The following is a 112,047-nucleotide window of genomic DNA, read 5'->3' as shown; positions in this document are numbered from 1 at the left end:
CTGCAGGAGAATGATGCCGTCACCGCCGTCAACGGGCATCCGGTCGCGACGCTTGAGGAATTCACCGCACAGCTCAAGCTCACGAAGCCGGGCGACGTGGTGGCCCTCGATTACAAGCGCAAGAATGCCCCCAGTGGCACGGTGAAGGTCACGCTCGGCAAGAACGGGGACCGCGATTACGGATTCCTGGGGGTCGGAGTGGTGCAGGCGCCGTGGGCGCCGTTCACCATTGACTTCAATCTGGCGAACATCGGCGGGCCGTCGGCCGGACTGATGTTCAGCCTCGCGGTGATCGACAAGCTGACCCCCGATGAGCTCGACGGTGGAAAGTTCGTCGCCGGAACGGGAACCATCGACGCCGAGGGCAAGGTGGGACCCATCGGCGGGATCACGCACAAGATGCTGGCCGCCAAAGACGCTGGAGCGACGGTGTTCTTAGTACCCGCGGGCAACTGCGCCGAAGCGAAGGCAGACGGCGGGCAGGGGCTGACTCTGGTCAAGGTCGGCACCCTGACAGAAGCGGTTGACGGACTCAACGCCCTCAACCACGGTGGTCAACCGCCCAGCTGTTGACGCTGGTCTGCGGCTACAGTGGGGTGAATCCAGCCGCTGAGCGGTGCTGATCACTCGACGAGGAGCGTAGCGACGTGGGAATGCGGCCAAATGGGGCTCTGCCACGATTGACCCGACGGAGCCGGCGCCTGGTCGCCGTGGCGTTGGTGATCGTGGTGCTGTTGTTGATCGGGCCGCGCCTGGTCGACACCTACATCAACTGGCTGTGGTTCGGTGAACTCGGTTTCCGTGATGTGTTCACCACCGTGCTGCTGACCCGTCTCGCGTTGTTCCTGATCGTTGGAACCCTGGTCGGTGTCGTGGTTTTCGCGGGCATCGGGCTGGCGTATCGGGCACGGCCGGTGTTTGTGCCCGCCAAGGGGCCGGGTGACGCGCTGGCGCAGTACCGCGCACTGATCCTGTCGCGGGTGCGACTCTTTGTCTTCGGCGTACCCGTGCTCATCGGAGTGCTGGTAGGCGTTGTCGCCCAAAGCTATTGGATGCCCGTGCAGCTGTTCCTGGAGGGCGGGGAATTCGGGATCAAGGATCCGCAGTTCGGGCTGGATCTCGGTTTCTTTGCCTTCGACCTGCCGTTCTACCGATTCGTGTTGACGTACCTCTTCATCGCGGTCTTCGTTGCTTTGTTCGTCAACGCCCTGGTGCACTACATCTTTGGCGGTATCCGACTCTCCGGGCGCGCTGGCGCGCTGTCGCGTCCGGCCCGTCTCCAGCTGGTGACGCTCGTCGGAATCCTGGTGCTGCTCAAGGTGGCCGCGTATTGGCTCGATCGTTACGAGCTGCTATCGCATACGCGGGCGGGTAAGCCGTTCACCGGTGCCGGGTATACCGATATCAACGCGGTGCTGCCGGCCAAGCTCATCCTGCTGGCCATCGCGGTGATCTGCGCGGTCGCGGTGTTCTCGGCGTTGGTGTTGAAGGATCTGCGGATTCCCGCGATCGGCCTGGCGCTGTTGCTGCTCTCTTCGTTGGTGGTCGGCGCCGGGTGGCCGTTGATCGTCGAGCAGTTCAGCGTCAAACCCAATGCCGCGCAGAAGGAAAGCGAGTACATCTCGCGCAGCATCAAGGCGACCCGCGACGCCTACGGTCTGACCCCGGACGTGGTGTCCTATCGGGATTACAGTGGCACGGCATCGGCGCCCACCGGCAGTGAACAGCTGGCCAAACAGGTTGCCGCCGATCGGTCGACGATGGCCAACATCCGGGTGCTCGACCCGAATATCATCAGCCCGGCTTTCACCCAGATCCAACAGGGCAAGAACTTCTACGGTTTCCCAGAGGCGCTGTCGATCGACCGGTACCGGGGGAAGAGCGGCGAGCTGCGTGACTATGTGGTCGCGGCACGTGAGCTAGATCCGGCGAAACTTCGTGATAACCAGCGGGACTGGATCAACCGACACACCGTGTACACCCACGGCAACGGGTTCATCGCGGCTCCGGCCAACACCGTCCGGGGGGTGGCCGACAAGCCGGATGAGAATGGTGGTTATCCGGAGTTCCTGGTCAACGCCGTCGACGACAACGGCAAGATTCAGTCCGATGGCCCGGCGCAGCTGGATCAGCCGCGCATCTACTACGGCCCGATCGTGGCCAGCGGTACCGACGACTACGCGATCGTCGGGAAGAGCGGCAATGACCGTGAGTACGACTATGAGAACAATGCCGGGACCAAGAACAGCACGTACTCCGGTACGGGTGGGGTGCCCGTGGGCGATGCGCTGGCGCGCACGGTGTTCGGTCTGAAATATGCCGAGCGAAACTTCCTGTTCTCCAATGTGATCGCCGACAACAGCAAGATTCTGTTCAACCGTGACCCGAACCGCCGCGTGGAAGCGGTGGCGCCGTGGCTGACGGTGGACAGCGGCACGTACCCGGCCGTCGTCAACAAGCGCATGGTGTGGGTCGTTGACGGTTACACGACATTGGACAACTACCCGTACTCCCAGGAGATGTCGTTGTCGGAGGCCACCTTTGACAGCCAGGTGGGCAAGACCGGGGGAGCGCTGCCCAATCGGCAGGTGTCCTATATCCGGAACTCGGTCAAGGCCACGGTGGATGCCTACGACGGCACGGTGACCCTGTACCAGCAGGACGAGAAGGACCCCGTGCTCAAGGCATGGATGAAGATTTTCCCGGGAACGGTTAAGCCCAAGGCAGATATCTCGCCGGATCTCGCGCGGCACCTGCGGTACCCCGAGGATCTGTTCAAGGTTCAGCGTGCCCTGCTGACCAAGTACCACGTGAGTGATCCGGTGACCTTCTTCAACACCAGCGACTTCTGGCAGGTTCCGGATGACCCGAATGCCCCGACCGGTTCGCAGCCGCCGTATTACATTGTCGCGAAAAACATTGCGGAGAACGATAATTCGGCATCGTTCCAGTTGACGAGCGCGCTTAATCGCTTCCAGCGTGACTTCCTGGCCGCCTATGTCAGTGCCAGCTCCGATCCCGAGACCTACGGCAAGATCACTGTTCTCACGGTCCCGGGAACGGTCCAGGGCCCGAAGCTGGTGAACAATGCGATCACCACCGACAACCTGGTGTCCTCGCATGTCGGCATCATCAAGAACCAGAACATCCTCAAATGGGGCAACCTGCTGACGTTGCCGGTGGCCAATGGCGGGCTGCTGTTCGTTGAGCCGCTCTATGCCTCGCCCAGCCAGGGTGATCAGTCCTCGTATCCGCGGTTGATCCGTGTGGGCATGTACTACAACGGCAAGGTCGGTTACGCGACGACGGTGCGGGATGCGCTCGACATGGTGTTCGGGCCGGGCGCTGGTGCGACGGCGACCGCCCCGGCGGTTGAGCCGGGCAGTGTCATCGCACCGCCGCCGGGCGGCCAGAACCCACCGGTGACGCCCACGCAGGGCGCCCAGGTGCCGCCACTGCCTGTGGCATCGTCCGAGCTGTCCTCTGCGAAGGCCACCGCGCTGCAGGAGGTCCAGCGGGCAATTGTCGAGGCGAAGGAGGCCCAGAAGAGTGGGGACTTCGCACGGTACGGGCAGGCGCTGAAGAGTCTTGACGATGCAATGGCGAAGTTCACACAGGCCAAGTAGGACGGGCTGGTCTCTGCCACTGCGTGAAAGCGCAAGTGGCAGGGACAAAGCCGCTATTGGTGCCGAGAACATGCAGGCCAGGCAAGCGATTTGGTGACAGCGCACGCGCCCGGTAACCTTGTGTTCACCACCGCGGGGTGGAGCAGCTCGGTAGCTCGCTGGGCTCATAACCCAGAGGTCGCAGGTTCAAATCCTGTCCCCGCTACTAGGTAAGACGGCCCCCGGAGTCTGACTCCGGGGGCCGTTTTCATTTCCCGAGCAGGGGTTGACGGGCCCGCCCGCGGGGCATGGAATGACAGGTATGCAGAAGCGCTCGATCGAGGCATTGATACGTCAGCTCTTCGAGCGCACTCGCGAGGGTCACAACGCCGCGGACACCGTCGTCGGTGGCCATGAACGAGTCCTGCGCCAAACGGTGATCGTATTGCGGCAGGGTTCCAAGCTCGGCGAACACGAGAACCCGGGTGAGGCGACCATCTACGTCATCCAGGGTTCGGTTCGCTTGGTGGTCGGCGACGAACATTGGGACGGTCGTGCCGGTGATCTGATAGAGATCCCCGATGCCCGGCACTCGCTGGAGGCCTTGGCTGATTCAGCGGTCTTGCTGACCGTCGCGAAGCACCGCTGAGCAGCGCGGCTAGCGTGCCAGGGTTATCCGTGGCAGGTAGCCGTTGAATCCTGGCCCGCGGTGGTGTCCTCGACCTTGACCTTGCCGTTGATGATCAGGCGGCACGTCACTGCGGCCCCGGCGGATTGGGCGCTGACGAAGTACGGCGGATCGGTGATGTCACTGGTGAAGGTCCAGGCCCAGGTGTGCTGAGTGCCATCGACGGGCTGTTCGCGCATATGCCCAAGGCTGTCTCTCCAGGTGATCGCGGATATCGGGCGATCTGAACTGATGACATAGAGGACGGTGTCCGGAGGCTGCGGAGTGATGGCGAGCGAAGCGCCGAATGCTGTCGCACCGACTGCAGTGGTGCAGGCGGTGATCAGAGTTGCTGCGAGTGCCACGGGTCAGCCCTGCCCATCCTTATCTTGTTGTGCTGAGGGCACAGTACGCCCGATCACGTTCACGCCGTGGCGATTTGACGATCTGAATTCGGGAGAGTCGATCCCCGTCGCGCGCGTCGATGTCTGCCGCGAGATGATGGACGCATGGGTCTCATCGCGCTGCCTACTGCCGTGCTCACCGATGCCGATATCGCCGATGCGCTGAGCCGCGCGGTACGGGTGATCAACCCGGTGCTCTCCGTGCTGGCGGAGTCCGATCCGTTCGGCTTCAAGGAACGCACTTACGAGCTGGGTGCGGGTGAAGGAGTCCTCGACAAGGCGTTGGATGCCCTTGCGTGCGCCCTGAACACGGCCACCACCCCGGGCACGCAAGCGTGGGAGAAGCTGGACACCCACGGGAAGGCGCACTGGTGGGTGCAGCGCGTCGGTGCGGTCAACACCGTATTCGTTGCTTTCCCAGGGATTTTCGGGGTGCTCGCGGCTCGGTTGCCGGTGCAGGATCTCCTGGGATTCTCGAACCAGGCCATCGTGCTGTGCGCCGTTGCCCGCGAGCTCGGAATCGACAACCACCAAGAGCAGGTTCGCCTGCTCGCAAAGGTGTTGTGCAATCGCACCCTCAGCGATGTGACGCTGGCCGGTGCCGACGATCAAGAGCCGGAAACACCGCGGAGTTGGTCGCCGTTCGCGCTGGCCCGCACCTTGTGGCACCTTGCCGGCATCCTGCGGGCGATCGGCGACGAGCTGGAGAAGCGGCCGCAGCCCAAGCCGATCTTCCGTTACCTCGGAATGCTGCCCGCGGTAGGCAGTATCGCCGGATACATCGGGGAGTACGGGGCGCTGCGGCGGGCTGCGAGCGCAGGCGAGCAGAGCATCGCCGCGCAATCACAAGCTGTGGATGCCTAGTCGCCGAGGTTTTCGTCCAGGTGCGCTCGGACGCTATCCCAGAGGTCGAGAACATCCACGCTGAGACGCTCCCATATTTGGATGATCACGGGATCGGCCGCGTCGATGAGACCCAGCAGTATGTGGCCGGTGCAGATCTCTTTGTGCCGTCGGCTCGTTGACGCCGTCGTCGCCAGCTCAAGTGTCCGTTGGGCCCCCGGTGTGAACGGGATCTTCTCCGTCGGTGGCTCCTGGCCCATCGGGACGACCTGTTGAACCACCCGTGCCCCATTCTCGGGCCGAACTCCGGCCGACGCGAGCGTCCGTGCACCGAGTCCGGCCCCTTCGCCGAGTAGACCCAGCAGGAGGTGTTCGGCACCGAGGTAGTTGTGCCGCCGTTCGCGCGCTTCTTCTTGCGCGATCATGATGACCTGCCGCGTGCCCTCGTTGAATAGATGGAACATGGCCCTCCCTATCTCTGGCTCAACGTACATCTTGCCGGAGTCGGGTTCTCCCGTGAGCTACTGTCACGACATGACCGCTCTGAAGGTGTTGGCTGGAACCGGTTTTGTGGCAGTCGGGCTGCTGACGGGGTGCTCGGGTGTCCTCAACCAGGGTGGCGACACAAAATGCAAGGACTTCATCTCCGCCGAGGAACAGAAGCAGAACGATGCGGTGAGCAAGATGCTCAAGGATCAACGTGGGCGTGACGCGTCGAACCTGGAGATCTCCGCGACGCGCACGTCGGTCACGATGTACTGCAAGACACTCGGGAACGACAGCAGCAAGATCCGCGAGGCTCCGCACATCTAGGGAGGGGCCAACTGGCGCGCTGCCTGGGGCAGGGGAGCGCCGTGGGTTCGTTTACCGAAAGCTCGCGCGGCCCTGCCGTGCGCCGCGTCGCCGGTGATTAGCCGGTTGCGGCGCCCCGTTCTCGTTGCCTGCAATGCGCTTCGAGCGGCACTCAGCTATCTGGTCACGTCAGTGATAAGAACCACAACAGTTATTGGGCAGTGATCCACGTCATCGGGTACGCTCGCGCGGTGCAGGACGGAAAACCGCAGGTAGGACGATGGATATGGTCGCTGATGTAATTAGTTGCGACAAGTTGCTCAGGCACCCGCGTGGGCTGGTGTGGGAGCTGATCAGCTCTCCCGACATGTACCCCATGTTCTTCACTGGGGTCGGTTCCTGCGAGACCTTGATCGAGAACACCGAGGCAGGGCCGGACCCCGAATACGTGGTGCTGTCCGCGAAGGCGAAGACCCGTGTTCGGCTAATCCTCAGCAATACCAAAGAGAGCCTCACGATTGAGGGTGTCGACAACGACGGGCTGATCTCCGTCCGCCTGTTCGAGGAACGATCCGCGCAGACCCGGGTCCGTATCACGGTGTTGCGGGCGGGTGCCGTTCTGCCTCCGGGTGTCAAGAAGCCGAGCGTCGCCGTCAACCAATGGTTGATGGGCGGACTGGACAGAATTGACGACTATCTGTCCGGCGCGCCTACATCCACAGTGTCGAGCATGGGTGATAACGGAAATCTTCAGGTCAGCATCGCCCGGCTGATGATCGGTGTGGGCGTGGTGCGCATCCCGCGCCCCGACCGCGGACTTCGCCAGCTGGGTTCACTGGCGCGGTGGGGATTCACCCTCCAGGGCGGATATGCGGCGGCCGCCGCGCGAGCCCCCAAGCAGCTCGCGATCGCAGACGACGCCGGGCAGCTGACATTCGAGCAACTTGACCGGCGCGCCGAGGGGTTGGCCACCGGTCTCATGCGCGACGGCATCAACGAGACATCCAAGATTGGCCTGCTGGCTCGCAACAACATTGCCATGGTCGAGTGCCTGATTGCCTTCGGGATGCTCGGTGTGGACGTGATGTTGCTCAACAACGCGCTGGCGGCAACTCAAATCCAGATTGCTGTGGCCCGTAACAACCTCACCAAAGTCTTCGTGGACGACGATCTCGACGAGCTCGTCAGATACGTGCCATGGGAGGTCGAGCTCATCAGCACCGGCCGACGCAGTGCCGTCAGTGGGCGCCGAGGGCTCGACGATTTCATGGTGACCGACAAGCCTGGGGTGTTGCCACCGACCCGTCCGGGCCATCAGGTGGTGCAGACCTCGGGTACCTCCGGGACGCCCAAGGGGGCGTTGCGGCCGACGCCGCGTGGGTTCGCCGTCATCGCGGCGATGCTTTCGCGGATGCCGATGAAGATGGACGAGACCATGCTCATCTCAGCGCCGATCTTTCACTCGTGGGGGCTGGGCTGTCTGCAGATCAGCACACCGCTGCGGGCAGCGGTCATTCTGCAGGAGAAGTTCGATCCGGAGGAGTGCTTGCGGGCCATCGCGACCCGCCGCGTGACGACGCTGATCGCGGTGCCAATCATGTTGCAGCGCATCGCCGATTTGCCCGCCAAGGTGCGGCAGAAGTACGACACGTCGAGCCTGCGTCTGGTCGCCTGCAGTGGCTCGCCCCTGAATGCCTCGCTGGTGCAACGGTTTACCGACGCGTTTGGTGACGTTCTGCACAACTTCTATGGATCCACCGAGGTGTCCTGGGCGACCATCGCCGACCCCGAAGACCTCAAAACCGCACCGACCACGGTGGGACGGCCACCGCTGGGCACCACCATCGCGATTCTCGACGCCGACCGGCGCCCGGTGCCGCGCGGTGTGACGGGCCGAATCTTCGTCGGCAATGAGATGTTGTTCGACGGGTATGTGGCTGATCCGTCACCGGCGTCGGTGAACGGTCTGCTGGACACCGGCGATCTGGGACATCTGGACGCCGATGGGCGCCTGTACATCGATGGCCGAGACGACGAGATGATCATCTCCGGTGGAGAGAATGTTTTCCCGCGACCGGTGGAGGACGCGTTGTCCTTCCTGCCTCAGGTTGCCGACGTGGCCGTAGTTGGGACCACCGACGACAGCTTCGGACAGCGACTGTCCGCGTTCGTCGTGCTGCACAAGGACGCCGGCCTGGACGGAGACATGGTGCGAGCCTTCATCAAGAATCGGCTCAGCAAGTTCCATGTGCCCCGCGATGTGTATTTCATGAAGACCTTGCCCCGGACATCGACCGGCAAGGTCATCAAACGGCTACTGCTCGCGGACTGCGAGCGCGACGGCATCAGGCCCGAATAGATCAGACTTGAGTAGCGGAGGCCGCCCATCCGCTCCAGCGGGTGATGTCGGTCAGCACCATCGGACCGGTTGGCGGTGTCTCGCGGTACTGCCGATACTTGTTGGCCAGCAAGGCAATCCACTTGGTGTCGGGTGTGTCGAGAATACGTGCGGCGCCATCGGCGCGGACCCACCACAAGGCTGCCCAGTCCTCGTCATAGTGGTCTGCCAGGAAGCTGACGGTCGGATTGGCGGAGATGTTGCGCACGCGCTGTAGATCGTTGCGCGACTTCGGTTTGTGATCAACCGCCCAGCAGATGACGTTATCAGCGACGACGAATGTCACCGGAACGAGATGCGGGACACCGGATTCGTCCACCGTCGCCAACCGAGCTATCGCCGCCGCCCGGAAGCGGTGGCGCGCATCGATGGGATCGAGACGCACGCCTAGCGAGCGCCTCCGTTGCAGATATTGGCCAGGACGTGGAAGTTGTTGCCGCCGTCGAATAACAGGCCGCTGACCGCGGAGCCACGGTCAACGATCTCGGGGGAGGAGCGCACCTCGGGGGTGGCGGCCAGCCAGGCGCCGGCGAGGTCGTAGGCACCGCTGAGACCGTCGGCGTACGCGGTGAGTTGTTCGCGTGCAGCGGGCTCGGTGATATCACCGAGGTTGGCCCGGACGCCGTCGTTGGCGCGTCCCCACATATCCCGGGCCTGACCGATGGCCTCGTACTGACGGTCCAGGCCGGAGTAGGCGGGATTGTCGGCGCGCAGGTACATCAGGGCCTCGGTGACGATCGGGCCGTTGTTGGCGGGGTCGTCGACGGCCTTCGACATGTGGTCGATTGCAGCGCAGGTCGACTCATCGGCGCTGGCAACCGGAACGCCGGCGCTGAACGACATGAGGGCACACGCGGTGACCGTCAGCAGACCAGATCGAACCCATGCCATGAAGTCCTCCAGAAGTTGAAGCAAAGCAATGTGTGCCTAGCAGACCAGCGCAGCCTATCCGAAGTGGACCATTCCAGATACCGGAGCGGTGGGTGACACTCAGCTAACATCGGCGATCATGACTCTGGTTGCGAAGGGGCTCGCGCGGACATTCAAGCGTCACGTTGCGGTGGCCGAGGCTGACATCACTCTCGCGCCTGGCCAAATTACCGGGCTGGTAGGCCCGAACGGTGCCGGAAAGACCACGTTATTGCTCATGCTGGCGGGTCTGCTGCTGCCCTCCGGTGGCACTATCCGAATGGACGGCGAGGCGGTGGACGCCGTGCGGCTCCGCGAACGGGTGGGGTGGATGCCGGATGTGTTCGGCACGTGGGAATCGTTGACCGCCGAGGAGATCTTGGTCGCGTTCGGGCGCCTCTACGGTCAGCGAGCGGCACAAGCGCGGCAACGTGCGGCAAGGCTGCTGGCCGGTGTGCACTTGACCGAGTTCGCCGATCGCCCCGCGCAGGAACTCTCGCGGGGGCAGAAGCAGCGGCTGGGCTTTGCGCGGGCCCTGGTGCACGAACCGCAGGTGCTGCTGCTCGATGAGCCCGCTTCGGGTATGGACCCAAGGTCCCGCTTCGAATTGCGTGATTCGCTTCGCGCTCTGGCGGATTCAGGGTGTGCCGTCCTGGTGTCCTCGCACATCCTCACCGAGTTGGCGGAAATGGTTGACCACGTGGTGATGATGAGTGCGGGCCGCACCGCGCCGCCACCGGCTGCGGTCACGACCACCTGGCGAATCCGCCTGCTGGGCCAGGCCGTTGGTGCGTCGACCTATCTGACCTTCGCCGACGATGATGAAGCGGCCCAGTACCTTGCACGCACAGTCGGTTCCGGGGCGCCGGTACTGGAGTTCGCCCGGGCGACGAACGCGCTGGAGGATTCCTACTTCGCATTGGAGGCGGACCGCACATGACGACATGGTGGCAGCCCGTCGGGACTATTGCCGGATTGGAACTGCGCCAGCGCATCCGGACCACTCGATGGCGGATGACTCTGGCGGTGGCCTTCCTGGCCATCTCGCTGCTGGTGTTCGGGTCCCGTTACGCCGCAACCGCTACTGGTGATGGTTCGGCTGATGGCTGGGCCCGGGATTTTTACGCGATGATTGGCGGATTCGTACTGCTGCTCGGGCTTGTGGTTGCACCCAGTATGACGGCGACGTCGATCAACGGCGATCGCAAGGATGCGACCTTGGCGGTGGTGCAGGCGACCCCGATTACGGCGGTGCAGCTGGCTCTCGGCAAGTTGCTCGGGGGCTGGGCCGCCTCGCTGGCCCTTCTCGTGGTGTCGGCGCCCTATCTGATCTGGGCGGCGTTGGTGGCACCCTATTCGATCGCTACTTCGCTGCTCGGGATCGTCGTGGCTGCGTTGTTGTTCCTGTGTTACTGCGGAATTGGGCTCGGGTTCTCGGCGCTGTCTGCGCGCCCGGTGAGCTCGGCCGTTCTCACCCAGCTGACAGTGTTCTTCATGATCCTTGGTCTGCCGGCGATCATGGGCTTGCTCACCCCGTTCGTGCGGGAGACAGTCGTTGTGCTTCGGCCGTTTTCGGAATACCACGGCGGGAAACGCGGTGCCTGCATGGAGGTGCAACGTGAGATCACCGTGACGCACATGGAGCGAACCTGGTGGCTGTTGGTGCCGAATCCGTTCGTGGTGACCGCCGATGTGGTCGCGCAGACCGACCCGGCCCTGACTGCCAGGCCGCAATGGCGTGGCGACGTTGTGCACTATGAGCAGGAGACGATATTGCTGTCACTGGGGCGTACGGTCTCCGAGCTGCGTTCGGGAACGGATGACGCGCAAGACATGCGGTGTGCTGATGACTCTCGTGATTGGTTGGAAGACCGCGAATATCAGAGCCGATTCGTCGGCCACACGTGGTACCTGGGCCTCGCGGTCAACATTCTGATCGGCGTATTGGGCGTGCTGGTCGCGATCCGTCGGTTGCGCGTGCCGGTCGAGACGCTGCCGCGCGGGGTCCGGATCGCCTGAGGCGCAAACCACAGCGGCCCCTCCGGGTGAGTCCCGGAAGGGCCGCAATGGATCTTGATTGACGCGTTACTTGAGCTCTGCGGAGCTCAGCCCCAGCAGGCGGCGGGCGACGACCAGTTGCTGGATCTGCTGGGTGCCCTCGAAGATGTCCAGGATCTTTGAGTCCCGGCCCCACTTCTCCAGCAGCGTGCGCTCGGAATAGCCGGTGGTTCCTGCCATTTCGACGGCCTTGAGGGTGATATCGCTGCCGACCCGGCCGGCCTTGGCCTTGGCCATCGACGCTTCCATCGAGTTGGGGATGTTGTTATCGGCCTGCCAGGCGCTGCGCAGGGTCAGCAGGTACGACGATTCCCAGTCGGCCTCCATCCGGATGAACTCGGCGGCGGCGGCGTGCTGGGCATGCGGCGGCCTGTCGTAGGAGATCTCGATACCGGCGTCCTCGAGGATCTTGCGCAGCTCCTCCAGCGAGGCCCGCGACACGCCCACGGCCATGGCGGCCACGATCGGGCGGGTGTTGTCGAAGGTGCTCATCACACCGCCGAAGCCCTTTTCGGTGTTGATCTCCGGATCGCTGAGGATGTAATCCTTGGGGATACGGCAGTTTTCGAACCGGATGACGGCGGTGTCGGAGGCCTTGATGCCGAGCTTCTCCTCGAGCCGTTCCACGGTCACACCCGGGTGCTCACGCGGTACCAGGAACGACTTGATGGCGGGGCGGCCCTTGGACTTGTCGAGCGTCGCCCACACCACGATGTGGGTGGCACGCGAACCGGCGGTGACGAAGATCTTCTCGCCGTTGATGACGTACTCGTCGCCGTCCAGCTTGGCGGTGGTGGTGACCGCGGCAGAGTCCGATCCGAACCCCGGCTCGGTGATGGCCATGGCGGCCCAGATCTTGCCGAACCGGTCACCGTCTTCCTTGCTGGTCACGCTGGATACAGCGGCGTTACCCAGGCCCTGGAAGGGGATCGAGAGCAGCAAGCCGCAGTCGCCCCAGCTCACCTCAAGGGCGTTGAGCAGCGCGGACATGTTGGAGCCGTTGACATTCTGCTTCTTGGTGTTCTCCTCGGCGCGGAAGGCGTCGGCGCCGGCGAACTCGAGTGTGCCTGCCGCGCTGACCCCCGCGAAGAGGGTCTCGAGGGTGTCGAGCTCGATGGGGTAGGTGTGCTCGGCCAGGTCGTACTTGCGTGAGATGGGCCTCATCAGCTCGGTGGCGCCCTGGCGCCCCTTCTCGGCGACTGCCTGCAACTTCTTGGGGAGTTCCAAATTGATTGCCATGAAAAGACTTTCGTGTAGTTGAGAAAGTAGAGGGGGACTAGGGCTTAGAGAATGACAACGCCTTCGGCGACGCCGACTGCGCGCAGGTTCCGGTACCAGCGCTCCACCGGGTGCTCCTTGGTGAAGCCGTGGCCGCCGAGCAGCTGTACACCGTCGAGGCCGATCTGCATGCCCTTGTCGGTGGCGAGTTTGCGGGCCAGCGCGGCCTCGCGGATGAAGGGCAGGCCCTGCTCCGCGCGGGAGGCGCCGCGCCAGGTGACCAGGCGCAGCCCGTCGAGCTCGATGGCGATGTTGGCGCACATGAAGGCGACGGCCTGGCGGCGGGCGATGGGCTCGCCGAACGCCTCGCGTTGCTTGACGTAGGGGATCACGTAGTCGAGCACGGCTTGGCCGGTACCGACCGCGAGGGAGGCCCAGCCGAGGCGTGCCAGGGCGACGGCCTCGGAGTAGTCGGACTCGTCGGCGCCGTCCTCGCCCAGGATGTTGGCGGCCGGGACGGCGACATTGTTGAGGTTCAGGCGTCCCAGGGCTGCCCCGCGGATACCCATGCTCGAGTCTTCCTCGATGGTGATGCCCTCAGCGCCGGACTCGACGATGAACAGCGTCGGGCGGCCGTTGTGGTTGGCGGCCACGATGAACAGCTCGGCCTGGGCCGCAGCGGGCACCAGGGACTTCACGCCGTTGAGGCGGAAGCCGCTGGGGGTGCGGGTGGCCGTGGTCTTGAGGCTGAACGGGTCGAACAGCGCCTGCGGCTCGGCGATGACCACCGAGGCCTGCGGGACGTTCTCGCCCGCGAACTCCTTGAGGTAGGTGGCCTGCTGATTGGCGCTGCCCCAGTTGGTCAGCGCGGAGGCGACACCGGACGGCGCCAGGATCGGCAGCGCCAGGCCCATGTCGCCGTACGAAAGCGCCTCGGCCACGAGGGCGTTGGTGACGGTGGAGCGCTGTGAGGCGATCCCGTCGAAGTCCTCGGGGATATTGATCGCGGTGACGCCCAGTTCGGCGACCTTGGTCAGCAGATCAGCCGGGTAGGTCTTGGTCTTGTCGGATTCGTAGGCGGCCGGACGGATGACCTCTACGGCGAACTCCATCACGGTGTCCGAGATCATCTTCTGCTCGTCCTCGGGTTTGAGGTCGAAGAAGTCGGCGTTCGCCTTGTCGAGACGCTTCGGTCCGCCCTTGCTGCCGTTGATCTTCTTGAAGGTGCGGTTGGCGATACCGAGTGTGGTGAAGATGCCCTTGGTGCTCTCGAACAGACCCTTGTTGAAAGCGCTGCGAAGGTTGTATTTGTCCAGCAGCTCCGATCCCGCGATCGGGGTCAGCACAGCGATGAGGATGTCGATCGCGCCACGCTTGTGCTTCTGCAGGCCGACGCCGGTCTCGTACTTCGCCGGGTTCTTAGCCTTGGCGGTCTTCTTGTCGCGACTCGGGGTCAGCGTGTTGGTCATGTCACCAGCCGTTTCTGGGGTCAATAAAAGGTGTGCGGGGAGATTGATCGGAACCTTACTCCGAAGTAAGAAACCGTATCTTACTAAGCGGTAAGATCCGCACAAAACGAGGTGCACGTCACACCGGGTTTCTGGTGTGAGGAGGCGGAGTTACGAGAGCGCGCTCAGTACCTCGTCGTGCAGCAACCCGTTGGTGGCCACCGCGCTGCCGCCATGTGGCCCGGCCTCACCTGCCAGATTCGTGAATCGCCCACCGGCCTCGCGGACCAGGATGTCCAGCGGGGCCAGGTCCCACAGCGAGACCTCGGGTTCGGCGGCGATGTCGACCGCCCCCTCGGCCACCAGGCAGTACGAGAAGAAGTCTCCGAGCCCACGGACGCGCCACACCTCGTCGGTCAGGTCGAGGAATCGGTCACGCGTGCCTCGGTCGGCCCAGCCCGACAGGCTGGAGAACGACAGGCTTGCGGACGCCAACTGGTCCACCTTGGAGACGTAAATCTGTCGGGGTTCTGCTGCGCCGACACGTGAAAATGCGCCCAGATCCTCCGCCGCCCACCAGCGCCGCGAGAGTGCTGGCGCGCTGATCACGCCGACGACGGGTACGCCGTCGACAAGCAATGCGATGAGCGTGGCCCAGATGGGGACGCCGCGCGCGAAGTTCTTGGTGCCGTCGATGGGGTCGATCACCCAGCTTCGGCCCAGTCGGCCGTGTCCTTCGAAGTCCCCGCCGTACTCCTCACCGAGCACCGAGTCCTCCGGGCGTGATCGGTGCAGCAGCGAGCGCAGGACGGTTTCCACCGAGGTGTCCGCATCGGTCACCGGCGTCAGGTCGGGTTTCGTGTCCACCCGAAGATCGAGCGCGCCGAACCGGGACGTGGTGATTTCATCGGCGGCATCAGCCAATTCGAGTGCCAGCCGACGATCTTCGCGCAAGGACACGGTGGGCGTCATGCCTGCAGTCCTACCATGGCAGTGTGTGGGAATTTTTGGCACTACTGCTGATCGGCGGCTCGCTCGCTCTCGTCATCATGCAGGTGCGACGCGGCAGGCAGGCTCAGCCAGGTATGAACGCGGTGGAAGGAACCCTGTTGGTGACCGGGGTCAGTCCCCGCCCCGAGGGAGTGATCGGCGGGCAGCTGGTCACAATCAGCGGCGCGCTCAACGGTCCAACGGTCGCCGAGTACATCACCTACCGGCAGATCGTGCGCGATGTCAGCGACTGGCCACGCATCGGTGATCTGATTCCCGTGTTGTACTCGCCGAAGAATCCCGAGCGCTGGGATGTGCTGCTGGCTCCATCACCTGGCCCTGCGCCGCAGCAGTATCCAAGCGGGGCGCCGTCGATCGAAAACATCGATCCGGTGCCGCCGCCACCCCCGCCCGCAACACCGCCGCCACCGGGACCCGTTGACGATTCGTCGTCATCGGAGGATCCGGCGAAGAAGCACGAACCGCCTCCGCGGTATTACGAACCGCCGCCGCTGTAACAAGGCGGCCCGAACCATGTATGCAACGCGTCGTTGAGCCCGTTGGCCGTGCCGTCGCCGACCCAGGCGACGTGCCCGTCCGGTCGGATCAGCACCGCCTCGGGAGCCTTGACGACACCTATGACCGGAAGCTCCCATGGGCCAACGTATTCGGCGTCAATGGCGTCGACCCGATGTGACCATCCTGAGGTGCCAGTGATGGGTGCGCCCAGGTTGAGAAGCGCACCGCGCGCATCGTGCAGCAGTGTGAACACGCGCACGATGCCATCGCTGGTCAGCACATCGAGATCCGGCATGCGCCGTCCAAGGAGGGGATGTCCGGGGCCCATGTCGTAGTGGATGTCCAGGCCACTCATCATCGCCGTGATGTGGCGTCGTGGCGTGTCGAAGGTGAACAGCTCAGTGATGATGTCGCGCAGCGCGTCAACCCGCTTGCCGGAGCGGCTGAGTGCGGTTTGTGCCATGGTGTTGTGGAGCACCCGAGCCGCGACAGGGTGCCGTTCTGTGTGATAGGTGTCCAACAAGCTTTGGGGCGACGTCTCATTGACGACCTGGGCTAGCTTCCAACCGAGATTGACTGCGTCCTGGACGCCGGTGTTGAGGCCCTGCCCGCCGATGGGGAAGTGCACATGGGCTGCGTCACCGGCAAGGAGCACCCGTCCCTTGCGGTATGTCGCAGCCTGCCGGGTCACATCGGTGAATCGGGAAATCCATGTGGGACTGTGTATTCCGTAGTCAGTGCCGCGAGCGGCGACTAGCGCCTCGCTGAGGTCGCGGAGGGTTGGCTCACCTGTTCGGCCGAGCTGCGGCTCGGTTACCAAGACTCGAACGGGACCTCCCTCTTCGAATTTGAAGAAGGAATGCAGGGCGCCCTCGCGGTGGATACCCCACTCCGGTTCCTCGATTACCTCGACATCTGCGACCAGGCAGCTGGTCGATGGATCCCAACCTGGGAATTCGATGCCGGTGATCTTGCGGACCAGGCTGCGTCCACCGTCGCAGCCAACCAGATACTGCGCGCCCAGCGTCGAGCCATCGGAGAGTTCGATATCGACGGCGTCGTCGGATGGATTGAACCCGGTGACCGCACGCCCTCGATAGATCGGCACCCCATGCTCGCCGACCCATTCGGAGAGGGTGCGCTCGATGCGGTATTGCAGCAGCGCCAATCCGAATGTGTGTCTGGTCGGCAGGCCGGTCATATCCAGAAGGAGCGCGGAAAAATGCGCGACGGGTGCGGTAAATCCTTGGGGTAGAAACCGGTCAACGATCCCGCGTTGGTCCAGCACTTCGAGGGTGCGTGACGTCATGCCGCCCGCGCGCGACCCGTCCAGGTCGTGGGTCGCGCGCCGCTCGACAATGGCCACGTCTACACCCGCCAACGCCAGCTCGCCCGCCAGCATCAGTCCTGTCGGCCCGGCGCCAGCGATTACCACCGCGTGTTCAGTCATAGGGGCGAAGGTACCCGAAAAATAAGGAAAATAAGAGAATTCTAAGGGGATGTTAAGGATCGGTGATCGAGGCCAAGGGTCCGACGCCCACGTCGGAGCTGCCGCCTTCCAGGTATGCGCGGCGTAGCAGGGTGTCCCATTCCAGCCGTCGGTCGTAATCGTGAATCAGCTCGAATGTCTGCTCGCAGCCGGCGGGCATGACCTGTGACACCACGATGTGGACGGTCACGGATGAGCCGCCTGCGCGAAGACCAGCATCACGGCTCTCCGTGTCGTCCGGTCGCGGCCAGCAGCTCGGGCACCGTCTCAAGCTTCACTCGGGGGCGCCCCTGTGGTTCACCGGTGGCGCGCTCGCGTGAATCGATGGTCAGCCAATCGGATTGAGACACGATGTGTGGCTCGTGACCCAATAGCCATTCCTCGAGTGCGGCGGCATCGGGTGCGGCACCCAGTTCGGCGGTCACCAGCTCGGCGAGCAGGGTGTCGACCGTCCCCTGCGAGTCGCTCTTGTTGGTTCCGATGACGCCGACAGGGCCTCGCTTGATCCAGCCGACCACATATTCGTTGTCGCGGTCCTCAATGCGTCCCGCACTGTTGAGAATGACCCCGCGCCGCGAGTCGAAGGGCAACCCGGGCACCGCTACCCCGCGATATCCGATGGCGCGCACCACCAGGTGGGTAGACAGGGTTACGCGCTCACCAGTGTCACGGGCGACGATGTATCCGTCCTCCTCGACTAACTCATTGCGGCCCAACGTGATTGATTCCACCTCGCCGTCGCCGTGTAGCTCGATGGGGGAGGTTCGGAACTGGAACACCACGCGGCGATTGCCCTCGGTGTGCGGCCGCTCGGAGTATTTGCGCAAGGTCTCGATGTTGGTGCGGGTGGGCTTGGGTGCGGCCGCAAGCTGTTCGTCGCTGATGCCGGTTAGGTCATCGGGGTCCACGATCACGTCGACACCGGGCAGCTCGCCCATTTCGCGCAGTTCCAGCGGTGTGAAGGTGGCCTGCAGGGGACCGCGCCTTCCGATGATCACCACCTCGCGGATCGCATTGTGGTCCAAAGAATCCAGCGCGCGATCGGCGATATCTGTGGTGTGCAGCGACTCCGGGTCCATGCCCAGGATGCGTGCCACGTCGAGTGCCACGTTGCCGTTGCCCACCACGATGGCGCGCTCTCCCGAGAGGTCCACCGTCACGTCCTGATGCGTGGGATTGGCGTTGTACCAGCCCACCACGTCGACGGCAGCCACACAGCCGGGTAGGTGGTCGCCCGGGATGCCCAGTGGCTTATCTGACTGGGCTCCCACCGCGTAGATCACCGCGTCATAGCGAGACGCCAACTCTTCTGCGGTGATCTGGACTCCGACTTCGATGTTGCCGAAGAACCGGAAACGCGGGTGCGTCGCCGTTTTCTCGAACACCGCGCTGACCGATTTGATCTTCGGGTGATCGGGCGCAACGCCCGACCTCACTAAACCCCAAGGGGTGGGCAGCATCTCGAGCATGTCGACATGCACGTCGAAATCGGAGTGTTTGAGCAGCGATCCGGCGGCGAAGAACCCGGAGGGTCCGGCACCGACGATGGCGACGTGAACGGCGCGCACCCTCGTACGTCCTTATCTGCCCGCCAAGGCAGCAGCTGTCGTCGGCTATGGGCTGGCCGACAGGGGGCTGGCCGCGGTCCTGTGCGGACGGGTTACCCCACCGATGCTAGCGACGGTTCCGAGGGTGCGTCGGTAGACGTGCGGACTAGGCCCGCATTTCGTAAGTACCGGACAGTGCCTCGACCCGATTCCAAATCTCATCGAAGCGTTCGGAATTGAATACCGGTTCTGAAATAACGTCCTTGGCCCACTGCCGTTGTGAGGCGGTGGCCTCACGCTTGCCGAGCAGGTCGACCGCATACTGCGAGAAGTCCCGGTTGAGGATCTCAAAGATCTGATCGAGGAGCGCGGCGTCGGTGCCGCGCAGTTTGGCCTGCTCCAGAATCAGCCCGCCGTATACGACGAGCGTGAACAGCTCGCCGATGGAGAGCTGCAGGTCCAGGCCGGCGCTCTTGATGGCGTCCTTCTCGGCGGCCACCAGGCTGGCCAATGCCTCGGCCCGCTCGGTGAAGGCCGCGACGTTGGGGATGCCGGCGTTCTCAGTGAAGGCCTTGCGCCAATCGTGGAATTGAACCCTGCCCAGGCCAGCTGCCGCGCCCTGGTTGAACAGGAACTCGTCATCGGCGGCCTGCAGTTGTACCCCGGGGATCGGCAGATCCTGGGAGTGGTGCAGGTAGGCGGGCATGAACTTGAGGATCAGCGCGAGGTTGACGGCCACCGTGCCCTCCAGCTTGGGCAAGCCGGTGACGTCGATCCGGGCGGCTGCGGTGTAGCTGCTGTTCTCGAAACCCTTCGCTGACACGACGTCCGACAGCAGCGCCAGCACCTTCTCGGCCTCGGTGGTGGCCTTCATCTTGGTTACCGGGTTGAACAGCAGGTAGCGCCGGTCCTCCGCGTTGGCGGTGCGGAAGTAGTCCACTGCCCGCTCGCTGAACAGCTTCATTCCCAGCAGCCGGGCGTAGGCGTCGACGAACTCACGGCGCACATGGTCGAACTTGGTGACGGGGTTGCCGTACAGGATCCTGTTGTGGGCGTGGGTGATTGATTCGTAGAAGGCGTGGGTGGACAGGCCGATCCCGCCGAAGCACAGGTTGAACTTGCCGATGTTGACGGTATTGAGCGCCGCGCTGAAGGCGTCGGCACCGACGTGCAGGATGTCGTCCTCGCTCACCGGGTACTCGTTCAGTTCGAACTCGGCGACGTACATCTGGGACGGCACCACGTTCTTGACCACCCGGTAGTTGGGGTGCTCGCTGTCGGCGAGGAAGAACACATATTGGTCCAGCCCGTCGCGGCCCTCGACGCGGCCGAAGACCGAGACGATGCGGGCGCAGTTGCCGTTGCCGATGTAGTACTTGCTGCCGGATGCCTTGTATCCGCCACCCTCGACCGGGGTGAGTACCAGGTCGGTGGAGTAGATGTCGGCGCCGTGGGCCTGCTCGGACAGACCGAAGGCAGCGACGGCACCGCCGTCGAGTAGGTCGGCGGCGCGCTTGCGCGGGTCGGGGTTGGCGCTCTGCCACACCGGACCGAGTCCGAGCACGGTCACCTGCCACGGGTACCAGTAGTTGAGGCCGTAGAAGCCGAGGATCTCCGAGAGCTTGGCCACGCGGGAGGTATCCCAGCGCTTATCGGCGTTCCCGGCGCCGTCGGCGGCGGGGGTCAGGAAAGTCGCGAACAGCTTCTCGCGTGCCGCGAAGTCCAGAAAGTCCTGGTAGAAGACCTTGTCTACGTAGTCCTGGAGGAGCCGGGTCTTCCCGCGCTCCTCGAACCAATCGACGGTCGCCTTGAGGAGACGACGGGTTTCGCCGTCGAATTCGGCGAACTCGTCCTGGGTCGGGTGCAGCAGTTCGGTCTGGGGGGCGGTTTTCGTATCCTGACTCACGGTCAGGAACTTACCAGTGCGTCAGTTTGGTTGGGGAGACCCCGACGAGACTGCGGTGCGATCGAGGTTCCGGCTCAGATCGCGCTCTGAATACAGGCTCGATGGGGGAAGGCGTCAGTTGACTCGACGTGCTGAGTGGATGTCCGTCTGGTCGACTTCGTGACGACAATGGCGGTGTCGTCGCCGTCCGAGCCGGGCCAATGCCATCAGTGCGAGATCGTCGGCATCCATCGCGGGCCGATGCGGTACATAATCGTCGAACAGGACAGCCTCTACGTCTTGCCGGCGCAGGTCATCCTGGATGCCCGACGTGAACGTCGAATCGGCGTTGCGTGGCTGGGTGTGGTGGAAAATTCCTTGTGTTGCCAGTGATCTCACCATGATGACGCCGCCCTCGCCGCGGTCGGCGATTCTCTGCCCAAACCGGTGGGTGAGATAGAGCGTGCGCATTCGGTTCAAGTCGGATTCGCCGAAGCGGCCACCGGCGGCATCCTCGTCGGTGACGCATACCAGTAGACCCACGTCGATATCGTCGGTGGCCACGGCGAGCTCGCCGGTGAAGACGTCGGGAGAGGTGGTTCGGACACTCACGCCGGCAGTCATGGTCAGCGTGTACGCATCGGCTCTCCCTCCGTGTGCCGCAAGGACGATGTTGATGCCGTTTGCGGCGATATGGCGTGCGAATGCGGCCGCGGTTTCGGTCTCTCCAGCGGCGATGACGGCCCACGGGCCATACTCTGATTTTGGTAGAGCGGCTAGCTGTTGCCCGAAGGAGTACATGTGGAGCGGGTCCCCCAGGTAGCTAGGCGGCTAAATATTGCATTTCTTCGTCAAATTCGATATATCAAATACCAACGAATATTAGCAGCGCGATGACCCGATTGGGGTGCGAATGACGAAGCCTGCACCCGCCGTTGTGCGTGCCACCGAAATCCTCGACTACCTGGCAGGTCGACCCACGCAGCCGCTGTCGATGACCGAGATCGCTGAGGCCGTCGGCGTCAACCCCGCATCCACGCTCGCGATACTTCAGGCGCTCACGGAGGGCGGGTACATAGTCCGCCACCCCCGCCACAAGACGTATTCCATCGGTCCCTCCATGCTGATCACCGGTCACGCGGCACGGGTGCGCTTTGAGATCGCCGACGTGGTGGATGCGGAGGTGAAGCAACTCGCCACGCAGTTCGGTACGGCGTGTACGGCGTCGATGATTGCCGGAGAGGACGTCGCGGTGATCGCATCGCACGGTCGATCGCCCGCCGGTGCCAGTTACCAGGTAGGGCAACGTATTCGGCTCGCCGCGCCTGCCGGTCTGGTGTTTATGGCCTGGGCGCCGGAGGACGCGGTGCGTCGATGGCTGCTGCGTGCGACTCAGGTGATCACCGACGAGCTGTGGGCCGGGATGCAAGCCATGTTGGCCGGCATTCGCCGGCAAGGCTATTTCGCGTCTGTGCAAAGCGATCGCGTTGACAAGTTCTACCTGCAATACGGCGCGGCTGCCCGCCACGGCTCTGTCGGCGAGAGGCTCGACACCATCCAATCGATGCTCGCGGCCTTGCTGGCGCGAATGGGCGAGCCGATCGATTTCAGCGAGCCACGACGGATCGGGTTTCTCGGCGCGCCCGTCTTCGGCGGCGACGGGGAGGTGGCGGTAATGCTCAGCGTGTTGGGAACCCCCGACCGCCTCACCGAAGCCGAGGTCGCGGACGCGGGCAATCGGCTGAGATTCAGCGCCGACCACATCACCTCGATCACCCACGGCAGGCAGGGTGTCGGCACGTAAACATCGGGTTGGAGTGGGCGGCACGATCTGCCCGGTAGCCTGAACTGTTGTGGATCTGGACTGCCAAGCCGATATCGCTGACCTCGACACGACTCTCACCACGGTGGAGCGTGTTCTCGACGTCGACGGCCTGCGAAGCCGGATCAAGACGCTCGAGGAAAACGCCGCCGACCCCAACCTGTGGGACGACCAGGCTCACGCTCAACAGGTGACGAGCCAGCTCTCGCATGCGCAGGGCGAGCTGCGGCGGGTCGAGGCGTTACGGCAGCGCCTCGATGATCTGCCGGTGCTGTACGAGCTTGCCGAAGAAGGTGATGACGCCTCGGTGGCTGCCGAGGCTGATGTCGATCGTGCCAAGCTGCGCGAGGATATCGAGGCAATGGAGGTCCGGACGCTGTTGTCCGGCGAGTACGACGAGCGCGAGGCCGTGGTCACCATCCGATCCGGCGCCGGCGGCGTGGACGCCGCGGACTGGGCCGAAATGCTCATGCGCATGTACATCCGTTGGGCCGAGGCGCACAAATATCCGATCGAGGTGTTCGACACCTCCTACGCCGAAGAGGCGGGTATCAAGAGCGCCACCTTCGCCGTGCATGCACCCTTCGCCTACGGGACGTTGTCGGTGGAGCAGGGCACGCACCGGTTGGTGCGGATCAGCCCGTTCGATAACCAGAGTCGGCGGCAGACCTCGTTCGCCGATGTCGAGGTGCTCCCGGTGGTGGAGACGACCGATCACATCGACATTCCCGAAGGCGATCTGCGTGTTGACGTTTATCGATCGAGCGGACCGGGCGGGCAGTCGGTGAACACCACCGACTCGGCGGTGCGGCTCACGCATATCCCGACGGGCATTGTCGTCACCTGTCAGAACGAGAAGTCGCAGCTGCAGAACAAGGTCGCGGCGATGCGCGTGCTGCAGGCCAGGCTGCTGGAACGTAAGCGCCATGAGGAGCGTGCCGAAATGGATGCGCTCAAGGGCGACGGTGGTAGCTCGTGGGGTACCCAGATGCGCTCGTACGTGCTGCAGCCCTATCAGATGGTGAAGGACCTCCGTACCGAGCACGAGGTGGGCAACCCCGCGGCGGTGCTCGACGGGGACATCGACGGATTCCTCGAGGCCGGGATCCGCTGGCGCAATCGGCGAGATGACTAGCGCCGCTGAGTTCAGTGCGGCGAGTCTTCGCCTAGCAGAGCGCTGGAACACCTTGTGGTCCAGCCAGGTTGGACGCTGGCTGCTCGACAACGGTTTGCGGATCGTCATTGCCGTGCTTGGTGCGGTCATTCTGATCCGCTTCATCAACTGGGGTGCCCAAAAGCTCACCCGTCGGCTGGACCGCTCGTTCACCCAAAGCGACGCCTTGGTCCGTTCGGAAGCCAGCAAGCACCGGCAGGCGCTCGCTTCGGTGGTCTCCTGGTTTGTCGTGGTGCTTGTCGTCGTCATCACCACCGTGCACGTCGTTGGGGTCCTGGGGATCTCGATAGGCGGGCTGGCGGGTCCGGCCGCGGTGTTGGGCGGTGCGCTCGGTTTCGGCGCGCAGCGTGTCGTTCAGGACCTGTTGAGCGGGTTTTTTCTCATCACCGAAAAGCAGTACGGCTTCGGTGATCTTGTGGAGCTGTATGTGCAGGGGCAGACCACCGAGTCCCGAGGGACCGTCGAGGAGGTCACCCTGCGGGTTACCAAGTTGAGGTCGACCGAGGGCGAGGTGATCACCATCCCCAACGGGTTGATCGTCAAGGCGGTCAACCTCTCCAAGGATTGGGCACGCGCGGTCGTCGACATCCCGGTGCCGACGAGCGTCGACCTGGCCCGGGTCAACGATGTGTTGTACGACGTCTGCCAGCAGGCGCTCGTAGACCGCGATCTCTCGCAGCTGCTGCTCGATGCCCCGTCACTCATGGGTGTGGAGAGCATCGAGGTGGACCGGGTCAACGTGCGCATGGTGGCGCGGTCGCTGCCCGGTAAGCAGTTCGAAGTGGGACGGCGGTTACGCGCCAAGGTGATTGCGGCCCTGGCTAAGGCAGGTGTCGCGTTGGTGGGGGACAGCCGCCCGGTGGTGCGCACGATGTCGTCGTCGAGCTCCGGTGAGCTGAAACGTGATGCCAAGCGCGACGACGGTCGCGACGAAGGTGTCGACACCAAGCCGCAGCCGGTCGTGAAGCGGAGTGATCTCGAATGAGTGAACCCGGCGAGGGCGCGCTGATGGAAAGGATTCTGTCCCGCGCCAAGAAATTCCGCGACAAGATTCGGATCAGGACGTCCACGGCCGTGCTGATCGTCTCTCTCATCGGGGCGACCTGGCTCTACGACGTCACCCGGCCGGAACCGTCGCCGCCACAGCCGCCCCCCGGATATACGTGGGTGCCGAAGCCCAGCGTCACCACTCCCGCACCGCGGCCCGTGCCGTCCACCACGTGGCGTCCGACGACCACCACTGCGCCCACCACGACGACGACGGAGCCGACCAACACGATCGTCACGACGTTCCCGACGTTGACGCCCAGCGGAATGCCGCCGACACCCCCGACGACGACGGCACCTCAGCCGCCGGGTCTGTTACCGCCCTGGCTGGTCCCGCCGCAGCTTCCGCCGCTGCCGGGCGTGCCTCCTCCGCAGCCTTCCTCTCCCGCTCCATAGTGCGGCGTCAGGGTCATCACGGCTTTCCCGGCTAGACTGGCGTGCCGTGATCAGCCTCGAAAAGGTAACCAAGCTCTACAAATCGTCGGCTCGGCCCGCATTGGACAATGTGAGCCTCGAGATCGACAAGGGTGAGTTTGTGTTCCTCATCGGACCCTCCGGGTCGGGCAAGTCGACTTTCATGCGGCTGCTGCTGGGTGAGGAGCTGCCCAGCAAGGGTGAGATCCAGGTCTCCAAGTTCCACGTCAACAAGCTGCGCGGTCGGGAGATCCCGCATCTGCGGCAGAGCATCGGCTGCGTTTTCCAGGACTTCCGGCTGCTGCAGCAGAAGACGGTTTACGAGAACGTGGCCTTCGCGCTTGAGGTGATCGGCAAGCAGACCGACATCATCAACCGGATCGTGCCCGAGGTGCTGGAGATGGTGAACCTGACCGGTAAGGCCAGCCGGCTGCCCTCGGAGCTGTCCGGCGGTGAGCAGCAGCGCGTCGGTATCGCGCGGGCCTTCGTGAACCGTCCGCTGGTGCTGTTGGCCGACGAGCCGACCGGAAACCTGGACCCCGAGACCAGTGAGGACATCATGGCGCTGCTGGAGCGGATCAACCGCACCGGCACCACCGTGTTGATGGCGACACACGACCATCACATCGTCGACTCGATGCGTCAGCGTGTGATCGAGTTGGAACTGGGCAAGCTGATCCGCGACGAGCAGCGCGGTGTCTACGGAGTGGATCGATAAATGCGTTTTGGATTCCTGTTCAACGAGGTCCTCACCGGCCTGCGTCGCAATGTGACGATGACGGTGGCGATGATCATCACTACCGCTATCGCGATCGGGTTGTTCGGCGGTGGTCTGCTGGTGATATCGCTGGCCAAAAACTCGAAAGCCATCTACCTGGACCGGGTGGAAACGCAGATCTTCCTCACCGAGGATCTGTCGGCGGGCGATACCAGCTGCAGTAGCGATATCTGTAAGGGCCTGCGCGACGAGATCGAGAAGCGTTCCGACGTGAAGTCGGTGCGTTTCGTGAATCGTGACGACGCGTACGCCGATGCGGAGAAGCGGCTGCCACAGTTCAAAGACCTGATGAAGGATGTGAGCAAGGACGCGTTCCCTGCCTCGTTCATCGTCAAGCTCAAGGAGCCGGAGAAGCATGCCGATTTCGACGAGGCATTCGTCGGTACGCCCGGTGTCAAGAGCGTGCTCAACCAGAAGGATCTCATCGACCGGTTGTTCGCGGTTCTGAACAGCCTGCGGGATGCGGCGTTCATGATCGCGCTGATTCAGGCCGTGGGCGCGGTGTTGTTGATTGCCAACATGGTTCAGGTCGCCGCATACACGCGGCGCACCGAGGTGGGCATCATGCGTTTGGTGGGTGCCACCCGTTGGTACACACAGTTGCCGTTCCTGTTAGAAGCGGTCATCGCTGCGCTTACCGGCGTGGCACTGGCGGTGATCGGTCTGATCGTGGCGCGGGTGACCATTCTGAATGGCGCTCTGCAACAGTTCATTCAGGCCAACCTGATCGCGCCGATCACCTATGGCGACGTCTTCCTCGCGGCCATCCAGATGGCGGCGCTGGGCATCCTGTTGGCCGGAGTGACCGCCTATGCGACGCTCCGTTTGTACGTACGACGATGAGTAAGAAACCGACCGACGGGCGCCAGATCATCGCGTCCAATCGCAAGGCGCGGCACAATTACTCGATTCTCGATGTGTACGAGGCGGGCGTCCAGCTGGTCGGCACCGAGGTCAAGACCCTGCGCGAGGGCAAGGCGTCGCTGGCGGATGCGTTCGCCACCATCGACGACGGCGAGGTGTGGCTGCGTGCGTTGCATATCCCGCAGTATGTGCAGGGCACCTGGACCAACCATGCGCCGCTGCGGAACCGGAAGCTGTTGCTGCACAGAGCACAGATCGATCAACTTCTGGACAAGATCCGCGATGGCAACCTGACGCTGGTGCCGCTGTCGCTGTACTTCCTGAACGGCAAGGTCAAGGTCGAGCTGGCGTTGGCGCGGGGTAAGCAGGCACACGACAAGCGTCAGGACATGGCCAAGCGGGACGCCTCTCGTGAGATCACCCGTGAACTGGGCCGGCGCGCCAAAGGCATGTGACCCGGCGGATTACGTGGCCACCGGTTGCGGCATCTGTTGCCTGCGTTGCCGTTCGACGGTGATCAGGTAGAAGGCCCAGGCGAACGCGAAGCTTGTAAAGAGGCTGGAGACGAAGTAAAGCCATGGGCGTCGGATGCCACGGCGGTACCCGTCGATGATGGTCATGAGGGGCAGCAGTATCACGTTGCCGATGGTGTAGTCCTGGCTGGCCGAGCCCGCCGCCGGGTTGACGAACATCAGCTTGATGTAGTCGATCCACCCCGTCACGGGGTTGGACACGTGGTATTCGGTGACGTATCGGATGTTGAAGTACCAACCCAGCGCGATGGATGCGATACCGACGATGTAGTAGCCGACCTCGAGTAGCGATAACGCGGGACCCGTTGCAGGCCGGGCGAATATCGTCCGGTTCGAGGAGACGATGAGCGCGATGACGGCGATTCCCAGGATTGCGTGGACGATCAGCGAGATCATTTTCGGAGCCTCGCAGCGAGTGGCAGTTTTGTCAATAGTGACATAACTTGCCTTCGGCCGTCCTTGGGGTACCTTTCGGGAATGGTGAGGCCTGCCCAGACCGTGCGCAGCGAGCGGACCCGCGCCGCGCTGCGGCAGGCGGCAATGGTGCGTTTTCTCGGCCAGGGGGTTGAGGAGACGTCGGTCGAGCAGATAGCGGCAGACGCGGGTGTCTCGCTGCGTACCTTCTACCGCCACTTCGAGTCCAAGCATGATCTGCTTTTTCTGGATTACGACCTCGGCTTGGAGTGGTTCCGCAGCGCCCTGGATGCGCGATCGCCGGGTGAGCCGGTCATCGAATCGGTGGAGTCTGCGATCTTCGGTGCCCCCTATGACGTCGACGCGGTGGTCAAGATCGCGACGCTGCGTAACCAGGAACTCGACCGAGCGCGCATCGTGCGGCATATTCGTCAGGTGGAGGCCGAATTCGCCGAGGTAATCGAGGGGCATCTCGTTCGCGATCACGGCGTCGCCGCCAATCCCGATGTGCGCCTGCAAAATACCGTGACGGCGCGGTGTATCGCGGCGGCGGTCTTCGGCGCCATGGACGCGTGGATGCTTGGGGAGGATCGCTCGCCTGAGGAGCTTGCGCGTTTGAGTCACACCGCGCTGGATTTCCTGAAGGCGGGAATCGGCGATATGTCCTGAAACCAAGTTTTGTCACTATTGACAAAACTTGACGGGCCGTGTCAACGTGGGGTGATGGCGGACTTCGAGGCGATCGTGATCGGTGCGGGGCACAACGGACTCACCGCCGCGGCGAAACTTCAGCAGTCGGGACTGCGCACGGTATGCCTTGACGCCAAGTTGTATGCCGGTGGCATGGCCTCGACGGTGGAGCTGTTCGACGGGTACCGATTCGAGATCGCCGGATCAGTCCAATTTCCGACATCGGCTGTCCTCAGTCATGACCTAGGGCTTGACACCTTGCCGGCCGTCGACCTCGATGTTGTTTCCGTAGCGCTCAGGGGGATCGGTGACGAGCCGCTCATCTACTACAGCGATCCGATGAAGCTGTTGACTCATCTCAACGAGGTTCACGGTGCCGAGGCGGTTAACGGCATGGCGGGCATCATGGCATGGAGCCAGGCGCCCACGAGGGCGCTGGGTCGATTCGAGGTGGGGCAGTTGCCCAAGACATTTGACGAGATGTATGCCTGCGCGACAAACGAATTCGAGCGTTCGAGCATCAACGAGATGCTCTTCGGATCGGTGACCGATGTGTTGGATCGGTACTTCCCGGACAAGGAGAAGCACGGTGTGCTGCGCGGGATGTTGGCATTCCTGGCGCTCAATATGACCTACCGCGGACCGGATACCCCGGGTAGCGCAGCCGCGCTGGCCTTCGGGCTGGCGATGCCGGACTCGAACGCCTTGCAGATGAAGAAGCTCCGTGGCGGTATTGGTGCGTTGACATCTCATCTACATGACCGTTTCGCCGCTCATGGTGGTGAGGTGCGCCTGCGCAGCAAGGTGACCGAAATCCTCACTGCTGACGGCCGAGTGACCGGGGTGAGCTTGGAAGACGGATCGACAATCACTGCACCGGTGGTTGTTTCGTGTGTGGCGCCCGATCTCACCGTCGTGGAGATGTTGGAGCCCTCGGCGGTGCCCGCGGATCTGCGCGACCGGTTCGCGCGCGTCGACCATCGTGGCAGCTATCTGCAAATGCACTTCGCTCTTGATGCGCTGCCGGAGTTCGTTGCGCCATACGAGAACCTCAACGATCCGGAGATGCAGTCGACGGTTGGCATCTACAGCACACCCGAAGAGTTGCAGACCCAGTGGGAAGACTGCCGCCGGGGGATTGTGCCCGCCGATCCCGCCGTGGTGTTCCAGATCCCGTCGTTGCATGACCTAGAGCTGGCGCCCGACGGTAAGCACGCGGCCTCTGCGTTTGCGTTGTGGTTCCCTGTCGAAACGGAACACTCCCGATACGGGGAGATGAAGACGGAGATGGGGCAGCGGGTGATCGACAAGATTTCCCGACTGGCTCCTAATTTCAAGGACATCATGCTGCGGCACACCACCTTCACGCCGCGGCATATGGGCACCATGTTCGGGGCGCCGGGCGGCGACTATTGCTTCGGGCTGGTTCATGCGGACCAAATCGGCCCCAACAGGCCGGGGCCGCGCGGATACCGTGACCATCCTTTGCCTGTCGACGGCTTGTATCTCGGGAGTGCAGGATGCCATGGAGGACCGGCGATTTCCTTCATCCCCGGATATAACGCCGCCCTGCAGGTACTCGCGGACGCCGGTTAGAAGGCTCGGCTGCCCGTCGGCGACAGCACGAATCCGTGCGGACCGTCGCCCGTGAAGTTATTGGGCAGGATGCAGATCGTCTCGCGTTGATCGCTCACACCACACGTGATCATCTTGTCGGTGGTCTTGAGGCCGTAGGTGATCTTCTGGCCGGGGGTCAGCGGGCGATAGGCGCTGGGGTCGACGGGCGCGGGGCCGGCCGGTGACGCATCGGGCCGCGCGACAATCTCCTGCTGGCCGAGGTCGGGCATGTGGGTCAGGCTCGCGGCCGGGGTATTGAGCGACACCGCGGCGATGTTCTCGTCGCCTGCGACACCGGGGAGCTTGCCCCAGCACGTGCCGTCGAGGCCGGTGGCCCGGGAGTTCGAGGTGATGCGGCACCGCAGGCCGTCCGGGGTGAGGAACTGCACGCCCGAGGTGGCGTACGCAGAGTAGGTCTCGAATGCGGTGGCCTCGACCGGCGCGTAGCCGTCAAGGTTGGGCACCGCCGGGTCCGCGGACGCCTGACCGGCGAAGACGGTTGCGGCGGCGGTGACGATGGCACAGATGGGGGGCAGCATTCGCATGGTGTTACTCCCGAAGTTCGGTGATCCCGAGCACGCTACCGTGGCGCGGGCCGGTAATTAGGTGGCTTCGTGGACATGCGGCGGTAGGATGGAGTGTCCCACCGAAGTTCGGAGGGAATGCGAGGGGCTGAAGGGTTTCGACTTCGCGCATCGAATTAAGGGAAGCGTGCCGGTGCAGGCAAGAGACCACCGTAAGCGTCATTGCAACCAATTAAGCGCCGACTCAAATCAGCGCGACTACGCACTCGCTGCCTAAGCGATTGCGTGTCTGTCAGACCGGGAGCTCCCGCGGCCCGGACCCTGGCATCAGCTAGCGGGATCAACCGGTGGTTTCGGCCGCGGAGACCACCGGGACACTTAACAGCGGCTGGGATCGTCATCTCAGCTTGTTCGTGGGACTGAGAGATCCGAGTAGAGACAAAACGAACTGCGCACGGAGAAGCCTTAAGGACAGGCCGGAGGACCCGGGTTCAATTCCCGGCAGCTCCACGTTTTACCAGGGAAAATGCCCTGACCTGAAGATTCCAGGTCAGGGCATTTTTTGTGTCGAGAAAGATTCGAGGTGGCTTAACGTGCAGCACGGCGTCTGTTCACCCCGAGTGCAGCCGCCACCGCGAGAGCGATCACGAGTAACGCAGACGACGCCGTCACCACCTCGGTGGACCGTGATGTCCCCAGGCCCATGATCCACACGCCGAATGCGGTGGCGGCGTACAGCACCGACAGATTCCAGGCCAGCGCCACAGCGGTGAACCCGGGGGAGGAGCCGACGATGAGTGTCTGCTGGTTGGTGTCGAAGGCCCCTGCGGCGAAGAACCAGACTGGTATCAGCACCAGGCTGATCCAGAGGGTGTGGCTGGTGAAGACGGCGGCGATCGTGATGGCCGCCACGACAAGCCACACCGGGAGCACCAGATACTCGCTGCCGCCACGTGCACGGACCCGGTCGAGGATGCGCCCGCCGACGAGCGATCCGACGAACATGCCGGCGCCGCTCAGCGCGCCGATGTAACCCAGCTGCGCCAGGTCGAGGTGGTATCGGGCGGCCAGCACCGCGGAAAGATACGTGTAGGCACCAAGATTCGCCGCGTGGAACCCGAAGGTGATCAGCAGCGTCCATGGCACCGGGCCGGGCCGCCAAACCCGGAACAGGTGTCCTAGCTGGCTGCCGGAAGGTGCGGGGGACTCATCGCGCCGATGTGCGTGGCGCAGCGCGCGCCAGAGCACCGGAGCGACGGCAGCCGCCACGATAGCCATCACGCCAAATGACCATCGCCACCCGAACTGGCTGGCGATCAGTGCACCCAGAGGCACACCGCATACCTGGCCCACGGCAAAGCTGCCCATCCCTGCCCCGATTGCGGTGCTACGGAAGGTATCTGGTGCTGTCTCGGCGATCCATGACCAGATCGCGGGGCCCGCCAGAGATACCCCGAGACCAGCGACGACCCGGGAGGCCAGGAGTATCCCGAAACTGGGTGTGAAGGCGGCGACGAGATTTCCGGCAGTGAAAACCAAGGCTCCCGCGACGATCAACGTGCGCGCACCCAGTACCGGATAAGCCAGGCCCTGGAACGGCCCGGCAATGGCCTGAATCGCGACGTAAGCGGTGACCAGCGCGGCGGCGGTGCTGGTGGTGACGCCGTATTGGTTCCCCAACGTGGGCAACAACGGGGCCACCAGATACATCTCGGCGCCGAACACGAAGAGCAGTGCGTAGAGCAGGCCATACCGGTGGGTGAGTTCGGCGGCCACCGAACGTCGGCCCGCCACAGGGGCATCCAGGCTCACAGTGCCAGCACCGGGTCGTAGCGGCGCAGCCAGTCGTCGAAGTTCAGGGCGATCTCCGCCTCGACGTTGCTGATCAGAACTCCTGGCGCCGAGACGGGCTCGAGCGCCACCCGCAGGGCCTCGGGGCTGAAGAGCTCGTGCAGTCGGCTGGCCGGGTCGGCCAGGCGCTCACCGAGCTGGCGTGCCACCTCCGTGGAGTAAGAGGGGTCCGGTACCGAGGGATACGGCGACTTGCGTCGCTGCGCCACGGCACGAGGTATCACGTCGCTGGTGGCGCCTCTCAGCACGCTCTTCTCGCGCCCATCGGCGGTTCGCAGGGACCAGGACAGCGGCGCCACGTATTCCACGAGGCGGTGATCGCAGAAGGGCACGCGCACCTCCAGCCCCGCCGCCATACTCAGCCGGTCCTTACGGTCGAGCAGTGTCGGGAGGAACCGGCTCAAGCCCAGGTAGGTCAGGGTCCGCATCCGTTCCTCCTCCGGCGAGGCCCCGACGGGAGCCAGCTCACCGACTGCGGTGCGGTACTGGTCGTGCACATAGTCATCGAGCCCGAGTTTCGCACGCAGCTCCGGCCGGAACAGCTCGGCTATCCGGCGATGAAGCCGCCCATGTGCGGGGCTGTCCGACATCCACGGGAAGGTATCGGCCTGTACGGCATCTTGGCGGTGGAACCACAGGTATCCGCCGAATACTTCGTCGGCCGACTCGCCGGACAGCGCAACGGTCGAGTGCTCCTTGATGGTGCTGCACAGCATGTACAGGCTCATGTCGAGATCCCCGATACCGAACGGTAAGTCGCGGGATTTGACGCATTCACTGCGGACTTCCGGGTCCGCGAGACCGGCGCCGTCGAGGACGATGCTGCTGTGTTCCGAGCCGATGAACTCGGCGGCATCGAGCGCAAATTCGGAATCGGCGTTGGGGGTGACCTCGGATCGATTGAACGGGGCCGAGAAATCGATCGAGAAGGACCGGACCCGTGTCCCGTCCAGCTGCGCGTTGGCCAGGGCGGTGATGGCGGTTGAGTCGAGCCCGCCGGACAGCAATGTGCACAGCGGCACGTCGGCGACGAGCTGGCGCCGGACGGTGTCGTCGAGGATCTCGCGCACTGCCGAAGCGGCCTCTGCCAGGTCTCCGGTGCGGGGCGGTATGGCCAGCACCTCCTCGATTGTCCAATAGCGTTGACGTACGAGGCCATTGGTGGAGAAGGTCACGATCTCGCCGGGTAGCACCTCCCCGATATCCGCATAGGGGCTGCGCCCCGGTACCTTGAGCAGCGGCAGCATGAGCTGGACGATGCCTTCCTCATCGACTTCGGGGCGCCGATTATCCCGCGCCAATATGGCTTTGGGTTCCGATCCAAAAGTCAGCGCGGAACCGAGCTGACGGAAGTAGAGCGGCTTGACGCCAAGCCGGTCGCGCACCAACGCCAAGGTGTGGGTGCTGGTGTCCCAGATCGCGAAGGCGTATATCCCGTTGAGCTTCTCGGCCGCTGCGGGTCCCCATTCGGCCCAAGCCCGCAGCACCACCTCGGTGTCACTGGCAGTGTGGAAGTCGTGGCCACGCCGCCGCAGCTCACTACGCAGCTCGCGGTAGTTGTACACCTCTCCGCTATAGGTGATCACCAGCCGGGGCTCGTCCTCGGTGGCGGGGGAGTAGACCATGGGCTGAGCACCGCCGGCGAGGTCGATGATGGCCAGTCGGCGGTGCCCGAGTCCCGCGATATCGGATCGCCAGGTACCCGCGCCGTCGGGCCCCCGTAGCGCCATGGTGTCCGTCATCCGTGTCAGCACCGCATCGGCGTCAGCCCCGAGCCCGTGATGATCGACCCATCCAGTGATCCCGCACATGTGTCGTTCCTTTCGTTGTTAGCCCGAATTCCGCCTTGCAGTGCCGTCGTTAACGGACGCGCACGCCGTAGTCGGTGAGCCAGGTATTGAGGTTGAGTAGGAAGCTCAATCCCGCGGTGGTGGTGGAGGCGGCGCGAGGGCTCGGCAGTGTCCCGTTCGTAGTGAGCCACGCCGTCGCCTTGTCGCGATCGATGATGTCGAAAACCCGGGCGTCTGGGGTTGCCAGCAGTTCGGCCACCCGACTCTGCACTGCAGCAAGGTAATTCGGGTCGGGATTAGGTGGGAATCCGCTTTTGCGGCGCTGCAGGACTTCCTGGGGAAGAAGGTCGGCCACCGCGCGGCGGAGCAGCCCCTTCTCCTGTCCGTCGACGGTTTTGATGTCCCACGGCACATTCCAGACGTACTCGATCAGCCGGTGGTCGCAGAACGGAACGCGGACTTCCAATCCGGTCGCCATGCTGATTCGGTCCTTACGGTCAAGTAAAGCGCCGATCCACCGGGTCAGTGCCAGATATGAGATCCGACGGGACACCGCGTCCTCGCCACTCTCGCCGTCCAGCCGGGGAGCGGCGGCCAGGGCTTCCTCGTAACGAGCCCGGGCATACCCGTTGGGGTCCACCGCATCTCTGACTTCCTCACGCAGCAGCACCGATGGGTTGGTCTTGCCTGCGAGCCAAGGGAATCCGTCGAAGCTGCGTGCCTGCGGTGAGGTGAAATACGGGTAGCCGCCGAAGATCTCGTCGGCAGACTCGCCGGAGAGAGCCACCGTGGAGAAATTCTTCACCTGGTCAAACAGGAGGTACAGCGAGACGTCCATTTCGCCCCACCCCGGCAGATCCCGAGCGTGTAGCACCTTGGCTTCGTGCGTGAGAACGTCGGTGGGCTCGACCAGGACCGTGGTGTGCTGCGTTCCGACATGTGCGCTTACTGCCGTGGCATAGGGCTGGTCCCGGGTGGGATGCCAGGTGGTGCTCTGGAACGACTGCGAAGATCCCGGGAAATCAACTGAGTAGCTTGCGATCTTGTCCTGCCCCTGGTCGCGGCGCAGATGCGCGGCGATCGCCGTAATGGCGCTCGAGTCGAGTCCACCCGAGAGCAGAGTGCCCACGGATACATCTGCGACCAGCTGGCGCTCCACGACATCGGTGAGTAGCTCGCGCACCTTCCGGGCCGAGGTATCGGCGTCGTCGTGATGTTCCACTGCGGTGAGGCTCCAGTACGCAGTGCTCCGCAGTCCTTGCCGGTCGAAGGTCACCACGTGCCCGGGCTGTACCTGGTTCAGCCCGCGGAATACGCCGTTGCCCGGTGTGGGAGCCGTGGCCACCACGAACAGCTCGGCGATCCCCGTGGTGTCGAGCTCGGCCGAGAACAGCGGATTCGCCAGTATTGCTTTGGGTTCCGACCCGAATAGCAGTCCGCCGTCGTAGTGGTGGTAGTACAGCGGTTTGATCCCGAGCCGATCACGCACCAGGACCAGCCGCTGTGCCCTGGCGTCCCACACCGCGAAGGCGAACATCCCGTTGAGGCGTTCGGCGACGGCGGGACCCCAGCGTTTGTAACCCTCCAACACCACCTCTGTGTCGGAGCGGGTACGGAACGTGTGCCCGGCCCGTCTCAGTTCGGCCCGCAGTTCTCGGAAGTTGTACACCTCACCGCTGTAGGTGATGACAACCTCCGACTCCTCGGGTCTCTGGGCATCGGCCATGGGCTGTGCGCCCCCGTCGATGTCGATGATCGCCAGCCGGCGATGACCCAGGAACGCATGAGCGCATGTCCACGTGCCGCCGGCGTCCGGCCCGCGTAGCCGCATGGTCTCCGTCATCGCCGTCGTCGTCGCGGATTCGAGACCGAGATCGCGCTGCCAGTCCACCCAGCCGGTAATGCCGCACATCGCGGCTCCTCTCGATAGTTCGGATCGTGTTGGGGCTCAGGGCTGTGGCGCGCCGGGAACTTCGGTCCCGGTCCGCAGGGTCCACCGGCAGCCGCGTGCCGGCTCGCTCGTCAGCTCGTAGGTGCTGGCATAGCCCTTGGCAGAGAAGTTCGCCGCGGTGGCCTTGGTGCAGTACTCGCAGGGGGAGGCCAGTGTGATCGGGACTCCGCGTGCGCGGGCCCGTTCCCGGTACTGCCATATCCCGCATCTCTTGACGGAGATCATTGCCGCCGAAACATTGGCGGTGACTTCGGTTTCGGAGTCGTAGTTCGCGAGCTGTCGGACGAAGCGGTCGGCCACCGATTGGGCGCAAGTGGAGTCAGTGGTGGTGGTCGCGTACACGTAGGCGTTAGAGCGGGCCCAATCTGCCATGCGCTCGTGCCCGAAATGTGCCACGAGGAAACGTTCCATCAGCGCCTGCGCCTGAAAAAATGCTTGCTGCCAATCAGATTCGCGTTCCCCGCTCGGGAGGTTCTCGAATATCCCGGCCTTGACCCGTATCCACTCGTCGACGAGTCCGGGTGCGTTCTCCTCGACGAAGAAGCGTGTCAGACCTGATTCGGCTTCGAAGAGCCGCTGTTGCCACAGCTTGGTGCGGTGTGAGGAGACCGAAACATCGGTGGCACTCGGTGTGCTCATGAGGCTGCACCTTCCGGGACGGTGAAGCGCCCATGCCGGATGCCGGCCTCCACCAAGGGAGGTTCGTCCTGGTGCGCAGTGGGCAGCGGACGCCCCAGCGCCTCAAGGATGGGCGTGAGTTCACGTACCAGGTGGGCGAATTGGCCGGGCAGCAGCGCCTGGTCCGCGTCGCACGACGCGGATGCCGGGTCGATGTGAACGTCCACGATGATCCCGTCGGCTCCGACGGCCGCTGCGGCCTTCGCCAGTGGCGCGACCAAATCGACACGGCCGGCCGCGTGGCTCGGGTCGACGATCACGGGCAGATGGCTGAGTTGCTTGACCACGGCCACCGCACTGACATCTAGAGTGAACCGCGTCGACGGCTCGAAAGTGCGAATACCTCGTTCGCACAGAATGACATTCGGGTTGCCGCCGTCCAGCAGGTATTCGGCGGCCAGCAGCCATTCTTCGATTGTGGCGGCCATCCCGCGTTTCAGCAGCACGGGCACACGTGTGCGCCCGAGAGCCTTGAGCAGTTCGAAGTTCTGCATGTTGCGTGCACCCACCTGTGCGATATCGGCACTGGCCGCGACCGCGTCCACATCGGCAGCATCGACGACTTCGGTGACCACCGGTAGGCCGGTTTGTGCGCGGGCGATCTCGAGGAGTCGCAGGCCCTCCCGCCCCAAGCCTTGGAAGCTGAACGGTGATGTTCTCGGCTTGTAGGCGCCGCCACGCAGGATGTTCGCTCCAGCTTGACGGACGGCCTCTGCGGTCCTGCCTACTTGTTGTCCGGACTCGACGGCGCACGGCCCCGCGGCGATAACGAAATTCCTTCCGCCTATCAGGATTTGGTCGGTGACGGGTACCACCGTGCCCTGTGGGCGGTACCGGCGATCGGTCCGGTGGAGTTTCCCGGGTGTGGAAATTACCCCAGTAACCCCGTCGAACGCCAGCAGGTCGTTTACGCGGTCGGGCTTCGGTGCGGGATGCAGCACGATATCTTCGGGCGCGCCGCCGCGCCATGGGTGGAACCCGGCATTGTGCAATGCATCGGCGATCCGCTGAGCTGATGCTTCGTCGGTGCCCTTCGCAAGCTCGACGATCATGGAGTGCCTTTCGTCTGGTCCCGGTGCTGACCCCGCGCAGTGGTGACGGAGGGCTCCAACGGGTTCTTGATGATGTCCCGCACTCGCTGAACGTGACGCGAATCCTGGTGTCGTCGAAGGAGGTTGATGCGATTTCGAGTGATGTCCCCGCGGTGCACGAATTCGTAGAGATCCTGGCGGGAACTGAAGCTATCGGCCGTCAAGTCCCACGCCAGCCGGAACAGCCGGGACTTGTCCTCCACCGGTAGGTTCTTGCCGCGCATGTAGCGATCGAGGAACGGCCGTAGTGGTGACGCGAGATCGGCTTCCGTGGGTTGCATGAGGATCCCCGCGGATCCGATCCGGCGGACGATCTCGGTGCATCGGGGCGCGATCTGCGCAGCCCAAACGGCTGCCGCCGGGGTTGCACCCGGCGCGAGCAACCCACCGTCGGTCGTGTGCGCGGTGGCCTCGCCCGCGTCGATGAAGTGGTCGAGAATCTCTACGTAGCTGGCTAGTTCGCCGAGGTCCTCTTGGATATTGCGAAACCCCTCTACACCAATCGATTCGGCGAGGACGATGCCGACCGATAACAATGACTGCAACCGCTCCCGATATCTGACTTGCCCAACGTATTGACTCCAGGCGTTGATGCGTCCGAGCCCCTCGCGGGCGAGTTGCCCGTCCCCCAACAGCAGTACACGTTCCCACGGCACGAACACGTCGTCGAAGAACAGCATCGAGTCCTGTTCGTCGAATCGCTTGCCGAACGGATGCGCATGCCCGAAATTGCTATGACCCAACGGTTCTCGGCTGAGAATCGTTAACCCCTCGGTGGCCACCGGAATTCCGAACCAGACGACGAACCGTTCGGCCCCTCTGTTGGCGAAGGAGGCCGACAGGTACACGAGGACCTCATGCGCGTAGGGAGCAAGCGTGGTGAGCTGCTTGGCTCCTCGCACGACGATCCCGTCCGAGTTCTCTGAGACCACGCGCAGGGCCAGATCCTCGTCGTCGAGCGGGGAGGCGCTGCGATCGATCTGTGGGTCACCCAGTGCATGCGCCAAGACCAGGTCGTTATCCGCCAGGTGCCGGTAGTAGTTCTCGGCATTGGCCTCGAACTCGGGCCTGTTCGTACCAAGCCGTTTCCGGAAGTCGTACAGACCCACGCCGATGGTCGACATGAACGCCGGCGACCTGCCGTGCAGACCCCAGGTCTCATGCATCCACACATCGGCGTTCCGGCGTTTGGCCCGCAGGTGTTCGATCGTGGTGGGCAGTTGATAGGCCGTCGCGATACGCCTGCCCCCGTCGTCCACCGTGAGCAGGTGGCTCAGTTCAGGGGAATGTTGCAGGTCGAAGAGGCGGCCCAACTCTCGCGCGGCCTCTGCGAACGCGGGGTGCTCGGCAACGTTCGCGATCCGCTCGCCGTTCAGCCACACCGTCCGCCCGTCGTTCAGTTCCTCCAGATAACGCGCAGATGTCTGTAGGCCTTGCGGCGCTGTTTCGGCGATTGGGCCGACCGGGTCTGCTTGGTGGCGGGTTGCTTCGATACTCGCTGTCATGGTGTCTCCTCAGGTTCGGCGCTCTGGTGCTGGTGTGCCCAACGTCCGGTAACGGCCGTCGTGGTACACGAGCGGATTTCCCTCACGTCTGCCGGTGGCGGTCACCTGTCCGATGACCATCGTGTGATCCCCGCCTTCGACGAGATCGTGTACGCGGCAGTCGAACCAGCTCAGACAGCCCGTGATGGCCGCTGCCCCCGAAGGCACCGGAGTGGTGGCGATGCCGAGCGCCTCGGTGCCGCGGGCCCCAGAACCGGGTTCGGAGAGGGCGATCGAGACGTGTGCTTGGCCGGCTTCCAGGACGCTCACCGTGAAGGTGTTCGCCACTGCGGCCGCATGGGCGATAGGCGACCGGCTACCGACCCACACCGAGACGAGCTGCGGCAGTACGGAAACAGTGGTGAATGACGACACTGTCTTGGCCAGTACCTTGCCGTCGTCGATCACCGAGATGACCGCGACACTGCTCGCGAGGCAACGTGCTGCCCGGCGGAACTCGTCTTCCTCGCCGAAGGGCACGTTGCCGCGGTCGGTACGCAGCAGAATCGGTGCGCTGGTGTGTGCCACGTTGATGAGCTTGCGCGGCAACGCCTACCGATTGCTTACCGCTGTCTAACGCCCATTTGATCAGGTGGATCGCAACGGTTCGCTCGTGTGCAGGTCATCCCTACTCTGGGCTCTAGAAATCACAACGCCATGGTTGGCCGAGACCTCGGCACGAACGAAGGACGGCACGCGGTGCGGGTGAGTGTAGCGGTGCTGGGGCCGTTAACCGTCACCGCGCACTACCCGGGTGGCCCGGTGACGGTACCGGTCACGGCCGCGAAGCACCGTTCGCTGCTGGCAGCGCTGGTGACGGGGACGGGCAGATCGGCTTCCTTCACGGCCATCGCCGAGCACCTCTGGGGTGATCATCCACCGCGGAATGCGCGCTCGGCCATCCACGTTCATGTGGCACGGCTGCGCCGTGTGCTGGATACACTGGCTCCCGGCGCGGGATTGGTCATCGTATCGACTACGCATGGGTACCGTCTCGACGTGGCCGAGGGCGATGTCGATCTCGGGCAGGTGAGGGAGCTGGTCGCTCGTGCGGATTCTGCACGTGCCCAATCCGATGTGCGCCAAGAGAACGAGCATTTGGCTGCGGCACTCGCTCTGTGGCGCGGCGTGCCCTTCCAGGATGTCGAATCCGATGCTATTGCCCGTGCTGAGGCGATCAGATATACCGACTACCGGACCGCATTGGTGGAGCGCGGGTTCGGAGTGGCGCTCGATCTGGGTGGGCATGCGGGCGTCATCGGTGAGTTGCGTGCGGAGCTACGTGCGCACCCCCTGCGCGAGCGTCTGGCCGAGCAGCTGATGCTGGCGTCGTACCGGTGCGGCAGGCAGGCCGAGGCACTTGAGGTGTACCAGGACCTTGTAGTGCGGCTTTCCGAGGACCTGGGTATCGACCCGGGTGAGCGGATCCAGCAGATGTTCGCACAGATCCTGGCCCAGGATCCCACCCTGGACCTGGTCGCGCTGCGAGATCATGAGGAATCGGCGACGGGGGGCACGGATGCCCATTGCACGCTGCCACGTTCTCGTACGCGGCTGTTCGGGCGTGATGACGAGCTCGCCGCTCTGGCGGCCTATCTCGCCGTAGATCGTCCCGATCTCACGGTGATCAGTGGCCCGCCGGGGAGTGGGAAGACCGCTTTGGCGGTATCTGCGGCTCTGGCCAGCAGAGAGAGATTTCCCGACGGTCAATGGTTCGTGCAGGCACACGACGGCGGGCCCGGCGGACTGGCGCGTGAACTACTCGTGCATGCAGGAGTTGGGGCCGACGGAGTTCCCGACGAGACCTCGGCGCGGTGCGCGCTGGTGCGGCGGATCCTGGCGCGCCGACGGGTAGTGCTCGTCGTCGACGAAGTGACCGCGATCTGCGAAGTGGCATCCCTGCTGCCCGGCACAGGAGACTCGGCGGTGATCCTCACGAGCAGGTCGGCGCTGCCGGAGCTGTCTGCGGGGCATGAAGTGAACCTGATCAGGTTGAGCGCGCTCACTCCAGAGGCCGCGAATCAGCTACTTGCTGAATCTCTTTCGGGTTTCGATAACATGGCGGGGGCGGGCGAACTGGATGAGATCGCCGAGTTGTGTGGTCATAACCCCGCCGTTTTGCATGCTGTCGCAGCGGGTATCAGGGGCCGCCCAGCCCGGCACCGTGCCGCGGCCGTCGCGGAGTTGCGTGACGGCCGTATCCCGGACGTCGGCGAGCTCGAGTTGGAGCGGCTCAGTGAAGCCGGTCGCGAGATCGTCTACGCAATGGGCCTGGTGGCCGGAGGTCATTTCGTACGCGAATCCGTTGCGGCCCTGACCGGATTCACAGCGGCCGAGACGGCGCGTTCGCTCGATGAACTTGCGCATTCCCACGTGATCACCGAGTTCGACGACGGCACGGTCGCGTTGCCGCGTGGACTGGCCACGCAATTGGCGACGCGTCCACTCGTTGCCGGATACGAGCACGCCCTTGACAGGCTCGCCGTTTGGTATCTCGAAGGGCCCGATTACCCCTCGCGGTCATTCACCCTGCGTCACCGGCTCACGATATTGGCATTGGTGCATCCGGAGTCGGGTCTGCCGGCCTGGCGACGCCTCGCGTTGTCCGCATTCGCACTCGGCAAGTTCGATATCGCGAGCCCAGACCCGGATGTGCATGCGGTCGCTGCGCACGGCGCATCGGCAGCGCGGGAGCTTGGTGACCACATCCAGTTCACCAGGTTCACCGATGTGACGCGCCGGCTCCGTGGTGGTGCCTCGACGGCCAGCCCGCTGTGGTGGCCGCAGCAGGATTCATCGGCTGCGCGCGTGGCGGCCGATCGCGAGGCGCTCGAGGGGCATTTGCAGCGTGCGCTGCACTTGGCCGAGGACGTGGAATGCTCGGATCGGATCGCGAATCTGTATGCCTACCAACCAGATAATCTGGCACGCATCGGACATGCACTTGTCGGGTTGAACCGGCTGGATGAGGCATCCGTCATCCACCATCGCGCCTTGCGGCTGGCCAAGGACAACCACAACCCCTACGCACTGGCGACTGCCCATCTCAACTTGTCGACGGTGCTGCTCCTGGAGGAGGAGTTCGCCACCTCTCGGCAGCACGCCACGACGGCGGTGGGGATGTTCCACGGACTCGATGAACCGGCGGGGGAGGCGCGGGCATCTGTTGCGTTGGGCGACGTTTTGCGCGCGACACGGCTGCTCGAGGAGTCCGAGGCGCAGCATAAGCACGCGTTGGACATCGCCGCGGAGCTGTCAGACGTGCGGATCGAGGTGGAAGCCATGATCGGGCTTGCGTTGACCTATCGCTACCTGAACGAACCGAAGCAGGCGCTGGCGCATGGTGCCGAGTCCACACAGCGTGCGGCGCAGGCCGGGTTGCGGGTGCTCGAGGGTCGCGCGCTGGGAGTACACGCGGTGAATCACCTGTTCGCCGGGAGTCCGCGGCGCTCACGCACGCTCATTCGCGCCGCGGTGGAGATACACGACGACACGGGCCATGAACTCGAAAGACAGTGTGCGCTTCGGTGGATGTCGATAGCCGAGTCTGGGGCGCATCGCGAGTAAGCGAGCGGTAAGCGATGCTGGCGACACTTGGCGCTGTGCAGGGTGCCCGGGACTACGCGTCGCCACCTCGCCGGCGCGGCCGGGCGAGCGCGGCGGTGACCGCTGCGCTGTCGGCAGTTGTGCTGGTCGCGTGCGCGCCTGTCGAGGACCGGATATCCGATGGCCCACCGCGATTCGGGGGCAATCTCAGGATCGGTATCGGTACGACAATCGACTGCTTCGATCCGCAGGTGAGCCCGTCGGACGAGACGCCCGCGATCATGCGCAATGTGTACGACTCGCTGGTTAAGGCCGAGCCCAACGGTTCGTTCACGCCATGGCTGGCGACTTCTTGGTCTGTTTCACCGGATGCGACGGCCTATACATTCCGCCTCCGGCCCGGTGTGACGTTCCACGACGGGACACCGTTCGATGCGCAGGCGGTCAAACAGAACTTCGACAGGATCGTCGCCCCGCGGACGGCGTCGCAGTACGCGCGCACGCTCATCGGCCCGTACCGCTTCACCGAAGTGGTGAGACCAGATGTGGCGGTGGTGCACCTCGCGGAGCCCTACAGCCCTTTCTTGCAGGCGGTGTCCACGCCCAACTTGGGTTTCCACTCGCCTGCATCGCTCGTGGGGCGGGACAATCTGTGTGCGGGTGGACCTCAACAGGTCGGTACGGGGCCGTTCATCTTCACGGCGAGGGCGACGGCGGAGGGCTTTCGCTTGGCGCGTAATCCCGCCTACGACTGGGCCCCGGAACGGGAGCGCCGTGGACCCGCCTACCTGGAATCAGTGGAGTACCGGGTACTGCCGGAGAGCTCGATCCGGTTGGGTTCGCTGGTGAGTGCGGACGTGGACGTCATCGATCAGGTCGCCACAACCGATATCGACACCCTGGAGACCATTCGCGGTGTGGCGGTGCACCGTGCTGAACCCACCGGAGTCCCGTACACCTACTTCTTCAACACCGCCCGCGCGCCGTTCAGCGACGTCCGTGCCCGCACCGCCGTTGAGCAATCCGTCGACTTGAATACCTTGACCCAGAGCATCTTCCAGGGAAAGTACCGACCGGTACAGACTCCTCTCAACGCCGCCACCGCACACGGCGGGAACCCGGGTCGTATGCGTTCTTACGATCCTGACGGTGCCGGGCGGATTCTCGACGAGCTGGGGTATAGCGGCCGTGACAGCCAGGGGTACCGCACCAAGAACGGTGAGCGGCTGAGTCTCTCGCTGATCTATGACCCCACCTATCAACGGCCCGAGCGGGTCATTTTCGATACCGGTGTGCAAGATGCGCTCCGGAAGGTGGGGGTGCAGCTGGTCCTGACGGCGGTCGGGAACGGCAGCTACATTCAGGTGCGCAATGCCGGTGAGTACGATCTTGTCGGATTCGGCTGGAGCGGTGGGGATCCCGACATTCTCCGTACTATCTACGGGTCCGGTCAGCAGTTCACGGACGGCGGCGCCAACGGTGCGCGGGTGCGCGATCCGGCGTTGGATTCTCTTCTGCGTGAAGGGCTGCGCACCTTGGACCCGGGTAGGCGTTCCGAGATCTACCGGCGTGCCCAGGAGAGGGTGAGCGAAGTGGTGTATGGCATGCCGGCCTATGCGGCACCCGTCATCACTGCATATCGCGAACGTATACGCGGACTGGGCTATTGGGCTGACAATGCACTGCCCGTTCTGCACGACGCGTGGACGCAGGTCAGATGAGGTCCTTACGTGGCGCGCCGACGTGGGCGCGGGAGATCTTCGGGCGGCTGCTGGGGATAGCCGTCGTCGTATGGGGAGCGGGAACCCTGTCGTTCGTGGCGTTACAGCTGATGCCGGGTGACACCGTCGACGCGCTGTTGGGGCCGAACGTCGGGGCCAGCCCGGAACTGCGGCAGGAGATCGTCGGCGCACTGCATCTGGATCGGCCGGTGGGGGAGCAGTATCTTTCGTTCCTCGGGCGGCTCGTCCGCGGTGACTTCGGGCAGAGTTACCGCCTGGGCCGCCCCGTCTCTGACATTCTGGCGGAAAGTGCCTGGCCTACAGTGCAATTGTCTGTCACCGCGATCGTGTTCACGGCGATCCTGGCACTAGCGCTTGCCGTGCCGTGGTCGCTGGGGGCGGGAAGGATTCGCGGTGTGATCGCACTGGCCGAGTTGATCGGGAGCTCGGTGCCCAGCTACTGGTTGGGAATCGTCGCGATTGGTGTATTCGCTTTCCGGCTGCGCTGGTTCCCCGCGGCGGGCAGCGGGACCGTTGATGCGGTGATTCTGCCGGCTGTCGCGTTGGCGCTGCCGATTGGTTGCGTGCTGGCCCGGGTACTTCAGGATTCCTTCGAACGTTCGGGTACCGCACCTTTCACGCTGACTGTGCGAGCACGCGGTGTCTCCCGTCTGGGTGTCACCGTCCGCCATCACCTTCGGCATGCGGCGACCTCGGTAGTGACCTTGGGAGGTTGGACGCTGGCCAGTTTCCTAGGCGGGGCCGTGATCATCGAAGTCGTCTTCGCCCGTTCGGGTTTCGGCCGCACTCTGGTGGACGCGGTTTCGGCCAGGGACATGCCGGTCGTTACGGCGATCACCGTCCTGTGCGCACTGCTGTTCGCGACGCTCAATTGGGCGATCGACCTGGTGAACCGCCGCATAGATCCAAGGCTCCGCTCATGACGACCAAGATATCGATCGTGGCCGGAACGCGGCTGCGCGCGGTGGCCAATCTGCCCCGTCTGCCCGTCCTGGTGGCGAGCCTAATCCTGCTGGTGGTTCTCCTCGCTGCGGTGTTCCCCGGGGTGTTCGCACCCGCGGATCCCAGCGCCACGGACTACACCATGGTCCTGCGGCCACCGGACCATGAGCATCCTTTCGGTACGGATCAGCTGGGGCGTGACGTGTACACCCGGGTGGTGCACGGGACGCGGGCCTCTATCGTGATCGGATTCGGCTCGACAGCGCTGGGGCTGGCCCTCGGTGCCGCAGCAGGTTTGATCGCCGCATTCGGCTGGCGTGGTGTGGATTTCACCGTGATGCGGGTTATCGACATAGGCCTGGCGTTTCCGTCGGTGTTGTTATCACTGCTCGTGCTGGTGGTCCTCGGCCCGGGTGCTCTGAATCTGCTCGTGGCGATCGGTGTCAGTTCGGTGCCCGGCTACGCGCGGTTGATTCGCGCGGAGGCGCAACGCGTTCGTGCCTCGAACTATGTGCGTAGCGCGATCGGTTTCGGAGTTCGCCCCGGGCGGATCCTGCGTACACACGTTCTCCCCAACGCCTTCGGCCCGGCGCTCGTGTTGGCCACGGTAAGTGCGGGGACGAACATCATCATCGCGTCTGGGCTCAGTTTCCTCGGTTTCGGCGCGGCAGCCCCCATGCCGGAGTGGGGCCAGATTCTTTCCGATGGCAGGGCCGTGCTGGCCGGGGCATGGTGGATGTCGCTCTTTCCCGGCCTGTCCATCACGCTGGTAGTTGTCGCGATAACGGTGCTCGGCCACGCCGCTGAACGGAAGAGCTCGGGGCGATGAGCCGCAGGCTATTGACCGTCGAAGGCCTCTCCGTGAGGTATCGGTCCGAGGTGGCGGTATCGGATGTCGACCTGGCGATCGATCAGCATGAGTGCGTAGCAGTCATAGGGGGTTCCGGCGGGGGGAAGAGCACCATCGCGAAAACTATCGCAGGGCTGCTGGATAGTGCGGCGAAGGTCGATGCCACACGGCTGGAGATCGACGGTATCGATGTGCGCGGGTTCACGGAACGGCAGTGGAATCGACTGAGGGGCCGAAAAGTGGGCCTGGTCCTGCAGGACGCGCTGGTTTCCCTGGATCCGTTGCGCACCATCGTGAGTGAGCTGACAGAGGCGATTGGCGTGAACCAGTCGATCTCGGCACCGCAACGCCGGGAGGAGGCCGTCGCTCTTTTGTCGCGGGTGGGCGCACCTCATCTGGCGGATCGGCTCGACTCCTACCCCCATCAGTTATCGGGAGGTGAGCGCCAACGTGTCCTCATCGCGTCGGCACTCGCCGCAGATCCATCACTGCTCGTGGTCGATGAGCCGGTCACCGCGTTGGATGCGGTGACGCGCGGGGGCATCCGGGACCTGTTGACGCAGCTGCGCGACGAAGGTTTGGGCATTCTGCTGGTCAGCCACGACTTGAGTTTCGTTTCGGGCATCGCGAACCGGATTCTGGTGCTCGACAGGGGTTTTCCTGTGGAAACAGGTACGTCCCGGGCCGTGCTGGGCACCCCACGACATGCCGTTACCAGAAGGCTGGTGGGCGCGGACGCATCCCGGCGCGGGCCTGCACAACCGGTTGCCCTTGGCCCCCCGCTCCTGCGCCTGCGGGATATCGGCAAGCAGTACGGAAACGGAGCCGGTGTGGATTCAGTCTCCGTGACAGTGCATTCCGGTGAGGCGGTCGGCCTGGTGGGTGAATCGGGATCGGGAAAATCGACGACCGCAACCCTGGCCTTGGGATTCGACGAGCCGGACCAGGGCACCGTGGAGGTGGGCGGGGAACCGTGGAGCGGGGTCGCCGAGCGTCGGCGGCGGCCGGTAAGGCACCGCATCCAGTTGGTCGACCAGGACACCACGGGAGCTTTCGACCCTAGGTACCGTGTGCGAAGTGTGCTGGCAGAGCCACTGCGCACCAGGGGAATTCGTCGCTCTGACGAACTGCGTGCCCGGGTTGCCTCGCTGCTCGAGGAGGTCGGATTGAGCCCCTCGCTCGCTGATCGGCGCGCACACACTCTCAGCGGCGGCCAGCGCCAACGTGTCGCCATCGCGCGTGCCTTGGCAATGGAGCCCGATGTACTGGTGTGCGACGAGGTGGTATCCGCACTCGATCCCGTGAGCCAGGCCGGGATTCTCGACGTGCTGGACGAGTTGCGCCGCCGTGGTGCGGGTCTGCTCTTCATCTCCCATGACGTGGAGGTGGTGCGGTCCCTCTGCTCGCGCGTCGCGGTGATGGCGGATGGCCGGATCGTGGAAGAGGGCCCTACCGAAACAGTCTGGAACGCTCCCGTTCACCAATACACCCGCCAACTGCTGGCTGCGGTGCGCGGCGATGGGACGGTCGACAACAAGGCAACGGAAGAGGAGATGTCGCTAGCATGAGTGAAATCATTGGTGGAGTCCTGTCTGCGCCCCCGCGGGGCGAGAATGAATTTGACAGGCGGACAGCGCATTTTCTCGCGGACCCACGTGCTCGCGAGATAGATCCCGAACACATCAGGCGGCAGGCCGGCTTTGACGAAGAGGATGGGTACGACAGGTCGCTCATTCACATCTACAGCTCGTGGGGCGATCCGTGGCTCATTGCTGCTCATGCAGCGACGGCCACGTCGCGCACTGGGCTCACGATCGCCCATCGCCCGGGAGTGGTTGCCCCCACCGTCGCGGCGCGCTCATTCGCGACTTTGGACAACCTCAGCGCAGGCCGCGCCGCCGTCCATATCGTCGTCGGTTCCAGTGACGTGGACGTCCGCCGCGATGGAGACTTCCTAAGCAAGGCAGAACGATACGACCGGGCGCGTGAGTACCTTGAGCTCTTCGTCAAGACACTGGCGGCACCGGAACCGTTCGACTACCAGGGCAGGTGGTACCAGGTCGAGGATGCGTGGTCCGGGTTTCGTCCCGTGCAGCGGCCTACCCCGCCGATTTCGATCGGCGGCTCCTCGCCGGAGGCGAAGATACTGGCCGCCCGATTTGGATATGCCTATGCGGGCACCTTTCCCTCGCTGGAAGCCGCGGGTGCCATCAAGTCCGAGGTTGACGGGCTAGCGGCCGAGCTTGGCCGCGAATTGAGTTACTGGAAACAGTTTTTCGTCGTCCTCGGCGACACAGACCACGAGGCTCACGATGCGGCCCGGGTATTCCGTTCGCGTGGGGCTGAGCTGCTCGTGCAGCGATCGGACGAGGTCCTGGGATCGTCCGCACAATTGGCACGCAACCGTGAACGCGATCTGCGCCATATCGCCGATACACGTGAAGCGGCGCTCCGGCATCTCGACGCCACCTTCAACGGTTTGGTCGTGGGTTCGGTGGAGACGGTTGCGGAGCAGATTGACGATTACCGCCGCGTCGGGATTGACATCGTCCAAGTGGTGGCATTGACCGAGACAGAGGAAGACCGCAAATTGCGATCGCGGCTGATCGCTGAACTGCGACGCTAATTTGCCTAATTACTTCTTAAGTCGGAGTGCGGCTCGATCGCGCCGCCTTCATTATTAATAGCTGTTGCCGAGATATGACATCTTTATGCCGCTATTCATGCTCTCTCCGTCATTGCCATATGTGTTGAGATGTCGCATATCAGATCTCATAGAAGTTAATTCTAACTATTAGCTGTTGCTATGTAGATGATCTTCTTTGAGTTTGTTTGATCGAGGAAGTAAATCCTCGGCGGGGATTAGGAGTTGAAAAGTCATGTTCTTGATTGGTCGAATTGGATCTCGCATTGTCCGGAGCGGAATGGTCATCGCGGCGGGCGTGGTACTCGGCGCGGCGGCACTATCGGTACCGGGTACCGCGCACGCAGCATTGGATGACGAGCTCACGTTGGTGGACGGCAAGGGCCGGACGCTGAGGATTCAGCAGTGGGACACGTTCCTCAACGGTGTGTTCCCGCTAGACCGCAACCGCTTGACGCGTGAGTGGTTCCATTCCGGCCGCGCGGCATACGAGGTGACGGGCGCGGGGGCCGATGCATTTGAGGGCACGCTGGAGCTCGGTTACCAGGTGGGCTACCCGTGGTCGCTGGGGGTGGGGCTGAATTTCAACTACACCACGCCGAATACCTCTGTCCTGTACGGCATTCCGAACGTCTTCGGTAGCGATCCGGAGTCCTCGTACATACAGACGACGAACCTGCTGCCCAGTGCGGGTATCAATGTTGACCTGGGCAACGGCCCCGGCATCCAGGAAGTCGCCACCTTCTCCGTTGCGATCTCGGGCCCCAAGGGTGCGGTTGCGGTGAGCAATGCGCATGGGACGGTGACCGGTGCGGCCGGTGGTGTGCTGCTGCGGCCTTACGCGCGGCTGATCAGTGCCGCCGGTGACAGCGTCACCACCTACGGCGAAACCTGGGACATGAAGTAGCTTGCCCTTTACTTCGCCGTGCGCTTGCACGGCACTGTGATGTAGGCGATCTGATGGTCGATGTCATGTGACCAGGTGACACCTCCGCGGGTGCCGACAACCGATCCGCTGTCCAAGGCGCAGTTGCCGATTCGCTCGTACTGAACTTTGTAACCCTGCGATTGGAGCTCGGCACCGAGTTCGCTGGGCGTTTGAGGCGATTTGGGGCCCGCGGCAGCGGGCGCGGCCCACAGCAACGCGAGCGAAGTACATGCGGCCGCCGACAGGCCGAAGGTAGAGAAGAAGCCCCCGAGATGCTCGGGGGGCTTCTTGGTTCAGGGGTTTCCTTGGCGCCCTCATACCCGTGGTTGGCGCTGGGCCAGGACGGGAAGCACGTGCTCGGCGAGTAGGGGCGCGAGATCTGCAGGGTATGGCTCTTCGAGTAACTGCCAGCGCAGCTCTACGATCTCGGCCGCAGGCTGACTGACCGGCACCGGCGGATGCTCGAATACCGTTGATTCAACGTCGAATCCGGGTTCGTTCGCGGCTTCGGCTCTAAAGACTCCGATTAGGCGCAGTGCGGTCGGCTCCAGATTTATCGAGAGCTCTTCACGGACTTCACGCACGGCGGTCTCTTCGGCGCTTTCGCCCATGTCGGGCTTCCCGCCGGGCAACATGAACCGTGTGCTGCCACGTTTCCGGACGGTCAGAACCGCTCCGCGGTCATCTCGCAGCACGACAGCGCTGACCTTAATCGTGGGTATGGCCTCGCTCGCGCGCACGCTGCCAGCATAGAAGCTGTATTCGATTCACAGTCTTGAGCCTTGGGAGCCTGGGACATGAAGTAGCTTGCCCTTTACTTCGCCGTGCGCTTGCACGCCACCGTGATGTAGGCGATCTGATGGTCGATGTCATGTGACCAGGTGACGCCTCCGCGGGTGCCGGCACCGTCACCCACACCGCCACCGGCCTTGGTTTGTGTGGTCGTATCTGCCCACACGGCCGGCCCTATCCGGGTGCCGACAACCGATCCGCTGTCCAAGGCGCAGTTGCCGATTCGCTCGTACTGAACCTTATAGCCCTGCGATTGGAGCTCGGCACCGAGTTCGCTGGGCGTTTGAGGCGATTTGGGGCCCGCGGCAGCGGGCGCGGCCCACAGCAACGCGAGCGAAGTACATGCGGCCGCCGACAGGCCGAAGGTAGATTTGGACATGCCACACCTTTCGTGGAGTGGTTCTGAAGGCGCTGGCGGCGGGAGGCTTTGGCGAGACGACCGCCGCCAGCGCTTATGTTTCACGTTCGGGACATACGGTTCACTAGCCGCAACGAGTGCTGAGCTCCATGCATTCCCCGATAGGAGACGACACGCTCACGTAGCCGTTCTCTGGCGTACGGACGTACTCCAAATACGGCTTGCTGCTTTCGAATCCGACGTTATCCGCAATGACGAGCGCGCCCGGCGCCAGCTTGTCCTCGAGAATCTTGAGGATCGGCAGGTCGAGATCGGGCCAGCCGTCCAGCAGAAGGAATTCGATCGGACCCTCAATCGTCTTCAGCGTCTCGCGGGCATCGCCCTCCAGGATGGTGATCAGGTCGGACACTCCGGCCTCGGCGAATGTCGCGCGCGAGGCGGCGATCTTCGCGGTGCTCATCTCGGTGGTGATGATGCGGCCAAAACCGTTGTCGCGAACGGCTGCGGCTGAATGCAGGGTGGAGATCCCGAACGACAACCCGTACTCCACGATCGTCTTCGGTTTGACGGCGCGGACCAGGCTGTAGAGGAGCCGACCGCCATCGGGGGCGACGGGAACGTAGGTGTTCTGGAACAGCTCGACGCGTTCCTCGACGGATTTCTTGTGGAAGGTGTCCCGGTCGACGGGCGGCGCGTCGTGCGAGGCGTTCTCGAAGAGTCGGTCGACGATCGCGGCGAATTCGGATTCATGGAGTGTTGTTGTCATGATATCTAGAATAGACGCAACGTCTCGTCTAGTCTAGGGTGGTGATTCGATGAACGTTGTGAACGAGACGGCGAAGCCCCGCGAGGCCGACGACGCGCGCCGTCATTTCGGAAACCGGCATGGCCGCAGTGACACCGCTCGCGAGGCCGTCATTCACGCTGCCGACGATCTACTGGTCGCCAAGGGCTATGCCGGGGTCACCATGGAAGGCATCGCCAAGGCGGCGGGTGTCGCCAAGCAGACCGTCTACCGATGGTGGGGTTCGAAGGCTGACGTGCTGATGGACGTCTTCCTCGAAGACGCTGCGCTCCAGCTCGACCCGCCCGATCTCGGCAGCCTTGAAGCCGATCTGCGGCACCACCTGGGTGTCACCGCGCTGTTCCTCATGGCCGATGATGCGGGTGCGGTGTTCCGGGCCCTCATTGGCCAGTCGCAGCATGACCCACAGCTTGCGGATGCTTTCCGGGCTCGTTATCTGCGTGAACAGCAGGCGCGGGACCAGATTCCGTTCGCCCGTGCGGTGGCGCGAGGAGAGCTGCCCGCCGACGTGGATATCGCTCGTCTAGCCGAACAGCTAGTGGCGCCGCTGTACTACCGCGTGATCGTGACGGGGGAGGCGGTGGGCGACGAGTTCCTCGACTGGCTCGTCGAAGATTTCTTGGCTCGCCGGAAATAATGTCAGTTGAGTTGACATTTAATCTGTCATGACCGAAACCGACTTTCACGCCAATGTGATCGACCAGATCCGCGATACCGGTGGCGCAGAAGGCTTCTTTGCTCAATTCGACATGCTCATCCTGCACACCGTGGGGGCCAAGTCCGGCGAGTCGAGGCAAAATCCCATGGCCTATCAACCGGGGGAGGACGGTGGCGAGTTCTACGTCTTCGCCTCCAACAACGGCGGCGACCACAGCTCTGGCTGGTACTACAACGCTCTCGCCCATCCCGGGAAGGTGTCGGTGGAGGCTGGCGGCAGCCACTACCCGGTGACCGTGCGCGATGTGGTGGGTGCGGAACGCGACCGGGTCTACGCCCGTCAGGCGGAGCGCTACGAGAACTTCGCCGAGTACGAGCGCAAGACCACCCGGGTTATCCCGATCCTGGGGCTTATCCGCGCGGATTAGCGGGTGGCCGTGATGGATTCACAAGTACCTCACAGCTAGGCGCGAGTGGGGACTCGCCGCGGAATCCGATGCGTGCTTGCCGGGTTTTGGACGAGTCGTCCAGAACAATGGTCAATTGTTATGGGCGAACTACAGTCTGGTCAGGCGCAGCGCTGGGTGCTGGAAAAGGGGCGTCTGGTCGTCGGTATCGCTGCGGCATTTGTCATGGCCATCACGGGCTTTGGCTGGGCCGGGTACAACACAACGGTGGGGCAGATCATCACGTCGCATGTGCTGCCCGGAGTGCTTACTCCCGTCGGCCAGGACCAGAACATCCTGCTGATGGGGCTGGACAGCCGGCTCGACCAAAACGGGAAGCCGCTGCCGCAGGAGATGTATGACGCGCTGCACGCCGGTGACGAGACGTCGGGCGGGTACAACGCGAATGTGTTGATTGTGGTGCATATCCCGGGCAACGACGGTCCCATCACTGCGGTGTCGATCCCGCGTGACGATTATGTGGACCTGGCGGGTTGCCCCGGGTCGGTATGCAAGGGCAAGGTGAAGCAGGCCTACGGATTTGCCTACCAGCAGGCGTTGGATGCGCAGGCGAACGGCAGCTCCGACGCGGCGGGCGCCAACGATCTGACCGCGCGTGAGCAGGCCGCCCGTGAGGCAGGGCGCAAGGCCCAGATCGATACGGTGCGCGACTTTTTGGGTGTGACGATCGACCACTTCGTGGAAGTGACCCTCGCCGCGTTCTTCCAGATCGCCAAGGCGGTGCAGCCTATTTCGGTGTGCCTGAACCACGATACGGTCGATGAGTTCTCCGGCGCCAACTTCCGCGAAGGCGTCCAGCAGATCGACGCATCCCAGGCGATGGCATTCGTCAGGCAACGGCGTGACGAAAACGACGGGTCGTTCACGGATATGGACCGCACCCGTCGTCAGCAGGCCTTCCTCGTGTCGTTGTTGACTGCGGTTCGCAAGGGCGGGGTGATGTCGAACCCCGCGGCGATACGCAACATTCTGAATGTTGCGCACGAGAACGTCGCGATCGACTCCGGGCTCAACATTGTCGACTTCGCCGCGCGTGCCTCGCAATTGACCAAACGACCGACGTCGTTCTATACGCTGCCCATTTCTGACTTCGGCCAGGATTCCAACGGCTCGGACGTCAACATCGTCGACCTCCCAACGATCCGGCGGATCGTCCACGACCGTTTCTCCGCCGGTATCGCCCCCGCCCCGCCCACTGTGGCTGCAGCGTCCCCGGCGGCTCCTCTTTCGGCTCCTGCGGTGCTCAATGTGGTCAACGCGACCGAGCGAGACGGGCTGGGTGCGGCACTCGAAGATGCCTTTACCGCCAGGGGATTCACGCGCGGTCGTGCGTCGACGGCAGAGGTCATGTCGACCGAGAGCTCGATTGTGTACGGCTCGGATGCCCAAGAGGGCGCGCAGGTGCTTGCCGATCAACTGCACCTGCCCATGACGGAATCCGGTGCGGTCGCACCTGGAACCGTTCAGTTGACCGTGGGATCGCAATTCCCTGTGGACGACTACATCGCACATCACAGCGCGGGTAAGAAGGGTGATTCGTCAGCGGATGCCGATTCCGCCGACGTCATGACCGCGGTTGCCGCGACGGGAACCGGTGTTCAGGCGCCCGTGCCCACCGACTTGAGCCAGATGGGTGCGGACGGCGTCGCCTGCGTCAAGTGAACTGATCAGCCGCCCGCGCGGAAGCAGACTCGCAATGCACGCACGTCCTCGGCAAGACCCCATAAACTGTGCTTATGCCTCTTCCTCCTGGCACCCCCGACATCGGTGTGCTGGACCTGTTGGTGTCCGTCTCCGAGACGGGCAGCCTTGGTGCGGCGGCACGGCAGCATGGCATTTCACAACCCGCTGCGAGCATGCGAATCCGAGCGCTGGAACGTCGCCTTCGGCTGGTACTGCTGGAGCGCGGCCCCACCGGGTCGCGGCTGACGGATGCTGGACTTGCGGTAGTCGGCCATGCCACTCCGGTCCTTGCGGCGGCCCGAGAATTCGTCACTGGTGTGGCTGCCCTGCATTCCGGCCAAGCGCCGCGTCTGGTCGTTGCCGCCTCGCGCACCATCGCCGATCATCGGATACCGCTGTGGCTCACGGCTCTTCGTTCGCGGCATGCGGATGTTGCGGTATCGCTCGAAGTCGGCAACACACAGCAGGTATGTGAGCTGGTGCGGGGTGGAAATGCGACCCTCGGATTCATCGAGGGGCCACATGCGCCCGCCGGTTTGGATGGGGAAGTGCTGGGCGCCGACGAGCTGGTCATTGTGGTGGGGCCGGCGCACACATGGGCTCGGCGACGCAAACCCGTGACGCTGCGCGAACTTGCGACAACTCCGTTGCTCATGCGAGAGCCCGGCTCCGGAACCCGCGACACCGTGTGGGAGGCGTTGAGCGAGGTGTGTCAGCCTGCGACCCCGGCAGCTGAGCTCGGCTCCGCTGCCGCGATCAAGGCCGCTGCGGCAACGGGATTGGCACCCGCGGTGATCAGCCGACTCATCGCGGCACCCGAGCTGTCGGCGGGAACTCTCCATGAAGTGACGCTTGCCGACGGCACAGTGTTCACCCGTCAATTCCGCGCGGTATGGAAACCGGGAGTCCCGCCGGCGGGACCGGCGCGGGCCTTGGTCGATCTCGCGGCGTCTGTCGATTAAGGCGATAGCGCCCGGAGATAACGACGGCGGAAAACCCGCTGCGCCAACAGGAGTACCGGGAACACCCGCCGCCAGAATCCGGACGGTGCGGGCTGGGTCAATGAGCGCAGCGTGAGAAACACAGTGCCCTCGATGTTCCTGTGCACGATAAATGCCTCTTCGCCCGACACCGGATGCCCGGGTAGCGTGCCGTACGCGAACCCGCATCGGTGGTCGGTATCGGCCACGGCCACGATGCGCACCGGCTCGCGAACGGCGAGCGGGCCCCATCCGAAGGTGATCTGGAACTCGGCGTCCTCACTCACGGCGGCCTCCGGGTCTACCCGGAAACCACTGCGCCGCTTGACTCCCCAGTTCAGCACCGCTTGTGAGGCCTCTTGCCACGCGGCCTCGCCGTGTCCGATGGTGACGGTCTGTTCGAATCGTCGGAGCGTGGGCGGCGTAGCGGACCACGTGCTCTCGCCCGGGCGCGTTGCATCCGCAGGCTCATACGTCAACGGTTCGCCACTCATCGCACCCGTCCCAGTCGTCGCGGCGTGAGGTCATCGAATGACACTGCCTCGCCGCAGTTCTCGCAGACCTGTTGGACATGTAAGGCCGAGCCGCACCGGTGCTCCCAGACGCTCGGTGGGGGCCCCTCCGTGGCGAATTTGTCACCCCACTCCATGAGAGCGAACAGTACCGGCCGGAGGGCGCGCCCGGATTCGGTGAGTAGGTATTCGTAGCGGGGAGGGTGCTGTTCGTATTGACGCTTCTCCAGCACGCCTGCGTCCACGAGCTTGCGCAGCCGCGTGGCCAGGATGTCGCGGCTGGCGCCGGTGTTGCGGACGATCTCGTCGAAGCGCCGATTGCCCAGCATCATCTCGCGCAGGGCCAGCAGGGTCCAGCGTTCCCCGATTACGTCGAGGGCATTGGCTATCGAACAATCTCTCATAGTCCTGAAACCCAACTTAGCACGGTATGCACCTGATCACAGTTAGTTGTGATTTCCAACTAACTGGGCGTATACCGGCAGAAGAGGACTTCAACGATGAATCCAGGAGGCAGACCCATGAGAGATGCAGTGATCGTCGACGCGGTGCGGACTCCCGTCGGTAAGGGAAAGCCGGGTGGGTCGCTGTCCGGAGTGCACCCGGTCGATCTGCACGCGCATGCCATCCGCGCACTCGTCGAGCGCACCGGGATCGACCCGGCATTCGTCGACGATGTCATCAGTGGCGCCGTCGGGCAGGTGGGGGAGCAGAGCTCGAACACCGCCCGGTGGGCGGCCCTGGCCGCGGGATTGCCCGAGACGGTTCCCGCGGTGACCGTGGACCGACAGTGCGGCAGCAGTCAGCAGGCCGTCCACTTCGCTGCACAGGGAGTTATCGCTGGGGCCTACGACGTGGTGATTGCCTCCGGCATCGAGTCGATGAGCCGGGTGCCGATGGGCAGTCAAAGCCTGGGCAAGGATTTCTTCGGCTCCGAGGTTGCCAAGCGATATCCGGAAGGGCTTGTCCCGCAGGGCATCAGTGCCGAGCTGATCGCCGCGAAATGGGAGCTGTCTCGTGAGCAGCTGGATGCCTTTGCGGCCGAGAGTCACCGTCGCGCGGCGCAGGCGTGGTCGGAGGGCAGATTCACGCGCGATGTGGTGTCGCTCAAGGTTCCCAATATCAACGGCGAGCTGGTCGAAGTGACCAGCGACGAATCCGTCAGGCCATCGACCACCGTCGAGGTCCTGGCCGGGCTCAAGCCCGCCTTCCATAACGAGTTATGGGAGCAGCGCTTCCCGCAGATCGACTGGAAGGTGACCGCGGGCAACTCCTCGCCGATCAACGACGGGGCCTCGGCGGTGCTCATCACCTCCAGCGAGACTGCAAAACGCCTTGGCCTCACGCCACGAGCCCGGGTGCATTCGGTCGCGGTAGTGGGCGACGATCCGCTGTACATGCTCACCGGAGTGATCCCTGCGACCGCGAAAGTCCTTGACCGCGCAGGCCTGTCACTGGCCGATATCGACGCCTTCGAGGTCAACGAGGCCTTCGCCTCGGTGGTACTGGCGTGGCAGGCGGAGACCGGCGCGGATCTGGCCAAGGTCAACATCAACGGCGGGGCCACTGCCATCGGGCATCCGCTCGGAGCCAGCGGTGGTCGGCTCATGACCACGCTGATTTCAGTGCTGGAGCAGACCGGCGGCCGCTACGGCTTGCAAACCATGTGTGAGGCAGGGGGTTTGGCCAACGCCACCATCATCGAACGGCTGTAGCGTTACGGCAACGTCGTGCGCATCAACATCACGTTGTACGCCGACCATAGGGACAGGTTGAAGTACAGTTCCTTGCCGGTCGTCCACGGATGCAGGTACGGCGCGTACGGGCCGCCCGGCATCTGCGCCTCGGTGACGAGGACCTGCGGTGGGCTCCAGGGGCCCTGTGGAGCAGGCGATGTCGAGAGCAAGACGTCGCCGGACTTATCCCCGTACATCACCAGGTACTTCTTGAGGTATGTGTTGTACTGCGCCGACATTTCGCCCACCGGGCCCGAGATGATGGGCGTCGCGGCATTGGGATCGCCGGGAACCCAAGAGCCCCTATCGGTGTTCCAGAACTCATGCTTGCCGGCATCGGGCAGGTTTGCGGGCAATGCGCGCGATACGAAGGCGGATCCGCTTCGGCCAGAAGGTGTTCCGAAGATGTAGATGAAGCCGTCGGTACCCTTCACGTAGGCCGCCTGCTGGAAGTTCTCATTTCCCGCCCTAAACGGGACCTGGCTGATGGCATCCGGGGACGAGGGACGAACGCTCTGCGGGAATGTCTTCCAGTTCTGTCCGTTGTCGTTGGACACCGCGGTGGCCGAGTAGTTGGTGGTCCACTCGCCGGCGCTGTCCCAGCTCTTGATGGACATGTAGTTCATGTACTGGGTGCGCCCAACGGAGACGGCGGCGGTCGGGATGATGCCGCGCTCCTGGGCCGCCCACTTGATGGGCGGAATGATCTGCTTGGAGTAGCCCGGGCGCGACTGCGGGGAACCCGAATACGGGTTCGAGGTCGATCCCTCCGCCACCGCGAGTCCGCGCGAGAGTGACTTGTCCTGGGTGCGCAGCAGAGTGTTGTACCGCCACTGCTGGCTCTTCATTCCGCAGTATCCGTATGTATCGCCGAAGGCCATCAGCACCTGATGGCTGGCTGAATCGCCGTTGTCCCACATGATTCCGAGGTCGGTTCCGGAGATGCTGAACTTCTGAAGCGTGTTGGCGCCGGTGTCTACGCCGGTGACCCAGCCGACGACGGAGGTTGAGGGGGAGACGGCGGCTTCGGCGGACGGGCCTACGGCGGGCGCCGGCGCTGCGGCCTGCTGATCTTGCAGGTTGTTCTGGGACGGGTTGCCCGGCTCGGGAGGATTGGGCAGGGCCGGCCGTGCCAGCTCTTGGGCCCACCCCGGCTTCTTCTTAGCGCTCTGCTGGGGCAGGACCTGCTTGAGGATGGCCAGCGGCAGCTTGCCCAGTTCGGGCAGGGGGGCCTTGTCGTTCGCGTTGACGGGCCGGCGCCCGATCGGGGGCGCCTGGCCGGGCATACCGTCATCGGGGACCGGAGTCGGCGGCTGGAGCCCTGCTGCGGGGCCTGTGCAGGGATCAGCAGAGGCCAAGGGCGCGACATCGATCGCAACGCTTGATCCGATAATGACCGAGGTCAGCAAGACCACGGAGATACGGCGACGCGGCGACATGTCGGACCTTCCCGGGGCAGGACGCCATATCGACGTCAGCAATAGACTTCCGTGACGATAGTGGCTGGTGAGGCCAATGTGGCTACTGGTGCATCGATAGGTATGTTCCCGTGACCGCGTCGAAACCGAGCAGTCTGGCGCCGGTGGATTTCTGGAGGCGGTGATCAGTTATCAGTCGCCGGTGGTGCCGCTGCTCACGAATTGCCTGGATTTCCTGTATGGGCACTGCCGTCGACCCCGTGGGCAGCTATCTTGGCTCCCATGGCTTCAGGGTCGAAGACGCCCACTGTCCGCGTGACCACTCCCAACGGAATCGTCGAAGGCTTCGTACGGGGCGGTGTGCGGCGTTTCCGGTCCATTCCCTATGCCCGCCCCCCGATCGGGCTACTGCGTCTGCGTGCACCTCAGCCGGCTTTGGCGTGGGACGGAGTGCGTGACTGCACCGAATTCGGCGCGGCGGCCCCGCAGCAGCGCCGTTACCGGGTGTTGGGGCCGGGACGCGTCCAGCGGGCCAGCGAGGATTGCCTCACGGTCAACGTCGTCACACCCGATCGGCCCTCCAACGAACCGTTGCCGGTCATGTTCTTCATCTATGGCGGTGGGTACCTGCTGGGCAGCTCGGCGACCCCGCTGTACGACGGTGGCTCCCTGGCTCGGCGTGGGTGCGTCTACGTATCGGTGAACTACCGCGTGGGTGCACTGGGTGCCATGGACCTGTCGTCTTTGTCGAACACCAGCCACCTCATTGAGGGCAACCTGTTTCTGCGTGATGTGGTGCTGGCGCTGCAGTGGGTACGCGACAACATCACGACATTCGGTGGCGACCCGGGCAATGTGACGATCTTCGGGGAAAGCGCCGGGGCGCACTGCGTTGAGACCCTGATGGCCACGCCCGCCGCCGGGGGCCTCTTCCACCGCGCCATCTGCCAGAGCACCGCCAGCGGTATGGCGGTGCCCGCTGAGTCGGCGGCTCTGTACGCGCAGAAGTTCGCACAAGTCCTTGGTGCCACACCGGAAACGGCCGCACAGACCGTGCTGCAGTCGACGCCCGCCGAGTTGGGCGCGGCGCTCAACGCGCTTATCGCCGACATCGTGGAGAACATGCCGGGCGGGTCATTTGCGATCGGCCCATGCATCGACGGCAACTACCTGCCCCACCACCCCATCGAGGCGATGGAACACGGTGAAGCGCATCGTGTTCCATTGATCGTCGGTCACAATGCCGACGAGGCCAAACTGTTCACGCGGGTCCTCAAGATGATGCCGCTGTCTGAAGCCGCGCTCGAGGGGATGCTGATGCGGGGTGGGGCCGCCCATCGTGATCGCATCGTGGCGGCTTATCCCGGGTTCCCCGCGCGTCACGCCCGGGTGAAGCTCGCCGGCGACATGAACTTTTCCACCGCGGCCTGGCAAATGGCCGAGGCGCACCATCGGTACGCGCCGGTGTACTTCTACCGCTACGACTATGCGCCCGGGGCGCTTCGAATGGCCGGTATGGGCGCCACACATGCCACAGAACTGCTCGCCGTGTTCGATAGTTACCGCGGCGCGATGGGCACCGTGATGGCGGGGGCGATTGGCCGTCGCGACGCCGTGCGGGTCAGCAACGATGTACAACGACGCTGGCTTGCGTTCGCGCGCAGTGGAATTCCGGGTGACAGCTGGCCCACCTATGAACCTCCGGATCGGGCCGTGATGGTGTTCGACCATGCCACTCGCGTGGAGCTAGACCCGGAGGCGACCCGACGAGCCGCATGGGACGGATTCAGTCTCACTCTCTGATCCGCCATTGTGGGCCAACCGGTTGGTTACCTAGGATGTGTCGATGGCAACGACGCCCCGCACGCCCGGGTCCTTTTTGAGACGCGCTATTCGTATCAATACCGCTAACGGCACGGTCGAAGGATTCACCCGGGGAGGCGTGCACCGCTTCCGTGGGATTCCCTACGCGGAACCGCCGGTGGGCCCGCTACGTCTGCGTGCGCCCCGCCCGGCTGCGCCGTGGACGGGGGTGCGCAAGTGCCGCACCTGGGGTGCCGCCTCCATCCAGCAGCATCGCTACGCCATCATCCTGCCCGGCAAGCCCCAAAAGCTCAGCGAGGACTGCCTGACCCTCAACGTGGTCGCCCCCGAGGGGCCGATCAGTGGGCCTCTTCCGGTCATGTTCTTTATCCATGGTGGCGGGTATTTTCTGGGCAGCTCGGCGACTCCGCTGTATGACGGGGCGAGCCTGGCGCGGCAGGGATGCGTGTACGTCTCGGTCAACTACCGCCTGGGCGGCCTTGGATGCGTGGACCTTTCGTCGTTGTCCGATGAGAAGCACACCATTGAGAGCAATCTGTACCTGCGCGATTTGGTGCTGGCGCTGCAATGGGTGCGCGACAACATCGGCGCCTTCGGCGGCGATCCCAACAACGTGACGATCTTCGGCGAGAGCGCCGGATCACACGCCGTGAACACGCTACTCGCCGTGCCGTCGGCCGCCGGGCTGTTCCACCGGGCGATCTGCCAGAGCACCGCCACCGGCCTGGTGGTCAGCGCCGAGGATGCAGCTGTCAATGCGCGCCAGTTCGCGAAGTACTTGGGCGCCGGCGATTCGAACGCGGCCGAAACCGTGCTGTCCGCGAAACCGCAGCAGCTGGTGAAGGCGTTGTTCCGGCTCATCGGATCGGCCAAACATGTACCGGGGCTGTCGTTGCGGATCGGGCCCAGCATCGACGGCGACGTGTTGCCGCTCGACCCCGTCGAAGCGATGGAACGCGGTGAGTCGCATCGTGTTCCGCTGATCATCGGGTACAACGCCGAAGAGGCGACCCTGTTCACCAAGATGCTCAAGATCCTGCCGATCACACCGGAGGCGTTGGAGCACTCCCTGTCCAAGGGCGGGCCCGAGTTCGTCCAGCGCATCGTCGCCGGTTACGACGGGTATCCGTCGGAGAAGGCGCTCCTGCAGCTGGCGGGAGATCTGGCGTTCGGTTCGGCGGCATGGCGTGTCGCGGAGGCGCACGGCCGGTACGCCCCGGCGTACTTCTACCGATACGACTACGCGACGAGGGCGCTGCGCCGCTACGGACTGGGCCCCACCCACGCCATCGAACTGCTTGCTGTGTTCGGCACCTACCGGACCGTGGCCGCACCGTTCCTGGCGGGACGTAGGGATCGGGCGGCCGCCCGCGCCGTCAGCGACGAGATGCAGAGGCGTTGGCTGTCATTCGCGCACAGCGGAACACCGGGGGATGGCTGGCCCATGTATACGGTGCCGGACCGACAGGTGTTGATCATCGACAGCCCCTCGCGATTGGAGAGCGATCCCGACGGGGATCGGCGCCCGTTGTGGCAGGACGTCGCCTCGATCGCATAGCCGACGGGCGACGGTACGTTGGGCTCATGATCATCGTGACGAGCAACGACATTCCCGGATACAAGATCGCCGCGGTCTTCGGCGAGGTCTTCGGCTTAACCGTGCGGTCGCGGCACATCGGCTCCAACCTTGCCGCCTCGTTCAAGTCCATCGCCGGTGGTGAGCTCAAGGGCATTACCCAGTTGCTGCACGAGAGCCGCCAGGAGGCACTGTCCCGGCTGGCGGCTGAGGCGGAGTCGCGTGGGGCCAATGCCGTGGTCGCGTTCCGTTTCGAGACCACCGAGTACGCCAACACGGGCGTTGAGGTGTGCGCGTACGGGACGGCCGTCGGTATTCAGCCCCTCCAATAGCGGCCATTCGGTAAGACACGGTTCACCTGATCCGGGCAGAATCAGGCGGGTGAGCAATGCGCGCGCCGGACAGCCGGCCCAGCCGGAAGACCTCATCGATATCGCCCACGTGGTGACCGCGTACTACGCGATCGAACCCGACCCGGGGCACGTCGCGCAACAGGTCGCGTTCGGGACCTCCGGGCACCGCGGGTCGAGCCTCGACGGCGCCTTCAACGAAGCGCATATCGTCGCCACCACCGCGGCGATCGTGGAATACCGCTCCTCGCAAGGCATCACCGGGCCGCTGTTCATCGGTCGTGACACCCATGCACTCTCCGAGCCGGCGTGGACCAGTGCGCTAGAGGTATTGGCCGCCAACGGCGTTGTGGTGGCTGTGGATTCACGGGACCGATACACGCCGACTCCGGCGGTGAGCCACGCCATCCTGCGGCACAATCGCGGCACGCCGACCGATCGAGCCGATGGGATCGTCGTCACCCCGTCGCATAACCCGCCCCGAGACGGCGGGTTCAAATACAACCCGCCGCACGGCGGCCCCGCCGATACCGACGCCACGGGTGTGATCGCCGCGCGCGCCAATGAGATTCTGCGTACCGGATGGCGTTCGGTGAAACGGGTCTCACTGGCACAGGCGCTGAAATCCGTGCAGCGGTATGACTTTCAGCAGACATATGTGGACGATCTGGTCAATGTGGTCGATCTCGACGTCATCAAGGACGCAGGAATCCGCATTGGCGCAGACCCGCTGGGCGGGGCCAGCGTCGACTACTGGGCCGCCATCGCAGACCGGTGGTCGCTGGATCTGACCGTGGTGAACCCGCTGGTGGACGCCACCTGGCGGTTCATGACTCTGGACCACGACGGCAAGATCCGGATGGACTGCTCCTCACCGGACGCGATGGCCTCGCTGGTGGCATCGCGGGACAAGTACCAGATCGCCACGGGGAACGACGCCGACTCCGATCGGCACGGCATCGTGACCCCCGATGCGGGGCTGATGAACCCCAATCACTACCTGGCGGTCGCCATCGACTACCTGTTCAGCCACCGGGACGGCTGGGCCGCCGGGACCGCAGTGGGCAAGACGCTGGTGAGCTCGTCGATCATCGATCGGGTGGTGGCGGGGCTGGGCCGGACGCTTCTTGAGGTGCCGGTCGGCTTCAAATGGTTTGTCGACGGGTTGATCGGCGGGACAATCGGTTTCGGCGGTGAGGAGAGCGCCGGGGCGTCCTTCTTGCGCCGCGACGGGTCGGTGTGGACCACCGACAAGGACGGCATCATCGCCGCACTACTCGCCTCGGAGATCCTGGCGGTCACCGGGGCGACGCCCTCGCAGCGGTACGCCGAGCTGACCGAGAAGTACGGCGCCCCAACGTATGCCCGCGTTGATGCACCCGCGAGCCGCGAGCAGAAGTCGATACTGAGCAAGCTCTCGCCCGAGCAGGTGAGCGCCACCGAGCTGGCCGGTGAACCCATCGTCGCCAAGCTCACGAACGCGCCCGGCAATGGCGCACCGATCGGCGGGCTGAAGGTTGTTACCGAAAACGCCTGGTTCGCGGCACGGCCCTCGGGAACCGAGGATGTATACAAGATCTATGCCGAATCTTATCTGGGTGCCGAGCACTTGAGGCAGGTACAGGATGCCGCGCGCGAGGTCGTCTCCGCGGTGATTGGGCGATGAGCCGCTTTCGCGAAGAGCATTGCCTTTGAGTGGCTGTACCGACAGCGTCGCAGCCGCCAAACCGCGTCTGCCGTGGGAGATATGGATTCTGGTTGTCGCCAGCCTGGTGATTGCGCTCGGGTTTGGGGTGGTGGCGCCGGCGCTGCCGCAGTATGCGCGGAGCTTCGGGGTGAGCGTGACCGCGGCGACTGCGGTGGTGAGCGCGTTCGCGGCATTCCGGTTGGTGTTCGCGCCGGCCGCCGGAGCGCTCGTGCAGCGGCTGGGGGAGCGCTGGGTCTACATGACCGGGCTGCTGATCGTCGCGGTGTCCACCGGCATCTGTGCCTTTGTGCATAGCTATTGGCAGCTATTGGTGTTTCGATCGCTCGGCGGCATCGGCTCCACCATGTTCACCGTGTCGGCGGCGGCGCTGCTCGTGCGCATCGCACCCGAGGAGATTCGAGGGCGTGCGCAGGGGCTGTATGGGTCGAGCTTCCTGCTCGGAATGGTGGCTGGGCCCGCCGTGGGCAGTGCTGTTGTGGGGCTGAGCCTTTCGGCGCCGTTCATCATCTACGCCGCGGCGCTGGTGGTCGTCGTCGTGCTGGTCTACTTCGGATTGCGGCACTCCACGCTGCTGGAGGTCGCCGATAATCATCAGCGGACGCCGGTGACGTTGAAGTCCGCATTGCGTCATCGGACGTTCCTCGCTGCGCTGATGTCGAATTTTAGTGCGGGATGGGCGATCTTCGGGATTCGCGGTGCGCTATTGCCGCTGTTCGTGGTCGAGGCGTTGCATCAACGGCCGGGGGCTGCCGGACTCGTATTCGCAGCATTTGCGGCCGGGGACGTGTCCACGGCCTTCCTGGCCGGGTCGTGGTCCGATGACATCGGCCGTAAACCGCTCGTGGTCGCCGGTCTGGTGGTGTGCGGGTCCACCGTGGTGGCGATGGGCTTTGCGTCATCCTTGCCGGTGCTCATCGTGCTCTCGCTTGTCGGCGGCATCGGCGCGGGGCTGTATGCGTCCCCACAGCAGGCCGCGGTGGCCGATGTGGTGGGCAGTCGGGGGAGGGCGGGGACGGCATTGGCCAGTTTTCAGATGACCTCGGATATCGGTCTGGTGATCGGGCCTGTGGTCGCCGGGGTGATCGTCGAGCAAGCGTCCTATGGATGGGCGTTCGTGGTAGGTGGTGCGATGCCGCTGATCGCGGCGGTGGCGTGGATTTTTGCGCCCGAGACGCTGGGGAGACTTGCGTCACCGCAGGTTAGGAGTATGCAGGAAGTAGCAGAGGATGTCGGTGGGCCGGAGCGCTGAGATTTTGAGAGCCCGTCGCCGTGGTGTAACTTCGTCCGAGCACGAACAACTAAACATGGGGCTATGGCGCAGCTGGTAGCGCACCACACTGGCAGTGTGGGGGTCAGGGGTTCGAATCCCCTTAGCTCCACAATAATCCCAGGTCAATGACCTGGGATTTTTTGTTGCCCGGGTTGAGTGCGCACGGACGTAACCGCCGAGATGTTCTTGCGCTCCCAGCGAGCCCTTCGGAGAAGCCACTGCGTCACAACACCCTGCGGTACAGCAGCCACAGATACGGCGCAGCACGCGAGGGCCGCGGTGAAGCAAGATCAGCCACCGGATTAGCAAGAGGCTTACAACGGGAGCCGTACTCGCAACGGCGTACCCGTCGCACGTTCGTTAACTGCGATCCGATGAACACCAAGGACTACTCCACACCCCGGCCCTTCGGCACATGTGCGACGTGTGCGTGTCTGGTTGGTCCCTACCGGACATCCACCCCTGCTCTTGGAGGCGCCATCCCGAGGCCCTGACTCGGGGTTCGCTCGACTTGCCCTCTTGACGACGCGTGGGGCTTCCGCAGGAGCCGTCAAATCGATTCCTGCGCAGGACTATTGCTGCTAGCAGCGCTGTTTTGTCTCGCTGGGCTGGACGTTGCTTGTGCGATGATGGGCTATCCGGGACCGTGGGATGAACAATGCACTACCGGAATTCGGATGGGCGAGCCATGTGAAAGGGCATCAGGTCATGAACACGACGACGCACCGGGCTCTGAAACAACTTCGCCACGGCCTGTTCGCGCTGCTTGTATTGATCTGTGCGCTGTGCGCATCTCCAGTTTCCTCGGCCGACACCGTGCATATGAGTCCGGATAACGAACGCCGGCTCCAGGGGCTGCTCACTGAGCGCAACCGCCTTGCGGCGGAGAATCCCGCGCAGCTGAGTGCCGCGGTATCGGCCCTTTTTCTGCGTGTGCCATACGGCGCTGACACCCTGATTGGATCCGCTTCCATCCCCGAGCAGTTGGTCGTAGAACTCTCCCGCGTGGACTGCTTCACATACGCCGACTATGTCGAAGCGCTGAAGCGGTCGAGTAACAGCACCGATTTCATCGCCCAACTGACCCAGATCCGTTATCGCGGGGGCGATGTCAACTTCACGCAGCGCCGCCACTTCTTCACCGATTGGGCCGCCGATACGCCCACCAACGCCACCGATGTGACAGCTAGCCTCGGGGCACCTGTGGAGCAGGTCGCCAAGACGCTCAACCTGAAGGATTCCGGCGGCAGCTATCTGCCTGGGCTTCCGCCGCGGCCGCGCACGGTTGTCTATTTACCGAGTGCCCGTGTGTCGGGTGGTGTCATCGCAAATCTTCACGACGGTGACTACCTCGGTGCCTACGCCACGGCCGGCGGGCTCGACGTCACGCATGTAGGAATTTTCCTCCACACGCCGAGCGGGCCGGTACTGCGCAATGCCTCGTCATTGCGGGCGAACAACCAAGTCGTCGACACGCCACTGGGGGAGTATCTGGGCACGGTCCCGGGAATTGTCGTACTACGGCCGACTCGATGAAGCGCGCGCACCGGCGATTGCCTCTGACTAAGGAGCGGGGCTCAAGGAATCGGCCGACGTCTGTACTCCAGAGATCCCGCGGGAAGCGTTGGCTGGGGCAGGTGCTGCGGGGCTCAGGGTGTCGGCCGATACAGATACGCCCGAGCGTCCTGAGGGCAGCAGTGGAATTCCGATTGTCGCCGGGTATCCCGGTGGCCCGTACTGCAACGGTCCGATCACCGGCGGGGGCGGGGGTGTGATCGGGCCGGGGTTGGCCCTTGCCACACCCGTACCCGCGGACAGTGCCAGGGCGGCGGCCAGTAGCAGCGAGACGCCTCCAGTTCGGCGGATTATGTTGAACAGAAACATGTATCGCTCCTAGTTCAGGACGTACGGATCGCCGTACACGGACAATTGCGTTTGTTGAACCGCACTGGCGACCGCGAATGTCGCGTAGGAGCGCACCGTCACCGGTCCGCCGCAGGCGTCCACTTTCAAGTGGACGTCTTGCATATCCAGGCGCCCTACGCCTGCCGTCACCGGCATAGTGCCCATCGCGACGGTGGTGATCACGCCCGGCTGCAGGTCGGTCTGCACGAAGCCGCCGATCGCCCCGGTGCCGCCCACCTGCACTCCCGGCTGGCCGCTGATGGTCGCCCCGACCGATCCCGCCAACTGGCCAGTGCCGCCGATCTGAAGACCCTGTGACACATCGATCTGGCAACCGACTTGGTAGCCCGCGACGAAGTTGGCTGCGGTGACGGGATTGCCGCCGCTGCCGCCGATGTTCGCCTGCGCGGACAGCGTCATGAACGCCTCGCGAGAGTTCTGCGCGCCGGCCAGATTTGGGACCGCATTGATTACCTCGCCCGAGAGGGCAACCGACAGGTGCCAGCCGTCGAAGGTTGTGCGTTGGCTGGATTGCGGAGCCATCTCGACGGGGGCGGCCCAGCTGGTTGCCGATGTTGCGAGGGCGCATGCGATCGCCATCACGGCCGCTCCGGCGACCAAACCGGAACGCTTCGCGCTGCTCATAATGGGTACCTCCTATCAAATCGTTTGATTAGAACTAACGATTTGATTAAAACAGATGATCTGCATAGATGTACTATTGGGGCTATGAGTGAGTTCCCACCGGATGATTACCCCAGGCCACAGGGGTTGTTCGGGCCCCTGTTCGAGATCCTCCTGCGACGAATGCATGTCGAAGTGGATGCCGAACTGGGTAAGCACGCACTGCGGCTGCTTCATATGGGGGCGCTCAACGTCTTGGATGCGGCTGGCACGCAGTCTCAGGCAGATCTCGCCGAAGCCTTGCGGGTGGACAAGACCACCATGGTTGGGCTGCTGAACGATCTGGAAGCCATTGGCTTCGTTGAGCGTCAGCGGTCCCCGGAGGACCGCCGCCGCCACGATGTGGTGATGACTCCGCTCGGAAAGCGCCGGAACGCCGAGATGGTCGAAGTGCTCAGAGATGCAGAGACCCGCGTGCTGTCTGCCTTGAGTGCAACGCAGCGATGTGAACTGTTTGTGCTGCTCGAAAAGGCTTTCTTGGCGGCGTCCGGGGGCACCGGGGTCGACCGGGATTGATCACGTGAGGCCGGTGACGAACCGGATTCTGCCCTGCACAGTGATGTGGTAACTGATTCGGTGGAGTACTGCATCACTGTCACGTACGGCCAAATCCACGAGCAGGCCGTCGAACAGACTTTGGATCGCCTGTCCGGGTTGCAGTCCGATGCCGGTCCGTGTCCTGAAACGCCAACGGTCAACAGCGAATCCTGCGTCTATCGCCTCATGCCGATCGAAGATCGAACTCAGGGTGGCGAAGGGAATGGCGCTGTCCACCTGGAACCACGGGAAGGTCCCGGCTGGTATCGGGATGTTGTGCCGTGTGGTGATCGCCTTGAACGCATCGCTCATGTTCGGGGAGATCAACGCTTGATTTCGCGACCAATCCACGCTGGTCTGGCCCGGCATGTTGACGATGGCGACGCCATTTGTCTGGAAGACGAAGCGCTGATCGGCGATCGACGTCGGTTGTTGCTCGTTGACTGCCAACGCCGCCGGGGTAAAGAAGTGCGACTGACTTTCGAAATTCGGAATGAGGACCATGGTGCACGCGCCTTTCGTAGCCGGATGAATGTCATTCCAGCGCAGGGCCATTGCCATAGACCGGTTCTCTTGTTCGGCCGAACGTTGGTGACACGACGGTATGGGCTAACGGAGACCGTGGGCACGAGTAGTGCACTACCTGAAAAGACCACCGCGGCGTGGTTCACACGCCGCGGTGGTCTCGTTAGTTCCCACTGAACTAGCGGTCAGTAGTCCCAGGTGGCCGGTACACACCGGAAGGTGTTGCCGGCGGTGGCCACATGGCAGACGGACGGGAACGGCAGGTGGGTGGCAACCATCGCCTCGCCGGTCGCCGCCAGCTCCCGCAAAAGACGGATCCGCACCCGAGCCGCCTCCTCAGGATCGTGCTCAAAGCCGTTGTGCCACTCGGGATTATCGAAACCGGGCGCGAACACCGCATCGCCGGCGAACGTCAGCTTCTCCCCGCGTGACTCAAGGCGGACCACGCTGTGTCCGGGGGTGTGGCCGCCGGTGCGAGAGATGAGAACTCCCGGAGCCACCTCGTACTCCGTCTCAAATGTCCGCAGCTGGCCGCGGTACTCGTTCAAGAACTGCGTAGCGACCCTGCGAAGCACGTCCGGAATTGGCCCCGGCATGGTGGCGTGGGAGAAATCGGGTGCCTCCCAGAACTCGGCCTCTGCGGTTGCGGCGTGGACCCGCAAGTCCGGATGCAGCCGCGCCTTCAGCCCTTCGGTGAGCAGCCCGCCGACGTGGTCCATATGCATGTGGGTGAGCACCACGTCGGTCACGGAGGCGAGATCGACACCGGCGGCCTCTAATCGCGCGGCCGTCTGCCCTGCCTTCGGGAAGTCCGGGAACTCCAGCCCCAGCCCGGCGTCGACGAGTATGGTCCGGTCGCCGCTGCGCACTACGACCACATTCAGCGGCCAGTCCACCACATCGGGCGGCAGGAACATGCCGTCCAGCCAGACCGCCAGTTCGGTCGGATCGACGTTGGTGGCCAACGTCGACGCAGTTATCGGCAGTACCCCATCGCTGATCACCAGCACCTCGATATCACCAGCACCTCGATATCGCCGACGTCCATCGCGTAGCGCGACGGAACCAACTCGTCGACCCCGAGGCCGCCGAGATGAGTGGTGTTGTCCAAGGTCATGATTTCTCCTGCTGACTGTTCGGCTGCGTTTCCTATCAAGATCAGCCTGGCGGCCCGGACAGCGATGCGAACCCTTGGAAGTCCGTAGTCCGTAGTAAGAAAGACGGTGTGACACAGGTACCCGACGAGCTTGTTGCCGCCGCATCGAAGGCGCGCACCGTCACGGTGCTCACGGGCGCCGGTATGTCCGCCGAGAGCGGGTTGCCCACCTTCCGCGATGCCCAGACGGGACTGTGGTCGAAGTATGACCCGATGACGCTGGCGACGCCGGAGGCCTGGAACGAGGATCCGGGTCTGGTGTGGGCGTGGTACCAGAATCGGCGCATCCAGCTGATTGCGGTACAGCCGAACAACGGTCATCGTGCGTTGGCGCAGTGGGGATCTCACCGCGACATTCGGATCGTCACCCAGAACGTCGATGACCTTCACGAACGCGCTGGCAGCGCCGAGGTCGTGCACGTCCACGGCAGCCTGCTCAAATCGCACTGCGATACCTGCGAAACCGGGTACGACGTGACGGTCGCCGCCCCCGAGTCCGAGCGGGTGGCGCCGCCCGAGTGCGACTGTGGCGGAAAGGTTCGTCCCAGCATCGTGTGGTTCGGCGAGATGCTGCCCGAGGTTGAATTCGGTCATGCCGTCGCGCATGCGCAGAACTGCGAGCTGATGCTGCTCATCGGAACCTCCGGCATCGTGTACCCGGCTGCCGGACTCCCGCAACTGGCATTGAGTCGCGGGGCAACGGTTGTCGAGATCAACCCGCATGAGACGGACCTGTCCGACCGCGCCGATCTCGTCTGGCGGGCCACCGCGGCCACTGCTCTGCCTGCACTCGTGGATGCGCTGTCTCTCTAGGGGCAGGGTCTGAGTACCGTTGGCCCGTATGGGAAACACGCGAAGCATCGGCATCCCCGGGGTCGGCGTTGGGCACTGGACCAACGAGGCCGCGGAGACCGGCTGCACCGTCGTTTCCCTACCGCCGGGCACCTGCGCCTCGTGTGAGGTGCGCGGTGGCGCGCCCGCCTCGCGCGAGCTCGCCGCTTTGGCTCCGGACAAGTCTGTCGTCGCGATCGACGCGGTGGTGCTGACCGGCGGCTCCGCATTCGGGCTCGCGTCTGCCGACGGCGCCATGCGGTTCTTCGAGGAGTCGGGCAGGGGAGTACCGACACCGGGCGGACTGGTCCCGGTGATCCCCGCGCTCGCCCTCTTCGATCTGGCGGTGGGAGAAGCCTCGGTCCGGCCGACGGCAGAGGACGGATACGCGGCGGCACGTGCATCGGTCGACGGGCAGCACTTCGAGGTCGGACGAGTTGGCGCGGGTACCGGCGCCTACACCTCACACTGGCGAGGCCCGGACGGACGGCGGCATGGCGGTATTCGTTATGCCGAGGTAGCTGCCCAGGGGGTGATCGTCGGCGCGTTGGTGGCCGTCAACGCCTACGGCGATATCGACCAGGGTGGCGAGGACGTGTCGCTGGATCCGGTGGCGGCATTGTCCGAGGTTTTCGGTTTCGGCGATTCGCGTCAGCACACCACGATCGGTGTCGTCATCACCAACGCGCAGCTGGACAAGGTGGGCTGCCATATCGTCAGCCAGGGTGCGCACGACGGGCTATCCCGGGCAATCACACCACCGCACACACGATTTGACGGAGATGCCTTCGTCGCCGCCGCGACGGGGCAGGTACCCGCTCATGTCGATGTGGTGCGGTTGATGGCCTTGGACGCCGTGGCGCGCGCGATTCGATCGGGCGAGGGCTAAGGGGATTCGAACCCCTGACCCCCACGCTGCGAGTGCGGTGGAGAACGCACATCGAGGTGCCCGGCTACGAGCGACAGCCCCGACCAGTGAGGCGCGTTTGTCGCTCATAGCCGGGCACTAGTGAGTGGGCTTCTCGGTCATGTCCCGGTCAGTGGGTCACTCTTGCGCCATATGCGTTATTTCGGATAACGTATCTGGGGAGGCGAGGATTCGACTCAGTGTCGAGGTGAATCCGGATGGAGGCGTGCATGTTTGGGGCCGTCCTTGCTGCGGGTTCCCTGGTCGACCAGACGTCCGGTACGTCGTGGACCGCACGCTTCCCGCCCGCTCCATGCCGACGACGGCGCACGATGTTCACCCCGAGTGGTTCGTGACAGCGGTGCCCCGACGAACGCCGCCAACGGGTGCAGCGATTCGCACATGAAGTCATCGAAGCAATGGGAGCAGCCAATGAACGACATTCGATTCGACGGGCGGGTAGCGATCGTCACCGGTGCGGGAGGTGGGCTCGGGCGCGAATACGCGCTGCTGCTCGCCCGCCGCGGCGCCAAGGTCGTCGTCAACGACATCGGATCGCCCGATGAGCTTCTCGGCACGGGCAGCTCCGATTCCCCGGCCAATTCCGTGGTCGACGAAATCACGGCCCTCGGTGGTGAGGCGATCGCCGACACCCACACGGTCGCGACGGGAGACGGTGGACGCGCCATCGTCGGTACCGCACTGGACGTGTGGGGACGGGTGGACATCGTCATCAACAACGCCGGAATCGTCGGGCCGATAAAGACATTCGCCGAACTCACCGACGAAGACGTGGATACCGTGCTCGGCGTACAACTGCTCGGGCCATTCAATGTGCTGCGCCCGGCGTGGAAGACGATGGTCGACCAGGGATACGGACGGATCCTGAACATCTCATCCGGCAGCATGTTCGGGCAGGGGGAGGCTTGCACCTATCCGACCGCCAAGGCCGGAATGATCGGCATGACAACCAACCTGGGGCTTGCCGGACCTGCCTATGGCATCAAGGTGAATGCGCTGCTTCCCGTCGGGTTCACACGGATGGTGGAAAACATGCCCGAGCCCGCACTGAGCTGGTTGCGTGACACCTTCCCGGCCGCCTCGGTGGCACCGGTCGCGGCGTTCCTGGTATCCGAAGATGTGCCATGTTCCGGTGTCAGTTTCAGTGCCGGTGGCGGGCGCTTCGCGCGGGTATTCCTCGGTGAGGCGCTCGGAGTGACCTCGGCGCAGCTCACCATCGAGGAGGTCCGAGACAAATTCGACGCTGCGATGGAAACCGTTGGCGCTGAGACGATCACCAATGTGGGCGACGAGCTTGCGCTCTATGCGGCCAAGCTTTCCGGGCAGTGACGGCGCCTATGCCGTGGGATACGAGGGCAGTATTTTCTCCCAGCTTTCGATCTCGCCGGGTATCACCCGGAAGATCGGATGCGGCCGCAACCTCAATGCCCTGTCAGCCGATCCGGGTACGGAATCTCGTTGCGCCAGCTTGGCGTCCAGAAGCCATCGCTCATACGCCAGTTGCCCGCGGTGAACATCGATCCAGGGTTCGAGTACGGAAGCCGGCACCCCGATGAGGTCCCGGTTGAACCGGTAACCGCGATGGTCGGCCTCGTCGGCCAGGCCGGTCAGGTATGCGCCGATTCCGTCGAGCGGCTGTTCCAATGTTTTGAACCGGTCCAGCTGCGGGTGATTGCGGTATCCGCGCGTGCGCCCCTGCAGCACTTTCTGCGCCAGCAGTGTTTCCCGCCAGCACGCAACGAGCCCCTTGGCATCGAGGTTCCCCGGGTGCAGTGACCACAGTCGCATGTCATCTCTGTACCCGAAGACTTACAGATTCACCAGCTCACCTGAACGCCGCCACAGTTCCTGTTGGGCCTCTTGATCCGATCGGATTCGCACGGCAGGTAGTACCCCGAGACCGGGAGTGGAGGTGAAGAACTGCCCAGTGGTCGTGGCGAGGTCTTCGTCGAGGACCAATCGGATGCCCATCCGAGCTCCTTGATCGGGCCGCCGCACGAAGGGTGTGCGCGAGGCCAGACCCGCGGCGGTGGTGAGGATGCGGCTGTCTCGTACCAGCCCGGTCGACACCATGCCGGGACAGAAGCAATTGACCGTGACTCCCGTGCTGTCGAGGCGTCGCGCGAGCTCCTGGGTGAAGAGGATGTTCATCAGCTTTGACTGCCCGTACATGATCTCCGAGCCGATCGCGTTGTATCGGCGGGGCTCTGCGAATCGGTCCATGTTGATGCGTGGCCATGAGCGGTGCGCTTCAGACGCGGTGATGACGATTCGTGCCCGGTCCGCGGCCGTGATCGGGTTGAGCAGCAGATTGGTCAGTAGGAACGGCCCGAGGTGGTTGGTCGCGGTCATCAGGTCGTACCCGTCGGCGCTGGGCTTGCTCGACATGGAGTGAATGCCTGCGTTGTTCACCAGGGTGTCTATCCGGGGGTGCGTTCTGACAATCTCCGCGGCTGCGGCCCGGACCGAATCGAGGTCGGCGAGATCGGCCTGTATGTACTCGGGCGCCGACAGTGCCGAGTTTTCGGCAGCGAGTTCGTGGACGGTCTCGGCCGCCTTATCGGGGTCCCGGGCCAGCAGCGTCAACAGGGCGCCGCGCCGGACGAGAACGCGGGCGATCTCCTTGCCAATGCCATTGGTAGCGCCGGTGATGACGATCCGCGAACCGGCGATCGGACGTTCGAGGTATGTGCTCATGACCCTCCTCAGTGAGTGAGCAGTATGTATTCAAATACAGTCAGTATTTGAATGCGGTGAGCATTGCAAGGTCGTCGGGCCGTGTCAAGAGCTGGTGTTGGCCCTGCTGGTCGTGCGGGGCTCGGTACATTGACCTGGTGCCGAAACGCCTCAGCCGAACGGAGTCGCAGGAGCGCACCCGTGCCAAGCTGATCGAGTCAGCGACGCACCTGTACCTGCAGCATGGCTACGCGGCGACATCCACCGATCAGGTGGCTGAGGCGGCGGGGTTCAGCAGGGGTGCCCTGTACTCGAACTTCAAGAGCAAGGAAGATCTGGCGCTTGCCGTTCTGGACAGCCACACCGAAGAGCAATTCCAGGAGATCATTGCCGCGGCGACCGATGCTCCCCGCGAGCGGTTCACTCGCTTTGAGACCTGGCTGACGAAGTCGATGGGGGACCGGCGCTGGGCCCTGCTCAAATCCGAAGTCGCGCTGTCTGCACGGGCCAACCCGGAACTGCGCCAGCAGCTTGCGGCCAGGGATCAAATGGCCAGGCAGGCCCTCGCCGCTCTGCTCGGACATCTCGAGGCGGAGAGCGGGGTCGCGCTGCCCGTGCAGCCGGATGTGCTGGCTCGCGCAATTCTGGCTCTGGCCAAGGGGATTGCCATCGAGGGTTTGATCGACGACGACATCTCGCCGGACTGGATCATCGACTTGCTCAAAAAGAGCCTGCCCCCGGCGATACTCGACTGAGCCTGCGCGCCGTTAGATCCCGAAGGTCAGCGTGATCTTGGCGCCCGGTTCGAGGTGTGTTCCGGCAGGGGGATCCTGCGACACGGTGCGGCTCTTCTGGTTGGGGTCGTCCACCGGAACCTCATTGGTTTTGACGTTGATCCGGCCCAGCTTGCGCAGAATGGGGTTTACGTCGGTCCATTGCATTCCGACCAGATTGGGCATGACGCCCGGTTGAACCGTCACAGCGGTCGTAGCCGACGGGCTCGAGGGTCCGTCTTGAGTTGCGGGTGTTGAGCATCCTGCCAGCAACCCCGCGGCAACGCAGATCACAGCCACCGTCCTCATCGCGCCCCCTCCCAATACTTTTGGCGTACCAGTCCTTTGGCCAGCTTACCGGTGGGAGTGCGCGGAAGGGTATCGGTGAAGTCGAAGCTACGGGGCACCTTGTACCGGGCGATCCGCTCGCGCAGGTAGTCGGTGAGCTCCGCGGCGAGCGTTTCCTGATCAGCCGACGGATCGGCCGGCTGCACCACTGCCTTGACCGATTCCCCCATCTCGGCGTCGGGCACACCGATGACGGCGACATCCAATACCGAGGGGTGCAGCGCCAGGGCGTTCTCGATCTCCTGGGGGTAGATGTTCACGCCCCCGGAGATGATCATGAACGCCTTGCGGTCGGTGAGAAACAAGAAGCCGTCCTCGTCGACGTATCCGATATCGCCCGTCGTTGTCCAGGTGTCATGCGCGGGATGGCAAGCGCTACGCGTCTTTTCGCTATCATTGTGGTAAGCGAACGGCAACTCGTCTCGCTCGAAGTACACCAGTCCGGCCTCGCCCACGGGTAGCTCGACACCCTCTTCGTCACAGATATGCAGAACGCCGAGTGCCGGGCTGCCGACCGAGCCCGGCCGCTTGAGCCAGTTCGCGCTGTCGATGAAGGTGACGCCATTGCCTTCGGTGGAGGAGTAGTACTCGTACAGGATCGGCCCCCACCAGTCGATCATCGAACGCTTGACCTCGATCGGGCACGGGGCGGCGGCGTGGATGGCCACCTTCAGTGTGGACACGTCATACCGGTCCCGTATTTCCTTGGACAGCTTGAGCATCCGCACGAACATCGTCGGCACCCACTGGCTGTGGGTGATCCGATGCTTCTCGATCGCGGCCAGGCTGCTCTCGGCGTCGAAGCGATCCATCACCACCACGGTGCCGCCCATCGATTGCACGACGCCGGAGAAACGTAGCGGCGCTGCGTGATAGGTGGGTGCGGGCGACAGATACACAGTGTCGGCGTCGAAGCCGTACAGATGGGCGAATACCATCAGCGGGTTACCCGGTTCGTCGATCTGTCGATCGGGTAGCGGAATCTTGATTCCCTTGGGGCGGCCGGTAGTTCCCGAGGAGTACAGCATGTCTGTGCCGGCGGGCTGGGAGGGGAGCGGGTCGGCCGAGGTGTTACCGACTGCGTCTTCATACGAGTCGTACCCGGCCACTTCGCCGCCGAGAGAGAGGCGCACCTTGACCGCGGGGATGTCGTTGAGGATCGCCTCGGCCTGTTCGCGCACGCCTGCGGCAACGACAAGTGCCGCGGACCCGGAGTCGTTGACGATGTAGCTGATCTCCGCGGGGGCGAGATGGTGGTTGACCATCGTTATGTATAGCCCGGAACGCAGTGCGGCCCAGTACGCGACGAACACCTCGGGAACGTTGTCGCTCATCATCGCGACGTGATCGCCCTTGCGTAGCCCTGCGTCATGCCAGAAACGGGCCAGTCGGCGCGACTGCTCGTCCAGCTGACCGTACGTGAGCGTGGTCCCGGAATCTGCCATCACGACGGCGGGCTTGTCGGGGAACTGCGAAGCGTGGGTACCTGGGTACACGAACGAGGACCTTTCGACGGCGTTGTCTGCGGCGTCGTCGACTGTACTTGACACACTGTCAAGTCTGAATCGGGACTGCGCTGAGAAAGCACTATTGGCCGAAATGATGCGCTGAGCGCAGGCTCGACGGCGACAAAGGGGAGCAGTGCTCGACTCAATGCGAGCGGATGTCTTGCGAGCCCGGTGGTGCCCCACGAGGATTCCGGTCCGTGACCGACGAACAGTCCGGCGCTTCGGCACCTGCCGAGGACCAGCGCACAACCTCTCTCATCGCGCGCATCGGCGTCGACTGGTGGGCAACCATCATCGCCGGTGTGATCGCCCTACTCGCGGTGGCCAACGTGCTGCCCAAGATTCCGTGGTGACCCGATGACAACTACACAGACCGCCGACGAGGCGTACGAAAACCCCGAGGCGAGCTTCACCTCCACACGTCCGCTCGACTACGTACCCGGCATCCTGCTGCTCATCGGCGTGGGTCTGCTGGGCAAGTACGCGCAGATCTGGTGGAAGGACCTAGCCAAGGCGCAGCACTGGACCGTCCCCGATATCGAATATGTGTTGTGGGCCATCGTGATCGGCCTGTTGATCACCAACACGATCGGGCTGCACCGCATCTTCCGCCCCGGGGTGCAGACGTACGAGTTCTGGCTCAAGATCGGCATCGTGGCCCTCGGCGCTCGATTCGTCTTGGGCGATGTCCTCAAACTGGGCGGCACCAGCCTGGTGCAGATCGTGATCGATATGACGGTGGCCGGCGCCATCATCTTGTTGGCGGCCAAGTGGTTTGGTCTCAGCGGAAAGCTGGGCTCGTTGTTGGCGATCGGCACCTCGATCTGCGGGGTATCGGCGATCATCGCGGCCAAGGGTGCCATCCGGGCGCGCAACTCGGAGGTCAGCTATGCCATCGCGTCGATCCTCGCGCTCGGTGCGGTGGCGCTGTTCACCCTGCCGGCGATCGGCCACGGGCTCGGCCTGACCGACTACGAGTTCGGTCTGTGGGCCGGTCTGGCCGTCGACAACACCGCCGAGACCGTCGCCACCGGACGTCTCTACTCCGAGCATGCCGGTGACATCGCGACGGTCGTCAAGTCCACGCGCAATGCGCTCATCGGATTCGTGGTGCTCGGGTTCGCGCTGTATTGGGCCGCCCGCGGCGAGGCGGACACGCTCGCGCCCGGTATCAAGGCCAAGGCCGCGTTCGTATGGGACAAGTTCCCGAAGTTTGTGCTGGGCTTCCTGGCAGTGTCCACCGTCGTCACCCTGGGATGGCTGACCAAAGGCCAAGTCAACAACCTCGTAAACGTCTCCAAGTGGGCGTTTCTGCTGACGTTCGCCGGGGTGGGACTGAACACCAACTTGCGTGAGATCGCCCGCAGCGGTTGGCGTCCCCTCGTGGTCGCGGTGATCGGTCTGGTGGTGGTGGCTGCGGTGTCTCTGGGCCTCGTGCTGCTGACCTCGCGCGTGTTCGGCTGGGGGGCGCACGTATAGATCCGGGGGTGTTCACACCCAACTTCATGCGATAGGCGACGATGGAGGTGTGGAGTGTCAGGTAGTGCGCGAACAGCTGTCGGCGTGGGTCGACGGTGAGCAGGCGAACGTCGCGCGCAAGCGTTTGGACGAGCATGTGCTGTCCTGCGCGTCCTGTCGGGAATGGCTGGGGAGGGCGCGCGGGCTGGAGCGTCAGTTCGCCTACGCGCGTTCGGCGCCGACCCATGACCTGACCGGGCAGATCCTGGCCGCCGCCGCTGTCGAACCCCTCACTCGCACCGCCCGCTATGTGCACTGGGCGCGTCACAACATCAACCGATGTGCGCTGGTGTTAATTGGGCTGCTGCAGTTGGGGGTGGCCGGCATGCAGGTCGCCGGAATCGACTTCGGGATGGTGTCCTCGCATCACCACGGTGCGATGACCGGTGAGCACCTCATGAACGAATCCACCGCCTGGGTGGTGGCGCTGGGCGTGGCCATGGTGATCGCCGGTGTGCGGCCCGCCGCCGCCGCCGGAATGGCAACGGTGCTGGGCGCATTCGCGTTCGTGCTCACCGGATACGTCATCAACGATGCCGTCAGCGGGCAGGTGACGCTGGCGCGCATCGTCAGCCATTCACCCGTGCTGCTCGGGTTGATTTTCGCGTTGCTGGTGCTGCGTGACTACCGCGCCGGACGTATCCCGCCGAACCAGCATCGCGCCGTGTTCCTCGACGAGGTGAGTTCGGGGGAGCGGCATCTGCGCTCTACGGACAATTCAGCCGCCTGACGTCTCCGCTGAGCGCGCACTAGTTGCGCGCTCGCGCGGAGGATAGGCGGCCCGCTACGAATGCCCACGCGAGATCGATCGCGAGGAACACCCCAAGGGAGATTCCGAGTAGCGGTGTGAACCAACCAATCCCGACGACCACCACCGCGACGGCGACCAGCTCCACCGGTTTGAGGGCAAGCAGACCGCCACGCCGCGGCGGTACCGGCCCGCGCGCGCTCTTGGTCGGACGCCTCTGCCACCACATCAGGTAGCCGCGGGTGATGACGGTCATGAGCCCGATCACGATGAGCGCCACCAGGATCTGATTCGGGATGCCGAACAGGATGCCCATATGGCCGTCGATCGCCCATTCGGTCGACTTCTGCAGCAGCGACCAGTCGGAGAAATTGCTGCGCCCGGTGATCTCGCCGTTGGACGGGTTCACCGTGATGGTGTCCAGGTGTGTGGGGATATCGCGCTTACGTTCGGACACCAGCCACGCGGTGTTGGCATCCGGCGGCGGTGTCATCCATATCGGACCCCGTAGGCCGGCATCGCGCGTCGTGCGTAGCACTGTGTTGACGCCCGCAAGGGGCTCGCCGCTGGAAGCCGATGCCGCAGTGTGATGCTCGTGCCCGGTCATCGGCTTGGCTGCCGCCGGATCCAGATCCGTGGATAGTGCCGGGCGGATCGCCTGGGTGATGTTGCCGATGTTGGTGCCCGCATAGCGTGACCAGGTGAGCCCGGTGACCGAAAGCGCGAGCAGTCCAATGACTATCCAGACCCCGACGGCGCCGTGCCAGGTCAGTCGGCGTCGGCGTGGGGTGGCGTCGCGGTCGGGGAGCGCAAGCCTGTTCAGCCGCCCGGTGCGGCGGCGGTAGCCGATCCACAGGAACAGGCCGCCGAGGGCCACCACCCACAGCCAGCTGGCCGCCAGCTCGCTGTAATTGCGTCCGAATGAACCCAGGTGCAGGTTCCGGTGCAGCTCGTCGAACCACGCTCGCACGGGCAGCCATTCGCCGTAGGTGGTCAAGGTTCCGCGAATCTGACCGCTGTATGGGTCCACGAACACCGTGCGCGAGTAGTCGATGGGCACGTCTTCGGTCGCGAAGACAATCCGCGTGGTGTCATCGGCGAGCGCAGGCGGACGGATCGACGTCACCGTGCCGCCGGGCTGCGTCGCCGTCGCCGCCGCCACCTGATCGGAGAGCGGTAGCTGCTGGGATCCGACGGAATCAACCTTGAGTTCGTGCCGGTACACCGCGGCATCGACCTGCCCCACGAGCGCGTACGCGAGCCCGGTCAGTGCCGCGATCAGCAGGAACGGGCCGATGAGGAGCCCGGCGTAGAAGTGCAGGCGTAACACGATCGGCGCGAATCGTCCCCAGACGGTATCGGGATTGGACTCGCGAGCCTCAGACCGTTCCTCGGTATATGTCACGAAATATTGGTCGGATGCGTCACCCAAAGAGTTCCCGCTGTTTTCTGCTGAGTGTCTACGACATAGAGTAGGAGTCGTGGCCACCGGCACCGATGACGACCAGCTGCTTGAGCTTGCGTTGTCCGCTGGTCGCGGCGATCAATCCGCACTGGAATCGGTGGTCAAGGCGACCCAGGCCGACGTGTGGCGATTCGTCGCCTACCTGGCCGATACCGGCGTTGCCGACGACCTCACCCAGGAGACGTACCTGAGGGCGCTCGGTGCGCTGCCGCGGTTCGCGGGACGCTCTACGGTCCGTACCTGGCTGCTGTCGATCGCGCGCCGCGTAGTTGCCGACCATATTCGCCATCTGAAGTCTCGGCCTCGTATCGCGCACGGGGCCGACTTGGAGGAGGCCTCGCTGCGCCGCCCGACGCACCGGTTCGAGGAGTTGGTGGAGATCAAGGCACTTCTCGCCGCGCTCGACGATGACCGGCGTGAGGCATTGGTGCTGACGCAGGTTGTCGGCCTGTCTTATGCCGAGGCGGCGGACGTGTGCGGTTGTGCGATCGGCACCATCCGGTCCCGGGTTGCACGTGCCCGCGATGAGCTGATCGGCTGGTCCGAACCCGAGAATTTGACCGGCTAGAGATCGGCTAGCGCGACAAACGCTCGGCGATTTCCTGGAGGTTGGCTTCCATTCCGGCACGCCAGTCCTGGAGTCGGCGTGACACGATCCGAGCCTCCTTCTCGGGCATCGCCACGATGGCCGGTGTCAGTCCCGACGGGCCCGGGCCGAGGCGCCCCCATTGCCGCACGATCACCCCGTCACTCGCGGGCTCCACCTCGAAACCCCAACTGGCCGCGTAGGTATCGCCATCGGACAGCACATTCCACACCCAACGGGACTCCGGCTCGACCTCGGTGATCACCGAGACGGTGTTCCATTCGGAGCCATCTCCGCCGTTGGTGCCCCTGAACCGTGCGCCAACCGCAACCTTGTCCGCTCCGTCGAGCCATTTCGCGGTGATGAGCTCGCCCGTGCAGCCGGTGGGGAGCGTGATATCGGTGACGAGAGCCCACGCCTCGGTCACCGTTCCTGACATCCGTTGGGAGACTTCGATAGTCGGACAGTCGCGGTATCGCATAGGCTGATCCTACGTCTGCAAATGGAGGGTCGGATGCGTATTGGTGTGACGATCGAACCGCGGCTGCCGGGTGCCGCCGACTTCGCGCGGCGTGCAGAGCGGTTGGGCGTCGCCTCGCTGTGGGTGCCCGAGGTGTGGGGGTATGACGCTCTCACCGGCCTTGCCTACCTGGCGGCCTGTACCGACACCATCGGGCTGGGAACCTTCGTGGTTCAGCTCGGGTCGCGGTCACCGGCATTATTGGCGACGTCGGCACTGAGCATTCAACAGCTCTCCGGCGGTCGATTCATCCTGGGTGTGGGGGCGTCCGGCCCGCAGGTGATGGAGGGGTGGCACGGCGTCCGCTTCACCAAGCCGGTGCAGACCACGCGGGAGACCATCGATATCGTCAGGATGGTCGCACGCGGGGAGCGGCTCCAGTATGAGGGCCAGGTGTACACGCTTCCACTGCCGGGAAGCTCTGGAAAACCCTTGCGGCCCATGGTTGCACCGCAGAATATACCCATCTACAACGCGGCCATGGGTCCGGCGAACCTGGCGCTCACCGGTGAACTTGCCGACGGCTGGCTCGGCAATTCCTTCATCCCCGAGCTGGCCGAGGTGTTCCTCGGCCCCATCCGCGACGGAGCTGTGGCGGCGGGGCGGGAGCTGGGTGATATCGACCTGGTGGCGCCGGTGGCCCTCGAGTTCGCCGATACCGGAACCGATGCCGCTGCGGCGGTCAGGCGCCATGCTGCGGGATATGCATTCACGATCGGCGCGATGGGAGCGTCCGGACGCAACTTCTACAACGAGGCGTTCACGCGGCTCGGCTACGGCGATGGTGTTCGCGCGGTCGAATCATTGTGGCGCGCCGGCGATCGGGATGCTGCCCGTGACGCCGTGCCCGATGATCTTGGCCGCCTTACTAACCTCGTCGGCACCGACGAAATGATCGGTGAACGGCTGGAACGCTATCGCGCCGCGGGCATCTCGACACTTCTGATTAAGCTCGACACTCCATTCGACGAGCAGCTACGGGCGCTTGATCGCTTGTTCGCGCTGCTCTAGAGCGCGCGTACCGCACTGGTGATCGGGGTGTTGCCCTCGGTGAGAAACAGGATCTGGTGCACTGTGTTCGATGTCGTGAGTAGTTGGGCGACCACCGCCGCAACCTCGGCACGGGGAACAGGCCCGCGTTCGATCGTGCTGGCCGACAAGGTGACTGAACCTGTCGGCGCCTCGTCGGTGAGCAAGCCGGGACGCAGGATCGTCCAGTCCAGGCTGTCGCGAACGCGCAGGTCTTCCTCGGCCGCCGTCTTTGCGATCACATAGGCGATCCACGATTCGTCACCCTCGGTCGGTGCGGGCCCGCCTGCACCGAAAGCACTGATCTGAATGAACCGGCGCGCACCCGCATACCCCGCAGCATCGGCGAATAGCACCGCGGCCGCTCGGTCCACCGTGTCCTTACGAGCGGGCCCGCTACCCGGTCCCGCGCCCGCTGCGAACACCGCGGCGTCAGCGCCTCTCAGGGCCTCTGCCACATCGTGTATGTCGGCTGCCTCAAGATCGAGTACGACGGGCTGCCCACCCCACGATTCGACGTCGGCAGCGTGGTCGGGATTGCGGATCAGTGCGATGGCGGTATCACCGCGTGCCGCCAGTAGGCGGATCAGATGCGCGGCGATCTGACCGTGACCTCCGGCGATGACAACTTTCTGGGGCATGCTGTTCCTCTCGGGTGACAACGATCGATAACCCCGACGCTATCTCGGTCATTCCCGGCGGGGGATATCGGTTCCACAAGGCGCACTTGTTAGCTGTCAACATTCTTTTGTTAGTTGCAACGTCGCATAGCTCGTTATAGTCGGGCTTGCTAAGCGCTGCCGCCGATTTCAATGAGGAGTGGATATGGTCGACACCCCGGGGACAATCGATCCGGTTCAGCCGTACCGGCCGCAGGACCGGCCGCTGGCAGGCAAGGTGGCTGTGATCAGCGGGGCATCGGCGAATATGGGTGCGGCCCTTGCTCGGACGCTTGCACACGACGGTGCTCAGGTCGTGGTGCACTACCGCAGCGACAACAAAAGGGAACTAGCGGACACGGTGGTCCGGCAGATTCAGGAGGCTGGCGGTGATGCCGTCAGTTTCCAGGCCGATCTCTCGATTCCCGAGAATTGCACCAAGCTCGCCGACGCCGCCTTCGAGGCGTTCGGACGGTGGGACATCCTGATCAACACGGCAGGGATGATCGTCCGGAAACCCTTGGCGGACATTAGCGAAGACGAATACGATGCGGTCTTCAACGCCAACGCCAAGACGGTGTTCTTCATGATGCGCGAGGCGGCGCGCCGGATGGCCGATAACGGCCGGATCCTGAGTTTCGTCACCACCATGGTTGGTGCACTGGCCCCGACCTACAGCGCGTACGCGGGATCCAAGGCGCCCGTCGAACACTTCACCAAGTCGCTGGCAAAAGAGGTTGGCGGCCGCGGGATAACGGTGAACTGTATTGCCCCCGGGCCTTTGCAGACGAGCTTCTTCTACCCCGCCGAATCAGATGACAACATCGCCTGGCTGGAGTCGATGAGTATCAACGGGCAGATCGGGCGTGGAGACGACATCCTGCCCGTGGCCAGGCTGCTGGTGCTGCCGGAATCGGGATGGACGACGGCCCAGACCATATTCGTCAACGGTGGCATTATCTCCACGATCAACTAGGAACGTTGTCCTCAATGACTGACCCCACAATCAAGCGCCGTGCACTGATTATCTTGTCGTCGGCGCGTGCGCTACCGCTGCTGGCACCGCCGTCTGTGCCACAGATCCCGATCGGCTTCTTCCATGTCGAGCTGGCGCAAGTGCTGGCCGAATTCGAGGGTGACTACGAGTTCACGCTGGCCACCCCGGACGGTGCCGCGCCGCAGATCGACGTCAATGGCTTCTCGATCCCGTGGCACGCGACCGACCGGATGACCGAGGTCTACGCGAGTTCGGTGGCGGCATTCTCCAGCCCCGATTTCGATATCGACGCGTACCGGCACGAACACGCCGACCTGGTCGAGCGGCGCGAGCGTGAATTGCAGCTCCTAGAAGGCCAATTGGGCAGGCTTCCGATCACGGAACCGCTGCCCTCGACGGATGCGGAGGTCCGCGCGTTCCGCCCTGAGGTGGTGCGCCGGGTGGAGGCCTTACCGTCGCGTCCATACCTGTCGCTCCCCGAGCTGATCGGCAGGCACCGCGACCCTTCGGACAGCTTTAGCTTCGCTGATTTTGATTTCATCCACGCCCCCGGCGGGCACGCCCCGATGGTCGATTTCCACAAGAATCCCTGGCTCGGCGAGGTATTGCACACCGCCCGGGAGAACGCCGTGTACATCTCGTTGATCTGCCACGCGCCGATCGCCTTGACCTCCACGAACCTGCGGGTGGATCAGAACGGCTCCCCGTACCGCGTCGAGGACAACGTTTTTCTCTCCGCCGAGGTCACCACGGTAGGTAAAGAGGGCGAGACCGGCATGCTCGACCAGGGGTATGTGCACATCCCGCCCGGGCCGACGCGCCTGGAGTACTTCGTGGATGAGGGCCTGCGTGAGGCTGGTTTCACCGTCAGGACTGCGTCCGTCCCGACGTCGCTTATCCTGCTCTCGGACAAGCGGATCGGCCTCGTCACCGGGAACGGTCCGCAGACGGTGGATGTTCAGGCGGCCGATATCCGCGCGGCGGTCACCAGAACCTAGACTGGCACCGTGCAGAGAAGTGTCGAGAACATCGTTTGATCCCGGTCACCATCGTCTCCGGCTTTCTGGGCGCCGGTAAAACCACGCTGCTGAACAACCTGTTGCGCAACACCATGGGCGTGCGAATCGGCGTGGTAGTCAACGACTTCGGTGCGATCAACATCGACGCCATGCTGGTGGCGGGCCAGATCGACTCGACCATGACGATGTCCAATGGGTGCTTGTGCTGTGCCGCCGACGCCGATGAACTGGGCGGCATGCTGACGTCTCTTGCGGGCCGCGATATCGATGCCATCGTCATCGAGGCGAGCGGGCTGGCCGAGCCGTTGCCTTTGGTGCGCATGGTGCTCGCGGCGGCCGCTGACGATGACCGGATTGGTTATGGGGGACTGGTCACCGTCGTCGACACCGCCCAATACGAGGACGTCGCCACCCGGCACCCGGAGATTGCTCAGCACCTGTCTTTGGCAGACTTGGTGGTCCTCAACAAGATTGACCTCGCCGATGCAGGCGACCGCACCTACTTGCGGGCCGTTGTCAAGGAACGCAACCCGCGTGCGGCGATCGTGGAGACCACCGCTGCCGTCGTCGATCCGCGGCTGCTGTTCGACAAGAAGGAACGCCCGGAGCCGGTCGGCCAGCTTTCGCTTGAGGACCTGATCCGTGAGGAACACGACCACGACCATCATGCACACCACCACTACGAGACGGTGGAGTTCGCCACGGAGCAGTCACTGCATCCGCGGCGGCTCATCGAGTTTCTCGACAGCCAGCCTGTAGGTGTGTACCGCATCAAGGGTGTGGTGCGGCTGGGCGACAAGACCCTGGCCGTGCACACCGTGGGGGACCACATCAGTATCGACAAGGCGCCCCGACGAGCTTCCGGTGCACGCCTGGTTCTTATCGGTACCCACCTGGACGGCGACACCATCACCGACCGTCTGCACACCCTCGTTGACGACCCGCCGGACCCCGAGCTGGAACGGTCGATGCTGGTCCTGGGAAAGTATTTGCGCTAATCAGACGCCGCGTCTACTGTTGCTTCTCATGCAGCGTCTTCTCGTAGTAGCTACCCGCAGCGGGGTCTGATCCAGACCGACCCCTCGCTGTGGGTCGAAGCTACTACCTGTCGGTCACCTTCCATTTCGAATGAAAGACCGGCACATGCACTCCCCAACAACAATTTCTAAGCATTCAGATCCGTTCGCGTCCCGCTTCGGTGTTCGGCTGCCGCGCGGGCTGCGCGAAGAGGCCGGCGACATGTCCTGGACCTCGCTCTGCCACACCTATGAGCGAAGCGCGGGTCCGCTACGAGTGGGACAGTGGTCAGAGACCGACGGCATCTACCAGGCGACGCTCGCGATCGGTGAGCGCATCGAGTCGTCGACCGCCGCCGCCTCCGGCCCCTTAGCGGCGCTGACCGCCATGCTGTCCGAGCGGGGGATACGGATGGAGACCCTCAACTTCCACCAGCTGCACGACGGCGATCAGACATTCACCTTCGTGCGTGGCACCAACGGAACCAGCACCGCCTGGGCGATGGGTCGAGGACTCGATGCCACCACCTCATCGCTCAAGGCGGTCACCGCCTGCGCCAATCGCCTCAGCGTGTAGTTGCTCGCTTACTTCAAGGGACGCAGCATGATTGGCATGCCGTCGATCGGCAGCGGCATACCTGCGTAGTCCCAATGGGCCTGATAGCTCGGATCTGCCAGTTCAAACCGATAGCGCCGAAGCAGGCGGTGCATGATGGCCTTGACCTCCAGCTGGCCGAACATCATGCCGATGCATTTGTGTGCTCCACCGCCGAACGGTGCGAATGCGTACCGGTGACGCTTGTGCTCCGATCGCGGTTCTGAGAAACGGTCGGGATCGAACTTCTCCGGGTCCGTCCACAGCTCTGGCAGGTGGTGGTTCATGCCCGGCCAGATGTTGATCATGGTGTTGGCGGGTATGTGGTACCCGAGCAGGTCGGTATCGCGCACCGTCGAGCGGACATTGAACGGCAGCGGTGTGACGAGGCGCAGGGCCTCGTTCATCACCAGGTCGAGGCTCTCCAACTTCTCCAGCGAGTCGATGTCCAAGGGGCCGTCACCGAGACGGTCCGATTCATCGCGAACCCGGTCCTGCCATTCGGGGTTGGCGGCCAGGTAGTAGGCCATCGTGGTGGTGGTCGACGTGGTGGTGTCGTGCGCGGCCATCATCAGGAAGATCATGTGGTTGACGATGTCCTTGTCCGAGAAGGCCTCGCCCTCGTCGGTGACGGAGTGACATAACGCGGTTAACATGTCCGCGCCCGAATCCTTCTGGCGCGCAATGGCAACGCGCTCGGTGAAATACTCCTCGAGCAGCTTGCGTCCCTCCAGGCCCTGCCACCACTTGAAGGGTGCCAGGTTGAACCGGAAGATGGCGCCACCGGCTCGAGTGGTGGCCACGAAGGCCTTGTTCACCTTCTCGAGTCGATCGTGTTGTGCGCCGGGCTCGTTACCCATGAAGACCACCGATGCAATGTCGAGGGTCAGCTCCTTGATGGCGGGGTAGAAGAGAAACCGGCCGTCATTGGTCGGCCAGTCGGCGACGATATCGTCTGCGACCCTGTCTATCTGCTCCACGTACCCGGCCAGGCGGCTGCGCAGGAACGCCTGCTGCATGATGAGCCGATGCTCACGGTGCTCCTGGAAATCCAGCAGCATCAGTCCGCGGCTGAAGAAGGGGCCGATCACCGGAACCCAGCCCTGCTGTGAAAAGTCCTTGTTCGGGTTGCTGAAAACTGCTTGTGTCGCATCGGGTCCGAGCGCCACCACGACCTTGCCGATCGGGGTTTGGGTCCAGCTCACCGGTCCGCGTTTGTCGTACGTGTCCAACACCCAGTCGATACCGCCGCGGAACATCTCGATCATGTGGCCGACCAGCGGCAGACCCTTATCGCCCATTGCCGGCTTCAACCCACTACCCGGCGGCGGCGGGGCTAGCTCGGTCATGGGCCAGTCGCGGTTGTTCAGCCAATTCTCGGCGTAGCCCAGCCCCGGAAGCGTGTTCATCGTCGGGAGACGCCGTTTGGCCTGGTCGATGAGGTAATCGGTGCTGTTGATCGTCGCCATTGGGCGTGGCTCCTTCGCTCGCGGCGGCACGTCGATGTGCTCCAGCTCATCTTTGCCGCAGAACTTGACGGGTGTCAAGTTCTGTTTCATGCGGCGTTTCGCCGTGAGGTGCCCGCCCGCGGTCAGAAGCGGTCAGCGAGCGGGCGCAGCACAATCGGCATGCCGTCGATCGGCACCGGCATGCCGCCGTAGTCCCAATGCGGCTGATAGTCCGGCCGCGCGAGTTCGAGCCGGTGCTTGCGCAACAGCCGGTGCATGACGGCCTTGATCTCCAGCTGTCCGAACACCATGCCGATGCATTTGTGGGCGCCGCCGCCGAACGGTGAAAATGCGTAGCGATGGCGCTTGTGCTCGTTACGCGGCTCGGCGAACCGCGCGGGATCGAATGTGTTCGGATCCGTCCACAATTCGGGTAGCCGGTGATTCATGCCGGGCCACAGCATGATCATCGTGTCCTTCGGGATGAAATGCCCCAGCAGCTCAGTGTCGCGGACCGTCGATCGGACGTTGAACGGCAGCGGTGTGACGAGGCGCAGGGCCTCGTTCATCACCAGGTCGAGGGTCTCGAGCTTCTCGAGGGAATCGATATCCAGCGGGCCGTCGCCCAGACGGGCAGATTCGTCACGCGCCCACTCCTGCCATTCCGGATGTGCGGCAAGGTGATACGCCATCGTCGTCAACGTTGATGTCGACGTGTCGTGCGCGGCCATCATGACGAAGATCATGTGGCTGACGATGTCGTCATCGGTGAACCGCTCGCCATCATCGGTGACCACATGACACAGTGCCGTCAGCATGTCGGTACCCGAATCCTTCTGGCGCGCAATCCGTACCCGCTCACTGAAGTAGTCCTCGAGTACCTTGCGTCCTTGCAGCCCGCGCCACCATTTGAACGGGCGCGCCGAGAACCGGAGTATCGCGCCGCCGGCTCGGGTGGTGTCGACGAATGCCTGATTCACCCTCTTGAGTCGGTCCTTGTCGGCACCCGGCTCATTGCCCATGAACACCACTGACGCGACGTCGAGTGTCAGTTCCTTCATCGCCGGGTGGAACAGGAACCTGGAGTCGTTGGTAGGGAGGTCGGCAACGATCGCACTGGCGACGTTGTCGATGTGTTCCACATAGCCGGCCAGCCGCGTGCGGACGAACGCCTCCTGCATGATGCGGCGGTGCTTGTGGTGTTCCTGGAAGTCCAACAGCATGAGGCCCCGCTTGAAGAACGGCCCGATCACCGGCACCCAGCCCTCTTGCGAGTAATCCTTGTTCTTGTTGGTGAAGACCTCCTGTGTCGCGTCCGGGCCCAGCGCTGCGACCGATCGCAGGATCGACGAGCCAGACCAGATGAGCGGCCCCTTGTTCTGGTACATCCACTGCACGTAATCGGGCCCGCCCCGGAACAGCTCGACCATGTGCCCGATGACCGGTAGGCCCCAGTCGCCCATGACGGGCTTGAGATCGCTGCCCACCGGGGGCTCGGCGAAGGGAATCTGCTTCCACTCGTACGCCTTCAGGCGTTTCTCGACAAAACCTAGACCGGGCAGGGTGCTGAGGGTCGGCAGGCGACGTTTGGCCTGGTCGATGAAGTATTCGGTGCTGCTGATCGTCGCCATTGGGGATGGCTCCTTCGCTCGCCGTGAGCACGCCGATGTGCTCTGACCCATCCTCGACACAGAACTTGACGGGTGTCAAGTTCTGCTCGTACCGTATTTCAGTGCAAACTAGGCAGGTGGCCAGTCCAGCGCGCACAGGCACGCAGACCCGTGGTGATCGTCAGCGTGACGCGATCATGACGGCCGTGGCCGAGCTCATCGCCGAGAACCACAGCTTCGCCGACCTCTCGGTCAGCGCGATCAGCGAGCGGGCCGGAGTCGGCCGGTCGGGGTTCTATTTCTACTTCGACAGCAAGTACTCGGTACTCGCGCAGATGGTCGGCGACGCCTTCGCCGAGCTCGATGAACTAACCCACTACTTCGCGCCGCGTGGTGACACCGAGACTCCCGAGCAGTTCGCCAACCGCATGGTGGGCAGTGCCGCCGCGTCGTTCGCGCACAGTGACCCGCTGATGAAGGCGTGCCAGGAGGCGCGGATCACCGATTCCACGATCGCCGGGCTGCTCGACGATCTGACCGACGTCGTTATCGAGAAGATCCTCCGGATCGCCGAGATCGAGGTGAATGAACGCGGCGCGCAACCTATTTCGGATGACCTGCCGGCGTTGGTGCGCTCGCTGGTGGCGCTTACCGCAATGACTGTGTCAGGTGACAGTGCGTTCGTCGGGCGTGACACCGATCCCGGACGGGCGCTCGGGATCATCGAAACCCTATGGCGTGTCAGCCTTTTGGGGCGCTAGCTTAGTCGTCTCGGACCGGTGCGGCCGCGCTGTGCGGAGAACGCCGTAGCCGATTCCGCCGAGGACGGCGAGTGCACCAAGCCACGGGAGTAGCAGCCCGAACAGCAGCAGCACGCTGCCGCCCGCCGCGACCAACCCATCCCAGCCGCGCTCGATCTGTCCGAAGAATCCTTGGTACTTGGGCGGTGTCGGCGGGAGGCCGACCTCCTCGGCGAGGAACGTGACGTCGACCGAGCTGTAGGCGACCTGATCTCCGAGCTGGTTGCGCTGCGCCCGCAGGCTGTCGAGGTCGGCCTGCCGCTTGGACAACTCGTTCTCGGCCTTGATCAAGGCGTCGGTGTCCTTGGAATCACGCATGATCACCAGCAGCCGGTCGACGGAAGTCTGCAGCGCCGCGATTCTGGCATCCAGGTCGACTCGCTGCGAGGTCACATCGTCGCTCTTGGTGTCGGCGGATTTGACCTTCCCCAACTCCTTGAGATCGCGAAGAACGCCGTCGAGCTTGGCGGCGGGGACACGCAGCACGATGGAGGTGCGCGCGCGGCCCGATCCCGATCCGGCGTCCTCCGAGCGGCTCTCCACCCGGCCATTGGCCGATTCGGCGAGGCCGGCCGCCTTGTCGGCGGCCTCGGACGGGTTGGGGACGGTGATCGTCATCGATCCGGTCTTGACGATGTCCCGCTTGGCCTCGGTCGGCGGGCCGTATTGAGGGGCCTGTTGCGCCGAGTCGCGAAGCGGGGCCGCCGCAGGCTGCTGATAGGTGGGCGCTTGCGTGGCGGTGTAGCCGCCGCCTTGGGTGCCTTCGCTATGGGAAGTCCTGCCACCGGAGCATGCCAGTGATGCCATGAGTACTACTGCAATTGTAGTTGCCCAAGGTAACCACCTTCGGCGAGATTGCGTGATATCAATCGACATCTCTCGAAGGTACCGTTTGCTATTGGACCGCGCAGAAATTCCCGAATGACGGCCGGTACGGTTCAGTAATGGCATACGACTTCACCGGTAAGCGATGCTTCGTCACGGGAGCCGCCAGCGGTATCGGGCGGGCCACTGCGCTGCGTCTGGCGCGGGAGGGTGCCGAGCTGTTTTTGACCGACCGTGCGGCCGACGGTTTGGAGTCCGCCGTGCAAGAGATCACGTCCGCCGGGGGCAAGGTCAGTGCCTACCGTGCGCTCGATATCTCCGACTATGACGCGGTGGCGGCTTTCGCCGCCGACATCCTCGCGGCCCACCCGAGCATGGACGTCCTGCTCAATATTGCGGGGATATCCGTGTGGGGATCCGTGGACAGGCTCAGTCATCAGCAGTGGCGCTCGGTGGTCGATATCAACCTGATGGGGCCGATCCATGTCATCGAGAGCTTCGTGCCCGCGATGATCAAGGCACGTAACGGCGGCCAGATCGTGAACGTGTCATCGGCGGCCGGGTTGGTGGCCCTGCCGTGGCATGCCGCCTACAGCGCCAGTAAGTACGGTCTACGCGGTGTCTCGGAGGTGCTGCGCTTCGACCTGGCGCGCTACAAGATCGGTGTCACGGTGGTGGTGCCGGGCGCCGTCAACACCCCGCTGGTGCGCACCGTCGACATTGCCGGCGTGGACCGCGACAACCCCGACGTGAGCAAGTGGATGAATCGGTTCGTCGGGCATGCGGTCACGCCCGAGAAGGTGGCCGACCGGATCCTGTACGGCATTCGGCACAACCGGTACCTGGTATACACATCCATCGACATCAGGGCGCTGTACCTGTTCAAGCGCTCTCTTTGGTGGCCGTACAGCATGGCGATGCAAGGGGTCAACCGCATCTTCGTCAAAGTAATGCGGTCCGGGATGGCTACCTCGGAGTCGGAGAACCCCTAACGCCACCAGCCGTCGAACGGGGTGACGGGCACCGTGCGCTTGTGCCGGGTCTGCAGATACCACCGTTCGATGCGTTCGGCAGCTTCGACGGTGACCGCCTTGCCTTCCAGATAGTCGTCGATTTGCGCATAGGTGACACCGAGCGCGACCTCGTCGGGGAGCGCCGGCCGGTCATCCTCCAGGTCGGCGGTGGGCACCTTGTGCGAGATGCTCTGTGGGGCGCCGAGGTGGGAAAGAATTTGTGCGCCTTGGCGTTTGGTGAGTCCCGTCAGCGGGGTGACGTCGACGCCACCGTCGCCGAACTTGGTGAAGAAGCCCGTGACGGCCTCAGCGGCGTGGTCGGTGCCGACCACCAGCAGCCGGTGCTGACCGGCCACCGCATACTGGACCACCATCCGCTCCCGGGCCTTGATATTGCCGCGCACGAAGTCGGACGGCGTCTCGCCGAGTGCGTCCGCGACGGCGTCGGCGGCGGCATCGGAGGTGTCCTTGACATTGACGACGATGGTGCGATCTGGGTCGATAAACCTAAGGGCCACTTGGGCATCGGACTCATCGGCCTGCACGCCGTAGGGTAACCGCACGGCGGTGAACTCGGCCTCGACACCTTCGAGTCGCGACTCCTGTGCCGCCAGCTGGCACAGACGACCGGCCAGCGCGCTGTCCTGACCGCCGGAGATGCCGAGCGCGAATCCGGCTGTCCCGCTGACCCTTAGATAGTCCTTGAGGAACCCGACTCGTCGCGACACCTCGGCGGCCGGGTCGATCGTGGGGGAGACGTCGAGGGCGGACCGGATCTCTTCGCGAAGGCTCATGGCCCGACTGTAGAACGCCCGGTCAGCGCGTGCACAGCTTGCACACCAGGTCCTCCCACGCATCGCCGAGCTGAGTCAACGAGTGACCTTTGGCGTGGGTGGCGAAGTGCACGTATCCGGGATCGATTATCGACATCAGGGCGTGGGTCTGCGCGTCGAGGTCTCCGGTGCATTCGAGCTGGGACAGCAGCGCCCGGACGTGTGTGCGGACGAGGATCGTCGGCGGTGCGTTGTACCAGGCATCGGTGTCGGCGGTGGTGGCGCGCGCCAGCTCGAGGTGCCGTTCCAGGAAGGCGAGCCGAGCTCGTCCGAACGCGATGAGCCGGGTCAGCGGAGGCGCATCGGGGCCCAGGGGCGGTGGCCCGAACATGAATGCCTGCTGTTCGATGTGCTCTTCATGGTCGAGTAGCGCCAGCAGCAGTCCGGTGCGGCTGCCGAAGCGGCGGAAGAGTGTTCCTTTGCCCACGCCCGCAGCGTTGGCGACGGCATCCATCGACATGTGGTCCGGACCGACGTCGTCGAGGATCTGGCGTGCCGCCTCGAGAAGGCGCACGCGGTTGCGGGTGGCGACGGCACGTTCCCGGGCAGGATTCTGCGCAAGGTCGACAGAAAGCAGGGGTATTTCTTGACCAGGCATAACACCTCGATTCTAGCGCCGGTGAAATAAACGGACTACGGTCCGTATTGTATAACGTGACAAAGGGCCTCGATAGGGGTGCGACATCGCGCCTCGCTGATGGAAGGGTGAGCAACCATGGCAGATAAGAACGTGCTGGCAATCGTCGGAAGCCTCCGCAAGGCATCGCTCAATCGGCAGCTCGCAGAGGCTGCCGCCGAGAACGCGCCGGCCGGTGTGAGTGTGAGCATTTACGAGGGGCTGAGCGATCTTCCGCATTACAACGAGGACATCGACGGTGATGGTGGTGCACCTGCGGCCGCCGAGGCCCTGCGGGTGGCTGTCGCTGGCGCCGACGCGGTGCTGTTGGTCAGCCCCGAGAACAACGGCACTATCTCGAGCTCGCTGAAGAATGCGATCGACTGGTTGTCGCGCCCCTTCGGTTCTAGCGTCTTCAAGGGCAAGCCGACCATCGTGATCGGGACCTCGGCGGGCCGCTACGGCGGCATCTGGGCGATCGACGAGACCCGCAAGGCGGCCGGGATTGCGACCGCGAACGTCCTCGAGGACGTCAAGCTGGCGGTGGCCTCCTCGGCCTTTGATGGCAAGCACCCGCGTGAGCACGCCGAGACGGTTGCCGAGCTGACCAAGGCGTTGGATGCGCTGACAGCCGATTCTGACAGCTGATTTGTCGCGGCCGATTGACGGTCATGCCCGGTATCCGTGCCGGGCATGACCGTTCTCTTTACGCGCTAGTTGATCCGGCCCATGTTTCTTTCATGGCGGAGACCGAGGCGACGCTGATGGCACAAATCACCAGCAGCATCAGTCCGACGGCCCAGCTGCCCAGAGTGCTCTGTAGCGGGCCGGCGATCAACGGCGGGATGGCGCCGCCGAACACCCCGGCCACGTTGAACGCCACGCCGGTGCCGCTGTAGCGGGTGCCCACGGGATAGGACTCTGGAAGGAAGCTCGCCATCGGTCCGAAGGCGAGCCCGAACAGCACATAGGTGAGCACCATGGCAGCCAGATAGGCCCAGAATGGACCGCTGGCCAACAAGGGAGTGACCAGTAGCGTCCACGGGAGTATGAGCGCCATGCTGGTCAAGATCACCCGGCGCCGGCCCAGTCGGTCGCTGAGGATTCCGCCCACAGCGGCGGACACCATGAGAACCACGGCCCCGAGCACGCCGGCGGTGAGTATGGCCGCGCGGGAGAAGTGCAACTCCGATCTCGCGAAGCCGGGGAAGTAGGTATTGGTCATGAAGGACAGCGTGAAGATGATCAGCATCGTCCCGCAGGTCAGTACCAGGGTGCGGGGGCTCTCCGTCATCACATGCCGCAGAGGCGATTTCACCAGCTTGTCCTGAGCTTTCGCCTGGGCGAACTCTGGCGTCTCGGCGATATGGAGCCGGATGTACAGACCGACCGCCACCAGGAGCCCGCTGGCGATGAAGGGCACTCGCCATCCCCACGACAGGAATGCCGGACTGTCTTCTCCGACCGTGATGCTGACGATGAGGAAGACCAGGCTGCTGAGCAGTAGCCCGGTTGAGCTTCCGATCGGCACGGCGGTCGCGGCACGACCTCGCACGCTGCTTGGCGAGTACTCGGAGGAGAGCAGTGCCGCCCCGCTCCATTCGCCGCCGACCGCAATGCCTTGCACGAGTCGCAGCAAGACAATGGCTGTCGGTGCGGCCGCCCCGATCGAGGCGGCGCCGGGAACCATGCCGACCGCCATGGTGGCGAGCCCCATGGTGATGAGGGTGACCACCAAGGTTCCCTTGCGGCTGAAGCGGTCCCCGTAGTGGCCGAACAGAGCGGCGCCAACGGGCCGTGCCAGAAAAGCGGTGCTGAAGGTGGCTATGGAGGCGAAGAGCGCCAAAGAATGGCTGAGATTCGGGAAAAAGACGGCGGGGAAGACGAGTGCGGCCGCCGTGCCGTAGATATAGAAGTCGTAGAACTCGATGGCCGACCCGACCGCGCTGGCCATGAACACTCTGCGGGGGCTGACGCCTCCGCCCGTCACGTGCTGCTGCGGCTCCGCGGGGGATGACGTCATCGAGGGGCGATCCGGCTCGGTTCCATGCGTGGCAGCTTAGGGTGCACGAGCGCGAGACTGTCGGTCATGCCCGGTAGCTTGCCGGGCATGACCGTTCTCGTCACCGGCGCCACCGGAAACATCGGCCGGAAGGTCGTTGATCATCTAGTTGACCTGGGCGTCAGCGATATTCGAGCATTGACCACCTCGCCGGAGAAGGCGGCGCTGCCGGATGGGGTGACGCCTGTTCTCGGATATCTCGGCGAGCTGCAGAGCCTTGCGGGCGTGTTCGATGGCGTTGAGCGGATGTACTTGGCACCGCTGCCGTCTACTGCCGCGGCGGTGCTTGAGTTGGCGCGCGCGGCCGGGGTGATGCATGTGGTGGCGCTGGCCGGGGATGCCTCGTGGTGGGCTGAACAGGCCACGGCCGTCGAAGGCAGCGGCATCGGGTGGACGCAGCTTGGCCCGGGGGAGTTCATGGAGAACTACGTGATGTGGGCCGAACAGATCAAGCGCACCGGAGCCGTCCACGAACCGGAGCGACAGGTGGCTCAATCGCCGATTGCGATGGATGATATCGCACGCGTGGCTGCGGCGGTTCTTCGTGCCGGAGCTGAGCACCTGGGTAAGAAGTACCCGATTACCGGTCCGGAGGCGGTGACCCGGCAGCAGTTGGTGCAGACCATCGCCGAGGTGGCCGGTATTGATGTGCGATACGCGATCAGCTCGCCGGAAGAGGCGGTGCGCGAGCTGAGGCCGACGATGGGGGATCGGGCCCAGTGGTACGTCGACACTCTGACCGATCCCGATTTCGAACAGCCGGCGAACACCTTGGTGTCCGATCTGACCGGGTACCCGGGTACCACATTCGCGCAGTGGGTGGCCGACAACGTGGGGCTCTTCCGCTAGATCCGGATCTGTCCCCAATTTCATCCACAGAACTCCACAGTTTCCACAGACTCGCCGGGCAATAACGTTTGCCCGGTGGTGGGTGATCTGCTAGCCGGTGTCGGTGCCCGGTGGTAGACACACCATATGTTCCAGCCACTGCCTAACGCCTGGACACGCCGTAGTTGCGACACGCCCAAATTTCGACCGTGCGATGTCTCACTACCAGGGAATTTCATGAATGTTGTTCAGAACATCTTGTATAGGTTCCGATTGTCGGACACTAGGTGTAGTGTCTGGAACACCGAAAGGCCGGGAATGATCTCGAGCCGCCCGGCCCGGATTATCGCTAGATCTTCAGGCAGATCCAGGCGCTCAGCCACCACGGGCGGCAAGGAATTTTCCCGGGCGCTGGACTGCTGAAAACTTTGTTGAGATATCTACGTTCGATTCGCTGAGGAGCGCGCATGAGCATCACCGTCTACACCAAGCCTGCCTGCGTTCAGTGCAACGCGACGTACAAGGCCCTCGACAAGCAGGGCGTCGAGTACGACGTCGTGGACATCACCGAGGTTCCCGAGGCGCGCGATTACGTGATGGCGCTCGGCTACCTACAGGCGCCCGTGGTCGTGGCCGGTGACGATCACTGGTCGGGCTTCCGTCCGGACCGCATCAAGGCACTCGTCGGTGCCGGCGTAGCCGTCTCTGCCTAGTACGTATATTTCGGCGGGATCCTGGCATGAGCCATTTGGTCTATTTCTCCAGCGTGTCGGAGAACACCCACCGCTTCGTCCAGAAGCTGGGTGTTCCCGCCACCCGGATCCCCCTGCGCGGTGACATCCAGGTTGACGACCCCTATGTCCTGATTGTGCCGACCTACGGCGGCGGGCATCCGGTGCCCGCTCAGGCCGGGGGATACATCCCCAAGCAAGTCGTCAGATTTCTCAACAACGAACACAACCGGTCTCTGATCCGAGGGGTCATCGCGGCCGGGAACACCAATTTCGGCGCGGAGTACTGCTACGCGGGCAAGGTCATCTCGGCCAAATGCGACGTGCCATATCTGTACCGATTTGAACTCATGGGCACCACGGAAGACGTGCAGCAGGTGCTCACCGGACTCGACGAATTTTGGAAGGACACACCGTGGCGCCAACCGCGACAACTGCAGAACCTGTGACCTCTGCGCACGGCTCGGCTCACGGCGAGCTGGACTATCACGCCCTTAACGCGATGCTCAATCTGTATGACGCCGAGGGCAAGATCCAGTTCGATATGGACGCCGCGGCGGCGCGGCAGTACTTCCTGCAGCACGTCAACCAGAACACGGTCTTCTTCCATAATCAGGACGAGAAGCTCGACTACCTGATCGAGAAGGAGTACTACGAGCGCGAGGTACTCGATCAGTACTCGCGCAACTTCGTCAAGTCGCTGCTAGACCGGGCGTTCGCGAAGAAGTTCCGGTTCCCGACGTTCCTGGGCGCCTTCAAGTACTACACCTCCTACACACTGAAGACCTTTGACGGAAAACGCTATCTGGAGCGTTTCGAGGACCGCGTCGTCATGGTGGCGCTGACGCTGGCCTCGGGTGACACCACGCTGGCCGAGAAACTTGTCGACGAGATCATTGACGGACGTTTCCAGCCGGCTACCCCGACATTCCTCAACTCGGGCAAGAAGCAGCGCGGCGAGCCGGTGTCCTGCTTCCTGCTGCGCATCGAGGACAACATGGAGTCCATCGGGCGTTCCATCAACTCGGCTCTGCAGCTGTCCAAGCGCGGTGGCGGTGTGGCCTTGCTGCTGACCAACATTCGTGAGCACGGCGCGCCGATCAAGAACATCGAGAATCAGAGCTCGGGTGTCATCCCGATCATGAAGCTGCTGGAAGACTCGTTCTCTTACGCCAACCAGCTGGGTGCTCGTCAGGGCGCCGGGGCCGTGTACCTGCACGCGCATCACCCGGACATCTTCCGTTTCCTGGATACCAAGCGGGAGAACGCCGATGAGAAGATCCGTATCAAGACGCTATCGCTGGGCGTGGTGATCCCGGACATCACCTTCGAGCTGGCCAAGAAGAACGAGGACATGTACCTGTTCTCGCCGTACGACGTCGAGCGCATCTATGGGGTGCCGTTCGCCGATATCAACGTCACCGAAAAGTATTACGAGATGGTCGATAACGGCCAGATCCGTAAGACGAAGATCAAGGCGCGCGAGTTCTTCCAGACCCTCGCCGAGCTGCAGTTCGAGTCCGGTTACCCGTACATCATGTACGAGGACACCGTGAACCGGGCCAACCCCATCGAGGGCAAGATCACCCACTCGAACCTGTGCTCGGAGATCCTGCAGGTGTCGACGCCGTCGTTGTTCAACGACGACCTGTCCTATGCCAAGGTGGGCAAGGACATTTCGTGCAACCTGGGCTCACTGAACATCGCCAGGACGATGGACTCGCCGGACTTCGCGCAGACCATCGAGGTGTCGATCCGCGCGCTCACCGCCGTGTCCGATCAGACCCACATCTGGTCGGTGCCCTCGATCGAGCAGGGCAACAACGATTCTCACGCCATCGGCCTGGGGCAGATGAACCTGCACGGCTACCTGGCGCGGGAGCGGATCTTCTACGGTTCCGAAGAGGGTGTGGATTTCACGAACATCTACTTCTACACCGTGCTGTACCACGCGCTGAAGGCGTCGAATCAGATTGCCGTCGAGCGGGGTAAGAGCTTCGGTGGCTTCGAGAGGTCGAAGTACGCCAGCGGCGAGTTCTTCGACAAGTACACCGAGCAGGTGTGGGAACCGGCGACCGAGAAGGTCCGCCAGCTCTTCGCCGACGCCGGGATTGGCATTCCGACACAAGACGATTGGGTACGGCTGAAGGAATCTGTGCAGCAGCACGGCATCTACAACCAGAACCTGCAGGCGGTGCCGCCGACCGGCTCGATCTCGTACATCAACCACTCGACGTCATCGATTCACCCGGTGGCCTCGAAGATCGAGATCCGCAAGGAAGGCAAGATCGGCCGTGCGTACTACCCGGCGCCGTACCTGACGAACGACAACCTGGAGTACTACCAGGACGCGTACGAGATCGGTTACGAGAAGATCATCGACACCTATGCCGCGGCCACTCAGCACGTGGATCAGGGGTTGTCGCTGACGCTGTTCTTCAAGGACACCGCCTCCACACGCGATGTCAACAAGGCGCAGATCTATGCCTGGCGCAAGGGAATCAAGACGCTGTACTACATCCGGCTACGGCAGATGGCGCTGGAAGGCACCGAGGTCGAGGGCTGCGTCTCCTGCATGCTGTAGGAGTGACGCTGCATGTGAAACTGAATTGCTGAAACGCCGATTACGGTTGGCGTCCTTGGGGGGTGGCATTCTCAGGCTGATGATGGCGGCCGCAGTGTTCATGACAGTTGGTCCCATGGGTTTTCTCGCGGGTTTCGCAGTATCAGAAGGCATTGGATACCTGTCGAAGATCATCGCAAAGGAGGTCGTGCGTATGAGCAAGAAGATCGTGAAATGCATTAAAGAGCGAACCGTCAAAGTTGAAAAGAGCCACCTTCCGCTCTCCGGGGTTCCCCTGCTGACGAGCCTGTGAAAGTCAGGCGAAAGAGCGCATTTCGCAAGCTGTTCCCCCGCGTGGGCTAAGTCAGTAGTCGCGGAGGGGTTCGGCAGCAACTTCGCCGCGGTCTATCTTGCCGGTGCTGCCGATCAGTTCTCGCGAGGAGCCCGTTCGGCCTGCAGCGCTTTGACGCGTCGCTGCTCGCTCAGCACCATCTGATAGCTCTCGCGTTCCGCGACCAGCCACTGCGGCTTCTCCTCGAGCAACTGATCGATCTGCTCGGTGGTAAGCGGACCTTCAACGCCGCCCCGCGCGAGACCGGCGATCGAGACGCCCAGCTTGGCTGCCACGAGGTTCTTCGGATGCGGGCCGCTCTTGCGGAGGTCCTTGAGCCATTGCGGTGGGTCCGCCTGCAGGGCGGCGAGCTCGGTGCGGGTGATCGGGTTGTCCTGGAACTCCGCGGGCGTCGCTTGCAAGTACACGTCCAGCTTCTTCGCCGCCGTAGCGGGTTTCATGGACTGCGCGTTCGGCCTGCTCATAGGACCAGCCTATCGGTAGGCTGAAGCGGTGACTTCGCGCTCCCTCACCCTCGGGTACGTCCCCGGCGGGACGCCCGCAAAGTGGGCTCAGATCTGGGCGGAGCGTCACCCCGAGGTCCCGCTGCAGTTGCGTGCCGTTGCCGCGGCAGACGCGGCCGCCGCAGTGAGGGCGGGGACTGTCGATATGGCGTTGCTCCGGCCGCCGGCCGACACTTCCGGGCTGGCCGTCATTCCCCTCTACGACGAGACAACGGTAGCCGTAGTGCCGACCGATCACATTCTCAGTGCCTTCGACGCTATTACCGCCACGGACCTTGACGGCGAGCCGATTCTGCTCCCACTCGACCACGTCCTCGATTGGGCGGCGCCCGGTAACCGGGTCGATCACCGACCCGAGACCACCGAGGAAGCAATAGAACTCGTCGCCGCAGGGATCGGCGTGCTCATCGTTCCGCAGTCATTGGCACGGCTGTATCACCGCAAAGACCTCACGTACCGCCCGATCACCGACGCGCCTACCTGCCCCGTGGCACTCGCCTTCCCGGAAGGGGCGCCGCCGCCACTGGTCGAGGAGTTCATCGGCATTGTGCGGGGCCGCAAACCCGGCTCGTCGCGGGGGCAGGCTGAGCCGGTACCGAAACGCACCGCGAGGGAGAAGACTCTCGCGAAGCAGGCCGCCCGGGCCGCTGCGGGCAAGGTTGCCCGCAAGCCGGGCCGGGTCGACCGCGGTCGACGCTGACTCAACCATCCAGCACGTGGATCAGGGGACCTCGGCACTCTCTGCTTCGGCGAGTTCCTTCAAGGTCAACAGCTGCTTTCGCATCATGACCATGTCACCCAACACCAAGGGGCTCAGGAATATTGGTCGGCCGGCGAAGCGAACGCGTACATGCATGCGCGTGCCAGCACCGGCAGGCTTGATGGAGTAGGTAACCGCCGCGGCGAATGTTCGGAGCGTGATGTGCTTGTCGGGTTCGAACCCGATGAGCCGGAACGCGAACATGAAACGCTGGCCAAGCGCAAGTTCCACCAGCTTCACATCGCGCGTGCGGGGACTGCGGCGGCCGACGTTATCGAGAAGGTCATAGCTGTACGGAGCGGCACGCAGTTGGCACAACCATGGGAAGACGACGTGCGGGGGCGCGTCGACGTCGATAGCGCGATCGCACACCACTACCTTGCCGGAAAACTCGGCGTCGCAAGGTAATGCGGCCGCCACCTCATCCGGTGTCACACCCCAGAACTGCCCGGGGATCATGATGATGCCAGCGTGAGTCCGTCGATATGGATTAAACGTTCCATATCGACGACACTATCGGTGCGCGAGACACACACGCAAGCTGTCTCACTCCGCGGCGGCCATCTAATACCGCGAACGCGCCTGCCTAGGGCTCTGGCTCTGGTGCCGGCTCTTTCGGTGCAGGCGGGGTCCGGCATGTGCCCTACTTGTCGGCGGGCACGGTGTGAGCTAGTTGCCGCCCGGAGAGACAGACCGAAACACGTGCCACGCCCAGTCGTGGTCGGTGGGATCGTCGTACACACAGACTAGCCACACCGCGCTCCCGTTTGCGACGATCTGTCCGTAGAACTGGTGCTCGGGTTGACCGTCCGCGTCTACAACTCGCCAGAAGGCATGTCGTAGAACCCCGTCCGTGTGGTCGGTGTACTCGTGGTCGGGCGGCACACCCGGCGCGAATGCGAGGAGTTCCCTTAAGAACTGGTCTTGTGGCCGGTCATCGCGATCGCCGAACACGTCGACCGAGACCGATCGGCCAGGCCCGGTGAACACCAACGTGCGGTCCTCGGTCGTCCACGCAAGGCCAGCGCTGCGCTCGATGCCCCAACCGCGAGAAAGGCTCTCCCGGACCGGAATCGGCAGTGCGAAGGCGAAATGTCCCAACACTTCATCGCGGTCCCAGGCCTCGGACAGCATTTGGATGACGAGTGGATCCGACGAGTCAACGATGACGGGCAGATGATCGGGGTCCTGTACAACTGCGGTGACATTGGCGCCGAACGCCGCGGCCCAGGGTTCGATGCCATTGGCTAGGGTGCCGTGCACCGTGAGGCTCGCGTATTCGTCCTCCTCCCAGATGCGTCGACAGTGCTTGTAGTCGGGGCTACTGATCTGAATCCACACGCCGAGCGCAAGCTCAACGTCACCGCTGAGGGTCACGTTGAGAAGGCATCGGAGAAATCGTCCGATACCGGAAGCCTTGACGAACGCCTTGGCGGGCCGGTGAATCGTGTCCTGCGGAAGGTCTCTCGCGGGGTCTGGGAGCTGAAACCCGATGTCGATCCGATTCTCCCATTCGATCAGATACCCACAGCAGCTGCAGCGAATCAAAGAGACTGGCTTCACGTGGCTATTGTCTGTCATTGGCGAAGTTTGTGCCTGGTGAGCCGATGGCCTTCAGTCGATGGCCGCGTTGCCGCATGCTGTAATGGCCCGGTGACGCCTGATCAGTGGCTGGAAGCACTGCGCAAAGGGATGGCGGCCGTAGCTGCGACCCCGCCCGAGTACCTGGAGCGTGACGCACCGTCCTGTCCGGGCTGGACGGCACGCGATGTGGTCGCCCATCTCGGGGGAGTGCATCGTTGGGCAGTGGGTGTCGTTGTCGGGCAAAAGATTCCGTACACAGATGTCGACCCGGACGCCCCGGCAGGGGAGCCCGTCATCGGTTGGTACTCCGACCGCGCAGACAATCTCGTCGCCGCTCTGACATCGAAAGACCTTGATGCGCCGACGAAGTCGCCATTCGGTGAGCGGCCGGTGCGATTCTGGTATCGCCGGCAGGCAAACGAGGTGGCGGTACACCGCTGGGACATCGAGCACGCTTATCGCGGATGGGACGCCGAACCCATCGACCCAGCCCTGGCGGCCGACGGCATCGGCGAGTGGTCGGAGCTGTTCACGCCCAGGCGTATCGGGCGTGACGGCGGGACTCCGGAAGACCTTCGAGGAGCGCGAATCCTCCTGACCGCCAGCGACGCCGATGGTTCCTGGCTGCTGCGCGTGGACGCCGATGCCATTGGCATCGTGGACGAAGACGCCGTACCGGACGCCACGATCACGGCATCCACGTCCGATCTGCTGCTTGCGCTGTGGCACCGGGTTCCGTTGTCACGCTTGGCGGTCGACGGAGATGTCGCCCGCGTGGAGCAGGTGCTGGACCTAGTCCGGATCTGACGCAGGGCTTGAACGGCGCACCAGCCAGGTGGCAACCGTGGCGATGGCCAGGAGCGTCAACCCGACCCACAGCGCGTCGAGTCCGATGCGGTGGTACGTCGCGGCGCCCAACACGGCGCCAATCGTCAGGCCCGCCCACAGCGTGATGTAGCGCAGCCACACCCACCGGGGTCCGCCGAAGAACGCATCGACGAGTCGCTGTCCGGCCTTGACCACCGTTCCGGTGATGTAGGTGAGGCCAACCTGAACCTCGCCGGAGCGCTGGAAGACTGAGTTCATGGCGCCCATCGCTAGCGCCGTGATGAGCAGCGCCGCGATACCCGCACCCAATTCCTGTGTAATCGCCGCCGCGGCCACCGTTATCGAGGCAACCGCCAGCACGGCGATTCGCTCGTATTCGCCGCTGACCCGTGACGCGATTGCGCCGATCATCACCCCTATAAAGAACATGCCGATCAAACCGGCTGCCTTGTAAGCAGATTCCCACTGCTGACTCGCCGTCGACGCGGCCATCCTGGTCGTGTTACCGCTCATGAACGACAGGAAGTATCCGCCCAGATGTACAAATCCGATCGCGTCGAGAAACCCCGCGACCGTTGACAGCCCGGTGGCGAGCACCATCTCCCGTCGCCGGATCGACCACACGGCGGAATCAGTTCGACGTCTTGTGGCCCGGACCCTGCGCCTGCTTGTACAAGACCTTGAGCAGGTTTTCGCGGAATGTCGAGTTGTCCATCAGCTTGATGCCCTTATCGCACAGCCAGGGATTACCCAACGCCTTATGCATGATCCGGCCGCGGCGGTACTCGCGACCCCACGCGTCGTACATGCGCTGCTCGAAGTTGGTGAAGTCGCCGGGGCCATCGTTCTGCAACGCCGCGACGGCGCATTCGCCTGCCGTCAAACCGGATTCGAGCGCCTTGGAGATCCCGGCACCGCTCACCGGCTTGCCCGCGCCCAGCGCGTCACCAACGAACAGCACACCGGGACGCCACGGCGGCCAGGACACGAAGCCCATCGGCAGCCGCCATGCGCGTACACCCTTGTTTTTGCGAAGCTCCGCGACATCGGGCAATTCCCATTGCGCCGGAAGCTTTTTCATGTACGCGTCGAGTACATCGGCGGCGTTGACGTCCTGCCATTTCCGGTAGCTGTTCACGTATCCGATACCGACGTTGATCCGCCCGCCACCGAGCGGGAATACCCAGCCGTAACCGGGCAGCGCGTCCTGCTTGTGAAACAGCCGCAGGTCGATGTCGAGCATGTTCGAGTCTTCTCGGTTGGCCGCCATCTCGGCCCGGATCGCAATCGCGGTGTACCCCTTGACCTCCGAGTCGATGTTCATCGCTCGTTTGAAGGGGGAGTAGGCGCCGTCGGCGACTATCACCGCGTCGGCCGAGATGGTGTCCCGGGATCCGTTGGCGGTCTTGATCTCAACACCCTTTACGCGATCGCCGTCGCCGATCGGACCAACCGCCTCGGTGGACTGACGCACCTCGACACCTGCCGATTCGGCATGCTTGAGCAGCAGGGTGTCCAGCTCGGGCCGTCGCACCACATGCCCGTGGCTGGGCATCCCGGGCCGACGGGGGAACGTCAGTTCCCAGACGGTGCCGCTGTCGACGCGCACCCCGTCGACGCGATGGAACTGTGCGACCTCATTGGCCAGGCCCATCTTCTGCAGGTAACTCACGGCGCGTGCGGTGAGCCCGTCACCGCACGGCTTGTCCCGCGGGAATTCAGCCTTGTCGACGAGAACCACGCGGGCACCCGTGCGGGCGGCCTGCCAGGCCGCGGCTGACCCGGCCGGGCCCCCGCCGACTACAGCAATGTCGTAATGGTTCTCTGTCACGTATTAAATAGTAAGGGCGGATAGCACGTCTATTCGCCCTCGGGCTTCGTGACGCCGAGGCTCGATCCGGCCCGGTTCTCGTATGCGCTGCGTGCGCTGGTGTCGACTTCGAGGAACACGCGGTCGGTACCGGTCTTCTTGCTCATGAATCGGCGGACCTTGGTGGGCAGTGAGTTGACGATCGTGGTCACCGCACCGAGCGGCTTCGGGACGGTGACCTGCACCCGCGGCTTCTCGATGATCCGCACCACCGCTGCTGCGATATCTTCGGGTTCGACGGGTTTCTGGGCGCCGGTGGAGTCGGTGCCCGCGATCAGCTCGGTATTGGTGAAGGTTGGCAGCACCGCGCTGACCTGTACCCCTTGCGGCGCGAATTCGTCGCTCAGTGCTCGGGACAGGCCCACCACGCCGAACTTGGACGCGTTGTAGACGGCCATGCCGGGGGCCGCCATGAGCCCTGCTACCGAGGCGATGTTGACGACCTGGCCACTGCGGCGGGCCACCATCTCGGGCAGCGCCAGCCGACAGCCGTTGATGACGCCGTACAGGTTGACCTCCAACATCGACCTGATTGCACGGTCGCTGGTGGATAGGAAGGGTCCGATCGGCATGACGCCCGCGTTGTTGATGAGCACGTCGACGGGCCCGCCGGCGCTGGCAGCCTCCAGGAATCGCTTGAACGATGCGGGGTCGGTGACGTCGACCGGGTGGGCGTCGACGTTTCCTTCTTCCTTGAGTCCCTCGACCGCAGCGCCGAGCGCCTCGACATCACGGTCGCCGATCACCACCCGTGCACCCCGACGCAGAAGTGCGGTGGCGGTGGCGTAGCCGATACCGCGTGCGGCACCGGTGATGGCGATAGTTTTCCCGTTGATGTTGTCCCTGGATGAGCCCATGACCACGGACTTTACACGTGTCAAGTTTGTGTCACTAGGGATTCTCGCGAATGAGCTCGACACGCTTAACCACAACACGTTGTGTTGCGCCACGTTGTCGCACCCCAGGGGTAGTGTCTGTGACACAGTCAGCGAATCCCGCGAATCTGTTTGACGTTCTCCAGGAGTGGTCTCGTGAGTGAAAAACTAAAGCTGGTCAGCCGTGTCTCGGCGATCAACTGGAACCGGGTTCCCGATGAGAAGGATGCCGAGGTCTGGGACCGGCTCACCGGTAACTTCTGGCTGCCTGAAAAGGTGCCGGTGTCCAATGACATCCCGTCGTGGAACACCCTCACCGATCACGAAAAACAGTTGACCATGCGGGTTTTCACGGGCCTGACGCTGCTTGACACCATTCAGGGCACTGTCGGTGCGGTCAGTCTGATCCCCGATGCGATCACTCCGCACGAGGAGGCGGTGTACACCAACATCGCGTTCATGGAATCGGTGCACGCCAAGAGCTACAGCTCGATCTTCTCGACGCTGTGCTCCACACGCGACATCGACGACGCGTTCCGCTGGTCGGAGGAGAACCCGAACCTGCAACGCAAGGCCGAGATCGTCATGGAGTACTACCGGGGTGACGAGCCGCTCAAGCGCAAGGTTGCCTCGACCTTGCTGGAGAGCTTCCTGTTCTACTCGGGCTTCTACCTTCCGATGTACTGGTCGAGCCGTGCCAAGCTCACCAACACCGCCGACATGATCCGGCTCATCATTCGTGACGAGGCCGTGCACGGGTACTACATCGGTTACAAGTTCCAGCGCGGTCTGGAGCGCGTCGACGAGACCAAGCGCGCCGAGCTCAAGGACTACACCTACGAGCTGCTATTTGAGTTGTACGACAATGAGGTTGAGTACACCCAGGACCTCTATGACGAGGTGGGGCTCACCGAGGACGTCAAGAAGTTCCTGCGGTACAACGCCAACAAGGCCCTGATGAACCTCGGCTACGAGGCCATGTTCCCGCGGGACGAGACCGACGTGAACCCGGCGATCCTGTCGGCGCTGTCACCGAACGCCGACGAGAACCACGACTTCTTCTCCGGATCGGGCTCTTCGTACGTCATCGGCAAGGCCGTGAACACCGAAGACGACGACTGGGACTTCTAGCTCCTGTTATCTATCCGGCGAGCAGACGCTTAGTGCACACAAATCACAGGTGGCGCGTGCACCAAGTGTCTGTTCGCCGGATACAAATGAACGCCCGGTGAACTGTGTACCCCCTGTCTCGCGCTGGGAACACGCTGCAGGGAGACTGAACGGGTGACGAGCACATCGATTATCGGTTCGATCGTTTCTTGGCTGTCCGCGGGATACCCCGAGGGTGTCCCCCCGACGGACCGGTTCCCGCTATTGGCGCTGCTGCGCCGCACGCTGACCGAGGAGCAGGTCCAGGAAGTGGTCGCCAAGCTGACCGATCCCGCGTCTTCCGCTCTGGTAGACGGCGTGGTGAGCCAGAGCGAGATCGAGCAGTTCATCGCGGATGTGACGAAGGATGAGCCGACCGCTCAAGACATTTCACGTGTGGCCTCACGCCTGGCCGCTGGCGGCTGGCCGCTTGCCGGTGTGGATGCCACGGCGCTCAACGCCTAACTAGAACGCCCGGTTCCGCCGCGGCGGAACTACCGCCCGGGGGTGGGTGCCGGCGCGGTGGATCCCGAGGATGACGGCACGGTGGATGGCCGATCGATGATCGTCGACAGCGGTCCACCGATCCGGTACTTGGCGCCCCGATGCTCTTCGGGCAGGCGGTCGCCGTTTCCCAGCAGCTTATGGCGCAATGTCCCTGGGGTGTAGGCATTTTGATAGGCGCCGCGCTCTGTCAACACCGGGACGACGTATTCGATGAAGTCCTCGAAGGTGCCGGGTGTGATCGCGTAGGCCAGATTGAAGCCGTCGACATCGGTTTCCTCCACCCACTCCTGCAGGGTGTCGGCCACCTCGGTGCCGGAGCCGACGACACGCGGCCCCATGCCGCCGATCTCACCCCACTCGGCGATATCGCGCACTTTCCACTCCCGACCATCGGCGGTGGCGGCCTGAAACGCCGCGACCGCTGACAGAATCGCGTTGGAGTCCACGTTCCCGATCGGCTCATCCAGGCCGTAGCGGGCCAAATCGATGCCCATCCAGCCGGACATGAACACCAATGCGCCTTCCGCGCTGCCATAGCTCAGCAGCTCGGCGTGCTTGGCATGCGCCGCTTCGGAGTTCTCGCCGGTGACGACGGTCGTGAGGTTGAAGATCTTGGCGGAGTAGGGATCTCGCCCGGCAAGTTCCAGCTCGCGGCGGATGGTGGTGACCGTCTGGCGTAACAGCTCCTTGGTGGGTGCGGCGGTGAACACCGCCTCGGCATTCTCGGCGGCGAAGCGCACCCCGCGCGGTGAGGAACCCGCCTGGTAGATCACCGGCGTCCGTTGTGGCGACGGTTCCACCAGATGCACGCCGGGAACGGTGAAATGCGTTCCCTCATGGCCGATGTGGTGCACCTTGTCGGGATCGGTGAAGACGCCACGCGCGGCATCGCGGACGACAGCGCCGTCCTCCCAGGAGCCTTCCCATAGCTTGTAGAGCACCTCAAGGTACTCATCGGCGTGGTCATAGCGGGCGTCGTGCGCGGGCTGATCGGTTTGGCCCATGTTGCGTGCCGCGGCAGGAAGATACCCGGTGACGACATTCCAGCCGACTCGCCCGCCGGTGAGGTGATCAAGGGTGGATAGCCTGCGCGCGAACGGATATGGATGTTCGAATCCGGTACCGGTGGTGACCCCGAAGCCGAGGTGCTCGGTGACCAATGCCATTGCCGAGACCAGCAGCAGGGGATCGGCGACCGGGATCTGTGCGGCCTGGCGGATGGCGGCCTCGTCGCTGGCGCCGTAGATGTCATAGGTGCCAAGCACATCGGCGATGAACAGCCCATCGAAGCGACCGCGTTCGAGCAGTGTGGCCAGGTTCGTCCAGTAGGACAGATCCTTGTACCGCCAGGACTGGTCGTCGGGGTGCCGCCACAGGCCGGGGGATTGGTGTGCAACGCAATTCATATCGAACGCGTTGAAACGGATGACGCGGGTCATCCCCTCAGCATCGGCACCCCGACGACATCAGTCACCGGTTGTACTCGGGATGAAACTTAGAGCGTGGCGGTGTCGATGACGAAGCGGTACCGCACATCGCTGGCGATCACGCGCTCGTACGCCTCGTTGATGTAGCTGGCATCGATGACCTCGATCTCTGAGCCGATGTTGTGCTCGGCGCAGAAGTCAAGCATCTCTTGGGTTTCCGGAATCCCGCCGATACCTGAACCGGACAGGTTCCGGCGCCCGAAGAGCAGCGGGAAGGCCGGAACTTCGATGGGGTTCTCCGGTGCACCGAGCTCGACCAACGTCCCGTCCACATTGAGCAGACCAAGGTACTGGCCCATATCGAGATTGGCGGAGACGGTGTTGAGGATGAGATCGAAGCCATAACGCAGGTTCTTGAAGGTGTCCGGGTCGGACGTGGCGTAGTAGTGGCTGGCACCCAGGCTCAGTCCGTCTTCCAGCTTCTTCAGTGACTGGCTC

114 protein-coding genes, 3 tRNA genes, 1 other RNA gene and 1 pseudogene (2 of these 119 running past the window's edge) are annotated in these 112,047 nt (G+C 63.8%); 64 read left to right on the top strand and 55 right to left on the bottom strand.

The window, feature by feature from the left end; translation table 11 throughout:
• From AB0H22_RS01430 to AB0H22_RS01415, 4 genes are all read left to right on the top strand, one after another.
• Positions 1–573, top strand: the 3' portion of a protein-coding gene (locus tag AB0H22_RS01430) for a PDZ domain-containing protein (protein ID WP_180748418.1). Its footprint begins 450 nt before the window's first position; the window shows 573 of its 1,023 coding nt (coding positions 451–1,023); its start codon lies off the left edge, out of view; its stop codon occupies positions 571–573.
• Positions 574–647: 74 nt separating this feature from the next.
• Entirely contained in the window at positions 648–3,626 is a 2,979-nt protein-coding gene (locus tag AB0H22_RS01425; protein WP_358144307.1) for a UPF0182 family protein, read from the top strand.
• A gap of 131 nt (positions 3,627–3,757) precedes the next feature.
• Positions 3,758–3,831 (top strand) — tRNA-Met (locus AB0H22_RS01420).
• Positions 3,832–3,927: 96 nt separating this feature from the next.
• The gene (locus AB0H22_RS01415) at positions 3,928–4,254 is read left to right on the top strand and encodes a cupin domain-containing protein (protein WP_358144304.1); all 327 of its coding nucleotides are present in this window, start codon (positions 3,928–3,930) and stop codon (positions 4,252–4,254) included.
• 23 nt (positions 4,255–4,277) lie between these two features.
• Here AB0H22_RS01415 and AB0H22_RS01410 read toward each other — a convergent pair whose 3' ends face one another.
• The gene (locus tag AB0H22_RS01410) at positions 4,278–4,637 is read right to left on the bottom strand and encodes an MmpS family transport accessory protein (protein ID WP_180748415.1); all 360 of its coding nucleotides are present in this window, start codon (positions 4,635–4,637) and stop codon (positions 4,278–4,280) included.
• Between the two features lie 144 nt (positions 4,638–4,781).
• Between AB0H22_RS01410 and AB0H22_RS01405 the strand changes: the two genes are divergently transcribed.
• On the top strand, positions 4,782–5,540 hold the full coding sequence (locus AB0H22_RS01405) for a hypothetical protein (protein ID WP_180748414.1): 759 nt from the start codon (positions 4,782–4,784) through the stop codon (positions 5,538–5,540).
• Here AB0H22_RS01405 and AB0H22_RS01400 read toward each other — a convergent pair.
• A complete protein-coding gene (locus AB0H22_RS01400) occupies positions 5,537–5,983 on the bottom strand; it encodes a Clp protease N-terminal domain-containing protein (RefSeq protein WP_255485586.1) in 447 nt (148 codons plus the stop codon). The two genes, AB0H22_RS01405 and AB0H22_RS01400, sit on opposite strands and share 4 nt — an antisense overlap.
• Before the next feature lie 70 nt (positions 5,984–6,053).
• Here AB0H22_RS01400 and AB0H22_RS01395 point away from each other — a divergent pair, with 70 nt between their 5' ends.
• Both AB0H22_RS01395 and AB0H22_RS01390 read left to right on the top strand, forming a co-directional pair.
• Entirely contained in the window at positions 6,054–6,332 is a 279-nt protein-coding gene (locus tag AB0H22_RS01395; RefSeq protein WP_219602549.1) for a hypothetical protein, read from the top strand.
• A gap of 265 nt (positions 6,333–6,597) precedes the next feature.
• Positions 6,598–8,670, top strand: coding sequence for an acyl-CoA synthetase (locus AB0H22_RS01390; protein ID WP_180748411.1), 2,073 nt, complete (start codon positions 6,598–6,600; stop codon positions 8,668–8,670).
• Between the two features lies 1 nt (position 8,671).
• Here AB0H22_RS01390 and AB0H22_RS01385 read toward each other — a convergent pair whose 3' ends face one another.
• On the bottom strand, positions 8,672–9,094 hold the full coding sequence (locus AB0H22_RS01385; RefSeq protein ID WP_358144300.1) for a TIGR03668 family PPOX class F420-dependent oxidoreductase: 423 nt from the start codon (positions 9,092–9,094) through the stop codon (positions 8,672–8,674).
• Positions 9,095–9,096: 2 nt separating this feature from the next.
• Entirely contained in the window at positions 9,097–9,600 is a 504-nt protein-coding gene (locus AB0H22_RS01380) for a hypothetical protein (protein ID WP_358144297.1), read from the bottom strand.
• Positions 9,601–9,718: 118 nt separating this feature from the next.
• Between AB0H22_RS01380 and AB0H22_RS01375 the strand changes: the two genes are divergently transcribed.
• Together AB0H22_RS01375 and AB0H22_RS01370 are read left to right on the top strand one after the other, a co-directional pair.
• On the top strand, positions 9,719–10,558 hold the full coding sequence (locus tag AB0H22_RS01375; RefSeq protein WP_358144295.1) for an ABC transporter ATP-binding protein: 840 nt from the start codon (positions 9,719–9,721) through the stop codon (positions 10,556–10,558).
• Positions 10,555–11,637, top strand: a complete 1,083-nt coding sequence (locus AB0H22_RS01370) for an ABC transporter permease subunit (RefSeq protein WP_180748407.1) — start codon at positions 10,555–10,557, stop codon at positions 11,635–11,637. Before AB0H22_RS01375 ends, AB0H22_RS01370 begins: the two co-directional genes overlap by 4 nt.
• Before the next feature lie 66 nt (positions 11,638–11,703).
• Here the strand turns inward: AB0H22_RS01370 and AB0H22_RS01365 are convergent, their stop codons facing one another.
• From AB0H22_RS01365 to hisN, 3 genes are all read right to left on the bottom strand, one after another.
• A complete protein-coding gene (locus tag AB0H22_RS01365; RefSeq protein ID WP_180748406.1) occupies positions 11,704–12,915 on the bottom strand; it encodes an acyl-CoA dehydrogenase family protein in 1,212 nt (403 codons plus the stop codon).
• 44 nt (positions 12,916–12,959) lie between these two features.
• Positions 12,960–14,363: an acyl-CoA dehydrogenase family protein gene (locus AB0H22_RS01360; protein WP_358144291.1), complete on the bottom strand. Its 1,404-nt coding sequence runs from the start codon at positions 14,361–14,363 to the stop codon at positions 12,960–12,962.
• A 150-nt stretch (positions 14,364–14,513) separates the two neighbouring features.
• Positions 14,514–15,314 (bottom strand): histidinol-phosphatase, encoded by an 801-nt coding sequence (hisN, locus tag AB0H22_RS01355; protein WP_358144289.1) that lies wholly within the window; start codon positions 15,312–15,314, stop codon positions 14,514–14,516.
• Positions 15,315–15,337: 23 nt separating this feature from the next.
• On the opposite strand from hisN, the gene AB0H22_RS01350 reads away from it, so the two are divergent.
• A complete protein-coding gene (locus AB0H22_RS01350) occupies positions 15,338–15,850 on the top strand; it encodes a DUF3592 domain-containing protein (RefSeq protein WP_180748403.1) in 513 nt (170 codons plus the stop codon).
• Here AB0H22_RS01350 and AB0H22_RS01345 read toward each other — a convergent pair.
• The 5 genes from AB0H22_RS01345 to AB0H22_RS01325 form a co-directional block, all read right to left on the bottom strand.
• Positions 15,829–17,301 (bottom strand): FAD-dependent monooxygenase, encoded by a 1,473-nt coding sequence (locus tag AB0H22_RS01345; protein WP_358144286.1) that lies wholly within the window; start codon positions 17,299–17,301, stop codon positions 15,829–15,831. The two genes, AB0H22_RS01350 and AB0H22_RS01345, sit on opposite strands and share 22 nt — an antisense overlap.
• 52 nt (positions 17,302–17,353) lie before the next feature.
• Entirely contained in the window at positions 17,354–17,530 is a 177-nt protein-coding gene (locus AB0H22_RS01340; RefSeq protein ID WP_358144283.1) for a hypothetical protein, read from the bottom strand.
• A gap of 28 nt (positions 17,531–17,558) precedes the next feature.
• On the bottom strand, positions 17,559–18,908 hold the full coding sequence (locus tag AB0H22_RS01335) for an FAD-dependent oxidoreductase (protein WP_180748400.1): 1,350 nt from the start codon (positions 18,906–18,908) through the stop codon (positions 17,559–17,561).
• A 145-nt stretch (positions 18,909–19,053) separates the two neighbouring features.
• A complete protein-coding gene (locus tag AB0H22_RS01330) occupies positions 19,054–20,793 on the bottom strand; it encodes an acyl-CoA dehydrogenase (protein WP_180748399.1) in 1,740 nt (579 codons plus the stop codon).
• Between the two features lie 114 nt (positions 20,794–20,907).
• A complete protein-coding gene (locus AB0H22_RS01325) occupies positions 20,908–21,573 on the bottom strand; it encodes a short-chain dehydrogenase (RefSeq protein WP_358144281.1) in 666 nt (221 codons plus the stop codon).
• A 112-nt stretch (positions 21,574–21,685) separates the two neighbouring features.
• On the opposite strand from AB0H22_RS01325, the gene AB0H22_RS01320 reads away from it, so the two are divergent.
• The 3 genes from AB0H22_RS01320 to AB0H22_RS01310 are packed head-to-tail and all read left to right on the top strand — an operon-like array spanning position 21,686 to position 24,753.
• Complete coding sequence (locus AB0H22_RS01320; RefSeq protein ID WP_358144278.1) at positions 21,686–22,576, top strand: helix-turn-helix domain-containing protein; 891 nt, start codon at positions 21,686–21,688, stop codon at positions 22,574–22,576.
• A 49-nt stretch (positions 22,577–22,625) separates the two neighbouring features.
• A complete protein-coding gene (gene prfB, locus AB0H22_RS01315) occupies positions 22,626–23,729 on the top strand; it encodes a peptide chain release factor 2 (RefSeq protein WP_180748396.1) in 1,104 nt (367 codons plus the stop codon).
• A complete protein-coding gene (locus tag AB0H22_RS01310; protein ID WP_180748395.1) occupies positions 23,722–24,753 on the top strand; it encodes a mechanosensitive ion channel family protein in 1,032 nt (343 codons plus the stop codon). The genes prfB and AB0H22_RS01310 overlap by 8 nt, the downstream gene beginning before the upstream one ends.
• Positions 24,754–24,877: 124 nt before the next feature.
• Here AB0H22_RS01310 and AB0H22_RS01305 read toward each other — a convergent pair whose 3' ends face one another.
• Positions 24,878–25,084: a hypothetical protein gene (locus AB0H22_RS01305; RefSeq protein WP_180749678.1), complete on the bottom strand. Its 207-nt coding sequence runs from the start codon at positions 25,082–25,084 to the stop codon at positions 24,878–24,880.
• Between the two features lie 173 nt (positions 25,085–25,257).
• Here AB0H22_RS01305 and ftsE point away from each other — a divergent pair, with 173 nt between their 5' ends.
• The 3 genes from ftsE to smpB are packed head-to-tail and all read left to right on the top strand — an operon-like array spanning position 25,258 to position 27,326.
• Complete coding sequence (ftsE, locus tag AB0H22_RS01300) at positions 25,258–25,947, top strand: cell division ATP-binding protein FtsE (RefSeq protein ID WP_180748394.1); 690 nt, start codon at positions 25,258–25,260, stop codon at positions 25,945–25,947.
• Complete coding sequence (ftsX, locus tag AB0H22_RS01295; RefSeq protein ID WP_180748393.1) at positions 25,948–26,850, top strand: permease-like cell division protein FtsX; 903 nt, start codon at positions 25,948–25,950, stop codon at positions 26,848–26,850.
• Positions 26,847–27,326: an SsrA-binding protein SmpB gene (smpB, locus tag AB0H22_RS01290; RefSeq protein ID WP_180748392.1), complete on the top strand. Its 480-nt coding sequence runs from the start codon at positions 26,847–26,849 to the stop codon at positions 27,324–27,326. The genes ftsX and smpB overlap by 4 nt, the downstream gene beginning before the upstream one ends.
• Positions 27,327–27,335: 9 nt before the next feature.
• On the opposite strand, the gene AB0H22_RS01285 is transcribed toward smpB, so the two are convergent.
• Positions 27,336–27,800, bottom strand: coding sequence for a DUF2834 domain-containing protein (locus tag AB0H22_RS01285; RefSeq protein ID WP_180748391.1), 465 nt, complete (start codon positions 27,798–27,800; stop codon positions 27,336–27,338).
• A gap of 81 nt (positions 27,801–27,881) precedes the next feature.
• Between AB0H22_RS01285 and AB0H22_RS01280 the strand changes: the two genes are divergently transcribed.
• Entirely contained in the window at positions 27,882–28,487 is a 606-nt protein-coding gene (locus AB0H22_RS01280; RefSeq protein ID WP_358144274.1) for a TetR/AcrR family transcriptional regulator, read from the top strand.
• Between the two features lie 54 nt (positions 28,488–28,541).
• Positions 28,542–30,104, top strand: a complete 1,563-nt coding sequence (locus AB0H22_RS01275) for an NAD(P)/FAD-dependent oxidoreductase (protein ID WP_255485583.1) — start codon at positions 28,542–28,544, stop codon at positions 30,102–30,104.
• On the opposite strand, the gene AB0H22_RS01270 is transcribed toward AB0H22_RS01275, so the two are convergent.
• The gene (locus AB0H22_RS01270; protein WP_358144271.1) at positions 30,101–30,670 is read right to left on the bottom strand and encodes a hypothetical protein; all 570 of its coding nucleotides are present in this window, start codon (positions 30,668–30,670) and stop codon (positions 30,101–30,103) included. The genes AB0H22_RS01275 and AB0H22_RS01270 overlap by 4 nt on opposite strands.
• 123 nt (positions 30,671–30,793) lie before the next feature.
• Here AB0H22_RS01270 and ssrA point away from each other — a divergent pair.
• Positions 30,794–31,162, top strand: a transfer-messenger RNA (tmRNA) gene (gene ssrA, locus AB0H22_RS01265).
• Positions 31,163–31,237: 75 nt separating this feature from the next.
• Here ssrA and AB0H22_RS01260 read toward each other — a convergent pair.
• Genes AB0H22_RS01260 through AB0H22_RS01230 form a run of 7 tightly spaced genes read right to left on the bottom strand, consistent with a single transcriptional unit; the run spans position 31,238 to position 40,082 of the window.
• Positions 31,238–32,461 carry an MFS transporter gene (locus AB0H22_RS01260; protein WP_358144269.1) on the bottom strand — a complete coding sequence of 408 codons (1,224 nt, stop codon included), beginning with the start codon at positions 32,459–32,461 and terminating at the stop codon, positions 31,238–31,240.
• Positions 32,458–34,311: an asparagine synthase (glutamine-hydrolyzing) gene (gene asnB / locus AB0H22_RS01255; protein ID WP_358144266.1), complete on the bottom strand. Its 1,854-nt coding sequence runs from the start codon at positions 34,309–34,311 to the stop codon at positions 32,458–32,460. Before asnB (AB0H22_RS01255) ends, AB0H22_RS01260 begins: the two co-directional genes overlap by 4 nt.
• Positions 34,312–34,360: 49 nt before the next feature.
• Positions 34,361–36,202 carry an asparagine synthase (glutamine-hydrolyzing) gene (gene asnB / locus AB0H22_RS01250; protein WP_358144264.1) on the bottom strand — a complete coding sequence of 614 codons (1,842 nt, stop codon included), beginning with the start codon at positions 36,200–36,202 and terminating at the stop codon, positions 34,361–34,363.
• 36 nt (positions 36,203–36,238) lie between these two features.
• Positions 36,239–36,880 carry a hypothetical protein gene (locus AB0H22_RS01245; RefSeq protein ID WP_358144262.1) on the bottom strand — a complete coding sequence of 214 codons (642 nt, stop codon included), beginning with the start codon at positions 36,878–36,880 and terminating at the stop codon, positions 36,239–36,241.
• Positions 36,877–37,971 carry a 3-deoxy-7-phosphoheptulonate synthase gene (gene aroF / locus AB0H22_RS01240; RefSeq protein ID WP_358144260.1) on the bottom strand — a complete coding sequence of 365 codons (1,095 nt, stop codon included), beginning with the start codon at positions 37,969–37,971 and terminating at the stop codon, positions 36,877–36,879. Before aroF ends, AB0H22_RS01245 begins: the two co-directional genes overlap by 4 nt.
• Positions 37,968–39,515, bottom strand: coding sequence for a 4-hydroxyphenylacetate 3-hydroxylase N-terminal domain-containing protein (locus AB0H22_RS01235; protein WP_358144258.1), 1,548 nt, complete (start codon positions 39,513–39,515; stop codon positions 37,968–37,970). Before AB0H22_RS01235 ends, aroF begins: the two co-directional genes overlap by 4 nt.
• A gap of 9 nt (positions 39,516–39,524) precedes the next feature.
• Positions 39,525–40,082 (bottom strand): flavin reductase family protein, encoded by a 558-nt coding sequence (locus AB0H22_RS01230; RefSeq protein ID WP_358144255.1) that lies wholly within the window; start codon positions 40,080–40,082, stop codon positions 39,525–39,527.
• Between the two features lie 171 nt (positions 40,083–40,253).
• Between AB0H22_RS01230 and AB0H22_RS01225 the strand changes: the two genes are divergently transcribed.
• From AB0H22_RS01225 to AB0H22_RS01195, 7 genes are all read left to right on the top strand, one after another.
• Positions 40,254–43,121 carry a BTAD domain-containing putative transcriptional regulator gene (locus AB0H22_RS01225; RefSeq protein WP_358144253.1) on the top strand — a complete coding sequence of 956 codons (2,868 nt, stop codon included), beginning with the start codon at positions 40,254–40,256 and terminating at the stop codon, positions 43,119–43,121.
• 14 nt (positions 43,122–43,135) lie between these two features.
• A complete protein-coding gene (locus tag AB0H22_RS01220) occupies positions 43,136–44,821 on the top strand; it encodes an ABC transporter substrate-binding protein (protein WP_358144250.1) in 1,686 nt (561 codons plus the stop codon).
• Positions 44,818–45,765: an ABC transporter permease gene (locus tag AB0H22_RS01215; RefSeq protein ID WP_358144248.1), complete on the top strand. Its 948-nt coding sequence runs from the start codon at positions 44,818–44,820 to the stop codon at positions 45,763–45,765. The genes AB0H22_RS01220 and AB0H22_RS01215 overlap by 4 nt, the downstream gene beginning before the upstream one ends.
• The gene (locus tag AB0H22_RS01210; protein ID WP_358144246.1) at positions 45,762–46,613 is read left to right on the top strand and encodes an ABC transporter permease; all 852 of its coding nucleotides are present in this window, start codon (positions 45,762–45,764) and stop codon (positions 46,611–46,613) included. Before AB0H22_RS01215 ends, AB0H22_RS01210 begins: the two co-directional genes overlap by 4 nt.
• On the top strand, positions 46,610–48,202 hold the full coding sequence (locus AB0H22_RS01205; protein WP_358144243.1) for an ABC transporter ATP-binding protein: 1,593 nt from the start codon (positions 46,610–46,612) through the stop codon (positions 48,200–48,202). The genes AB0H22_RS01210 and AB0H22_RS01205 overlap by 4 nt, the downstream gene beginning before the upstream one ends.
• Positions 48,199–49,260 (top strand): LLM class flavin-dependent oxidoreductase, encoded by a 1,062-nt coding sequence (locus AB0H22_RS01200; RefSeq protein WP_358144241.1) that lies wholly within the window; start codon positions 48,199–48,201, stop codon positions 49,258–49,260. The genes AB0H22_RS01205 and AB0H22_RS01200 overlap by 4 nt, the downstream gene beginning before the upstream one ends.
• 298 nt (positions 49,261–49,558) lie before the next feature.
• Complete coding sequence (locus tag AB0H22_RS01195) at positions 49,559–50,185, top strand: MspA family porin (RefSeq protein ID WP_358145986.1); 627 nt, start codon at positions 49,559–49,561, stop codon at positions 50,183–50,185.
• Positions 50,186–50,193: 8 nt separating this feature from the next.
• Here the strand turns inward: AB0H22_RS01195 and AB0H22_RS01190 are convergent, their stop codons facing one another.
• From AB0H22_RS01190 to AB0H22_RS01175, 4 genes are all read right to left on the bottom strand, one after another.
• A complete protein-coding gene (locus tag AB0H22_RS01190; protein ID WP_358144238.1) occupies positions 50,194–50,421 on the bottom strand; it encodes a hypothetical protein in 228 nt (75 codons plus the stop codon).
• Positions 50,422–50,520: 99 nt separating this feature from the next.
• A complete protein-coding gene (locus AB0H22_RS01185; protein ID WP_255485711.1) occupies positions 50,521–50,874 on the bottom strand; it encodes an NUDIX domain-containing protein in 354 nt (117 codons plus the stop codon).
• Positions 50,875–51,020: 146 nt separating this feature from the next.
• Complete coding sequence (locus tag AB0H22_RS01180; RefSeq protein ID WP_180747720.1) at positions 51,021–51,377, bottom strand: hypothetical protein; 357 nt, start codon at positions 51,375–51,377, stop codon at positions 51,021–51,023.
• A 103-nt stretch (positions 51,378–51,480) separates the two neighbouring features.
• Positions 51,481–52,122, bottom strand: a complete 642-nt coding sequence (locus AB0H22_RS01175) for a class I SAM-dependent methyltransferase (RefSeq protein WP_180748386.1) — start codon at positions 52,120–52,122, stop codon at positions 51,481–51,483.
• 58 nt (positions 52,123–52,180) lie between these two features.
• Here AB0H22_RS01175 and AB0H22_RS01170 point away from each other — a divergent pair, with 58 nt between their 5' ends.
• The 4 genes from AB0H22_RS01170 (at position 52,181) to AB0H22_RS01155 (ending at position 55,930) form a co-directional block, all read left to right on the top strand.
• The gene (locus AB0H22_RS01170; protein WP_180749677.1) at positions 52,181–52,798 is read left to right on the top strand and encodes a TetR/AcrR family transcriptional regulator; all 618 of its coding nucleotides are present in this window, start codon (positions 52,181–52,183) and stop codon (positions 52,796–52,798) included.
• Between the two features lie 28 nt (positions 52,799–52,826).
• Positions 52,827–53,246, top strand: a complete 420-nt coding sequence (locus AB0H22_RS01165) for a nitroreductase/quinone reductase family protein (protein ID WP_180748385.1) — start codon at positions 52,827–52,829, stop codon at positions 53,244–53,246.
• Between the two features lie 120 nt (positions 53,247–53,366).
• Positions 53,367–54,947 (top strand): LCP family protein, encoded by a 1,581-nt coding sequence (locus AB0H22_RS01160; protein ID WP_180748384.1) that lies wholly within the window; start codon positions 53,367–53,369, stop codon positions 54,945–54,947.
• 74 nt (positions 54,948–55,021) lie between these two features.
• Complete coding sequence (locus tag AB0H22_RS01155) at positions 55,022–55,930, top strand: LysR family transcriptional regulator (protein WP_180748383.1); 909 nt, start codon at positions 55,022–55,024, stop codon at positions 55,928–55,930.
• Here the strand turns inward: AB0H22_RS01155 and AB0H22_RS01150 are convergent.
• A complete protein-coding gene (locus AB0H22_RS01150; protein WP_180748382.1) occupies positions 55,927–56,442 on the bottom strand; it encodes a DUF1990 domain-containing protein in 516 nt (171 codons plus the stop codon). The two genes, AB0H22_RS01155 and AB0H22_RS01150, sit on opposite strands and share 4 nt — an antisense overlap.
• Positions 56,439–56,864, bottom strand: a complete 426-nt coding sequence (locus AB0H22_RS01145; protein WP_180748381.1) for a helix-turn-helix domain-containing protein — start codon at positions 56,862–56,864, stop codon at positions 56,439–56,441. The genes AB0H22_RS01150 and AB0H22_RS01145 overlap by 4 nt, the downstream gene beginning before the upstream one ends.
• Before the next feature lie 117 nt (positions 56,865–56,981).
• Between AB0H22_RS01145 and AB0H22_RS01140 the strand changes: the two genes are divergently transcribed.
• Positions 56,982–58,175 carry a thiolase family protein gene (locus AB0H22_RS01140; RefSeq protein WP_358144233.1) on the top strand — a complete coding sequence of 398 codons (1,194 nt, stop codon included), beginning with the start codon at positions 56,982–56,984 and terminating at the stop codon, positions 58,173–58,175.
• Positions 58,176–58,177: 2 nt separating this feature from the next.
• Here the strand turns inward: AB0H22_RS01140 and AB0H22_RS01135 are convergent, their stop codons facing one another.
• Positions 58,178–59,635: a DUF4185 domain-containing protein gene (locus AB0H22_RS01135; protein ID WP_358144230.1), complete on the bottom strand. Its 1,458-nt coding sequence runs from the start codon at positions 59,633–59,635 to the stop codon at positions 58,178–58,180.
• Positions 59,636–59,896: 261 nt separating this feature from the next.
• Between AB0H22_RS01135 and AB0H22_RS01130 the strand changes: the two genes are divergently transcribed.
• From AB0H22_RS01130 to AB0H22_RS01100, 7 genes are all read left to right on the top strand, one after another.
• Complete coding sequence (locus tag AB0H22_RS01130; protein WP_358144228.1) at positions 59,897–61,417, top strand: carboxylesterase/lipase family protein; 1,521 nt, start codon at positions 59,897–59,899, stop codon at positions 61,415–61,417.
• Positions 61,418–61,460: 43 nt separating this feature from the next.
• Positions 61,461–62,996 (top strand): carboxylesterase/lipase family protein, encoded by a 1,536-nt coding sequence (locus AB0H22_RS01125; protein ID WP_180748377.1) that lies wholly within the window; start codon positions 61,461–61,463, stop codon positions 62,994–62,996.
• A gap of 26 nt (positions 62,997–63,022) precedes the next feature.
• On the top strand, positions 63,023–63,346 hold the full coding sequence (locus tag AB0H22_RS01120; protein WP_180748376.1) for a YbjQ family protein: 324 nt from the start codon (positions 63,023–63,025) through the stop codon (positions 63,344–63,346).
• A 49-nt stretch (positions 63,347–63,395) separates the two neighbouring features.
• A complete protein-coding gene (gene pgm, locus AB0H22_RS01115) occupies positions 63,396–65,030 on the top strand; it encodes a phosphoglucomutase (alpha-D-glucose-1,6-bisphosphate-dependent) (protein ID WP_180748375.1) in 1,635 nt (544 codons plus the stop codon).
• 67 nt (positions 65,031–65,097) lie between these two features.
• Positions 65,098–66,321, top strand: coding sequence for an MFS transporter (locus AB0H22_RS01110; protein WP_358145983.1), 1,224 nt, complete (start codon positions 65,098–65,100; stop codon positions 66,319–66,321).
• A 57-nt stretch (positions 66,322–66,378) separates the two neighbouring features.
• Positions 66,379–66,451, top strand: a tRNA-Ala gene (locus AB0H22_RS01105).
• 599 nt (positions 66,452–67,050) lie between these two features.
• Positions 67,051–67,878 (top strand): N-acetylmuramoyl-L-alanine amidase-like domain-containing protein, encoded by an 828-nt coding sequence (locus AB0H22_RS01100; protein ID WP_180748331.1) that lies wholly within the window; start codon positions 67,051–67,053, stop codon positions 67,876–67,878.
• Positions 67,879–67,905: 27 nt separating this feature from the next.
• On the opposite strand, the gene AB0H22_RS01095 is transcribed toward AB0H22_RS01100, so the two are convergent.
• Together AB0H22_RS01095 and AB0H22_RS01090 are read right to left on the bottom strand one after the other, a co-directional pair.
• Entirely contained in the window at positions 67,906–68,226 is a 321-nt protein-coding gene (locus AB0H22_RS01095) for a hypothetical protein (RefSeq protein ID WP_180748330.1), read from the bottom strand.
• Positions 68,227–68,235: 9 nt separating this feature from the next.
• Entirely contained in the window at positions 68,236–68,892 is a 657-nt protein-coding gene (locus tag AB0H22_RS01090) for an MspA family porin (RefSeq protein WP_255485578.1), read from the bottom strand.
• 84 nt (positions 68,893–68,976) lie between these two features.
• Between AB0H22_RS01090 and AB0H22_RS01085 the strand changes: the two genes are divergently transcribed.
• Positions 68,977–69,447, top strand: a complete 471-nt coding sequence (locus AB0H22_RS01085) for a MarR family winged helix-turn-helix transcriptional regulator (RefSeq protein WP_358144223.1) — start codon at positions 68,977–68,979, stop codon at positions 69,445–69,447.
• Here the strand turns inward: AB0H22_RS01085 and AB0H22_RS01080 are convergent, their stop codons facing one another.
• Entirely contained in the window at positions 69,448–69,972 is a 525-nt protein-coding gene (locus AB0H22_RS01080; protein ID WP_358145981.1) for a hypothetical protein, read from the bottom strand. It abuts the gene before it with no gap.
• A 206-nt stretch (positions 69,973–70,178) separates the two neighbouring features.
• Positions 70,179–71,110, bottom strand: a pseudogene (locus tag AB0H22_RS01075) (MBL fold metallo-hydrolase).
• Between the two features lie 108 nt (positions 71,111–71,218).
• Between AB0H22_RS01075 and AB0H22_RS01070 the strand changes: the two are divergent.
• Positions 71,219–71,962 (top strand): NAD-dependent deacylase, encoded by a 744-nt coding sequence (locus tag AB0H22_RS01070; protein WP_358144221.1) that lies wholly within the window; start codon positions 71,219–71,221, stop codon positions 71,960–71,962.
• 28 nt (positions 71,963–71,990) lie between these two features.
• Entirely contained in the window at positions 71,991–72,869 is an 879-nt protein-coding gene (locus AB0H22_RS01065; RefSeq protein WP_358144219.1) for a P1 family peptidase, read from the top strand.
• On the opposite strand, the gene AB0H22_RS01060 is transcribed toward AB0H22_RS01065, so the two are convergent.
• Positions 72,861–72,950 (bottom strand) — tRNA-Ala (locus AB0H22_RS01060). The genes AB0H22_RS01065 and AB0H22_RS01060 overlap by 9 nt on opposite strands.
• Before the next feature lie 369 nt (positions 72,951–73,319).
• Between AB0H22_RS01060 and AB0H22_RS01055 the strand changes: the two genes are divergently transcribed.
• The gene (locus AB0H22_RS01055; protein ID WP_358144216.1) at positions 73,320–74,237 is read left to right on the top strand and encodes an SDR family NAD(P)-dependent oxidoreductase; all 918 of its coding nucleotides are present in this window, start codon (positions 73,320–73,322) and stop codon (positions 74,235–74,237) included.
• Positions 74,238–74,243: 6 nt separating this feature from the next.
• Here AB0H22_RS01055 and AB0H22_RS01050 read toward each other — a convergent pair whose 3' ends face one another.
• Both AB0H22_RS01050 and AB0H22_RS01045 read right to left on the bottom strand, forming a co-directional pair.
• Entirely contained in the window at positions 74,244–74,696 is a 453-nt protein-coding gene (locus AB0H22_RS01050) for a pyrimidine dimer DNA glycosylase/endonuclease V (protein ID WP_180748320.1), read from the bottom strand.
• A gap of 21 nt (positions 74,697–74,717) precedes the next feature.
• Positions 74,718–75,605: an SDR family NAD(P)-dependent oxidoreductase gene (locus AB0H22_RS01045; protein WP_180748319.1), complete on the bottom strand. Its 888-nt coding sequence runs from the start codon at positions 75,603–75,605 to the stop codon at positions 74,718–74,720.
• A gap of 137 nt (positions 75,606–75,742) precedes the next feature.
• Here AB0H22_RS01045 and AB0H22_RS01040 point away from each other — a divergent pair, with 137 nt between their 5' ends.
• Complete coding sequence (locus AB0H22_RS01040) at positions 75,743–76,339, top strand: TetR/AcrR family transcriptional regulator (RefSeq protein WP_180748318.1); 597 nt, start codon at positions 75,743–75,745, stop codon at positions 76,337–76,339.
• A 12-nt stretch (positions 76,340–76,351) separates the two neighbouring features.
• On the opposite strand, the gene AB0H22_RS01035 is transcribed toward AB0H22_RS01040, so the two are convergent.
• Both AB0H22_RS01035 and AB0H22_RS01030 read right to left on the bottom strand, forming a co-directional pair.
• Positions 76,352–76,543: a PASTA domain-containing protein gene (locus AB0H22_RS01035; RefSeq protein WP_180749671.1), complete on the bottom strand. Its 192-nt coding sequence runs from the start codon at positions 76,541–76,543 to the stop codon at positions 76,352–76,354.
• A 119-nt stretch (positions 76,544–76,662) separates the two neighbouring features.
• Positions 76,663–78,201, bottom strand: a complete 1,539-nt coding sequence (locus AB0H22_RS01030) for an acyl-CoA synthetase (RefSeq protein ID WP_358145979.1) — start codon at positions 78,199–78,201, stop codon at positions 76,663–76,665.
• Positions 78,202–78,410: 209 nt separating this feature from the next.
• On the opposite strand from AB0H22_RS01030, the gene AB0H22_RS01025 reads away from it, so the two are divergent.
• From AB0H22_RS01025 to AB0H22_RS01015, 3 genes are read left to right on the top strand one after another with little or no spacing between them, the layout of a single operon-like run.
• Positions 78,411–78,566, top strand: coding sequence for a hypothetical protein (locus tag AB0H22_RS01025; protein WP_180748317.1), 156 nt, complete (start codon positions 78,411–78,413; stop codon positions 78,564–78,566).
• Positions 78,567–78,570: 4 nt separating this feature from the next.
• Complete coding sequence (locus AB0H22_RS01020; RefSeq protein WP_358144212.1) at positions 78,571–79,692, top strand: YeiH family protein; 1,122 nt, start codon at positions 78,571–78,573, stop codon at positions 79,690–79,692.
• Positions 79,693–79,741: 49 nt separating this feature from the next.
• Positions 79,742–80,461: a DUF2275 domain-containing protein gene (locus AB0H22_RS01015; RefSeq protein WP_180748315.1), complete on the top strand. Its 720-nt coding sequence runs from the start codon at positions 79,742–79,744 to the stop codon at positions 80,459–80,461.
• A gap of 19 nt (positions 80,462–80,480) precedes the next feature.
• Here the strand turns inward: AB0H22_RS01015 and AB0H22_RS01010 are convergent, their stop codons facing one another.
• Positions 80,481–81,884 (bottom strand): PepSY domain-containing protein, encoded by a 1,404-nt coding sequence (locus AB0H22_RS01010; RefSeq protein ID WP_358144209.1) that lies wholly within the window; start codon positions 81,882–81,884, stop codon positions 80,481–80,483.
• 76 nt (positions 81,885–81,960) lie between these two features.
• Between AB0H22_RS01010 and sigC the strand changes: the two genes are divergently transcribed.
• Positions 81,961–82,512: an RNA polymerase sigma factor SigC gene (gene sigC / locus AB0H22_RS01005; protein ID WP_180748313.1), complete on the top strand. Its 552-nt coding sequence runs from the start codon at positions 81,961–81,963 to the stop codon at positions 82,510–82,512.
• A gap of 7 nt (positions 82,513–82,519) precedes the next feature.
• Here the strand turns inward: sigC and AB0H22_RS01000 are convergent, their stop codons facing one another.
• Entirely contained in the window at positions 82,520–83,011 is a 492-nt protein-coding gene (locus AB0H22_RS01000; protein ID WP_358144206.1) for an SRPBCC family protein, read from the bottom strand.
• A 33-nt stretch (positions 83,012–83,044) separates the two neighbouring features.
• Here AB0H22_RS01000 and AB0H22_RS00995 point away from each other — a divergent pair, with 33 nt between their 5' ends.
• Complete coding sequence (locus tag AB0H22_RS00995; RefSeq protein WP_358144203.1) at positions 83,045–84,061, top strand: LLM class flavin-dependent oxidoreductase; 1,017 nt, start codon at positions 83,045–83,047, stop codon at positions 84,059–84,061.
• On the opposite strand, the gene AB0H22_RS00990 is transcribed toward AB0H22_RS00995, so the two are convergent.
• Positions 84,058–84,720 (bottom strand): NAD(P)H-binding protein, encoded by a 663-nt coding sequence (locus tag AB0H22_RS00990; RefSeq protein ID WP_358144201.1) that lies wholly within the window; start codon positions 84,718–84,720, stop codon positions 84,058–84,060. The genes AB0H22_RS00995 and AB0H22_RS00990 overlap by 4 nt on opposite strands.
• A 184-nt stretch (positions 84,721–84,904) precedes the next feature.
• Between AB0H22_RS00990 and AB0H22_RS00985 the strand changes: the two genes are divergently transcribed.
• The 4 genes from AB0H22_RS00985 to AB0H22_RS00970 all read left to right on the top strand — a co-directional run bounded on the left by AB0H22_RS00985 (position 84,905) and on the right by AB0H22_RS00970 (position 88,347).
• Positions 84,905–85,714, top strand: coding sequence for an SDR family oxidoreductase (locus tag AB0H22_RS00985; protein ID WP_180748309.1), 810 nt, complete (start codon positions 84,905–84,907; stop codon positions 85,712–85,714).
• 14 nt (positions 85,715–85,728) lie between these two features.
• Positions 85,729–86,733: a hypothetical protein gene (locus AB0H22_RS00980; protein ID WP_358144199.1), complete on the top strand. Its 1,005-nt coding sequence runs from the start codon at positions 85,729–85,731 to the stop codon at positions 86,731–86,733.
• 35 nt (positions 86,734–86,768) lie between these two features.
• A complete protein-coding gene (locus AB0H22_RS00975; protein ID WP_358144196.1) occupies positions 86,769–87,752 on the top strand; it encodes a CobW family GTP-binding protein in 984 nt (327 codons plus the stop codon).
• Positions 87,753–87,897: 145 nt separating this feature from the next.
• Positions 87,898–88,347, top strand: coding sequence for a hypothetical protein (locus tag AB0H22_RS00970; protein WP_358144194.1), 450 nt, complete (start codon positions 87,898–87,900; stop codon positions 88,345–88,347).
• Between the two features lie 8 nt (positions 88,348–88,355).
• Here AB0H22_RS00970 and AB0H22_RS00965 read toward each other — a convergent pair whose 3' ends face one another.
• Both AB0H22_RS00965 and AB0H22_RS00960 read right to left on the bottom strand, forming a co-directional pair.
• The gene (locus tag AB0H22_RS00965; protein ID WP_358145977.1) at positions 88,356–89,834 is read right to left on the bottom strand and encodes a cytochrome P450; all 1,479 of its coding nucleotides are present in this window, start codon (positions 89,832–89,834) and stop codon (positions 88,356–88,358) included.
• Positions 89,835–89,956: 122 nt separating this feature from the next.
• The gene (locus AB0H22_RS00960) at positions 89,957–91,444 is read right to left on the bottom strand and encodes a cytochrome P450 (RefSeq protein ID WP_358144191.1); all 1,488 of its coding nucleotides are present in this window, start codon (positions 91,442–91,444) and stop codon (positions 89,957–89,959) included.
• Positions 91,445–91,560: 116 nt separating this feature from the next.
• Between AB0H22_RS00960 and AB0H22_RS00955 the strand changes: the two genes are divergently transcribed.
• The gene (locus AB0H22_RS00955) at positions 91,561–92,184 is read left to right on the top strand and encodes a TetR/AcrR family transcriptional regulator (RefSeq protein WP_180748305.1); all 624 of its coding nucleotides are present in this window, start codon (positions 91,561–91,563) and stop codon (positions 92,182–92,184) included.
• On the opposite strand, the gene AB0H22_RS00950 is transcribed toward AB0H22_RS00955, so the two are convergent.
• Positions 92,155–93,030, bottom strand: coding sequence for a DUF4349 domain-containing protein (locus AB0H22_RS00950; protein ID WP_358144189.1), 876 nt, complete (start codon positions 93,028–93,030; stop codon positions 92,155–92,157). The two genes, AB0H22_RS00955 and AB0H22_RS00950, sit on opposite strands and share 30 nt — an antisense overlap.
• A 137-nt stretch (positions 93,031–93,167) precedes the next feature.
• Here AB0H22_RS00950 and AB0H22_RS00945 point away from each other — a divergent pair, with 137 nt between their 5' ends.
• A complete protein-coding gene (locus AB0H22_RS00945; protein WP_180748303.1) occupies positions 93,168–94,040 on the top strand; it encodes an SDR family oxidoreductase in 873 nt (290 codons plus the stop codon).
• On the opposite strand, the gene nadE is transcribed toward AB0H22_RS00945, so the two are convergent.
• The gene (gene nadE / locus AB0H22_RS00940) at positions 94,037–94,855 is read right to left on the bottom strand and encodes an ammonia-dependent NAD(+) synthetase (RefSeq protein WP_180748302.1); all 819 of its coding nucleotides are present in this window, start codon (positions 94,853–94,855) and stop codon (positions 94,037–94,039) included. The genes AB0H22_RS00945 and nadE overlap by 4 nt on opposite strands.
• Before the next feature lie 22 nt (positions 94,856–94,877).
• Complete coding sequence (locus tag AB0H22_RS00935) at positions 94,878–95,492, bottom strand: TetR/AcrR family transcriptional regulator (protein WP_180748301.1); 615 nt, start codon at positions 95,490–95,492, stop codon at positions 94,878–94,880.
• 132 nt (positions 95,493–95,624) lie between these two features.
• On the opposite strand from AB0H22_RS00935, the gene AB0H22_RS00930 reads away from it, so the two are divergent.
• On the top strand, positions 95,625–96,158 hold the full coding sequence (locus AB0H22_RS00930; RefSeq protein ID WP_180749667.1) for an NADPH-dependent FMN reductase: 534 nt from the start codon (positions 95,625–95,627) through the stop codon (positions 96,156–96,158).
• 58 nt (positions 96,159–96,216) lie between these two features.
• Here AB0H22_RS00930 and AB0H22_RS00925 read toward each other — a convergent pair whose 3' ends face one another.
• Positions 96,217–97,533, bottom strand: coding sequence for an MFS transporter (locus AB0H22_RS00925; protein ID WP_180748300.1), 1,317 nt, complete (start codon positions 97,531–97,533; stop codon positions 96,217–96,219).
• A gap of 87 nt (positions 97,534–97,620) precedes the next feature.
• Here AB0H22_RS00925 and AB0H22_RS00920 point away from each other — a divergent pair, with 87 nt between their 5' ends.
• The 5 genes from AB0H22_RS00920 to AB0H22_RS00900 all read left to right on the top strand — a co-directional run bounded on the left by AB0H22_RS00920 (position 97,621) and on the right by AB0H22_RS00900 (position 102,007).
• Positions 97,621–98,421, top strand: a complete 801-nt coding sequence (locus tag AB0H22_RS00920; protein WP_358144184.1) for an NAD(P)H-binding protein — start codon at positions 97,621–97,623, stop codon at positions 98,419–98,421.
• A 446-nt stretch (positions 98,422–98,867) separates the two neighbouring features.
• Positions 98,868–99,113 carry a redoxin NrdH gene (locus AB0H22_RS00915; RefSeq protein WP_180748294.1) on the top strand — a complete coding sequence of 82 codons (246 nt, stop codon included), beginning with the start codon at positions 98,868–98,870 and terminating at the stop codon, positions 99,111–99,113.
• Positions 99,114–99,139: 26 nt separating this feature from the next.
• The gene (gene nrdI, locus AB0H22_RS00910) at positions 99,140–99,580 is read left to right on the top strand and encodes a class Ib ribonucleoside-diphosphate reductase assembly flavoprotein NrdI (protein WP_180748293.1); all 441 of its coding nucleotides are present in this window, start codon (positions 99,140–99,142) and stop codon (positions 99,578–99,580) included.
• 53 nt (positions 99,581–99,633) lie between these two features.
• On the top strand, positions 99,634–101,715 hold the full coding sequence (gene nrdE / locus AB0H22_RS00905) for a class 1b ribonucleoside-diphosphate reductase subunit alpha (RefSeq protein WP_358145974.1): 2,082 nt from the start codon (positions 99,634–99,636) through the stop codon (positions 101,713–101,715).
• A gap of 79 nt (positions 101,716–101,794) precedes the next feature.
• Positions 101,795–102,007 carry a hypothetical protein gene (locus AB0H22_RS00900; protein ID WP_358144180.1) on the top strand — a complete coding sequence of 71 codons (213 nt, stop codon included), beginning with the start codon at positions 101,795–101,797 and terminating at the stop codon, positions 102,005–102,007.
• A gap of 113 nt (positions 102,008–102,120) precedes the next feature.
• Here the strand turns inward: AB0H22_RS00900 and AB0H22_RS00895 are convergent, their stop codons facing one another.
• Positions 102,121–102,510, bottom strand: coding sequence for a DUF5997 family protein (locus AB0H22_RS00895; RefSeq protein ID WP_358144177.1), 390 nt, complete (start codon positions 102,508–102,510; stop codon positions 102,121–102,123).
• Positions 102,511–102,538: 28 nt separating this feature from the next.
• Between AB0H22_RS00895 and AB0H22_RS00890 the strand changes: the two genes are divergently transcribed.
• Complete coding sequence (locus tag AB0H22_RS00890; protein WP_358144175.1) at positions 102,539–103,249, top strand: LysR family substrate-binding domain-containing protein; 711 nt, start codon at positions 102,539–102,541, stop codon at positions 103,247–103,249.
• 21 nt (positions 103,250–103,270) lie between these two features.
• On the opposite strand, the gene AB0H22_RS00885 is transcribed toward AB0H22_RS00890, so the two are convergent.
• Together AB0H22_RS00885 and AB0H22_RS00880 are read right to left on the bottom strand one after the other, a co-directional pair.
• On the bottom strand, positions 103,271–103,768 hold the full coding sequence (locus AB0H22_RS00885) for a hypothetical protein (protein WP_358144172.1): 498 nt from the start codon (positions 103,766–103,768) through the stop codon (positions 103,271–103,273).
• A 210-nt stretch (positions 103,769–103,978) separates the two neighbouring features.
• A complete protein-coding gene (locus tag AB0H22_RS00880) occupies positions 103,979–104,872 on the bottom strand; it encodes a DUF2199 domain-containing protein (protein WP_358144170.1) in 894 nt (297 codons plus the stop codon).
• Between the two features lie 90 nt (positions 104,873–104,962).
• Here AB0H22_RS00880 and AB0H22_RS00875 point away from each other — a divergent pair, with 90 nt between their 5' ends.
• The gene (locus AB0H22_RS00875; protein ID WP_358144168.1) at positions 104,963–105,700 is read left to right on the top strand and encodes a maleylpyruvate isomerase family mycothiol-dependent enzyme; all 738 of its coding nucleotides are present in this window, start codon (positions 104,963–104,965) and stop codon (positions 105,698–105,700) included.
• Here the strand turns inward: AB0H22_RS00875 and AB0H22_RS00870 are convergent.
• The 3 genes from AB0H22_RS00870 to AB0H22_RS00860 are packed head-to-tail and all read right to left on the bottom strand — an operon-like array spanning position 105,686 to position 108,448.
• Positions 105,686–106,321, bottom strand: a complete 636-nt coding sequence (locus AB0H22_RS00870) for a YoaK family protein (protein WP_358145972.1) — start codon at positions 106,319–106,321, stop codon at positions 105,686–105,688. The genes AB0H22_RS00875 and AB0H22_RS00870 overlap by 15 nt on opposite strands.
• A 31-nt stretch (positions 106,322–106,352) precedes the next feature.
• A complete protein-coding gene (locus AB0H22_RS00865; protein WP_180748287.1) occupies positions 106,353–107,552 on the bottom strand; it encodes a geranylgeranyl reductase family protein in 1,200 nt (399 codons plus the stop codon).
• Positions 107,553–107,581: 29 nt separating this feature from the next.
• Positions 107,582–108,448, bottom strand: a complete 867-nt coding sequence (locus AB0H22_RS00860; protein WP_358144165.1) for an SDR family oxidoreductase — start codon at positions 108,446–108,448, stop codon at positions 107,582–107,584.
• 174 nt (positions 108,449–108,622) lie between these two features.
• On the opposite strand from AB0H22_RS00860, the gene nrdF reads away from it, so the two are divergent.
• Entirely contained in the window at positions 108,623–109,597 is a 975-nt protein-coding gene (gene nrdF, locus AB0H22_RS00855) for a class 1b ribonucleoside-diphosphate reductase subunit beta (protein ID WP_180748285.1), read from the top strand.
• 153 nt (positions 109,598–109,750) lie between these two features.
• Positions 109,751–110,080 (top strand): DUF3349 domain-containing protein, encoded by a 330-nt coding sequence (locus AB0H22_RS00850; RefSeq protein ID WP_180748284.1) that lies wholly within the window; start codon positions 109,751–109,753, stop codon positions 110,078–110,080.
• A 29-nt stretch (positions 110,081–110,109) separates the two neighbouring features.
• Here the strand turns inward: AB0H22_RS00850 and AB0H22_RS00845 are convergent, their stop codons facing one another.
• Positions 110,110–111,561: an LLM class flavin-dependent oxidoreductase gene (locus AB0H22_RS00845; RefSeq protein WP_358144163.1), complete on the bottom strand. Its 1,452-nt coding sequence runs from the start codon at positions 111,559–111,561 to the stop codon at positions 110,110–110,112.
• Positions 111,562–111,617: 56 nt separating this feature from the next.
• On the bottom strand, positions 111,618–112,047 hold the final stretch of the coding sequence (locus AB0H22_RS00840) for an NAD(P)-dependent alcohol dehydrogenase (protein WP_358144160.1). 614 nt of this gene lie beyond the right edge of the window; only the last 430 of its 1,044 coding nucleotides appear in the window; the start codon falls outside the window, past its right edge — the gene reads right to left on this strand; its stop codon occupies positions 111,618–111,620.

The organism is Mycobacterium sp. NPDC050853, from assembly GCF_040653875.1.
GTDB lineage: Bacteria > Actinomycetota > Actinomycetes > Mycobacteriales > Mycobacteriaceae > Mycobacterium.
This window is presented reverse-complemented; position numbering and strand designations above follow the sequence as displayed.

Excerpts from the sequence above, each read along its gene's own strand:
- AB0H22_RS01415 (WP_358144304.1), top strand. The coding sequence starts at position 3,928 with ATGCAGAAGCGCTCGATCGAGGCATTGATACGTCAGCTCTTCGAGCGC.
- AB0H22_RS01405 (WP_180748414.1), top strand. The coding sequence starts at position 4,782 with ATGGGTCTCATCGCGCTGCCTACTGCCGTGCTCACCGATGCCGATATC.
- AB0H22_RS01400 (WP_255485586.1), bottom strand. The coding sequence starts at position 5,983 with ATGTTCCATCTATTCAACGAGGGCACGCGGCAGGTCATCATGATCGCG.
- AB0H22_RS01395 (WP_219602549.1), top strand. The coding sequence starts at position 6,054 with ATGACCGCTCTGAAGGTGTTGGCTGGAACCGGTTTTGTGGCAGTCGGG.
- AB0H22_RS01390 (WP_180748411.1), top strand. The coding sequence starts at position 6,598 with ATGGTCGCTGATGTAATTAGTTGCGACAAGTTGCTCAGGCACCCGCGT.
- AB0H22_RS01380 (WP_358144297.1), bottom strand. The coding sequence starts at position 9,600 with ATGGCATGGGTTCGATCTGGTCTGCTGACGGTCACCGCGTGTGCCCTC.
- AB0H22_RS01375 (WP_358144295.1), top strand. The coding sequence starts at position 9,719 with ATGACTCTGGTTGCGAAGGGGCTCGCGCGGACATTCAAGCGTCACGTT.
- AB0H22_RS01370 (WP_180748407.1), top strand. The coding sequence starts at position 10,555 with ATGACGACATGGTGGCAGCCCGTCGGGACTATTGCCGGATTGGAACTG.
- AB0H22_RS01365 (WP_180748406.1), bottom strand. The coding sequence starts at position 12,915 with ATGGCAATCAATTTGGAACTCCCCAAGAAGTTGCAGGCAGTCGCCGAG.
- AB0H22_RS01360 (WP_358144291.1), bottom strand. The coding sequence starts at position 14,363 with ATGACCAACACGCTGACCCCGAGTCGCGACAAGAAGACCGCCAAGGCT.
- hisN (WP_358144289.1), bottom strand. The coding sequence starts at position 15,314 with ATGACGCCCACCGTGTCCTTGCGCGAAGATCGTCGGCTGGCACTCGAA.
- AB0H22_RS01345 (WP_358144286.1), bottom strand. The coding sequence starts at position 17,301 with ATGACTGAACACGCGGTGGTAATCGCTGGCGCCGGGCCGACAGGACTG.
- AB0H22_RS01325 (WP_358144281.1), bottom strand. The coding sequence starts at position 21,573 with ATGTACTCCTTCGGGCAACAGCTAGCCGCTCTACCAAAATCAGAGTAT.
- AB0H22_RS01320 (WP_358144278.1), top strand. The coding sequence starts at position 21,686 with ATGACGAAGCCTGCACCCGCCGTTGTGCGTGCCACCGAAATCCTCGAC.
- AB0H22_RS01310 (WP_180748395.1), top strand. The coding sequence starts at position 23,722 with ATGACTAGCGCCGCTGAGTTCAGTGCGGCGAGTCTTCGCCTAGCAGAG.
- ftsX (WP_180748393.1), top strand. The coding sequence starts at position 25,948 with ATGCGTTTTGGATTCCTGTTCAACGAGGTCCTCACCGGCCTGCGTCGC.
- smpB (WP_180748392.1), top strand. The coding sequence starts at position 26,847 with ATGAGTAAGAAACCGACCGACGGGCGCCAGATCATCGCGTCCAATCGC.
- AB0H22_RS01285 (WP_180748391.1), bottom strand. The coding sequence starts at position 27,800 with ATGATCTCGCTGATCGTCCACGCAATCCTGGGAATCGCCGTCATCGCG.
- AB0H22_RS01280 (WP_358144274.1), top strand. The coding sequence starts at position 27,882 with ATGGTGAGGCCTGCCCAGACCGTGCGCAGCGAGCGGACCCGCGCCGCG.
- AB0H22_RS01275 (WP_255485583.1), top strand. The coding sequence starts at position 28,542 with ATGGCGGACTTCGAGGCGATCGTGATCGGTGCGGGGCACAACGGACTC.
- AB0H22_RS01270 (WP_358144271.1), bottom strand. The coding sequence starts at position 30,670 with ATGCGAATGCTGCCCCCCATCTGTGCCATCGTCACCGCCGCCGCAACC.
- asnB (WP_358144266.1), bottom strand. The coding sequence starts at position 34,311 with ATGTGCGGGATCACTGGATGGGTCGATCATCACGGGCTCGGGGCTGAC.
- asnB (WP_358144264.1), bottom strand. The coding sequence starts at position 36,202 with ATGTGCGGCATTACCGGCTGGGTGGACTGGCAGCGCGATCTCGGTCTC.
- AB0H22_RS01245 (WP_358144262.1), bottom strand. The coding sequence starts at position 36,880 with ATGAGCACACCGAGTGCCACCGATGTTTCGGTCTCCTCACACCGCACC.
- aroF (WP_358144260.1), bottom strand. The coding sequence starts at position 37,971 with ATGATCGTCGAGCTTGCGAAGGGCACCGACGAAGCATCAGCTCAGCGG.
- AB0H22_RS01235 (WP_358144258.1), bottom strand. The coding sequence starts at position 39,515 with ATGACAGCGAGTATCGAAGCAACCCGCCACCAAGCAGACCCGGTCGGC.
- AB0H22_RS01220 (WP_358144250.1), top strand. The coding sequence starts at position 43,136 with ATGCTGGCGACACTTGGCGCTGTGCAGGGTGCCCGGGACTACGCGTCG.
- AB0H22_RS01215 (WP_358144248.1), top strand. The coding sequence starts at position 44,818 with ATGAGGTCCTTACGTGGCGCGCCGACGTGGGCGCGGGAGATCTTCGGG.
- AB0H22_RS01210 (WP_358144246.1), top strand. The coding sequence starts at position 45,762 with ATGACGACCAAGATATCGATCGTGGCCGGAACGCGGCTGCGCGCGGTG.
- AB0H22_RS01205 (WP_358144243.1), top strand. The coding sequence starts at position 46,610 with ATGAGCCGCAGGCTATTGACCGTCGAAGGCCTCTCCGTGAGGTATCGG.
- AB0H22_RS01200 (WP_358144241.1), top strand. The coding sequence starts at position 48,199 with ATGAGTGAAATCATTGGTGGAGTCCTGTCTGCGCCCCCGCGGGGCGAG.
- AB0H22_RS01195 (WP_358145986.1), top strand. The coding sequence starts at position 49,559 with ATGGTCATCGCGGCGGGCGTGGTACTCGGCGCGGCGGCACTATCGGTA.
- AB0H22_RS01180 (WP_180747720.1), bottom strand. The coding sequence starts at position 51,377 with ATGTCCAAATCTACCTTCGGCCTGTCGGCGGCCGCATGTACTTCGCTC.
- AB0H22_RS01175 (WP_180748386.1), bottom strand. The coding sequence starts at position 52,122 with ATGACAACAACACTCCATGAATCCGAATTCGCCGCGATCGTCGACCGA.
- AB0H22_RS01165 (WP_180748385.1), top strand. The coding sequence starts at position 52,827 with ATGACCGAAACCGACTTTCACGCCAATGTGATCGACCAGATCCGCGAT.
- AB0H22_RS01160 (WP_180748384.1), top strand. The coding sequence starts at position 53,367 with ATGGGCGAACTACAGTCTGGTCAGGCGCAGCGCTGGGTGCTGGAAAAG.
- AB0H22_RS01155 (WP_180748383.1), top strand. The coding sequence starts at position 55,022 with ATGCCTCTTCCTCCTGGCACCCCCGACATCGGTGTGCTGGACCTGTTG.
- AB0H22_RS01150 (WP_180748382.1), bottom strand. The coding sequence starts at position 56,442 with ATGAGTGGCGAACCGTTGACGTATGAGCCTGCGGATGCAACGCGCCCG.
- AB0H22_RS01145 (WP_180748381.1), bottom strand. The coding sequence starts at position 56,864 with ATGAGAGATTGTTCGATAGCCAATGCCCTCGACGTAATCGGGGAACGC.
- AB0H22_RS01140 (WP_358144233.1), top strand. The coding sequence starts at position 56,982 with ATGAGAGATGCAGTGATCGTCGACGCGGTGCGGACTCCCGTCGGTAAG.
- AB0H22_RS01135 (WP_358144230.1), bottom strand. The coding sequence starts at position 59,635 with ATGTCGCCGCGTCGCCGTATCTCCGTGGTCTTGCTGACCTCGGTCATT.
- AB0H22_RS01130 (WP_358144228.1), top strand. The coding sequence starts at position 59,897 with ATGGCTTCAGGGTCGAAGACGCCCACTGTCCGCGTGACCACTCCCAAC.
- AB0H22_RS01125 (WP_180748377.1), top strand. The coding sequence starts at position 61,461 with ATGGCAACGACGCCCCGCACGCCCGGGTCCTTTTTGAGACGCGCTATT.
- AB0H22_RS01120 (WP_180748376.1), top strand. The coding sequence starts at position 63,023 with ATGATCATCGTGACGAGCAACGACATTCCCGGATACAAGATCGCCGCG.
- AB0H22_RS01100 (WP_180748331.1), top strand. The coding sequence starts at position 67,051 with ATGAACACGACGACGCACCGGGCTCTGAAACAACTTCGCCACGGCCTG.
- AB0H22_RS01095 (WP_180748330.1), bottom strand. The coding sequence starts at position 68,226 with ATGTTTCTGTTCAACATAATCCGCCGAACTGGAGGCGTCTCGCTGCTA.
- AB0H22_RS01090 (WP_255485578.1), bottom strand. The coding sequence starts at position 68,892 with ATGAGCAGCGCGAAGCGTTCCGGTTTGGTCGCCGGAGCGGCCGTGATG.
- AB0H22_RS01085 (WP_358144223.1), top strand. The coding sequence starts at position 68,977 with ATGAGTGAGTTCCCACCGGATGATTACCCCAGGCCACAGGGGTTGTTC.
- AB0H22_RS01080 (WP_358145981.1), bottom strand. The coding sequence starts at position 69,972 with ATGGTCCTCATTCCGAATTTCGAAAGTCAGTCGCACTTCTTTACCCCG.
- AB0H22_RS01065 (WP_358144219.1), top strand. The coding sequence starts at position 71,991 with ATGGGAAACACGCGAAGCATCGGCATCCCCGGGGTCGGCGTTGGGCAC.
- AB0H22_RS01055 (WP_358144216.1), top strand. The coding sequence starts at position 73,320 with ATGAACGACATTCGATTCGACGGGCGGGTAGCGATCGTCACCGGTGCG.
- AB0H22_RS01050 (WP_180748320.1), bottom strand. The coding sequence starts at position 74,696 with ATGCGACTGTGGTCACTGCACCCGGGGAACCTCGATGCCAAGGGGCTC.
- AB0H22_RS01045 (WP_180748319.1), bottom strand. The coding sequence starts at position 75,605 with ATGAGCACATACCTCGAACGTCCGATCGCCGGTTCGCGGATCGTCATC.
- AB0H22_RS01035 (WP_180749671.1), bottom strand. The coding sequence starts at position 76,543 with ATGCCCAATCTGGTCGGAATGCAATGGACCGACGTAAACCCCATTCTG.
- AB0H22_RS01020 (WP_358144212.1), top strand. The coding sequence starts at position 78,571 with ATGACAACTACACAGACCGCCGACGAGGCGTACGAAAACCCCGAGGCG.
- AB0H22_RS01000 (WP_358144206.1), bottom strand. The coding sequence starts at position 83,011 with ATGCGATACCGCGACTGTCCGACTATCGAAGTCTCCCAACGGATGTCA.
- AB0H22_RS00995 (WP_358144203.1), top strand. The coding sequence starts at position 83,045 with ATGCGTATTGGTGTGACGATCGAACCGCGGCTGCCGGGTGCCGCCGAC.
- AB0H22_RS00990 (WP_358144201.1), bottom strand. The coding sequence starts at position 84,720 with ATGCCCCAGAAAGTTGTCATCGCCGGAGGTCACGGTCAGATCGCCGCG.
- AB0H22_RS00985 (WP_180748309.1), top strand. The coding sequence starts at position 84,905 with ATGGTCGACACCCCGGGGACAATCGATCCGGTTCAGCCGTACCGGCCG.
- AB0H22_RS00980 (WP_358144199.1), top strand. The coding sequence starts at position 85,729 with ATGACTGACCCCACAATCAAGCGCCGTGCACTGATTATCTTGTCGTCG.
- AB0H22_RS00970 (WP_358144194.1), top strand. The coding sequence starts at position 87,898 with ATGCACTCCCCAACAACAATTTCTAAGCATTCAGATCCGTTCGCGTCC.
- AB0H22_RS00965 (WP_358145977.1), bottom strand. The coding sequence starts at position 89,834 with ATGGCGACGATCAACAGCACCGATTACCTCATCGACCAGGCCAAACGG.
- AB0H22_RS00960 (WP_358144191.1), bottom strand. The coding sequence starts at position 91,444 with ATGGCGACGATCAGCAGCACCGAATACTTCATCGACCAGGCCAAACGT.
- AB0H22_RS00950 (WP_358144189.1), bottom strand. The coding sequence starts at position 93,030 with ATGGCATCACTGGCATGCTCCGGTGGCAGGACTTCCCATAGCGAAGGC.
- AB0H22_RS00945 (WP_180748303.1), top strand. The coding sequence starts at position 93,168 with ATGGCATACGACTTCACCGGTAAGCGATGCTTCGTCACGGGAGCCGCC.
- nadE (WP_180748302.1), bottom strand. The coding sequence starts at position 94,855 with ATGAGCCTTCGCGAAGAGATCCGGTCCGCCCTCGACGTCTCCCCCACG.
- AB0H22_RS00935 (WP_180748301.1), bottom strand. The coding sequence starts at position 95,492 with ATGCCTGGTCAAGAAATACCCCTGCTTTCTGTCGACCTTGCGCAGAAT.
- AB0H22_RS00925 (WP_180748300.1), bottom strand. The coding sequence starts at position 97,533 with ATGACGTCATCCCCCGCGGAGCCGCAGCAGCACGTGACGGGCGGAGGC.
- AB0H22_RS00920 (WP_358144184.1), top strand. The coding sequence starts at position 97,621 with ATGACCGTTCTCGTCACCGGCGCCACCGGAAACATCGGCCGGAAGGTC.
- AB0H22_RS00915 (WP_180748294.1), top strand. The coding sequence starts at position 98,868 with ATGAGCATCACCGTCTACACCAAGCCTGCCTGCGTTCAGTGCAACGCG.
- nrdI (WP_180748293.1), top strand. The coding sequence starts at position 99,140 with ATGAGCCATTTGGTCTATTTCTCCAGCGTGTCGGAGAACACCCACCGC.
- nrdE (WP_358145974.1), top strand. The coding sequence starts at position 99,634 with ATGCTCAATCTGTATGACGCCGAGGGCAAGATCCAGTTCGATATGGAC.
- AB0H22_RS00900 (WP_358144180.1), top strand. The coding sequence starts at position 101,795 with ATGATGGCGGCCGCAGTGTTCATGACAGTTGGTCCCATGGGTTTTCTC.
- AB0H22_RS00895 (WP_358144177.1), bottom strand. The coding sequence starts at position 102,510 with ATGAGCAGGCCGAACGCGCAGTCCATGAAACCCGCTACGGCGGCGAAG.
- AB0H22_RS00885 (WP_358144172.1), bottom strand. The coding sequence starts at position 103,768 with ATGATCCCCGGGCAGTTCTGGGGTGTGACACCGGATGAGGTGGCGGCC.
- AB0H22_RS00870 (WP_358145972.1), bottom strand. The coding sequence starts at position 106,321 with ATGGTGCTCGCCACCGGGCTGTCAACGGTCGCGGGGTTTCTCGACGCG.
- AB0H22_RS00860 (WP_358144165.1), bottom strand. The coding sequence starts at position 108,448 with ATGGGCTCATCCAGGGACAACATCAACGGGAAAACTATCGCCATCACC.
- AB0H22_RS00845 (WP_358144163.1), bottom strand. The coding sequence starts at position 111,561 with ATGACCCGCGTCATCCGTTTCAACGCGTTCGATATGAATTGCGTTGCA.